Here is a 115071-nt window from a genome sequence, read left to right on the forward strand (position 1 = left end):
CTCTTTGGTTACTTTCTCTTTGAGCCAGCAAAGAGAAAGTGACTCGGGCGCCGGCAGGCGTCCGAAATGCCCGCTGCATAAGCGGCCAAGTCGCGGTAACGCAAAAACCAGGCGACACCGCAAAAGTATCCCGCCCTACGCCAGGCCAACAAGCAAAGCGTCACTCACTAAAATCAGCGATATAAACCAACTTACCCTCGCTGACGCGATATTCGCTGCGCCCAGTCAGCGCAATAGTCTGCCCCGCCCGCACCCCATTCGGCAGATCGATGGCAAAAGTGCCATCGAACAAAATATCCGCAGTGGCGGCATCCCCACCATGCTCCCGGAATGCCGTGATGATCTGCCGCCGCGCCGAAAACAAATGCAGCGAACTCTCCGCCAGATGGCGCAACTCAGCCACCCCCTGAGTGCGCACACTCAATACACCCTTGGTGTAATTCTCGAACACCACGCCGGCATGCATCGTATCGAGCATGGCCGGCACGTCCATGCGGTTGTAAGCGGCGAGGTAGCGATCGATCAGGTCGCGCATAGGAGAATCCGGAGTCGGTATGGAAAGGGCGGGCGCGTAGCCCGCCAAGCATAGCAACTCGCGGACGCCCGCCGGCGGGCCTTACTTGACGTTGTCGGTCTCGCCGATAAATCGCGCCACGTTGTCGTGCAGCTTCTTCAGCGAGTCCTCGTGCGCGTAGACCATATGGCCCGACGGATACCACTCGTAGGAGATGTTCTTCTGCAGCGAGGCGGGAATCGGCAGGTGGCGCATCTCGTAGTCGGCCGCGAAGTACGGCGTGGCCAGGTCGTAATAGCCGCCATGCAGGGACACGCGCAGATTCGGGTTGGTCTTCATCGCCTTGGCGAGATCCGGCATCACGTTGATCGGGCGCTCGCCGTCGCCGCCGGGGCGGCGGAAGTCCCAGTTGTCGATCGAGGCGAACAGCCGGTACTGCTGGCCGTCGCCGTACTTCAGCTGCTTGCGCACGTAGTCGTTGAACGCGGCGACATAGGCGGCACTGATCGCCGAGGACTGCGGGTCGTACTCGGAGTCCTTGCTCAGCGGATCGAGCGACGGGCCGGAGAAGCGGCCATCCAGGCGGCCGGTGGTGACGCCGCCGTCGGATTGCAGCTGCTGCTCGAACATGCCGCCGGTGACGCGCAGGTCGGCCTTCAGCAGATAGGCCACCGGCAGGCCGGTGTACTGGTGCAGCTTCTCCGCCACCGCCTGCTTGCGCGCGTCGTCGAGGCGGCTGCCGGCCATTAGCGCCTGGGCATAGTCGTTCAGCGCGAACTGTTCCACTTCGCGCAGGAACGGCTCCAGCGCGGCCGGCTGCTGCGGCAGGCGGTGGTGGTAGAACGCCGTCGCGGCGAAGGTGGGCAAGGCCACGACATAGGGCACGTCGATGCCCGGGTTGGTCTCCGGACCGTCGATGCTGGTATCGAAGTTGAGGATCTGCGACAGCAGGATCACGCCGTTGAGATCGACGCTGGACTGGTTCTCTAGGATATTGGCCAGCACCGCCGAGCGCGTGGTGCCGTAGCTTTCGCCGAACAGGTACTTGGGCGAATTCCAGCGGCCGTAGGTGGACAGGAACTGCGTGATGAACTGCGCGAAGGCATGGCCGTCGCCGTCCACGCCGTAGACCTCCTTGCGGCGCTCCTTCATCTGCTCGTCGCGCTTGCTCTTGTCCTCGTCCGCGGCGATCAGGCGGCTGAAACCCGCACCCGGCGCGTCGATGAAGACCAGGTCCGACGCATCGAGCAGGCTGTAGTCGTTGTTGACCAGGCCGTAGGGCGCGGCGGGCGTGTGGCTGTCGTCGGACGTGACCACGCGCCTGGGCCCGAACGCGCCCATGTGCAGCCACACCGTGGCCGAGCCCGGGCCGCCGTTGTAGATGAAGGTGACCGGCCGCTTGCCGGCGTCGGCGCCTTTCTTGAAGTACGCCGTGTAGAACATGCTGATCTGCGGCTCGTGCTCCTTGTCACCCTTGCCGTGGATGATCAGGGTGCCGGCCACTGCCTTGTAGTCGATGCTCTTGCCTTCCACGCGCACGGAGCCGGTGCTCTCCGACGACTGCGGCTGCAGCAGCGCGGCGTCGGGTTTGCTTTCCTGGGGCTTGTCCTTGTCCTGCTTGTCGGCGGCCAGCGCCGAACCGGCGAGCAGCAGGGAGGCCAGGGCGGCGGCCAGGGGGAGCGTGCGCATCGGAGTTCCTTCGGGGAGGGGCTTGGAGTCCCCGAGCTTAGGCGCTGCAAGTGCCGGCTTTCACACGCCAGAAGTCATGCCTGCGCTCAGCCGCGCGTGGCCAGCACGATCGCCACGGCGGCCAGCGCCACGCCGGCCAGATTGAGCCGGCTGAGCTTTTCGCGGAAGGCGAGCGTGCCGACCAGGGCGCCCAGCGCCACCACGCCGAGGTTCATCGCCGCAAAAACCAGCGACGGTCGGTCGGCCAGGGCCTGGTGGGCGCGCACGTAGAACACGATGTTGCCGAAGTTGGCCAGGCCCAGCAGCAGGCCGGCCAGCGCATCGCGCACGGTGAAACGCATGCGCCCCGTGATGCGGCGGCCGAGCTGGATCGCGAACGCCACCACCAGGGCCAGCGCGAACATCGCCTGCAGCGAAGCGGCGAACGGCGTGCCGGCCTGGGCCACGTGCTTGAACAGGATGTCGATCGCGGCGAAGCCCACGAACACGATCAGGGGCCACCACCATGCGGCGCTCGCTTCCGCCTCGTCCGCGCCGCCGCGCCACACCATGCAGGCCATGGCGACCAGGCCGACGCCGATGCCGGCCAGCTTGAAGGCGCTGGCCGCTTCGCCGAACAGCAGGAAGGCCGCCAGCAGCGACACGATCAGCGACAACCGCTGCGCCGCGTCGCTGCGCACGATGCCGGCATGGCGCACCGAGGCGGCCAGCGCCAGGAAGATCACCGGCAGCAGCAGGCCCAGGCCGACGAAGCCGATCCACGGCGCACCGGGCCGCGCCAGCGCGTCGAGCGAGGGATGGAACACCCAGGCGGTGAGCGCGCTGGTGGCCACGTAGTTCCAGGCGACCGCCTGCCCCACGTCGACGCCGTGGCGCCGCGCCAGTTTCAGCAGGACGGACACCAGCACGCTGCAGCCGATGGCGAGGAGGATGTAGAGCATGGGTCGATGCCGGCGGGGAACGGGGCGCAGCTTAGCGGCGATGGGGCCGCTTCTCTATGCCCGCTGCCCCGCCAGCGCGAATCGCTCGCGGTAGCGCGCCGGGCTGAGCTTGATCGCGCGGCGGAAATGATGCCGCAGCGTATCGGCGCTGCCGAAGCCGCAGCGGTCGGCGATCTGCTCCACCGCCAGGTCGCTGCCTTCCAGCAGCTCGCGCGCCCGCGCCAGGCGTTCGTGCACCAGCCATTGCTTGGGCGAATGCCCGGTGGCTTCCTCGAAGCGGCGCAACAGCGTGCGTTCGCTCATGCGCGCGCGTTCGGCCAGCACGCTGATCGGCAGCGGCTGGTCGAGGCGGCGGCGCATCCATTCCAGCAGCGTGCCCAGGGCGGCGCCTTGTTCCGGCAGCGGCGCCGGGATGAATTGCGCCTGGCCGCCGTCGCGATGGGTCGGCACCACCGCGCGGCGCGCCACCTGGTTGGCGATGCGCGGGCCGTAGTCGCGGCGGATCAGATGCAGCGACAGGTCGATCGCCGCGGCGCTGCCGGCGGAGGTCATCACCCTGCCTTCGTCGACATAGAGCACGTCGGGTGCGAGCCGGATGAGCGGATAGCGCGCCGCGAGCGTCTCCGCGTAGCGCCAGTGCGTGGTCGCCGCGCGATCGTCGAGCACGCCAGCGGCGGCGAGCACGAACACGCCGGAGCAGAACGACAGCAGGCGCGCGCCACGCTTGTGCGCCGCGCGCAGGGCATCGAGCAAGGCGGGCGGCGGCGCGGCATCGGCGCCGCGCCAGCCGGGGACGATGATGGTGCCGGCACGGGACAGGCCTGCCAGCCCGGCATCCGCCTGCACGCTGAGGCCGCCGGCTGCGCGCATCGCGCCGCGATCCACGGCGCAGGAGGTGAAGCGGTACCAGCTGTCCAGTTCGGGCCTGGCGATGCCGAACATCTCCACCGCGATGCCGTACTCGAAGGTGCACAGGCCGTCGTACACCAGCGCCGCCACGTTGCGGTTGGCGGGGCCGGTCGGAGTGCTCGCACGCTTTGGCGGTTTCTTCATGATGCCTGGCATTCTTGCCAATGTCGGCGGCGGCCGCCAGTGCCCACACTGGCACCATCCTCAGCACGGAGTACCGCCCCATGAGCAGCGTCGTCCACCGCGTCCCCGCCGCCGCCAGCGCGCAGGCCCTGGCCCATTTCCAGGCGCGCCTGGGCTTCGAAACCGACTGCGCGGACGTGCACTACGCCACGCAGCACGAGGACAAGGATTTCGTCCTGCTCGACGTACGCACGCCGACCCTGTACGCCGCCGGCCACGTGCCTGGCGCATTGAACGTGCCCACGCGCACCATCAGCGAGCAGCGCTTGAGCGAGTTCCCGGCCGATACGTTGTTCGTGGTGTATTGCGCCGGCCCGCATTGCAACGGCGCCAACAAGGCGGCGGTGAAGCTGGCGCAGCTCGGACGGCCGGTGAAGGAAATGATCGGCGGGCTGACCGGATGGATCGACGAAGGCTTCGGTCTCGAACGCGGCGTGTAAATAGCTGCCTTCACCATTGCTTCGGTACTCACGCTTGAATCCTTCTCCCTCCGGGAGCACGCGGGGAGGGCACAGGGATGTGCCCGGCTTTGAGGAGCGAGGAAGGTGGCGGCAGCCGGATGAGGGCTCGGCCGGAGCGGTGCACATTACTCTTGCGCTCCGCGCGTACCCTCACCCCAACCCCTCTCTCCCACGGGGACTACCTTCGGGTCGCCAGTGGGAGAGGGGCTCTGCATTGCATTACTTCGCGAGCATTTCTCGCCATCGAAATTCGATGCACATCACACCCGCCACTTACGCGAGCCTTGCGTGATCGACCCGTGAAGAACTTACGAAACATTCCTATGTTCTTGCGATGGATGCACCCGGAGGATAGCCGCGCTCAGGGGAGGGATCTCTAGGAAGCTTTCTTATCGGTGCCTGTTCGGCGGCATGCGCAACGCATGCGGCCGCGCTGCCCTTTTGCCCACTTTTATCCAGGAGTGTCGTGATGTCTTTGAAGCCTTACGTCCTGAGCCTCTCCATCGCCGCCGCGCTGACCGTCGCCGGCGGCGCGCAAGCTGCACGTTTCGATCATCTGGCCATTGCCGGCGTCGCCAAGGGTCTCGCCAAGCAGCAGCCTGCCGCGCTGCAGGCCGACAGCGACGACGCGTTCGAAGCGACCGATGTGATCGTCGATCCCGACGGCACGGAACACGTGCGCATGCAGCGCAGCTACCGCGGCCTGCCGGTGATCGGCGGCGACGTGGTCGTGCACAGCAACAACGGCCGCTTCCGCGAAGCCAGCCTCACCCTGCGCGGCCGCGGCCGCCCGAGCCTGTCGCCGCGCACCACGGCCGACGAGGCACAGCTTGCCGCCGGCAAGGATTTCAACGGCGAGATCGAGAGCATCGAGAGCCGCGGCCTGGTGATCTATGCGCGCGGCGCCAAGCCGGTGCTGGCCTATGAGGTGAACGTGCAGGGCGCGTCCGACACCTTCGGCACCGCCAACATGCGCTACTTCGTCGATGCCTCCAGCGGCAAGGTGCTGGACCGCTGGAACCTGTTCCAGACCATCGCCGCCAACGGCACCGGCAAGTCCCTGCTCGTGGGCAACGTGGGCATTGTCACCAACTCGGTGAGCGGCGGCTACCAGATGATCGATCCCTCGCGCGGCAACGGCTCGGTGTACGACGCGCAGGGCAAGAACGACACCTCGGCGAACCTGCGCAATGCCACGCTGTTCACCGACACCGACAACACCTGGGGCAACAACGCCGAGAGCGACCGCGCCACCGTGGCCGGCGACATCGCCTACGGCGTGTCCAAGACCTGGGACTATTACAAGAACGTGCACGGCCGCAATGGCATCTTCAACGACGGCAAGGGCGTGAAGAGCTATGCCCACGTGAAGATCAATGTCGGCGGCGGCACTTACACCTCCAACAACGCCGCCTGGAACGGCAGCGCGATGGAATACGGCGACGGCGGCACCACCTGGTTCCCGCTGGTGGCGGTGGACGTGGCCGGCCACGAGATGAGCCATGGCGTGACGCAGGCCACTGCGGGCCTGGCCTATTCCGGCGAGTCCGGCGGCTTGAACGAAGCGAACTCCGACATCTTCGGCACCATGGTCGAGTACTACGCCAACAACGGCACCGACGCCCCGGACTACCTGATCGGCGAGAAGATCTACCGCAGCAATCCCAACGGCACCACCGCGCTGCGCTACATGTTCAAGCCCAGCCTGGACGGCGCCTCGGCCGATTGCTGGAGCAGCTCGGTGGGTTCGCTCAACGTGCATTACAGCTCGGGCGTGGGCAACCACTTCTTCTATCTGCTGGCCGAAGGCGCCGTGGTACCCGCCGGCTTCGGCGCGGGCAGCTCGGCCAACCTGACGGCGGCGAAGCTGGTGTGCAACGGCAACACCGCGGCCGGCGGCATCGGGCGCGATGCGGCGCAGAAGATCTGGTATCGGGCGTTGACGGTGTATATGACGTCCAACACGAACTATGCCGCGGCACGGACGGCGACGCTGAAGGCGGCGGCGGATCTGTATGGCACGACGTCGACGCAGTATGCAGGTGTGGCTTCGGCGTGGAGTGCCGTCAGCGTCAACTGAGGTTGGCGAGTGATGGAGTGATATGGCCGGCCCGGGTAACCGGGCCGGCTTTTTGCTGTCGCTCGATTCAAGGTTATGGCCAGCACCGACCCCTCACCCCGACCCTCTCCCCGGAGGGGAGAGGGGGATGCAGCGCGCGGCGAAAATCGGGCGAAGAGCACGCGGCGCAGCCGCGGCGTTCCGCTTGTGCGCTTCTGCTCTTGATCTACCGGGTCCCCTTGGCGCCGGCGGTGAGGGCTGGACGAAAAGGCCCCGCAGGGGGCGAGGACAGGACGTCCTCGCCTTTTTGATCAGGGCATGGATGCCCTGTCAAAAAGCCCGGCCAGCCCTCACGGACCCTCAGCAGCTGCGCTGCTGAGGGCGCCAAGCAGGGTGCCCTTTCTTCTTGGTTACTTCTTCTTTGGGCACGCAAAGAAGAAGTAACTCGCCCCGCGGCAGCGGGGCGAAGCACTCGCCGTAGGCGAGACACCCACGCGTCAACGCAACAACCGAGCGATACCGTTACTGGATCCCGGCCTACGCCGGGATGACGATCAAGGGCGAGCCTTGAGCTGCGCTGCCTCACGCGCCAGCGCCTCGATCCCTGCCCAGTCGCCAGACTTCAACTTATCCACCGGCGTAAGCCACGACCCCCCCACGCAAACCACATTCGGCAGCGAAAGGAATTCCGGCGCACTCGCCAGGCTGATACCGCCAGTCGGGCAAAAACGAATCTGCGGCAGCGGACTAGCCCAAGCACCGAGCAGCTTGTGGCCGCCCGCCGGCACCGCCGGAAAAAACTTCAAATGGCGATAGCCACGTTCCAACAGACTCATCGCCTCAGACGCAGTCGCCACACCCGGCAGCAAAGGCAGGTCGCTGTCGTCGGCCGCCGCCAGCAACTTCGGCGACACACCCGGCGACACCGCGAACCTCGCGCCAGCCTGCCGCGCATTCTCCAGATCCCGCGGCGTCAGCACCGTACCCACGCCCACCACGGCACCCTCCACCTCCGCGGCGATCGCGCGGATCGCCTCCAGCGCCGCCGGCGTACGCAAAGTCACCTCGATCGCCGGAATCCCGCCGGCCACCAGCGCGCGCGCCATCGGCACGGCCGCCTTGGCATCGTCGATGATCACCACCGGCACCACCGGCGCCAGGCGTAGAGTGGCTTCGACTTGCTGCTGCTTGGTTTCGATGAGACTCATGGGGAATCCTGGGAAGAAAGGTCAGAGCACGCCGGCGCCGAGATCGGCTTCGACCGCGGCCTGGCGGAACAGGCCGAACAGTTCGCGGCCCATGCCGCTATGGTGCGGCGAGAGGTCGGCCGTGGCCGGCGCGCGGCTGGCAAATTCAGACGCATCCACCAGCACGTCGAGCGTGCCGCGGGTGGCGTCGAGGCGGATCAGGTCGCCGTCGCGGATCTTCGCGATCGGCCCCTGCGCCTGCGCTTCCGGCGTGACGTGGATGGCCGCCGGCACGCGCCCGGAGGCGCCCGACATGCGGCCGTCGGTGAGCAGGGCGATGCGGTAGCCGCGGTCCTGCAGCACGGCCAGCGTGGGGGTGAGCTTGTGCAGCTCCGGCATGCCGATCGCACGCGGCCCCTGGAAGCGCACCACCGCGATGAAGTCGCGATTGAGTTCGCCGCGCTCGAAAGCCTTGCGCACGTCGTCCTGGTCGTGGAACACGATGGCCGGCGCCTCGATCACCTGGCGGTCGTCCGGCACCGACGACACCTTGATCACCGCGCGGCCGAGATTGCCGGCGAGCAGGCGCAGGCCGCCGTCGGCGCGGAACGGTTCGGCGATGCCGCGCAGCACGCCGCGGTTGCCGCTTTCCTTCGCCACGGGAGTCCACTGCACGGTACCGGCGTCATCGAGCGACGGCACCTGGGTATAGCCGTCCAGGCCGGTGCCGAACACCGTGCGCACGTCCGCATGCAGCAGGCCCGCGCTCAGCAGCTGGTCGATCAGGAAGCCCATGCCGCCGGCTTCGTGGAACTGGTTCACGTCGGCATAGCCGTTCGGATACACGCGCGCCAACAGCGGCACCACCGAGGACAGCGCGTCGAAATCGTCCCAGCGCAGCTGGATGCCGGCCGCGCGCGCCATCGCCACCAGGTGCAGCAGATGGTTGGTGGAACCGCCGGTGGCGTGCAGGCCGACCACGCCGTTGATGATGGCGCGCTCGTCCACGACATGGCCGATCGGCAGGTGCTGCCCGCCCTTCGCGCTCAGCGCGGCGACGCGGCGCACGGCTTCGGCGGTGAGCGCGTCGCGCAGCGGCGTGTCCGGCGCCACGAAGCTTGCGCCCGGCAGGTGCAGGCCCATGATCTCCATCAGCATCTGGTTGGAGTTGGCGGTGCCGTAGAAGGTGCATGTGCCCGGCGCGTGGTATGCGGCGGCTTCCGCTTCCAGCAGCTCGGCGCGGTTGGCCTTGCCCTCGGCATAGGCCTGGCGCACCTTGGATTTCTGCTCGTTGGTGATGCCGCTGGGCATCGGGCCGCCGGGCACGAAGATGCCGGGCAGGTGGCCGAAGCTCAGCGCGCCGATCAGCAGGCCGGGCACGATCTTGTCGCAGATCCCTAAGTACAGCGTGCCGTCGAACATGTCGTGCGACAGCGACACCGCCGTAGCCATCGCGATCAGGTCGCGCGAGAACAGCGACAGCTCCATGCCGGCGCGCCCTTGCGTAACGCCATCGCACATCGCCGGCACGCCGCCGGCCACCTGCGCGGTGATGCCGGCTTCACGCGCCACCTGGCGGATGAATTCCGGATAGCGCTCGTACGGCTGGTGCGCCGACAGCATGTCGTTGTACGAGGTGACGATGCCGAGGTTCGGCGCATGGCCGTCGCGCAGCGCGGCCTTGTCGTCCGTGCCGCAGGCGGCGAAGCCGTGCGCGAGGTTGCCGCACGAGAGCCGCTCGCGGTGCGTGCCGCCGGTGCCGGCCGCGTCGATGCGCGCCAGGTAGGCGGCACGCGTGTCGCGGCTGCGTTCGCGCAGGCGTTCGGTGACTTCGGCAAGGACGGGATGCAGTGGCGTGCTCATGCGATGGCTTTCGATCGGAGAAGAGAGGGAGAAGCGGGAAACGGGCGTTGAGGGTCGCCCGTTCCCCACTCCTGGCGTCCGGTGCTCAAGGGCACCAGTACACGGCGACCGGCACGCGCGGCTGGGTCAGCACGCTGCGTACCGGGTAATCCTTGCCGGCGCCCAGGCCGAGGCGGGCATCGGCGAGCAGCTGGCGCTTGGTGTCGCCTTCGATGTGCAGATACAGCGCCTGCGTGTCGAGCAGCGCAGGCAAGGTGAAAGTGATGCGCGGCTCGCCGGCGCCATTGGCGCGCATCGGCAGCACCTGCGCGGTGCCGGCCAGGTCCAGCGCTTCGGCAAGGCGGTCGCCACCGGGGAAGAACGATGCGGTATGGCCGTCCGTGCCCATGCCGAGGATCACCGCGTCGAACGGAAACGGCAGCGCGGCGATGCGCGCGCGCACCGCGGCGACGCCGGCTTCGGGCGTGGGCATGTCGGTATACAGCGGCACGAAGTGCGCGGCGGAGGCGGCGTGCTGCAGCAGGTCGGCCTTCACCATGCGCGCGTTGGAGCGCTCGTGGCTTTCCGGCACCCAGCGCTCGTCCACCAGGGTGACCTGCACTTTCGACCAGTCGAGTTCCGCGCGCGCCAGCTGGCGGAAGAAATGCACCGGCGTGCTGCCGCCGGAGACCGCGAGCAAGGCCTGGCCGCGCGCGGCGATGCCGGCGCGCAGGCGTTCGGCGACGCGTTCGGCCAGCGCGCGGGCCAGCGCGTGGCAATCGGTGAAGCTGTGCGTGGTGACGTCGGTGTGCTCGGGCATGGCGGTGGGAGGAAGCGGTGGGCGCGCTCGCGCCGGCGGGGTTATCGAGTGTAGGTGGGGGCGTGCAACGCGACGGTGAAGCCAGGCTGCACCGTCGCGGGTGGTGCGGCCTTACTCGCTGTCTTCGTTCCAGGTGCGGCCGTCGCGCTCGATCAGCGCCACTGCCGCGCTCGGACCCCAGGTGCCGGCGGTGTACGGACGCGGCGCCTCGCCGCTGGCGCCCCAGGCATCCAGGATGGGGCCGGCCCAGTGCCATGCGGCCTCGACCTCGTCGCGGCGCATGAACAAGGTGGGGTTGCCGCGCACCACGTCCAGCAGCAGGCGTTCGTAAGCATCCGGCTGCGATACGCCGAAGGCTTCGGCGAAGCTCATGTCCAGCGGCACGTGGCGCAGGCGCAGGCCGCCGGGGCCGGGGTGCTTGATGGTGAGCCACAGCTTCACGCCTTCGTCCGGCTGCAGGCGCAGCACCAGGCGGTTCTGCGAGAGCGGGCCGGCCGAGGCGTCGAAGATCGAATGCGGCACCGACTTGAACACCACCACGATCTCGGACACGCGCTCCGGCAGGCGCTTGCCCGTGCGCAGGTAGAACGGCACGCCGGCCCAGCGCCAGTTCTCGATCTCGGTCTTCAAGGCCACGAAGGTTTCGGTGTGCGACTTCGAACCGGGGCCGAGTTCTTCCAGATAGCCCGGCACGCTCTGCCCTTCGGCGGCGCCGGCGCGGTACTGGCCGCGCACGGTGTACTGGGCGGCGTTGGATTCGTCGATGGGCCGGAGCGAGCGCAGCACCTTGAGCTTCTCGTCGCGCACGGCGTCGGGCGACAGCGAGGACGGCGGCTCCATCGCCACCATGCACAACAGCTGCAGGATGTGGTTCTGCACCATGTCGCGCAGCGCGCCGGCGCGGTCGTAGTAGGCGCCGCGGGTGCCGACGCCGAGCGTTTCGGCCACGGTGATCTGCACGTGGTCGATATGGCCGGCATTCCACAGCGGCTCGAACAGGGCGTTGCCGAAACGCAGCGCCAGCAGGTTCTGCACCGTTTCCTTGCCGAGGTAATGGTCGATGCGGTAGGTCTGCGACTCGTCGAAGATGCGGCCGACCGCGTCGTTGATCTGGTTGGCGCTGGCCAGGTCGCGGCCGATCGGCTTCTCCAGCACCACGCGCGACTTGCCGCGGTTGAGGCCGTATTCGCCCAGGCGGTTGCAGATATCGACGAAGAGCTCGGGCGAGGTCGACAGGTAGAACACCCGCACGTGCTCGGGCTGTTCGCCGATCAGCGCGGCGAACGCGTCCCAGCCTTCGTCCTTGCGCGCGTCGAGCGAGCGGTAGGCGACCTGCTTGAGGAAGGCGTCGACCTGGTCCTTGGCGCCGCCGGCCTCGAGCAGGGCCTTGCGTATGTTGCCGCGGTAGCCGTCGTCGTCCAGCCCTTCGCGGGCGATGCCGATCACGCGGCTGCCGGCGGGGATCTGGCCGTCGAGGAAGCGATGGAACAGGGCGGGCAGCAGCTTGCGCAGGGCAAGGTCGCCCGTGCCGCCGAAGATCACCAGGTCGAATGCGTCGACCAGGGGGGGAGAAGCCGTCACTGCAGTCACCTCAGGGATAGGGCGTAGACGGAGGCCGGCGTTTTCATCCGGCCCGTTCGGTGCATCCTAACGTACCAGTCAAATACCAGACAACACCACTTCGCGCGGACCGCAAGATGGCGGCCTTCCGGACCCGGCTGGAGGCCAAGTGGTAACCCCTGCAAGGCCCGGTTTCAAGGCGCGCTTGTGGAATTGGTATGGTCATTGGTATGTTGGCCGCCATGGAAACCGCCCTGGTCAACGAATACTTCCGCCTGAGCCGCGACGCGGCCACCCACCAGCCACTGGCATATCTGCGGCTGCGCCGGGCCATTCGCAATGTGGTGGAGCACCGCGACATCGAGCCCGGGCAGGCCCTGCCCAGCGAGCGCGACCTGTCGCGCGCGCTCAGCCTGTCGCGGGTGACCGTGCGCAAGGCCATCGCCGGCCTGGTCGAGGAAGGCATTCTTACCCAGCGGCATGGCGCGGGCACCTTCGTGGCCGAGCGCATCATCAAGCCGATGTCGCGCCTGACCAGCTTTACCGAAGACCTGCGCGCGCGCGGCCTGAATCCGCGTTCGGAGTTCTTCGAGCGCGGCATCGGCGAAGTGACGCCGGAGGAATCGATGGCGATGAACCTCTCGCCCGGCGTGCAGGTCGCCCGCCTGCACCGCGTGCGCTATGCGCGCGAGGAGCCGCTGGCGATCGAGCGCACCGTGGTGCCGGCCAGCGTGCTGCCGGATCCGCTGATCGTGCACGACTCCTTGTATGAAGTGCTGGAAAGCCTGGGCTGCCGCCCGCGCCGCGCCCTGCAGCGCCTGCGCGCGGTGTCGCTGGGCGCGCAGCAGGCGCGCCTGCTGCACGTGCCGACCGGCAGCGCGGGGCTGAATATCGAGCGGCGCAGCTTTCTCGACGACGGGCGCGTGGTGGAGTTCACCGTGTCCTGGTACCGCGGCGACATCTACGACTTCGTGGCCGAGCTGCATACGGACTGAGGTCCGCGCAAAAAAAACGCCGCCGGGGATGCCGGCGGCTCGCTTCGGATGAAAGGCGCCGGCGCGAGGCCGGCGCCGGTGTGGCTTACAACGAGAAGTCGTAGCGCACGCCGAACTGGAAGTAGCGCGGCTGCTGGAACGCCACCGGACGCAGATAGTCGACGCTGCGCACCGGCTTGCCGGTGGCGCTGCTGATCGAGCTCTCGCCCACTTCGATCACCGCCAGTTCTTCCTTCTTCGAGAACACGTTGAACACGTTGGCGGTGAAGGCCAGCGGCTGGTTCTCGCCCGCCCAGGTCGGACGGTATTCGGCGTTGAGGTCCAGCGACCAGGTCCACGGCAGGCGGCCCTTCGAGCCGCGCGGGCTGGGTTCGAAGTTGCACTCGAAGTACGAGGCGCCGTAGTGGATCGCGTCGACCGGGTCGAAGCCGATGCAGTTCTTCGGACGGCCCGAGGCCACCGCGAGGTTGGCGCCGAACAGCCATTCCTTGGTGGCCTGGAAGTAGCCGTAGGCCTTCAGCTGGTGCTTGCGGTCGTTCGGCAGCGGGCCGTTGGTGAACTGCATGATTTCCGGCGCGTCCCAGTCCTGCGTCACCGACGGGTCGAGCTGGCCGATGTCGGACTTGAGCTGGCCTTCCGAATTGCCGTAGCTGCGCGAGAAGGTGTAGTCGACGCGGCCGTACCACTGGTCGCTGAACTGGTGTTCCAGGTACAGGTCCAGCGAATAGTACTTGCGCTTCAGGTCCGGGAACGACACGCCGGCCGGCGTGGTGAAGTCTTCCTTGGTCAGCTTGAACGGCACGAAGTTGCCCTGACCGGTGGTGTCCACCAGGAAGGTGTTGGACTCGCCCGGGTTGAACAGGTAGCAGCCGGCGATGCGCGCGTTGCTGATGTCGATGTTGTTGCGCGCGGCGTACTTCTCGAACGGGCGCGAATCGCAGAAGTCGTCGATCGAGCTCTTCAGCTTGCGCAGGGTGGCCTTGGCGCCGAAGGTCCAGTTCGCGCCGAGCGTCTTGTCGAAGCCCAGGATGTACTCGTCCTGGTAATAGGCCTTGAGCTTCTGCGCGGCGACGCTGCGGGTGTCGGGCGTGGTGCCGTCCTCGCCGTTCAAGTAGCTGCGCGAGCCGAGCTGGGTCAGGCCGGTGGGTTCGCCGTTCGGGCCGACGCCGCTGTAGGTGTAGTACTCGCTGTAGTAGTTGGACGCCGAGGCGCCGCGGATGGCCACGTTCGACGGGATCGCCAGGTGGTAGCGGCCCGCATTGGCGTACACCTTGAAGCTGGAGTCGCCGAACACGTCCCAGGTCAGGCCCAGGCGCGGCGCCAGCTGGTGACGCTGCTTGACGTAGACCTGGCCGGCGCCGTTGAGGTTCTTGAACTGCTCGTTGCGCAGGCCGACATAGGCCAGCCAGCGGTCGTTGACCTGCCAGCGGTCTTCGATGAACTGCGCTTCCTGCTCCACCTTCACGCTGGCGCCGGTCTGGAACAGGCGCTTCTCGGCCACGTACTGGGTGCCGGGCGGCGGCACGATGTCCGGGCGGCCGGTGACCGGGCCGGCATTGCGGTAGACCCAGCGGTAGCCGCCTTCATAGACGTTGCCGGCGGTGGATTCGAGCGTCTGGTTGTCCACGCCCGCGCGCAGGTCGTGGTCGCCCAGGCGGTATTCCACGTCCAGGCGCCAGCCGTGCGTCTTGTCCTGCGCGCCCTTGCCCAGCACGGTGCCGTTGACCAGGCCGCAACCGGTGATCGGCGTGCCGACGCCCGCGCCCTGGCGCGAATCGAGGATCCACGGGCAGTTCGGATTGGCGGCGTAGCCGAGGTTGCGCACGTGCTCGGTCTTGCTGCGGCCGTACAGCGCGTTCACCGTCAGGCTGTCGGTGATGTAGCCGGTGTACTTACCGATGTAGACGTCGCCGCCCGGCTGCGAGCCCGGGCCGGAATCGAAGTTCTTGGTCTTGTCCGAACCGAGGTAATCGGTGGTGTGGAAGGTCTTGTAGTCGTAGCGGTAGACTTGGCGATCGATATTGGTCTTGTCCGACAGGCCGGTCAGTTCCAGCAGGTGGTTGTCGGTGATGTTCCAGTCGATCTTGGCCAGCCACTTGGTGGCCTTGCTGACGTCGTTGGTCTGCTGCGGCGTGGTGATCGGCAGCACGGTGCGGCCGGTGGTGCGGGTGAAGTCGCCGGCGGCGTACAGGAACAGCTTGTCCTTGATCAGCGGACCGCTGACGTAGCCGGTGTACTGCTCGGACGATGTCTTGTTGTCGGCGCGGTACTGGTACAGCTGGCCGTTCTCGCGGTAGATGCTGCGCGGCGAATCGCGGAAGTACTGCGGAATGACGTACATGCCGACGCCACCCTTCCAGGTATTGCCGCCACGCTTGGTCACCACGTTGATCACGCCGCCGGTGGAGCGGCCGTACTCGGCGCCGTAGCCGCCGGTGTAGATCTGCTGCTGGTCGATCGCGTCGTACGGCAGGCTGGTGAAGCCCAGGCCGGTCAGCGCGTTGGTCACGGCGTAGCCGTTGATGTAGTACTGGTTCTCCGACGCCGACGAACCGCCGAACGAAGCCACGTTGCCGTAGCGCGAGTCGCCCGACACCACGCCCGGCGCCAGCAGCGCGGCGGCGGTGACGTTGCGCGCCAGCGGCAGCTTCTGCAGCTGTTCGGAAGTGAGCACGGTGCGCGAGTCCACCGCCGACACGTCGATCGCCGGCAGCGCATTGCCGATCACCTGGATGCCTTCCAGCGTCTGCGCATTGCCGGATGCCGCGGTGGCCGCGCCGGTGAACGAGACATCCACGCCGCCGCCGAGCGCGACCTGCACGTTGTCGCGGCTTTCCAGCGTCTTGCCGTCCTTCTGCACGCTGACCTTGTAGCGGCCGACCGGCAGCGAAGCGGCGCGGTAGCGGCCGTCGGCGTCCACCCCGATGTCGCGGGCGAAGCCGGTGTCCAGGTTTTCGATATGGATGGTGCTGCCGGCCTCGGCCGAGCGGCCGAAGATGACGCCGGAGGCATTGGACTGCGCCATCGCCGTGCCGGCGAGGCTCATGCCCAGCGCGAGGGCGAGGGCGGTACGGCGGCACACCGCCGCGTGACGCGGTTGGCGGAACGTCTGCATTGGTTGATCTCCCCGAGAAATCCAAAAGGACGGGCGAAAAGTTCGCCCCAAAGCGTCGCGGGAAATCGCGGCAGGTCCCTTCGAAAGCGGATCGGCGGAAAGCGGCAGGCGACCCCTCGCCTGGCGCGCTTCGCAACTTCTCGCGGGTCGCTCGCCGACCTTAGAGGGGGGTCGGAAAGGGAGTCAACAAAAAACTAAGATTTTTTCTTAGGCGGAGTCATGCACTGATACGCTTGCAACACCTTGTATGGAAAGCAATTTGGAAAAATCGCCCGGCAAGAAAAAAAGTGAATAAATACTTAACGTACACCGACGCGACCGGATCGTAGGAATTTCACCCCCCCTGCCAGCAGGGAATCGCGGCCGTGTGCGCAAAAAAAGGCCGCCGTTCCCGGCGGCCAATTCGGGGAGATACGCGCCCGGCGAAGCCAGGCGCGCTTTCCTCTGTCGTTGTTATAGCGAGAAGTCGTACCGGGCTTCGAACTGCACGTAGCGCGGCACCTGGAAGCTGATCGGACGGTTGTAGACCGGGTCGGGCACGCCGACGTCGGTTTCGCCCAGATCCTGGCGGCTCAGCACCTTCTGGCTGTTGAGCACGTTGAACACATTCGCTTCCAGCGTCAGGTTGTCGCCAGCCCAGTGCGGCTTGTACTGCGCGCTCAGATCCAGCTGATAAGCCCACGGCGTGCGGCCGCGCGAGCCACGCGGAGCGATCTTGCCGTCGCAGTAGAAGTACGCCTCGCCGTACTGGATCGGATCGCCCGGGGCCACGCCGATGCAGTTCTTCGGACGGCCCGAGTAGATCGACACGTTGGCGCCGAACATCCATTCCGGCGTGGCCTGGTACCAGCCATAGGCTTTCAGCTGGTGGCGGCGGTCGTTCGGCAGGTTGCCGTTGGCGCCGAGCATCAGCTCGGGCGCATCCCAGTCCTGCGTCACCGACGGATCGGCCTGGCCGATGTCGGACTTCAGCAGGCCTTCGGAGTTGCCGAAACTGTGCGACAGCACGTACTCGACCTTGCCGTACCACTTGTCGCTGAACTGGTGCTCCAGGTACATGTCCAGCGCGAGGTACTTGCGCTTCAGGTCCGGGAAGCCGAGGTCGGCCTTGGTGAGCTTGAACTCCTGGAAGTTGCCGTTGCCGGTCACGTCGACCAGGAAGTTGTTGCCCTTGCCCGGGTTGAACAGGTAGCAGCCGTTGAGCACGGCGTTGCTCATGTCGATGTTGTTGCGCGCCGCGTACTTCTCGAACGGACGCGTATCGCACATGTCGTCGATGATGTTCTTCAGGTTGCGATAGATCGCCTTCGCACCGAACGTCCAGTTCGAACCCAGCTGCTTGTCGAAGCCCAGGATGTACTCGTCCTGGTAGTAGGCGCCCAGGCCCTTCGCCGCCACCGTGCGCGGATCGGGCGTGGTGCCGTCGGCGGCGTTGAGGTAGTACACGCGGCCATAGGGCTGGAAGTTGATCGGGCGGCCCTGCGCATCGACGCCGGTGAAGGTGCCGTACTGGCTGCTGTAGGTCGAAGCCGAGGCGCCGCGGATGGCCACGTTGGCCGGCACGGCCAGGTGGTAGCGGCCGGCATTGGCGTAGACCTTCAGGCTGGAGTCGCCGAACACGTCCCAGCTGATGCCCAGGCGAGGCGCGAGCTGGTGGCGCTGCTTGGCGTAGGACTCGCCGCTGCCGTTGAAATTGTTGAACTGCTCGTTACGCAGGCCGATGTAGGCCAGCCAGCGATCGTTGATCTGCCAGTGGTCTTCGATGTACTGCGCTTCCTGTTCCACGCGCACGTTGGCGGCGGCCTTGAACACGCGGTAGTCGACGTAGTTCAGCGTGCCGGTCGGGAAATGGATGTCCGGACGGCCGGCGATGTTGCCGCTCGCCGGAGCCAGCGTGTAGATGTAGCGCTGGTTCGACTCGTACGACGTGCCCGAATAAGACTCCAGCGTCTGGTTGTCCACACCCACGCGCAGGTCGTGGCTGCCGAGGCGGTACTCGATGTCCAGACGCCAGCCGTGCGTCTTGTCCTCAGCGCCCGGGGCGAGCAGGTTGCCGATCAGGTAGCACGCCGGCGGACGCACGAGCGCGCCGCTGGCATTGCGGTACTGGCCGCTGACGATCGGGCACGAACCGCCGCTGGCCGAGGTCGGCGTCTGCGTGTGCACCGACTTGCTCTTGCCGTACAGCGCGTTGACCGTGAGGTTGTCGGTGATGTAGCCGGTGTACTTGCCGATGTAGAAGTCACCGCCCGGGGTCGGGTTGGCGCCGCCGGAATAGTTCTTCAGATCGACCGTGCCGCGCTTGGCGCCTTCGGCGAGCGTCGGGGTGTAGCTGTAGCCGTAGACCTGGTCCTGCTCGGTCGTCTTGTCCGAGAAGGCGGTCAGTTCGAGGATGTGGCTGTCGGTGATGTTCCAGTCGATCTTGCCCAACCAGCGCGGCGACTTCACGTCGTAATACGCCACCTGTTGCGCGGTGGCCGAGGCGATGGTCTTGCCTTCCTGCTTGGTGAAATCACCGGTCAAATAGATGAACAGCTTGTCCTTGATCAGCGGACCGCTGATGTACGCACCGTATTCCGTGACCCACGACTTGTTGTCGTTGCGGTACTGGAACAGCGTGTTGTCGGACGGCTGGATGATGTTGCGCGGATCGGAGCGGAGGAACTTCGGAATCCACAGCGCCATCACGCCGGCCTTCCATTCGTTGGTACCGCGCTTGGTGATCAGGTTGACCACGCCGCCGGTGGAACGGCCGTACTCGGCGCCGTAACCGCCGGTGAACACCTGCTGCTGGTCGATCGCATCGAACGGCAGCTGCGCCAGACCCAGGTTGGTCAGCGCGTTGGTCACCGAAAAGCCGTTGATGTAGTACTGGTTCTCGGCCGCCGAAGCGCCGCCGAACGAAGCCACGTTGCCGTAGCGCGAGTCGCCCAGCACGGTGCCGGGCGCCAGCAGGGCGGCCGCGGTCACGTTGCGGGCCACCGGCACCTTGGACAGCTGCTCGGCGGTCAGCACGGTGCGGGAGTCGACCGACGACACGTCGATCGCCGGCAGCGCGCTGGCCACCACCTGCACGCCTTCGAGGTTCTTCGCCTCGCCGGCCGCGACCGCAGCCGCGGTGAAGCTCACTTCGGTACCGGTGCCGACCGCCGCGAGCACATCGTTGCGGGTATCGACGGTGGCGCCATCCTTGACCAGGGTGACCTTGTAGCGGCCGACCGGCAGCGAGGACGCGCGGTAGCGGCCGGACTGGTCGACGCTGATGTCGCGCGCAAGGCCGGTGTCGATGTTTTCGATATGGACGGTGTTGCCGCGGGTAGCGTCAACGCGGCCGAAGATCACGCCTGATGCGTTCGACTGCGCCTGCACCACTCCGGCAAGGCTCATTCCCAACGCAACGACGAGTGCGGTCTGACGCCAACGCGGCGCGCGACCAGCGTGCTGGTACTTGATCATCTGTGTTCTCCCCATGATGGCCTGAAGGCCGACAGGCGCAAGGCGCCGAAAACGCCTAGCGCAAGAATGCGTGTGGGGCATTCGTAAGCCCCGGATCGCAGCGAGAGAACTTCCCCAAGCCTCGTCGCGCCGCACGCAAGTTCCCGCGGTAAGCGGTCCGAACATAATTGCGAAAATCGCTGGGCGTCAACAAAATATTTACGCTTACGCGAAGCTTACGAAGCTCACTGAAACAATGACTTAGGCAAACAAATGAAATATTACCCGGAGCTTGCGTAAAACCTTCGCGAAACTTGCTTCCGGACAATATTTGGTGGCCAAACCGTCAAGAAATGACAGAAATGTCGGCCATGGGAAACGATGATGATCGCAGGAACAGGCGCCCCCCCCCATCGGGTCATTCCGCCCCGCGTTGTCAGCCACCCGGCCTCCCCGTTAAAGTTGCGTTCGTTCGGGTGTCCCAAAGCCACGCTGCCAAGGGATGAAACGGGAAGCCGGTGCGCCTTGAGGGCAAGGCCGGCGCTGCCCCCGCAACGGTAAGCGAGCAGTTCTTGCCTCCAGCGACATGCCACTGCGCTCCCACGAGCGCGGGAAGGCCGCGGGAGGATCGCGCGGCAAAGCGCACTCGCAAGCCCGGAGACCGGCCCGAATATCTTTCCTGGTGGCTCGCGGAGGGCGCAGCCGGACCACGTGCCGGTGCCGTTCGCCTGCCGTCGTTTGCGCCTCCTCCTCCGTCATGCCGCCAGCTCGTCATCGATGGGCCGTGCGCGAGGCGCGGCCGAGGAAAACGCTCCATGAAGAAGACCCTGCTGGCCACCGCCCTGCTGTCCTGCTTCGCCGCGGCCCACGCCGCCGACCAGAACGACGCCGGGCAGCTCCCCACCGTGGTGGTGACCGCCACCCGCACGGCCACGCCGATCGACGAGACGCTGGCGCCGGTCACCGTGCTGACCCGCGCCGACATCGAACGCCTGCAGCCGCAGTCGGTGCAGGATCTGCTGTCCGGCCTGCCGGGCGTGGCCTTCGGCAATGCCGGCGGCCTGGGCCAGCAGACCTCGCTGTTCATGCGCGGCACCAATTCCTCGCACACGCTGGTGCTGGTCGACGGCGTGCGCATCGGCACGGTGGGCGCGGGCATTCCGGCCTTCGAGCAGCTGCCGGTGGAACAGATCGAGCGCATCGAGATCGTGCGCGGCCCGCGTTCCAGCCTGTATGGCTCGGATGCGATCGGCGGCGTGATCCAGATCTTCACCCGCCACGGCCAGCCCGATCAGGCGCTCACGCCGTCGGTAACCGTAGGCGTGGGCAGCCATCGCCTGGCCGACGGCCAGTTCGGCCTGTCGGGCGGTTCGCGCAACGCCTGGTTCAACGCCAGCGTGGGCGGCCAGTACACGCGCGGCATCAATGCCTGCCGCGCCGCGGCGGCCGGCGTGGGCGGCTGCTTCACCAACGAGCCGGACGACGACGGCTACCGCACCTACAACGGCGCGCTCAGCGGCGGCTATCGCTGGGACGGCGGCACCGAACTCAGCGCCAGCGTGCTCAAGAGCAAGGGCGACATCGAATACGACGGCGACTTCCAGAACTACACGCGCCGCTCGCAGCAGGTGGCCGGCGCGAACCTGCGCTTCGCCGTGCTCGACGCCTGGAAGATGAGCCTGAGCGCCGGCCAGAACATCGACCGCGCCGACAACTATCTCAACCGCGCGGACCTCGGCGCCGATATGGCGCCCGCCGGCCATCTGTATTCGCGCCGCAACCAGGCCAGCTGGCAGAACGACGTGACGCTCGCGCCGGGCCAGCTGCTCAGCGCCGGCGTGGACTACCAGCAGGAACACGTGCAGAGCGACACCGACTACCTGCGCAGCAAGCGCGACAACACCGGCGTGTTCGCGCTGTACCAGGGCCAGTTCGGTCCGCACGAGATCCAGCTGTCGGCACGCCACGACCACAACCAGCAGTTCGGCAACCACGACACCGGCTCGGCCGCCTACGGCTACGGCTTCGAGAACGGCCTGAAGTTCACCGCCTCGTACGGCACGGCGTTCCATGCACCGACCTTCAACGACCTGTACTTCCCGCCGTTCTTCGGTTTCGCCACCGCCAATCCCGACCTGAAGCCGGAGAAGTCGCGCACGGCGGAGATCGGCCTGTCGGCGCGTCCGGGCGTGTGGAACTGGGCGGTGAACGCCTACCAGACCAAGGTGGACGACCTGATCGGCTACGACGCCTTCTTCGTGCCGGTCAACATCAGCAAGGCGCGCATCCGCGGCATCGAGGGCCAGGCCGGCGCCGACGTCGACGGCTGGCACCTGCGCGGCTATCTCACCTTCCAGAAGCCGGAGAACCGCGGCGAGGACGATCCCAACCGCGGCAACCTGCTGGCGCGCCGTCCGGAACGCATCGCCCGCCTCGACCTGGACCGCGATCTGGGCGGCGCCTTCAGCATCGGCGGCACGGTGAATGCCGAGGGCTACCGCTACGACGATGCGGCCAACCTGCAGCGCCTGGGCGGCTACGCCACGGTGAACCTGCGCGCGAGCTGGCATTTCCAGCCGGGCTGGACCCTGCAGGGCCGCGTGGCCAACGTGTTCGACCACCGCTACGAGACCGTGCGCTTCTACAACCAGCTGGGCCGCACCGCCTACCTGACGCTGCGCTACAGCCCGGCGCACTGAGATCCGGGCGCAGGTTGGGGTGAGCCGCAGGCGAACCCCAACGTGGCACCGTCATAGGCCGCGACGTTGGGGTTCGCCGATGGCTCACCCCAACCTACGACCTATATGCGCCACGCACTTCAGGCACATCCCAAGCATGTGCCCCCCGGCATAAAGTCCCGCCTGCGGAGCGCCGCAGGAGGCGCCGCCCGGGGACTACGTGAACATCTTCGCTCCAATGATCCGCCGCCCGGTGGGCACTTCGCTGCTCGCGCTGGGCCTGGCGCTGGCCGGCATCTGGACCTACCTCCTGATCGGCGTAGCCGCGCTGCCGGCGCTGGAATTCCCCGGCATGTCGGTCTATGCGGAAGTGCCCGGCGCCAGCGCGCAGACCATGGCGTCCACCGTGGCCGCGCCGCTGGAGCGGCACCTGGGGCGGATTCCCGGCATCAAGGAGATGAGTTCGGAGAGCAACGACGGCTCCAGCTCGGTGATCCTGCTGTTCGAGCCGGGCAAGTCCACCGACAAGCTGGCGCGCGACGTGCAGGCGGCGATCAATGCCGCCCAGGTGGACCTGCCCTCGAGCATGACCATCCCGCCGCGCTACTTCAAATTCAACAACTCGCAGATGCCGGTGCTGCTGCTGTCGATGACCTCGAGCACGCAGAGCCCCGACAAGCTGTTCGACATGGCCGACACGCTGATCAAGCCGGTGCTGTCGCAGGTGCCGGGCGTGGCGCAGGTGCGCATCATGGGCGGACGGCCCAAGGCGGTGCGCGTCGAGCTCAACAATGCGCAGCTGGCGGCCATGGGCCTGTCCGGCAACGACGTGCGCAATGCGCTGCGCGCGGCCAACGTCACCTCGCCGCAGGGCATCCTGAGCGACGGCACCACGCAGATGACGGTGACCGCCACCGATTCCCTGCACAATCCCGAAGAATTCGGCCAGCTGCTGATCTCGGTGAAGAACGGCACGCCGGTGCGGCTGTCGGACGTGGCCAAGGTCTACAGCGGCCAGCAGGACGAATACCAGGCGGCCTGGTTCAACGGGCAGCGCTCGGTGACCATCCGCGTGAGCAAGCGCCCGGAAGCCAATGCCGTGGCCACCGCCGACGCGGTCCGCGCCAAGCTGCCGGAAATGCGCTCGTGGCTGCCGGCGGACCTCAAGATCACGCCGATCTTCGATCTCACCCAGACCACCCGCTCGGCCCTGCACGAGGTGGAGATCGCCCTGCTGCTGAGCATCCTGCTGGTGGCGCTGGTGATGCTGGTGTTCCTGCGCCGGCTGCGCCCGACCCTGATCGCCACCTTGAGCGTGCCGCTGTCGCTGGCCGGCGCCTTCATCGTGATGTGGTCGCTGGGCTACACGCTCAACACCTTGTCGCTGGTGGCGCTGGTGCTGTGCATCGGCTTCGTGGTGGACGACGCCATCGTGGTGATCGAGAACATCGTGCGCCACATGGAACACGGCGAGCAGGCGCTGCCGGCGGCGCTGCTGGGCGTGCGCGAGATCGGCTTCACGGTGATCTCGATCACCCTGTCGCTGGTGGCGGTGTTCGTGCCGCTGCTGTTCGGCAACAGCCAGTTCACCGTGATCATGCGCGAGTTCTCGGTGACGCTGACCGCCGCGGTGGTGATCTCGGCGGTGATCTCGCTCACCGTGACGCCGGCGCTGTGCGGCTGGATGCTCAAGCAGGAGAGCGAACGGCGCGAACCGGGCCGGATCGAGCGTGCCGTGGAGCGTTTCGACCGCGGCATGCAGCGCGTCTACGAGCGCGCGCTGGACTGGGCCATGCATCACCGCCGCCTGATGCGCTGGCAGCCGCTGATCCTGCTGGCGCTGACCGTGGGCCTGGCCATGGCGGTGGTGAAGACCGCCGGCTTCAACTTCATGCCCAAGGAAGACATCGGCCTGATCCGCGCGATGGTGCGCGCCGACACCAATATCTCGCCCGGCCTGATGGCGCTGCGCGCGCAGAAGGCCGCCGAGATCATGCTGAAGGACCCGGCGGTGCTGGACGTGACCACCTTCCTCGGCGCCGACAATGCCGGCGGCGCGGTGGGCAACCAGTCGGTGATGTACGTCGACCTCAAGCCCAAGGGCAACGGCCCCGGCGAGCGCCCGGAACATATCGACAAGGTGGTCGAGCGCCTGCGCAAGCAGTACGAGCTGCTGCCGGAGGTGCAGGTGTCGCTGAGTTCGCTGAGCTTCTTCAACGGCGGCGGCGGTGGCGGCGGCCAGGGCGCGGAGAGCTTCCAGCTGATCAGCGCCAGCACCATCGACCTGCAGCCCTGGGTCTACAAGGTGACCAGGCTGATGAAGGACCGGCCGCCGTTCCGCGACGTCAGCAGCGACTACGACAATATCGACAAGCAGCAGATGCTGAAGGTGGACCGCCAGGCCGCCGGCAGGCTCAACATCAGCATGGGCATGGTCGACACGGCGCTGTACAACGCCTTCGGCCAGAACCAGGTGTCGATCATCTATTCGGACATCAACCAGTACTGGGTGGTGCTCACCTCCAGCGCCGAGCACACGCTCACCCCCGGCACCCTGCTCAACACCTATGTGCGCAACGGCACCGGCGGCATGGTGCCGCTGTCGGCGGTGGCCAGGATCGAGCCGAACGTGACGCCTTCCATCGTCAATCACTACAACCAGATGGAAGCGGTGCAGATCTACTACAACCTGCCGCCGGATTTCCCGCGCGACAAGGGCATGCAGCTGATCGACCAGCTGGTGGCCGAGGCGCGCCTGCCGGCCGGCGTGAAGATCGGCTACACCGGCGAGAACGAGAACCTGCAGGAGAGCAAGGACAACTCCATGCTCCTGCTGCTGGGCTCGATCTTCGCCATGTATATCGTGCTGGGCATCCTGTACGAGAGCCTGGGCCAGCCGCTGACCATTCTTTCTACCCTGCCGGCGGCCGGCGCGGGGGCGTTCCTGGCCATGCTGGTGACGCAGACGCCGATGTCGCTGATCGGCGTGATCGCGATCCTGATGCTGATCGGCATCGTGAAGAAGAACGCGATCCTGATGGTGGATTTCGCCCTGGTGCGGCAGCGCGAGTACGGGCTGTCCGCGCCGGAGGCGATCCGCGAGGCGGCGCTGGTGCGCTTCCGGCCGATCACCATGACGACCCTGGTGGCGATCGGTGCGGCGCTGCCGCTGGCGATCGGGTTTGGTATTGGCGCGGAGACGCGGCAGCCGTTGGGGGTGGCGATTGTGGGTGGGTTGCTGGTGTCGCAGTTGCTTACGTTGTTGAGTACGCCTGCCATTTATCTGTGGAATCACGATCGCAAGGAGCGCAAGGCGGCGCGGAGGGCGCGGCGCGAGGCGAAGCGCGCGCTGAAGGCGGCGGGGCAGGCGGCCTGACCCTTGCTCGTCATCCCGGCGTCGCCTTTGCTCGTCATCCCGGCGTAGGCCGGACGAGCGCGTAGCGCGAAGAACGCCCGCAGGGCGGCCCCGAAGGGGGGAGCGAAGCGAATCATCCAGTAGCGATAACGCTCGGTTGTCGCGCTGACGCACGCGTGTCTCGCCTGTCGGCGAGTGTTTCGTGCCGCTGCCGCGGCCCGACTTACTTTCTCTTGCGTGCCCAAGAGAAAGTAAGCAAAGAGAAGGGCACCCTGCTTGGCGCCCTCAGCAGCTGCGCAGCTGAGGGTCCGTGAGGGCTGGCCGGGCTTTTTGACAGGGCATCCATGCCCTGATCAAAAAGGCGAGGACTCCTGTCCTCGCCCCCCTGCGGGGGCCTTTTCGTCCAGCCCTCACCGCCGGCGCCAAGGGGACCCTGAAGATCAAGAGCAAAAGCGCGCCAGCGGAACGCCGCGGCTGCGCCGCGAGCTCTTCGCTCGCTTTTCGCCCCACCCGTCATCCCCCTCTCCCCTCCGGGGAGAGGGTTGGGGTGAGGGGCCGCTCTAGCGACAACGTTTTTACGAAGCGCAGAAAAAAGCTCTTGAGCTCAAGAAGCCCCCTGCCTTTCGACACGGCCGGACTAAAGGCACATCCGCGCGTCACGGGTGGCGCGGTCTTATAGCCGATATGATTGCCCATGCCCCCGATGCCCGTTGCATCGGTACTCCCCGGTGCGCGCCGATTCGCCCTGCAGGCTACGCGCAGCGCACCTCCGGTACGGAAGCCTTGTGAACATTTTTGCGCCGCTGATTCGTCGACCCATCGGCACCTCGCTGCTCGCCATCGGGCTGGTGCTGGCCGGTTTCTGGGCCTACCTGCTGCTGGGCGTCGCGGCGCTGCCGACCATCGAGTTTCCCGGCGTGGTGGTGTTCGCGCAGATGCCGGGGGCCAATGCGCAGACCATGGCCAGTTCGGTGGTGGCGCCGCTGGAGCGGCATCTGGGCCGGATCCCGGAGATCCGGCAGATGGTGTCGACCACCAACGACGGCGCCACGCAGATCCAGATCCTGTTCAATTTCGGCCGCAGCGCCGACAAGGCCGCACGCGACGTGCAGGCGGCCATCAATGCGGCCCAGCCGGATCTGCCGCCGGGCATGCCCAGTCCGCCGCAGTACTTCAAGTTCGACACCTCGCAGATCCCGGTGCTGCTGGTCTCGCTCACCTCGACCAGCCTGCCGCCGGACAAGCTCTACGACCTCACCGACACCATGCTCAAGCCTGCCGTGGCCCAGGTGCCGGGCGTGGCCCAGGTGCAGGTGTTCGGCGGCACGCCGCATGCGGTGCGCGTGGCGCTGAACCCGGATGCGCTGGCCGCCAAGCAGCTCACCAGCGACGACGTCAGCAATGCGCTGATCGCGGCCAATGTCACCGCGCCGCAGGGCGTGCTGAGCAATGGCTGGACGCAGATGACGGTGCTGGCGAACGATTCGCTGCATACCGCCGACGAGTTCGGCGCGCTGCTGATCGCCTCGCGCAAGGGCACGCCGGTGCGGCTGTCGGACGTGGCCACCATCACCAGCGGCCAGCAGGACGAGTTCCAGGCGGCCTGGTTCAACGGCGACCGCACGGTGGCGATGCAGATCAGCAAGCGCGCCGACGCCAACGCCGTGGCCACGGCGGACGCCATCCGCGCCAAGCTGCCGGAGTTCCAGCACCTGATGCCGGCGGACGTGAAGATCACCCCGATCTTCGACCTCACCCAGACCACCAAGTCCGCGCTGCACGAAGTGGAAGTGGCGCTGCTGCTCAGTATCGCCATGGTGGCGGTGGTGATGCTGATCTTCCTGCGCCGCATCGGCCCCACCCTGATCGCCATGCTCAGCGTGCCGCTGTCGCTGGCTGGCGCCTTCGTGCTGATGTGGGTGCTGGGCTACACCTTGAACACGCTGTCATTGGTGGCCCTGGTGCTGTGTATCGGCTTCGTGGTGGACGACGCCATCGTGGTGATCGAGAACATCGTGCGCCACATGGAACACGGCGAACGGCCGCTGCAGGCGGCGCTGACCGGCGTGCGCGAGATCGGCTTCACGGTGGTCTCGATCACCTTGTCGCTGGTGGCGGTGTTCGCGCCGATGCTGTTCGGTAATAACTTTTTCACCACCTTGATGAAAGAGTTCTCGGTGACGCTCACCGCGACGGTGGTGATCTCGGCCATCGTCTCGCTGACCCTGACGCCGGCGCTGTGCGGGCGCTATCTCTCGCTCGAACATCCGGACGGCAAGCCCGCCTCCGCGCTGTCGCGCCTGGCCGAACGCTTCGACGGCTGGCTGCTGCACGTGTACGAGCGCTCGCTGGACTGGGCCATGCGCCATCGCGGCCTGATGCGCTGGCAGCCGCCGCTGCTGCTGGTGCTGACCGGCGTGCTGGCCTTCGCGGTGGCCAAGACCGCCGGCGGCGGCATCATGCCGGAGGAAGACATCGGCATGCTGCAGGCCAATTTCAATCTGGATGCGAACATCTCGCCGACCCTGCTGGCCGAGCGCGCGCAGAAGATGGGCGCGATCATGCTGAAGGACCCGGCGGTGCTCGACGTCACCACCATCCTGGGCGGCAACAACAACAATGGCGCGGTCGGCAACAGCATCACGCTGTTCGTGGACTTGAAGCCCCTGGGCAAGCAGCCCGGCCAGCGCCACGACCCGGTCAAGGACGTGATCAAGCGCCTGGATGCGCAGTACAAGGCCATCCCGGACATCACCGCCTCGCTGACCCCGCTGCAGTTCATCGGCGGTGGCGGCGGGGGTGGCGGCGGCGGCGGGCAGTATCAGTTCCAGCTCAGCAGCGCCGACGGCACCGACCTGCAAGGCCCGACCCTCAAGCTGGCGCGCGTCATGCGCGGCCTGAAGGAATTCCGCGACGTCACCACCAACTTCGACGCCATCGGCAAGCAGCAGAAGCTGAAGGTGGACCGCGATGCGGCCGGCCGCCTGCTGCTGAGCGCGGCGTCGGTGGACACGGCCTTGTACAACGCGTTCGGACAGCGTCCGGTGTCGGTGATCTATTCGGACATCAACCAGTACTGGGTGGTGCTGACCTCGGCGGCGCAGTCGATCAGCCCGGACACGCTGCTCAACACCTATGTGCGCAATACGCAGGGCAAGATGATCCCGCTTTCGGCGGTGGCCAAGATCGAGCCGAACATCGCGCCGCTGGAGATCCGCCACTACAACCAGCTGGAATCCTCATCCATCAGCTACAACCTCGCCGATGGCGTGTCGCAGGTGGAAGGGCTGCGCCGCGTCGACGACGCCATGGCCGCGGCCGGGCTGCCGGCCGGCGTGCAGAAGAAGTACAGCGGCAACAACCAGCAGCTGATGGAAGCGCTGACCAATGGCCTGTTCATCTTCTTCGCGGTGATCATGGCCATGTATATCGTGCTGGGCATCCTGTACGAGAGCCTGGTGCATCCGCTGACCATTCTTTCAACCTTGCCGGCTGCGGGCATGGGCGCCTTCCTGGCCATGCTGGTCACGCATACCCAGCTGACCATGATGTCGGTGATCGCGATCCTGATGCTGATCGGCATCGTGAAGAAGAACGCCATCCTGATGGTGGACTTCGCCCTGGTCGCCGAACGCGAACACGGCCGCTCGCCGCCGGAGGCGATCCGCGAAGCGGCCCTGGTGCGCTTCCGTCCGATCACCATGACCACCCTGGTGGCGATGGGCGCGGCACTGCCGCTCGCGATCGGCTTCGGCGCGGGTTCGGAAATGCGTCAGCCGCTGGGCGTAGCGATCCTGGGCGGCCTGTTCGTGTCGCAGCTGCTGACCTTGCTCAGCACGCCGGCGATCTACCTGCGCGTATACGACCGCAAGGCGCGCAAGGCCGCGCGGCGCGAGCGGCGGCAGGCGAAGCGCGCATTGAAGGCGGCCAGCCAAGGCGCCTGAAAGAACGCGTAGGTTGGGGTGAGCGCAGCGAACCCCAACATTCGCCATCCATAGCGCCACGCATCGTTGGGGTTCGCTGCGCTCACCCCAACCTACGGGGAGCGGCGGTCAATCCTTGGGGCTGGTGCAGGCGGCGTAGCGCCGGCCGTCGACGCGAAGCAGCGGTTCCGCGCCCTCGGCGCCCAAGCTGGCGCTGTAGTGCTCCGGCGAATCGAAGGCGACCCGGCCATGCAGCACGGGCGGTGCATGGCACTGCACATGCCAGTCGAGCGAGGTGCGGCTGCGGTGTTCGTCGCTGCGCTGGCAGCTCGCATCCGGTGGCGGCAGCGCGAACGATGCCCACGGATCGGCGTCTTCATCGACGCAATGCCACGCCACCGTCTCATGCGGCGCGCCCTTGGCATGCGTGACGATCTTCCACAGGCCAGGCATCGCCTGGAAATCGCCGGCGTCGGCATGCGCGCGCGGCGCCAGCACGGACGACAGCAGTAATACGGTAAGCGCGGCGTGGACGAAGCGCGCCAGCTGATAAGCCACTTGCATCGGTAAGCCCTGCCCGGTGATCCATGCTGGCCGGCGCCACCTCCCTGCGGCACCGGCGCGGAGGCGCCATGGCCCCGTGGCCATGGCGCGGTGACTGGCGGCCGTCAGTCCTGCAGGTCGTCGTTGTCGTCGCCGTCGTGCCGCGCGTAGCGGCCGAAGTCGAACATGTCCATCAGATTGCCCAGCGCCGGCGCATTCACCGGCACGTACGGATTGTCCGGACGCGAGCGCGGATTCGGCAGGTTGTCGCGGCCGCGCGGCGAGATGGTCTCGTGCAGGCCCCAGTTGGCTTCGACGAATTTGTCGAAGGAGACATGGTCGTAATAGGTGTGCACCACGCGGCCGCCGGTGGAGAAGCGGGAGATCACCAGCATCGGGATGCGCGTGCCGTCGCCGAAGAAGTCGATCGGCTGGATATAACCGGAGTCCCAATAGCCGCCGCCTTCGTCGAAGGTGACCACGATGGCGGTGTCCTTCCACACCTCGGGATTGGCCTTGGCCATGTCCACGATCTTCTTCACATAGCCCTCGAACAGGCCGAGCTTGGAAGACGCCGGATGGCCGTCGAGGATGCCGTCCGGCTTGGCGATCGCCACCGCGGGCAAAGTGTTGTTCTGGATGTCGCGGTACAGGTCGTTGATGTCCTGGTTGTTCGCGCGCAGCTTGGGATCGGTCATCACCTGCGTGGAGTACAGGAACGGATCGCAGATATTGCAGAAGGTACCGGCCTCGCCGTTCTCCTTGCCGTCGCCCCAGCCTTCGCCGTAGTACTTCCAGCTCACGTGATGGCGGCTGAGCAGCAGGGCCAGGTTCTCCTGCCGCGTCGGCGGGATGGTGAACTGGTCCGCGCCCAGCGGCGCGGGCGTGCCGTCGCCCAGGTAGCCGGGGTTGTAGTTGTTGACCAGGTAATAGGCGTCGCGCTTGCAGTCGCCGCCGCGGAAGCTGCGGTACGGCAGGCTGCGCAGGTAGTCCTTCACCGAGGCCACGCCCGGCTGGCTTTCGTCCGCGCAGTTCACGTAGGAACCGCCGCCGTAGCCGTCCTGCGTGTACCAGTTGTCGGCGCCCGGCATGGGATCGGGGTTCTCGATCTGGTTGACCGGCGGCGTGGCCGGACGGCCCTGTGCGTCGGCGTAATAGATCAGGCTGGCATAGCCGAGCATGATGTGGTTCGCGCCGGTGCCGCCCATCACGGACTGGTGGAAGTTGTCGCTGAGCGCATAGTCGCGCGCCAGCTCGTTGAAGTACGGCGCGTCGCCCTTGGCCATGTTGAGGAACTGCATGGCGGTGGAGCCTTCGCCGGTGGTCTGGTCGTTGAAGCTGGCCGGCCGCGGCGCGCCGTTGCTGCCGGCGCCGAAGCTGGTTTCCACCCACGGGAACAGATCGTTGCGGCAGCCGCTGGGGTTGCTGCGCGTGGCGGCGCCGGCCGAGCAGTCGAGCTGCTGCCACATCTGGAAGAAGCGGTGCACGGGGCTGTTGGCGTAGTCGTCGTAGCTGAGCGACGCGCTCATGTCGACCGGCGCATTCGGCAACTGCGTGGGGAAGCGCGTATCGACCACGTGCCCCGGCAGGCCGGTGCCGCCGCTGGCGAGCTGGCCGTATTCGCCCGCGGGCAGGCCCGGCTCCACCGCTTCGGCCTGCGCGGCGGAAGCGAAATAGGGCTGGGTCGGCGCGCCGCCGGTGTTCATCGCCGGCAGCATGGCGTAGGGCGCGGTGCGCTTGGGCGCGATGGCGAACTTGCCGGTGTCGGTGGCCTGCCACTGCCTGGCCAGGGCTACGTTCGGGCCCGGCGTGCCGTCGGCGTTGACGATGCCTTCGGACAACAGGTTGTGCACGCTCTGGCCCTTGGGCGGCGTGTAGGTGGCGTAGACATGGTCGAAGGTGCGGTTTTCGCCGATCAGCAGAATCACGTGCTTGATCGGGGTGCGCGTGCGGTCGCTGCGGTCGCCCGGCTCACCGGGGCGGTGCAGCGTGACGATGCCGCCCGGTATGCCCGGACGCGGACTGGTGCCGGCGCCGGGAATGCCATGGCGGAACGCGGCATCCTGCTCGGCGTTAGTGGTTTGCGCACCCGCCGCGCCGGCCAGGACGGTGGCGAGCGCAGCGGTGAGGAACGGCAGGTAACGCGGACAGCCGTGAAGCTTGGGCATGACTTTGGACTCCTGCAACGCGAAGGCTGCAACGTGGTCCCCCTGATGCGGCCGCGTGCCGTGGAATGACGCGGGCCGGCGCGGAGCATGGTCTTCGCCCATGACGTTGCGTTGGCAGCGAAGCGACAGCGATGGCGGCGCAGATGACAGCGCGGCGACAGGCGCAAGGGCTTGCGCAAGCGCAAAAACCAGCGGTTTTTCAGGCTTTCGGCAACAGCTTGAAAGGCCGCATCATTTCGTTGTCTTCATGCTCGAGCAGGTGGCAATGCCACACGTATTTGCCGGGCTCGCCCTCGAATCGCACGATGATGCGAGTGACCATGTCGGCGTCCGCGCGCACTGTGTCCTTCCAGCCGGCCTCATGCGGCGGCGGCGGCTGGCCGGGGCCGGTGTACTTCAGTTCCTTGCGCTCGTTCCAGGCGAACAGGTCGTAGGGGCGGCGCTCGAGAATCTGGAAGCGCACCAGGTGCAGGTGGATCGGATGCGCGTCGCCGGTGAGGTTGACCAGGCTCCAGATTTCCACGCTGTCCTGCACGGGATCTTCGGTGATGGGATCGGACCAGTGATGGCCGCCCAGGGTCATCATCATCGCGTTGCCGTTGGCGTCGTCCATCTCGCCGACGGTAAGGATGCGTTCGCGCACGGCGGTGGCGGCCTCCATGCGCGGCACGGCGCGCAGCGCGGCAGGCACGGCGACCGACGCCGCACGCTTGTTGTCGCGGCTGCGCACGCGGAACTGCAGCAGCGGTTCGGAAGGCTGGCGCAGTTCCACCGTCTTGCCGTCCAGGCCGGAGAAATCGACCACCACGTCGGCGCGCTCGGCCGGATACAGCTCCACGCGCATGCGTTCCAGCGGTGTGCCGAGAAGGCCCTGGTCGCTGCCGATCTGCACGAAGGGACGGCGGCTGGAAAGGCTCAGTTCGTAATGGCGCGCATTCGCCGCATTGATCAGGCGCAGGCGGTAGCGGCGCGGCTCCACTTCCAGGTACGGATACAGCTTGCCGTTGCACAGCGTGGCATTGCCGTAGGCCTCGGACACCCACGGTGCGGCGGGGTCGTCGGAGACCGGATAGTAGAGCTGGCCGTCGCGCGCGATCAGCCGGTCGCACAGCATCAGCGGCAGCTCGTAGTCGCCCGAAGGCAGGGCCAGCGCCTGTTCTTCCGGATCGCGCAGCAGGTAGGCGCCGTACAGGCCGGCATAGATGTTGAGGCGCGTGATGCCCATCGCGTGGTCGTGGTACCAGAGCGTCGCGGCGTCCTGCGCGTTCGGGTAGCGGTAGAGCAGCGAGTGGCCGGGCGCGAAGGCGTCTTCCGGCCAGCCGTCGTCGTTCGGGCCGACGCGTGCGCCATGCACGTGCGCGACGGTGCGCACGTCGGGGCGGTCTTTTTCCGCGCCGTGGATGCCGTGGTCGATCGGCAGCAGATGATGCGTGGGCAGCGCGTTCGCCCACTCCACCAGAAAAGGCTCATCGCGCCGCGCTTCCAGGGTGGGTCCGGGGCTGCTGCCCTGGTAGCCCCATAGCGTGGTGGGCGGCAGGTCGCGGTGCAGGCGCGCCTGGAACGCGCGCATCTCCATGCGATAGAGCGGCAGGCGCCGGCCGGGATGCGCGGGGTGCTCGCGCTGCCCGATCGGGCGCGCCACCGGCGGCAGCGGCAGGGCATCGACGAAGCGCGCCAGCGTGGCGGGATTGACCAGCGGCTGGTTCGGCTGCGCCAGCTGCGGCGCCATGCGCTTGTCCGCCATCGGCATGGCCGGCGCCGCGCGCAGCAAGCCGGGGAACAGCGGCGCGGCGAGCACACCGCCGGCGCCGAGCAGGAAACGGCGGCGCGAGAAGCTCATGCGCACCGCCGGCAGCGAAGGAGGGGACGGGTCATCCGCCCGACCTTAGGCACGCGGCATGACAGTCGCGTGGCAGCGGGCGGGGGCTGTTTAGTTTAGTCGGCGGCTTCGGCGGCCGCGGCTTCGGGCAGGCCTGGCGCCGGCGCGGGAGCCGGCGGCGCCAGCATGTGCGCCTTCTGCCAGCCGCCCCAGCGGTAATACGCCATGGCCATCAGCATCGAGGCCAGCGAGCCGAGCGGGAAGCTCCACCAGATGGCGTCGGCACCGAGCTTGGGCATCAGCGCGAAGGCGAACGGCGGGCGGATCAACCACATCGAAATGGTGAGCACGATCAGCGGCGGCCACACCGCGCCGGTGGAGCGCACCACGCCGAACAGCACGAAGGTGATGCCGAAGAACAGGAAGGACCACACCGCGATCATGTTCAGGTGCTGGGCCAGCGCGATCGCCTCGCCGTCGCCGGGCAGGAACAGATGCAGCGCCGCGCGGTTGAAGAGATAGATCAGCGCGATCAGGGTGCCGCCGAACAGAAAGTTGTAGGCCACGCCGGCGCGGGCGATGCGGTGCACGCGGTCCCACAGCCGCGCGCCGATGTTCTGCGCCGCCATCGAGGACACCGCCGCGCCGATCGCCATCGCCGGCATCTGCACGTATGTCCACAGCTGGGTGGCGGCGCCGTAGGCGGCGGTGGTCTGCGAGCCGTAGCCGTTGACCAGGCGCATCATCAGCATGGCCGAGGAGGAGATCACGATCATCTGCAGGCCCATCGGCAGGCCCTTGAAGATGAGCGCGCGCAGGATCGCCGGATCCGGCTTCAGATACGCCAGCTCGTCGCCGGTCAGGCGCAGGAAGTGCTTGCGCCGGTACAGCGTGGCCAGCAGCGCGACCAGGGCCACGCTCTGCGAGATCAGCGTGGCGAAGCCCGAGCCGGCCGTGCCCATCGCCGGCACCGGACCCCAGCCGAACATGAAGAGCGGATTGAGCGCGATGTCCAGCAGCACCGACATGCCCATGAACATGAAGGGCGTGCGCGCGTCGCCGGCGCCGCGCAAGGTCATCATCAGGAAGTTGTAGAAGTACATCGACGGCATGGCCACGAACACCATGCGCAGATAGGGCACGGCGTACGGCATGGCATCCGGCGGCGTACCCAGCTGGCGGAGCATCCACGCGGTGTTGAAGTAGCCGCACACCGAAACCAGCGTCGACAGCGCCACGAAGAAGGTGACGCCGGTGCCGACCACGCGCTTGGCTTCCACCATGTTGCGCGCGCCCAGGCTCTGGCCGACCAGGATGGTGCTGGCCATGCTCACCCCGAACACGGCGGTGAGCAGCAGGAACACGATCAGGCTGGCATTGCTCACCGCGCTCAGCGCCGACTCGCCCAGGAAGTGGCCGATCCACATCGCATTGACGGAGGCGTTGAGCGACTGCAGCACCGTGCTGCCCATGATGGGCAGCGCGAACAGCAGCAGGGTGCGGGCGATCGGCCCTTCAGTGAGCGAGGGCTGGCGGGTGGCTGGCGAGGACATGGGCTAGCGGGTGGTTCCGGGCTGGAGCGAACGGCGGGACGTCAGGGCTTCAGGCGATGGCGTCCGCGTCGTTCCAGGCAGCCGCCGCCAGGCGACGCGCATGATCGCGCACGTCGGAGGGCCACGTCTCGATCAATTGTCCGAAACGGTCGCGCTCGCCGCGCCAGTAGGCACGCGAGGCTTCCTCGTAGTGCGGCAGGTCGCCGGCCATGGCCTGCATGAAGCGGTCCAGCGCTTCGCCGGCGCGCAGGGCGCGGTCCTGCTCGCCGCGGCGGGCGTCCTCCACCAGCCGGCGCAGGGTGGCGGAGGCGCCGCCGGCCTGCGCGGCCAGCCATTCCCAATGGCGCGGCAGCAAGGTGACCTCGCGCGCCACCACGCCGAGGCGGGGGCGTCCCGGGCCGCGCGGGGCGGCGTCGGTGGCCGCGCTGGCGAGGCCCAGGCGGGACAGCACATCGTCCACGCCGCCGCGGAAATCGATTTCCACGGGCAGGCTGGTCTGGTCGTCGAACACGAGCACCGGTCCCTTGGCGCCGGCGTCGATCGCCTGCTTGGTGGCGGCGGCCACCTCGCGCAGCGGACCCGAGGCGATCAGGCGGTGGCCATCGAAAGCGGTGCAGCTTTGGCTCTGGCTAGGGTGCATGACATTTCATCCGGGGAGAATGTGGGGTAATGCTTTTTATCCGGGTTATTGCAATTCCGCAATAACCATCCGGGCTAAACCAATTGGTGCGTCTGGGGGAACGCTGCGTCGAACGAAGGTGGGATTTACGAGTTCACCTGTGATCGACGACACTTATTGAACCATATAGTTCATAAAAGAACTGTCCCCCAAAAGGCACCCCCATGCGTTTGAACAAGGTTTTTCTTAGCGCTCTTGCGTTGGCTCTGGCCGGCGCTACGTCGGCCGCTGCGGCCGCGACCCACCTGGAGCTCCAGGGCGGCCGCAGCTACATGGATTCCCACGGCACCAATGCGGCGTTCGTGGAAGCTACTTTTGACGCCAACCCGATCGGCAGCAGCCGGTTCACCTGGGCGCCGGACGTCTCGGTGGGCTGGATCGGCGGCCGCAACCTTTCCCGCTACCAGGGCAACCGCTACGAGACCGGCGACGACGTCTGGCTCGTGGCCGGCGGCGCCCGCCTGCGCTACGGCAGCGACAGCGACTGGTACCACGGCTTCTTCTACAGCCTGCAGGGCGCCGTGCAGACGGGCCGCACGATGGCGCTGAGCAGCGTGGGCGAATTCGTGAATACGGTGGGTTGGCAAGGCAAATACCTCAGCTTCCAGATCCGCCACATCTCCAACGGCGGCACGCACGGTCCTAACCGTGGCGAGACCATGGCGCTGGTAGGCGTGGGCTTCGATCTGTAAGACGCTTTCACCCCCGAAAATTGCAACGGCCCCGAACGGGGCCGTTGTTTTTTTCTCCGGAGCGGTCAGTGCCCACCGCCCGCGGCGGACCCGGCCTTGGCCGTGAATGGCGGCCTGGTCATCCAGACCACGGCGACCAGGCTGACGAAGATCCAGCCCAGCACGTGGAACACCTCGTTGAAGGAGATCTGGTAAGCCTGCTGGGTGATCATCTGGTTGACCACGGCCGCCGCCGTCTGCGGGTCGCCACCGCCGAGCTGGCCCAGCGCCTGCGTCGCGGTGGGGTCGTACGGCGTGATGTGCTCGCTCAGGTGGGCGTGGTGCACCACCGCGCGGCGGTCCCACATGAACGTGGTCAGCGAAGCCGAGAAGCTCGCTCCCAGCGTACGCAGGAAGGTGGCCAGGCCGCCGCCCGCGGCGATCTCGTGCGGCTGCAGGTCGGACAGCAGGATGGTCGTGACCGGCATGAAGAACAGCGCCACGCCCAGGCCCTGCAGCAACTGCACGCCGGCGATGTGCATGAAGTCGATGTCCAGGAAGAAGTCCGAGCGCAGGAAGCTGGTGGTGCCCATCACCAGGAACGAGATCGAGGCCACCAGGCGCAGGTCGAAGCGCGTGGAGTACTTGCCCACCACGAAGGTCAGCAGCACCGGCAGGATGCCCAGCGGCGCGCTGGCGAAGCCCGCCCACGTCGACGTGTAACCCAGGTTGCGCTGCATCCACTGCGGCACCAGCAGGCCGATCGCGAAGAACGCCGCATAGGCCAGCACCAGCGAGAGCGTACCCATGCGGAAGTTGCGGTGGCGGAACAGGCGCAGGTCGACGATCGGTTCCTTGTCGGTGAGCTCCCAGATCAGGAACACCAGGATGCCCAGCAGCGCGACGATGCTGGTCACCACGATGAAGGTGGAATTGAACCAGTCCTCGTCGTTGCCCTTGTCCAGCACGATCTGCAGCGCGCCCACGCCGATGATCAGGGTGATCAGGCCGACGTAGTCCATCTTCGGCCGCGTGGTCACGTCCTTGCGCTCCTTCATCTGCGCGCCGATGACGAAGCTGGCGAAGATGCCGATCGGCACGTTGATGAAGAAGATCCACGGCCACGAATAGTTGTCGGTGATCCAGCCGCCCAGGATGGGGCCTGCGATCGGCGCCACCACCGTCACCATCGCCAGCAAGGCCAGCGCCATGCCGCGCTTGGCCGGTGGATAGATCGAGATCAGCAGCGCCTGCGTCACCGGATACATCGGCCCGGCCACCGCGCCCTGGATGGCGCGGAACAGGATCAGCATGCCCATGCTCTGCGCGATGCCGCACAGGAACGAGGCCAGCGAGAACAGCAGGGTGGACCAGATGAACATCTTCACCTCGCCGAAGCGGCGGGTGAGGAAGCCGGTGAGCGGCAGCGAGATGGCCATGCTCACCGCGAACGAGGTGATCACCCAGGTGCTCTGGTTCACGCTCACGCCGAGGTTGCCGGCGATGGTCGGCAGCGACACGTTGGCGATGGTGGTGTCCAGCACCTGCATGAAGGTCGCCAACGACAGGCCGACCGTGGTCAGCGCCATGTTGGGGGGACGGAATTGTGTGCTCATGGGATAGGCGTGCCGGAGGGCGTGGGGGAGAGAAGGCCGGCTGCGGCGGGTTCCCGCGGGGAAATCCGCCGCCGGCGGCTTACTTCTGGCCGGCCATGTTGGCGTGGATGATCTGGCCGATCGCGCTGTCGGCTTCGGCCATCTGTTTGGCGTAGACGTCGGTGTTGAAGGCCGGCTGGGTCGGCGCCTGCCTGGCCAGCATCGGGCCGGTCTGGTCGTGCAGGTTCACTTCCACGTCGGTGGACAGGCCGATGCGCAGCGGGTGTTCGTCGAGCTGCTTCGGATCGTCGAAGAACACGCGCACCGGCACGCGCTGCACGATCTTGATCCAGTTGCCGGTGGCGTTCTGCGCCGGCAGCAGCGAGAACGCGCTGCCCGTGCCCACGCCCAGGCTCTGCACATGCGCCTTGTAGGTGACCTTGCCGCCGTAGACGTCGGCGCGGATCTCCACCGGCTGGCCGATGCGCATGTGGGTGAGCTGGGTTTCCTTGAAGTTGGCGTCGATCCACACCTGGTGCAGCGGCACCACCGCCATCAGCGGCGCGCCGGTGGCAACGCGCTGGCCCAGCTGCACCGAACGCTTGGCGACGTAGCCGTCGACCGGCGCCACGATGGTGGTGCGCAGGTTGTCCAGGTAAGCCGCGCGCAGCTTGGCGGCGGCGGCCTGCACGTCCGGATGCGAAGCGACCACGGTGTCGTCGACCAGCACCTTGCTGGTTTCCAGCTGCTGCTGCGCGGTGATCAGGCCGCTTTCGGCGGTGGTGAGGGTGTCCTGCGCGTGCGACAGCTCCTCGGCCGAGATGGCGCCGGACTTGGCCAGGTCGCGGCGGCGGTTGAAGTCGGCGCGCGCCTTGTCCACCGCCACCTTGCGCGCGGCGACGTCGGCCTGCGCGCCGGAGACATTGCTGTACAGGCCGCGCACGTGGCGCACGGTGCTGGCCAGGCTGGCCTTGGCTTCGGCCAGGGCGACTTCGGTGTTGCTGGGATCGAGCTTCACCAGCACGTCGCCGGCATGCACCAGGTCGCCGTCGTCGGCACCGATGGTGACCACGGTGCCGGGCACCTGCGGGGTGATCTGCACCACGTTGCCGTTGACGTAGGCGTCGTCGGTGCCTTCGTACCAGCGGCCGTCGAGGAAGTACCACGCGGTCCAGCCGGCGGCGGCAAGGATCACGGCCACGCCGAGCAGGCGCAGCAGCAGGCCGCGGCGGTTCTTCGGGGGCTGGGGAGCGGCGTTGTCGGCCGCGAGCGGAGTTTGGCTAGACATGGCGAAAAGCCTTCAGAGAGAGCGTGCGGAAACGGAGGAAGAAGACGCGGCGGAAGCCGGCGCGGAGGCGACGTCATGCGCCTCGCCCTGCGGACGGAAGCCGCCGCCGAGCGCCTGGATCAGCTGCACCGAAAGATCGACCTGCTGCGACTGCAGCGCGGCCATGCGCTGCTGCGCCTGCAACAGCTGCTGGCGCACGATCAGTGCCTCCAGGTAGTTGCCGATGCCGGCCTTGTAGCGCTGGTCGGAGAGCTGCCAGGCCTGGGTGGCGGCGTCGAGCGCGCGCTGCTGCGCGTCGATCTGGCGCTGCGCGGACTGCAGCGCGTTGTAGTCGTCGGACACTTCATTGGTGGCGGCGACCAGGGTCTGGTTGTACTGCGCCACCGCCAGGTCGTACTGCGCGTCCTTGCCGGCAAGGTTCGCGCGCAGGCGGCCGCCGTCGAAGATCGGCAGGCTGATCGACGGCGCCAGCTCGTAGAAGCGGTTGCGCAGGCTGAAGAGATTGCCGCCGCCCAGGTTCAGCAGGCCGGCCATGGCGCCGATGCTGACGTTGGGCATGAACTCGCTCTTGGCGACCTTGATGTCCTTGCCGGCCGCCTCGACGCGCCAGCGCGCGGCGACCAGGTCGGCGCGGTGGCCGATCAGGTCCACCGGCAGGTTGCCGGGCACCCGCAGGGCGGCGGGCTTCAGGGCCTGCGGGCGCTGGATGTCCAGGCCGCGGTCCGGACCCTTGCCCAGCAGCACCGACAGGGCCGAGCGCGCCGCATCAATGGAGCGGTCGGCCGCGGCCTGCTGCTGCTCGGCGGAGGCGACTTCGGTATCGGCCTGCTTGAGCTGCAGCTGGTTGTCGATGCCGGCGCTGACGCGCTGGCGGGTGAGGTCGCGGGCGCGGTTGGCGCGTTCCAGTTCGGCCTTGGCCACGTCCTGCTGCGCGTAGGCGTAGCCGAGCTGGGTGTAGGCGCGGGCCACGTTGGTGGACAGCTGGATGCGCGCGGCCTGGCGGTCGATCTCCGCGGCGCGCGCCTCGCCCAGCGCGGCTTCCCAGGCGGCGCGCTTGCCGCCCCACAGATCCAGGCCCCAGTTGAAGCTGGCATAGCCGTACTTGGCCCAGGCGAAATGGCCTTCCGGCGCGATCAGCCCGTCCGGCAGGCGCGCGCCGGCGATGCTGGCGCCCGCGTTCACGGTGGGGCCGCGCGCGGCATCGGCCGCGCCGACGGTGGCCTGGGCCTGCCGGGCGCGCGCATCGGCGGCGGCCAGGCTGGGGTTGTCGCGCAGCGCTTCGCCGATCAGCGCATCGAGCTGGCTGTCGCCCAGGGCGCTCCACCAGTCCTGCTGCGGCCAGGCCGCCGGCGAGACCTCGATGCCCTGGAGGCTGCGCTCGCTCTTGAGCGCGGAAGCTTCCGCGAGCGTGCCGGACGGATGCAGGCCGCCGCTGCTGACGCAGCCGGCCAAAGCCAGGCTCAGTCCGATCGCCGCCGCCGTGATGTGCAGACGCATGGTCATAAGTCCAGAAGTGAAGTGGTGGATCAGTGCCTGTCGCGCAGTGCGTGCAGCACGCGCGTGAGGTAGTCGCGCAACTGCTGCCGCTCGGTCTCGTCCAGCGACACCTGGGCGGCTTTCACGACGCGGTCGTTGCAGTTGATGAGTTCCTGCGTCATCGCCTGGCCTTCGTCGGTCAGCTCGATGCGCAGGGCGCGCCGGTCTTGCTCATGCGGGCGCCGGCGCAGGTAGCCCTTGCCTTCGAGCTGGTCGAGCTGGCGGGTCATGGCGCCGCCGTCCAGCTCGATCGAGCGGGCCAGTTCGCCCGCCGTCATCGGCCCCAGCGCGGACAGCCGCTTGAGGATCAGGAACTGGGTGAAGCGCAGCTCGATGCCCCGGGCGGCCAGTTCGGTCTCCATGGCGCGGACGATTTCCGTGCGCACGGCGGCCAGCAGCATGCCGATGCTTTCCTGCATGGGGGGATTGGCGGGATTCATAGCCGCGCATTCTATTGCCGCTCAAATATTTGTCAAGGCAAATATATGACAAGCATATTCTGCCTTCGCAAATATTCAGGCCGCCGCCAGCGGCCGCGGCCGCGACGGGACCTGCGCACGCCGCGCCGCCAGCTCGTCGGCGACCATGGCGGCCAGGGCCGGGTCGCGGATGGCGAACAGGTCGAACACGCCCAGCGCCTGCAGGGCCGGCAAGGCGTCCAGCAGTTTCGGTTCCACCTGGCGGCGCAGGCTTTCGGGGGTAAGCGGGTCGAGCATCAATTGGGCGTTGACCACGAAACGGGTCAGAACCTCGGCGGCGTCCATCGGAATGGACGGCGAGTCTTGGGCTGACATGCCAGTCTCCTTCAGGAAGTTTTCCAGTAGGACGTCCGCGGAGGCTTGGGCGTGACCGCGCGTGGCGAGGGGACGTCGCGCCCGGGGTAGGCGCAGTACGTAAGCCTAGGCGGAGGCCTTAATGGCCTGATATCGTCAGAGGGACAATTTGTATCTAGAACCGGTCATTCGATATATCGCCATGTCCGACACCCCGCACGGCTCCATCGAACATTTCCATTGGCTGGAAAGCGCCGAAGGCCCCGACCTGATCGCCTACGTGCTCAACGGCGAGGGCAAGAACAAGGCCTTCCACACCGTGGAATCGGACTGGCACAGCCACGTGCGCGGCCAGTTCTTCTACCTGGAACGAGGCCTGATCAGCGTACGCACCGCCTACGGCGCCTGGACCCTGCCCCCGCACCGCGTGGGCTGGCTGCCGCCGGGGGAACTGCACACCGTGCGCGTCGCCGAGGCCACCCAGGGCTGGGGCGTCTACGTCGCGCCCAACGCCTCGGCAGGCTTGCCCGGGCGCACCTGCGTGCTCAACGGCAACGAGCTGATGCGCGCCCTGGTGCTGCGCGCGGCGACCTGGTCGCCGATGCAGCCGCTGGTGGAGGAGCAGGAACGCCTGCTCGCCGTGCTGATGGACGAAATGCGCCGCGCCCCGGAAGAACCGCTGCACCTGGTGCTGCCCAGCGACCGCCGCCTGCTGCGCATCGCCCACGCGGTGCTCGAACACCCGGACGACGTGCGCACGCTGGAGGAATGGGCCGACTGGGCGGGGCTTTCGCCACGCACGGTGACGCGCCTGTTCCGCTACGAAACCGGCAGCAGCTTCGCGCAGTGGCGCCAGCAGGCGCGGCTGGCCCGCGCATTGGAGCGGCTGGCCTCGGGCGAGGCGGTGGCCAGCGTGGCCGATGCGCTGGGCTATGCCAGCGTCAGCGCCTTCGTGGCGATGTTCCGGCGCAGTTTCGGGCTGTCGCCCGGGCGCTATTTCGATACGCAGGCGGTGATCGCCTGAACGGCCTTCAGGAGGCGCTTTTCGGCTTGCGGCCGCGTTTGGGCTTGGCGTCCCTGGCGGCGATCAGCCCCTGGATATAGCCGACGCCGTCCGGTTCGGGAAAGAACGCGACCACGTCGGCCACCGAGAGGTCGTAGCGCTTGCGCAGCTCGAGAAATTCCTCGCGCGCGCGGGCCATGCGCGTAGCGCCGCTGGGCTTGCCTGCATCCGCTTCCTGCTTCTGATCGAGCGCGGCGAGCTCTTCCTGGAAGCGCCGGTATGCGTCTTTGGGGATGGTCATCGAAGGCGGGGAGGTCGACCGGAGCGGACATTGTGGCACGAGGCCCCGGCCCGCCGTAGCGGCATAAAGGCTGAAAGTTTCACGTAAGTGAACGGCAACGTCCTATCCTTGGCGCCGCTTCGACTGTCCATTTGCGACGAGATCGGCGATAAGCCGCGGCCGCCCGCAGTACAAACGGGCGTCGTTCCGGCGGACGGGAGGGTCGCGTCCGGAGCTTTAAGGGAAAGCGGAACTCAAGGCCATCCACGCGGCGTCCGTTAACGTTACCGGCCATGTGGAATCCTTCACTATGGTTTCACGGCTACCGCTGTCCCATTCGATAATTTGCTGTATCCGCAGGCGGCCGCCTTCACATTTGTCGAAGCCGATCGCTCTAACAAGCTCAGGGGAGCCGGGATGCAATCGAGAGCTGTGGAGAATCCTCTGCTACGCCATGGAGCGGCGGCGCTGCTTTACGCCTTGGGTTTCGTATTGCTGCGCCAGGTCTCTTTTTCGTATTGGGTACTGTTCGCCGGTTATCGCCTGACCGTCCTGCTGCTGGTGCCGCGGCGCTACTGGCCCGCGCTCGCCGTGGGCGAACTCGGCCCGCTCGGCTATACCGCGTGGCTGTGCATGGACGATTTCGGCGGTACCTGGTCGGCCATCATGATGGTGCCGCCGATCGCGCTGGCCATGCCGGTGGTGCATCTGTGCCGCGAGCGCTGGCAACTGTTCCAGGGTCGCCACCATGTGCGCATCAGCATCCTGCTGCTGTGTGCGCTGGCCTGTTCGCTGGTGTGGACTCTGGCCAACCTGGCCGCCGTCTCGGTGTCGATCAAGCCGGCCGGCTATCCGCCCATGGATTACCCGCTGCTGGCCGGCCGCTGGCTGATCGGCAACTACCTCGGCGTGCTGACCGTGGCGCCGCTGGCGCTGATGATCCGCGAGGTATGGCAGCTCACCTCGGCGCATGAGCGCTGGACGCGCCTGATGGACAGCCGCCTGTTCCTGGAAAGCGCGCTCGGCCTGCTGCCGGTGCTGATGCTGCTGGCCTGGATCGGCGGCGGCGGCATGGGCGAGCAGGCGCGCCAGGTGGCGCGCATGAGCATGTTCATCCCGGTGGTGTTCCTGGCCCTGCGCCATGGCTGGTACGGCGTCGCCATCGGCGGAACCATGGCCAGCACGGCAGTGGTGTTCACCATGCCGGCGGCGTTCGATCCCGGCACCATGCAGGCGGAAGTGCTGATCGCCTTCACCATCTCCACCATGATGATGTTCGGCGCGCGCATCTCGGTGCTCAACCGGCGCGACCTGCAGGAGCGCCTCGACGCACGCCAGACCCTGGCCCTCGCGCAGCGCACGCTGTTCCTCGGCGAACTGCGCATGCGCCAGACCGCGATGGCGATCGAGCAGGTGCGCGGCAGCATCCAGCAGACCAGCAACCTGATGCTGGAGCGCCTGCGCTACACCGTGCCCACGTCCGAAGAACGCCAGTACCGCCTGCAGACGGCGTTGAACCAGGACCAGCTGTTCCGCCTGGCCGACAACCTCCATCCGGTGAGCTGGCGCCAGCGCGGGCTGCCGGCCGCGCTGCGCGAAGGCGCCGTGGCCCGCACCCTGGAAGCGGCCGGCGTGCGCTACACCTGCGACATCGAAGGCCGCGGCCTGAGCCAGCTCTCGCCCGGCATCCACCTGGTGCTGTACCGGACCATCGGCGAGATCGCCGGCAGCCTGTGCGGCGACCGCGACATCAGCGGCATCCACGTGCGCCTGCGCGGCGGTGCGTTCGACGGCCGCCGCTGGGTGGTGATGCGCATCGACGGCCTGCGCGACGAAGTGGCCGCCCGCGCCGTGCGCTGGGGCGAGCTGATGCAGGGCCTGGCCACCACCAGCACCGGGCTGGAAGCGATCCGCGACCAGGTCGCGCTGTTCGAGGGCCAGGTGCGCGAGCGCCGCGTCGCCCATGGCAACCGCATCAGCCTGATCCTGCACAACCCGGAATAAGCAGCAACGCCGGGCGGCATGAAAAAAAGGGCGCGCCGGAAGGCGCGCCCTTTTTGTTGGTCCGCCGGCCCCGCCGCTTACTGGACGTGGGTGCTGCACTCCACCGGGTCGCTGCAGGTGGTGCTGTCGGCGGCGAAGGCCGAATGGCCGTTGGCGAGCGGCTGCACGGTCACGCGCACGTCGTTGTCGCGGTACACCGTTTCGCCGGTCTGGCCGGTGGCGGCGGTGGTCAGCGCCGAGGCGTTCGGGCCGGCCGAGACGGTTTCGGCATCCGAGCCGATCGGCAGCACCAGGAACTGGCCGTTGGCGGCGGCGAAGGCGCCGCGCACCTTGCCGTTGAGGTCGTTGACCTGGATGTAGCGCACGCCGTCCTTGATGAAGACGTAGACGTGCCAGCGCGGGCTGGAGCTGACATCGGTGGCGTTGGGCCAGGACTGACCCAGGCCGGTGGCCGGGAACTGGCGGGCCATGGCCGAGGTGGAAACCGCCAGGGCGGCGAACAGGCCTGCCCGAAACAGACTACGTGCACTCAGCATAACGGCCCTTCCTATAGGTCCTTGGCGCGAACCGCGGCACTCTATCAGTGAAATCCGTGATGAATATGTGAGCAGTCAGGCCAAAAACAGGGTCCGGCCCGACTGCCACATGAATGCCCCGATCAGCGCCCCGCCGCAGTTTCCTGCGTTCGCACCGGCTTGACGTAGGCGTCGAAAAGTTCGTCGATCCGGCGGTACTCGTCGTACCAGGAATCCGGCTGCACGAAGCCGTGCCGTTCCATCGGATACAGCGACATCCAGAAGTTGCGCTTGTGCAGCTCGATGAAGCGCTGGTACAGCCGGATCGAATCGCTGGCCAGCACGTTGTCGTCGACCAGGCCGTGCTGGATCAGCAGCGCATCCTGCAGCTTGTCGGCGTATTCGATCGGCGAGCTGGCCGTGTAGGCCTCCGGGTCCAGCTGCGGATCGTTGAGGATGTTCGAGGTGTATTCGTGGTTGTAGCTGGACCAATCGCTCACCGGCCGCAGCGCCGCGCCCGCGGCGAACTCGCCCGGCGCGCGCAGCAGCGCCATCAGGGTCATGAAGCCGCCGTAGCTGCCGCCGTAGATACCCACGCGGTGCGGATCGACGCCATGCTCCTTGACCAGCCAGGCCTTGCCATCGAGCAGGTCTTCCAGTTCCGGATGGCCCATCTGGCGGTAGATCGCATCGCGCCAGTCGCGGCCGTAGCCTTCGGACGCGCGGTAATCCATGTCCAGCACCACGTAGCCCTGCTGCACCAGCAGGTTGTGGAACATCTGCTCGCGGAAATAGTTGGACCAGCTCAGCGTGACGTTCTGCAGATAACCCGCGCCGTGCACGAAGATCACCGCCGGCTTCGACGCCGCAGCCGCTTCATCGGCCGGCCCGTAATACTTCGCCCAGATGGTGCCGGCGCCGTGCGACGAAGCCACGCCGACGATCTTCGGCGCGATCCACGCGCGCTGCGCGAAGGCCGGCTTCATGGTCTGGGTCAGTTCGCGCGGCGTGCCGCCGGCGCTGTCCTGCACCGCCAGCTGCGGCAGCACGTAAGGCGCCGAATGCAGCACCGCCAGCTGGCGGCCATCGGGCGAGAGCACGAAGTCGTCCGTGCCCTGGTACTGGGTGAGCCGCGCCAGCGTGCCGCCTTGTGCCGGCACGCGGTACACGTCATAGCTGTACGGCGCGACCTGATTGCTGCGCAGATAGAACCACTGGCCGTCCTCGCTCAGCACCGGGTGGCTCAGTTCGAACTTGCCGCTCGTAAGCGCATGCGCCTTGCCGCCGAGGCTCTTGGCGTACAACTGCGAATAGCCGGTTTCCTCGCTCAGATACCACAGCGTGCGGCCGTCCTTGAGCCAGCCGAAATCGTTGAAGTTCCAGTTGATCCAGGCGCGGTCGGTGAGGCGGTGCTGATTCACCAGCGCGTGCGTGTCGAAATCGACGCTGGCGATCCAGCGGTCCTTGTTGTCGATCGCGCGCAGCTGGATGGCGAGGTTGCCGCCGTCGTCGCTCCACGCGATGCCGCCGCCACCGCCGTCGTCCGCATCGGAAATGATGCGCACGGCGCGCTGCTCCGGCGCCTTCAGCGCCTTGGCCTCGTCGCTGCGGCCGGCCTTGTTCAAGTCGGCGATCGCCCTGGCGCGCAGCTCCTTCAGCGGATCGTCCTTGATGCCCGGCAGCACGCCGGCATCCAGCGGATAGCTCTTGCGCGCGCGCAGGTCGACCAGCAGCAGCGACTGCGGGACGGGATCGCGGCGGCCTACATAAGTGCGCGTGGACTGCTGTTCGGCGTAGCCGGATTCGGTCACGTAATGCGTCAGTTCCGGCGTCTTGCCGCCGGCATCCTTGGGCTGGGTGACCACCAGCATCCAGCGTCCGTCCGGCGACAGCTCGGCATCGACCAGTTCGCCCACGTCGCCCAGCCAGATCGGGCGCGGCGCGCGGCCGGGATCGGCGGCGGCGAGCGTTTCCTCGTTTGCGCGCGCCGCATCCTTGTCGGCCTTGGCCGCGCGCAACGCCTTGAACAGGCGCAGCTGGTCGCGGCCCAGCGCATCGGGCTGCTTGCCGCGCGGATCCTCGCCCACGTTGAGCACGGCCGCGGGCGACGCGACACCCGCGGCGATGTCATAGACGAACCACTGCTTGCCCTGGCGGTACTGCAGGCTGCGGCCGTCGCTGGAGAAACGCGGCGAGGTTTCGGTCTCCGGCGTGCGGGTGACCTGCACGCGCTTGCCGGTGCCCGCTTCCACCAGGAACACGTCGCCGTGCAATACGAATGCGGCCTGCTTGTGCTGGCGATCGAACACAGCCGGGCCATCGGCCTGCGCCAGCGCTTCCGGGCCCAGCTTTTCGCTGCGGCCGCTGGCCACGTCGATGCGGTAGCGGTCGCGCAGCTTGCTGCCGTCGCGCTTGAGCGAGTAGTACAGGCTGCGTCCGTCGACGCTCCAGTACGGCGCTTCCACCGCGGCGCCGATCCAGTCCGGGCTGGCCATGATGGTTTCGAGGTCGAGCGTGCCCGTGGGGGTGGCGGCCGGCGTGTCGGCGAACAGGGCGGGGCTGGCCGCCAGGGCGGCGAGGGCCGCGAGAAGCATCCGGCGCATGGGCGCGCTCCACTGCAAAAACGCCGGAGCATAACCAAGACGGCTCCGCCCGCAAGCGCCATGGGTCCTGTATCCGGCAGGTGAAGGCGCAACGTAGGCTGCTGCAGCCGAGCCCCACACGCGCCGCCAGGAGGCACCATGCGTCAGCCGCACCGCCCGCATCCCCGACCGCGGCGGGCGGTTTTGCATGCACGGGCCATCGCGTCCGCTTCGCGTAAGCGATTGCGTGCATCGTGCGTTTGATGGCTCCCCGGCCACCCGGACCGCTCCGCCCCCTCCCCCTTGCGTAAGCCTCCTGCATGTCCCTGCCTACCGTCGAGCACGAAACCGCCACCCGGCTGACCCATAGCGTGATCTGGCTGCACGGCCTGGGCGCGGACGGCCATGATTTCGAACCGATCGTGCCGGAGCTGGTGGCGCAGGAATGGCCCGGCCTGCGCTTCGTGTTTCCGCATGCGCCGGTACGCCCGGTCACCTTGAACGGCGGCATGCCGATGCGCGCCTGGTACGACATCGCCGGGGTCGACCTCACCTCGCGCCAGGACGAAACCGGCATGCGCGCCTCGATCGAAGCCGTGCAGAAGCTGATCGCGCGCGAGAACGAACGCGGCGTGCCGGACGAGCGCATCGTGCTGGCCGGCTTCTCGCAGGGCGGCGCCATCGCGCTGGCCGGCGGCCTGCGCCATCCGCGCCGGCTGGCCGGCATCGTGGCGCTGTCCACGTATCTGCCGATGCAGTCCTCGTTCGAGGCCGAGCGCAGCGCGGCCAATGCCGCCACGCCGGTCTTCTGGGGCCACGGCACCGCCGACCCGATCGTGCCGCTGACCCGCGGCGTGCATTCGCGCGACGTGCTGCAAGGCCTGGGCTATCCGGTGGAATGGCATACCTATGCGATGCCGCATTCGGTCTGCGCCGAGGAGATCGCCCACCTGCGTGCCTGGATGACCCAGCGCCTCACCGGCTGAGCGCGCGCCAGGACACGGCTGCGGCCGATGCGCTTGGGCATACTGTGCGTCCATGCGCCAACCCGCCGCCAAACGCCTCGCCCAGGCCGGTCTCGAACCGAGGCCGCTGCCGGATTTCTGCAGCGCGCCGGCGCTGTTCGCACTGCTGGTGGTGGCCGCGCTCACCGTCACCGTGATGCTGCTGGCGCCGGAAAGCAGCCGCGGCTGGCGCGGCTACAGCGTAGGCATGCTGTTCGCCGAGTGGATCGCCATGCTCACCGGCGTGGCGCTGTGCAAGCTGCGCCCCGCGCTGGAAAAACTGCACGGCCTGCTGCCGTATGCGGCGGTGTGGCTGATCATGCTGCTGATCGTGGCGCTGACCAGCGTGCTGGCCGCATGGATGGACGGCGCGCTGCACATGGGCCTGATCCGCGGCGACGACGCGTTCGAATTCGTGCGCGACAACAGCACCATCGCCGCCCTGCTCGGCGCCGCGATGCTGCGCTACTTCTACGTGCTGGCGCAGTGGCAGGCGCGCCTGGCCGCGGTGGCGCGGGCCCAGGTGGAAGCGCTGCAGGCGCGCATCCGGCCGCACTTTCTTTTCAACAGCATGAATACGGTGGCCGCGCTGATCCGCGTCGATCCGCGCGCGGCCGAACGCACGGTGGAAGATCTCTCCGAACTGTTCCGCGCCGCGCTGGGCCGCCACGACACGCGCGACGGCACGCTGGACGAGGAACTGGCCCTGATCGAACGCTACCTCGCCATCGAGCAGCTGCGCCTGGGGCCGCGCCTGCGCATCCGGCGCGAACTGGACGGCCTGCCCGGCGCGTTTCCGCTGCCGCATCTGCTGCTGCAGCCGCTGGTGGAGAACGCCGTGCGCCACGGCATCCAGCCGCTGCGCGAAGGCGGCGAGGTGATCCTGCGTGGGCGGCGGCTGCAGCGCGCGATCGAGATCGAAATCGACAACCCCTTGCCCGACACGCCCGCCCGCGGCGGCAACGGCCACGGCCTGGCGAATGTGCGCCAGCGCGTGGCTTACCGCTACGGCCCGCGCGCGGAAGTGAGCGCCGGCCCGCTGGGCGGGCGCTTCGTGGTGCGCCTGCTGCTACCGGAAGACAACGATGCGCGTACTGATCGCCGATGACGAACCGCTGGCGCGGGCCCGCCTCGCCGCGCTGCTGGACGAATGCGGCGAGGCGGTGGAAATCGCCGGCAGCGTCGGCGACGGCGACGCCGCGCTGGCCGCCATCGCCGAGACCCAGCCGGACCTGCTGCTGCTGGACATCAACATGCCCGGCCTCGACGGCGTCACCCTGGCCAGCCGCCTGGCCGGCAAGGAGCGTCCGCAGGTGGTGTTCTGCACGGCGTACGAGAACCACGCGCTGCAGGCCTTCGAACTGGGCGCGGTGGACTACCTGCTCAAGCCCGTCAGGCTGGAACGCCTGCGCGAGGCGCTGCAGCGCGCGCGCCAGCGGCTGGCCGCGCTGCCGCGCGAGACCAGCTACCTGTTCGGCCGCCTGCGCGGCGAACAGGTGCGCATCGCGCTGGACGAAGTGGTGTGCCTGCTGGCCGAGGAGAAATACGTGGTGGTGCAGCATCGCGGCGGCCAGCTGCTGCTGGAAGAGTCGCTGCGCCAGCTGGAAGAGGCCTATCCGGACCAGCTGATCCGCCTGCATCGCAACTGCCTGGTGCCGCCGCAGCGCCTGCTCGGCCTGAAGACCCTGGCCGACGGCCGCGTGCTGGCGCGGCTGGGCGGTACCGAACTCACGCCCGAGGTGAGCCGGCGCAATCTGCCGGCGGTGCGCAAGCTGCTGCGCATGGGCTGAGGCCGGGTGCGGCGGCGCGGCGCATATGGCGGACTGCGGGACGAGCGCGGTTTACGCGACAATGGCGCCCCTTCCGCCCGGAATGAAGAAACTCCCATGACGCCATCGATCCTGCGCATCGCCACCCGCAAGAGCGCGCTCGCGCTGTGGCAGGCCGAGCATGTGGCGGCGGAACTGCGCAACGCGCATCCGGGCCTGATGGTGGAACTGGTGCCGATGACCACGCGCGGCGACGAGATCCAGGACCGCTCGCTCGCCACCATCGGCGGCAAGGGCCTGTTCCTCAAGGAACTCGAAGTGGCCATGCAGGAAGGGCGCGCGGACCTGGCGGTGCATTCGCTGAAAGATGTGCCGTCCGAGCTGGAACCGGGCTTCACCCTGCCGGCCGTGCTGCCGCGCGCGGACGCCGCCGACGCCTTCATCAGCAACGACTACGCCGACCTCGCCGCGCTGCCGCTGGGCGCGCGCGTGGGCACCTCCTCGCTGCGGCGCCAGGCGCTGCTGCGCTCGCTGCGTCCGGACCTCACCCTGCTGGACCTGCGCGGCAACGTGGGCACGCGCCTGGGCAAGCTCGATGCCGGCCATTACGACGCGATCCTGCTGGCCTGCGCCGGCCTGGAACGCCTAGGTCTCGCCGAGCGCATCCGCGGCCGCCTCGCCGCGCCGGACTGGCTGCCCGCGCCGGGCCAGGCCGCCATCGCCATCGAAGCGCGCAGCGACCAGCCCGCCACCTTGGCCCTGCTGGCCGCGCTGGACGACGAGCACACGCGCATCGCGGTGGACGCCGAGCGGGCCATGAACCAGGCCCTGGGCGGCAGCTGCACAGTGCCGGTCGGCGCCTGGTGCGTGGTCACCGAGCGCGGCCTGCATCTGAGCGGCCTGGTCGGCGACGTGGCCAGCGGCCGCCTGCTGCGTGCGGAAGCCGAAGGCGGCAGCGACGAAGCGCAGGCGCTGGGCCGGCGCGTGGCCGGGGCCTTGTTCGCGCAAGGCGCCTCGGCCTTCCTCGGCGAACACTGAGAGAACCCCGAAATAAAAACGGCCCCGCCAGGCGGGGCCGCCGAAAGCGCGTGCGGGTGACGGCTTAGAAGTTGTAGACCAGGTTGGTCGTCATCAGCGTGTCGGTGTTCTTGGTGCCCGGCTGCACGTCGCTGTTGTAGCGCACCTGGTAGCCCACCTTCAGCGCCATCTTCTTGGTCATGCTGACCGAGAGGCCGATGTCGTTCTGGTAGTACTGGTTCTTGGAACCCGCTTCCAGCAGCAGCGTGTCTTCCACCGCGGTGTTGGCGGTGAGGCGGTACTTGTAGTTGACCAGGCCGCGGCCGACCGCTTCGCTCTGCGTGTCCTGGCGCTGCTTCACGTCCACGCCGTCGACCTGCACGGTGCGGTCGGCCGGGCGGTAGCGCTTGTAACCGGGGCCGGCTTCGAAGGAGAGCTCGGTGCGGTCGGTCTTCAGCGCGATGTAGCCATAGCCGATCGACACGATGCCCTGCCAGATGTTGGCGCCGAAGTCGTCATGCTCGTAGCGCAGCGCGCCCACGATGTAGCTGCGCGGGTCCAGCTTGTAGCCGACCGAGGCGCCGGTGTCGTAGCGGTTGGCGGTGGTGCTGAAGCGGTCGATGGTGTTGCCGGCCGAGTCCTGCACCTGGACTTCGCCCTTGGAGCGCATGCCGTTGAGGAAGAAGTTGTTCTTCCACAGCTCGTTTTCCTGGTTCAGGCCGAGCTTGGCGTTGACGTTTTCGGTGCGCGAGTTGCCGTGCGCGGAAGCGAAGCCGAATTCGCCGGAACCGCTCCAGCCGCCGTTGGCGCCCGGATTGCTATTGCTGGCCGGGTCGGCCGGAGGCGCCGCATCCTGGGCGTGGGCGGTGAGGCTGACCAGGCTGGCCAGCAGGGCGCTGGTGATTAGGGCTTTTCTCATCGGGGCGAGATCCGTCTTGTTTGTTAAACGATTGTAATCGGGTGAAACCTTAGCGGAAAGGCTTGAACTTGCTGTGAATACGCCGGCATTGGTTGCGAATGGCGCCGAAAGTCCATCATGTGGAATGGAAAACGCCACCATCATGACTGGACAGCCTGCCGCATAAACGAGGTTCAACGCTTTTGCCGACCAGGCAGCTGACCGCCGCCAGCAGGAGCAGCAGCCCGCTGGACTCCGGCCGCTGGGCCAGCACGATCAGGCAGGGAATCAGGTAGACCAGGGCCAGGAACAGCAGCCGGCCGGGCCAGCCGCGCGAGCGCACCGCGCCGTCGCGCCACCAGAACATCCCGCCGACCAGCAGCGCCAGCAGCTGCAGCGCGAAGATCCATGGCACCGAATGGATCGGCTGGTCGCCGTCCTGCGCGGCCAGGCACAGCCACAGCCACAAACCGCCGGCATAGCTGGCCGAGACCAGGCGGGCGAAGATCCGCGCGCGGCCTTCCTGCGCATCCTCGGACAAGGCGTCGATCAGGCAGGCCAGGGCGCCCAGCGCCAGCGCCGCCGCGGCCAGGCGGGTGGCCCAGAAGAGGTTGTCCCCGCGTACCAGCCCCGCCACGCCCAGCATCGGCAGGTAGGCCGCCAGGGCCAGCATGGCCTTGGCGGTGGGCCGGCTGCCGCGCCCGAAGCGCCAGCCGAGCCAGCCCGGTACCCGCGGCAGGCGCAGTAAGGCGGCCAGCGGCGCGAAGCTCACCAGGACGCCGCCCAGGGCCAGCGGTACCAGCGCGTCGCCGCGCCCGGCCGGATATACGCCCAGCGCCAGCGCCGCGCCGAGCAACAGCCACAGGCCGTAGCCGCTGCTCGCCAGCACCCGCAAAGCCCTGCTCGGCAGGCTCGGGGACGGCGCAGCAACGGTGGCGGGTGCGGATGTGCGGTGGGGGAACGTGGGGTCGCCGGGCATCTCGGCTCGCTCTGCATCCTCGGATGGGCCAGGGAGCCTCCGGAGTCTAGGCGATTTTCACGCCGCGATGGGCGCCGCGCATGTCAGACTCTGCGTACTTGCGACCGCCATGGGCGATGCGCATGCTAGGCGAATCTACGCGTCACCTTCCTGGGCCATGGACCGCTACGAGCGCATTCTCACCCTGCACCGGCTGCTGAAGTCGGCGCACTATCCGGTACCGCTCCCCCGCCTGATGGACGAGCTGGAGTGCTCGCGCGCGACGCTTTACCGCGACGTGGCCTTCCTGCGCGACGCCCTGGGCGCCCCGATCGAAAGCGCCGGCGGCGAGCACGCCGCGTTCCGCTATGCGGCCGGCGAAGGCGAGCGCTTCGAACTGCCGGGCCTGTGGCTCACCTCGGACGAACTGGCCGCGCTGCTGGCGCTGAACGAGCTGATCGGCCGCAGCGGGCCGGGCGTGCTGGCCGGCGCGCTGGCGCCGTTCAAGGCACGCATCGAACACCTGCTGTCCGACCAGGGCAGCGGCAAGGCGCTGCCGATCGAGCGCATCCGCGTGATCGCCTGGGGCGAGCGCAAGCTCGACCAGCAGGTGTTCCGCATCGTGGCCGGCGCGGTGCTGGAGCGGAAGCAGCTGCGCTTCCGCTACCGCGCGCGCACCACCAATGCCGACAGCAAGCGCACCGTCTCGCCGCAGCGCCTGACCCACTACCGCGACAACTGGTACCTGGACGTGTGGGACCACGACCGCGAGGCGCTGCGCAGCTTCGCCGTGGACCGCATCGCCGAGCCGCTGGCGCTGGACATGCCGGCGCGCGACGTGGCCGAGGCCGAACTCAACGACATGCTCGCCTCCAGCTACGGCATCTTCGCCGGCAAGCCCAAGGCCTGGGCCACCATCCGCTTCTCGCAGCATGCGGCGCGCTGGGTGGCGGACGAGCACTGGCATTCGCAGCAGAAGGGCATGTGGCTGCCCGACGGCCGCTACGAACTGCAGGTGCCGTATTCCAACTCCAAGGAGTTGCTGATGGACGTGCTCAAGTACGGCCCGGATGCCGAAGTGGTCGCGCCGCTGTCGCTGCGCGAAGAGCTGAAGATCCAGCTGCAGCTGGCCTTGACCGGCTACCAGCAGGCGCCGCGTTGAGCGCCGTCCGGCCGGGCGCTTCCGCCGCATCCGCATGAGCAGTCCGCTCCCCGTCGACGCCGCACCCGCCGCGGCCGCGCGCAAGCCCACCGTGGCGCTGGCGCTGGGCGCGGGCGGCGCGAAAGGGCTGGCGCATATCGGCGCGATCGAGGAGATCGAGCGCCACGGCTACCAGATCGTCGCCATCGCCGGCACCTCGATGGGCGCGCTGATCGGCGGCATCTATGCGATGGGCAAGCTGGAGGCCTACCGCGACTGGGTGTCGGCGCTGGCCAGGATGGACGTGCTCAAGCTGGTCGACTGGACCTTCTCCGGCGGCGGCCTGATCAAGGGCGAGCGCATCATCGGCACCTTGCGCGAGCTGATCGGCGATGCGCGGATCGAAGACCTGCCGCTGGCCTATACCGCCGTCGCCACCGACCTGGACCGCGAGCGCGAGATCTGGCTCACCCGCGGCTCGCTGTTCGACGCCATCCGCGCCTCCATCGCGATTCCCACCATCTTCCGCCCGCAGCTGCTGGACGGCCGGCGGCTGGTCGACGGCGGCCTGCTCAATCCGGTGCCGGTGACGCCGCTGATCCGCGAACCGGCCGATTACATGTTCGCGGTGAGCGTGGACGGCGCGATCGAAGCGGCCAAGCCCGAAGTGGCGCACGAACACCCGGTGGAAGCGCAGAACGGCTACCGCCACCGCATCGGCGAATTCATCGGCCGGCTGATGCCGCACGGCGAAGCGAAGGACGCCGAGGCGGCGCGTCCGCGCGATCCCGGCATGCTCGACCTGCTGGCGCAGTCGATGGACCTGATGCAGGCCAACCTGGCGCGGCTGCGCCTGGCGGCGTATGCGCCGGACCTGCTGATCCAGCTGCCGCGCAATATCTCCATGGCCTACGAGTTCTACCGGGCGCGCGAACTGATCGAGCTGGGCCGCGAGCGCGCCAACACCGTGCTGAGCGAATGGAAGCCGCCGCACCACCGCTTCGTCGGCGACGCCGGCCTCAATGCGGACCGTGGCCCTTGAGCCAGGCTTCGAGATACGCCTTCAGCGCCACCGCATTGTTGTGTTCCTCGTCCTTGGCGCCGTAGACCAGGGTGACGCGGCGATGCGCCGCTTCGCGCACCAGTTCGCGCCAGTGCTCGGTGCGGGTCTTGCCGTCCAGTTCGGTGGCGTAGCGGTGGCGGAAGGTGTCCCAGCGCGAAGGGTCGTGGCCGAACCAGCGGCGCAGCGACACCGAGGGCGCCAGTTCCTTGGCCCACATGTCCAGGGCGGCCTCGTCCTTGTTCAGGCCGCGCGGCCACAGGCGATCGACCAGCACGCGCTTGCCGTCGCTCTTGGCGGTGGGCTCGTAGACGCGCTTGATCGCAATGCTCATGGCAGTGGCCCGGGCGGAGGGAACCGGTCCACAAGCATACGCCGACCGTGCGCGCGGAACACGTCCGGGCGCACGTAAGGAACGTAAGACTTACAGCTCTTCGACGCGGGTGACCTTGCCCCGGCGCATCAGCCAGGCCACGCCGCGCAGATCCGCGATGCCCACCCACAGGCGGTCGAGCATGCCGTACTTGGACGTGCCCGCGGTGCGCGGACGATGGCCGACCGGCACGCTCTGGCTCTGGAAGCCGGCACGCTTGACCAGGGCCGGCAGGTAGCGGTGCATGTGGTCGAAGTAGGGCAGGCGCAGGAACACTTCGCGTTCGAACAGCTTCAGGCCGCAGCCGGTGTCCGGCGTGGCGTCGCGCAGCATGCGCGAGCGCACCGCGTTGGCGATCTTCGAGGAGATGCGCTTGTTGAAGCTGTCGCGGCGCGTGGTGCGCCAGCCGGCGAGCAGGCGCACGTCCTGCGGAGCCTGGTCGCGCGCGGCGAGCAGCTTGGGGATGTCGGCCGGATCGTTCTGGCCGTCGCCGTCGAGCGTGGCGATCCACGGCGAACGGGCTGCGTGCACGCCGTTCCACACCGCGGTGCTCTGCCCGCTGCGGGTGAGGTGGCGCACGATCCGCAGCTCGGGGTACTTGGCCTTCTCCGCCGCCAGCACCGCCACACTGTCGTCGCTGGAATCGTCATCCACGTAGACGACTTCGAACTCGACCTTGCCGCGCAGGGCGGCGGCGATTTCGGCGAGCAGCGGCGGGATGTTGTCGCGCTCGTTGAACACCGGCACGACCACGGACAGTTGCGGCATGAGAGGCAGCCTTTAGCTCTTGCGGAAAGGAGGGCGCGCGGCGCCCGGGGCGCATTCTAGTGCGTAGGGGGGTTGGCGGCGAGCCGAGGCGCCGCGCCAAGGACGTGCAGGGCCGCTGAGCGAGGCCACGGTGGGCCTCGCCGCCGGGTTTCAGCGGATCTTGCCGAGGATCCCTTCCAGCTCGTCGTTGCTGTGGTAGTGGATCACCAGCTTGCCGCGGCCGCCGCGGCCGTGGGCCACTTCCACGCGGGTGGCGAAGCGCTCGGCCAGCTCGCGCTCCAGGGCGTCGACGTTGGGGTCGCGCGCGGCGGCGCTCTTGGCCTTGCCCTTGGGCGCGGTCTGCGCGCGGCGCGCGGCTTCTTCCAGCTCGCGCACGCTCCAGCCGTGGCGCGCCGCTTCCAGCGCCAGGCCCTCGGCGTCGTGCTGGGGCAGGGTGAGCAGGCAGCGGGCGTGGCCCATCTCCAGCTTGCCTTCGTCGAGCAGGCGCTTGATGGAGTTGGGCAGCTCGGTGAGGCGCAGCAGGTTCGATACCGCGGCGCGCGAGCGGCCGACGGCTTCGGCGGCCTGCTGGTGGGTGAGATCGAAGTCGTCGATCAGGCGCTTGAGCGCGTCGGCTTCTTCCAGCGGGGTGAGGTCCTGGCGCTGGATGTTCTCGATCAGCGCCATCGCCGGCACGGCCACTTCGGGCACGTCCTTCACCAGCGCGGGCAGCTCGCTCAACTGCGCGCGCTGCGCCGCGCGCCAGCGGCGCTCGCCGGCGATCAGCTCGTAGCTGTTCTTGCCGATCTCGCGCACCACCACCGGCTGGATCAGGCCCTGCGCCTTGATCGAGGCGGCCAGCTCGTCCAGCGCCTCGTCGTTCCAGTGCCGGCGCGGCTGGTACTTGCCGGGCTGGATGTACTGGATGGGCAGGGTGCGCAGCTCGCCTTCCTGCTCGATCACCGAAGGGGTGTCGTCACCGCCGCCCAGCAGGGCGTCGAGCCCGCGTCCGAGGCCTCGTTTCTTCGCTGCGGCCATGCTTACTCCTGGTGAATGCCGGCGGCGGCGTCGAACGCCGTTTCGCTGCTGTCGCCGTGCGGCACGGGGGCCGCTTCGGCGGCGGCGCCGGCGGCCAGGCCGCGTTCGCGCCGGATGATCTCGCCGGCCAAGCCGATATAGGCGATGGCGCCGCGCGAGCTGCGGTCGTAGAGATGGATCGGCTGGCCGTGGCTGGGCGCCTCGGCCAGGCGCACGTTGCGCGGGATGATCGAGCGCAGCACCTTGTCGCCGAAATGCGTGGTGAGCTGCGCGGAGACTTCGTTGCCCAGGTTGTTGCGCACGTCGTACATGGTGCGCAGCAGGCCTTCGATCTCCAGCTGCGGATTCAGCCGCTGGCGCACCGCTTTCACGGTATCGAGCAGGCTGGACAGGCCTTCCAGCGCGAAGTATTCGCACTGCACCGGAATCAGCAGCCCGTCCGCCGCGGCCAGCGCGTTGAGCGTGAGCAGGTGCAGGGTGGGCGGGCAGTCGACCAGGATGGTGTGGTACTTGTCGCCGATCTTGGCCAGCTGCTCCTTCAGGCGCATCTCGCGGGCGATCGCGTCCATCAGCTTCAATTCGGCGGCCGTGAGGTCGCCGTTGCCGGGCAGCAGGTCGTAATGCGCTTCGGTGGTGACGATGGCGCGCTCGATCGGCGCTTCGTCCAGCAGCACCTCGCAGCCGTTGGGCTTGGCCACGCGCTTGTCCACGCCGGACGCCATGGTGGCGTTGCCCTGCGGATCGAGGTCGACCAGCAGCACCTTGCGCTTGGCGGCGGCGAGCGCCGCGGCAAGGTTGACGGCGGTGGTGGTCTTGCCGACGCCGCCCTTCTGGTTGGCGACAGCGATGATGCGAGCCATGGTGTCGTCGATGCCGTGAACGTGGGAAAAGAGGGCTAGGTTACCATCGGAACCCCGGCCCGGCAGGGCTTCGGGGCTGCCGGCACGCTCAGGTCCGGCCAAGCACCACGAGGTGACGCTCCGCGTCCAAACCGGGCACGTTGAGCCCATGCGTGCCGCGCAGCGCGAAGCCGGCGGGAATGCCGGGGAATTCCTCGTCCGGCCGCTTGCCCTTCATGGCCAGCCAGATTCCTTCCGGCCCCAGCAAGTGGCCGCCCCAGCCCAGCATGTCGGCCAGGGTGGCGAAGGCGCGGGCGGTGACGCAGTCGAACTGGCCCTGCACGTCTTCCACCCGCGACTGCTCGGCGCGCACGCCTTCCAGCTTCAGCGCGCGGATCGCCTCGCGCAGGAAGCGGACCTTCTTGCCGTTGGAATCCACCAGCAGGATCTCCCGCCCCGGCGCGGCGATCGCCAGCACGATGCCGGGCAGGCCGGGGCCGGTGCCGAGGTCCGCCAGGGTCCGGCCCTGCACGTAGGGCAGGATCGCCAGCGAATCGAGCAGGTGGCGGGTGACCATCTCGGCCGGATCGCGGATGGCGGTGAGGTTGTAGGTGCCGTTCCAGCGTTCGAGCAGGGCCTGGTAATCCAGCAGGCGCTGCACCGCGCCCTCCGGCAGGCTCAGGCCGAGCGCGGCGATGCCTCGTTCCAGCTGGGTCTGCAAGGCGGCGCGGTCGGCCATGGACGGGATCCTGCGTGGCGAAAAGGGCGGCAGTATCCGGGCGCGCGGCCCGCGGCGCCAGCGAAGGCGCAAAGAAAAACCCGCCGAAGCGGGTTTCAAAGGCTCTCAAGTTCCCCTTTTTTCGCGGGCGCTCTAAGGCAGCCTCGCGTATGGCTTCAAGCGAAATCCAGGTCGACCCGGGTCACCATCACGCCGCGCTCGCGCAGCGCCTTGTTCATGGCCAGCTTCAGCCGGGCGCCGAGGTCGCGGCGGTCGACCTCGATCGCGGCCGGCTCCTCGCGCAGCGCGGCCAGGGCGCCGCCGCGGATCAGCTGGTCGGCCTGGTCGATCACCGCGTCGGCGCGCTCCGGCTCCAGCACCTGCCAGTACACCGTGCCGCGTACGTCGTGCGCATTGGCCAGCGGCTCGCGGAATTCCAGCACCTGCCCGCCCAGGCTGATCCGATGCCCCATCCGGTCCAGCCCCGGCACCACCATGTGGGTGCCTTCCTGCAGCAGGCGGCGCGGCTTGCCGTGGCGGTAGACGCTGACCACCTGGCCAGCGGGGACGCGCCGGATGGCGGCGGCGGAAAGTGCCAGGAGGGCGGCGAGGACGGTCAGTAGAGCGATCATGATCTTTTTAATTCAATGATTTACACGTTGTTTCTCAAGTACGCAGCAGATACATGGTACATCCGCACGATGACACTGGGATTAACCGTGATTTAACCGCGGCCTTATGGATTTTTACAATCCCCCAAAGGGGCTAAGTGCGTGAAATGCAAAGCAAGCCTCGTTCCGCCGGGGTGCTTCCGCCCGCCTCTGTTGCGTTGCCACAGTTCACACCGTTTTGACGGATAACGGTTTTTTACGGCGTTTCCTTAAGGCAACCGCGCGCTTCGCTAGAACTTCTGGCCGATCAAATTATTGCGATGCAGCAAAGTCTTTGATTTGCAAAAGCTTTACAAGCATCGATGAAAACGTTTACGTTGCCCTCCCGGCGAATCCGGACCTCCTGGGAGCGGCAATGGGTGTGACCATCAAAGACGTGGCACGCGAGGCCAAGGTGTCCGTGGCTTCCGTCTCCCGCGCCCTCAACGGCCACGGCGGAGTCACCGCCGAGACGCTGGAGCGCATCCGCGAAGTCGCGGCCCGCCTGCGCTACATCCCCCATGGCGCCGCCCGCAGCCTGATCACCCGCCGTACCCACACTATCGGCGCGCTGCTGCCGGACCTTTATGGTGAATTCTTCTCGGAGCTGATCCGCGGCATCGACCTGGCGGCGCGCGTGCACGGCCTGCAGCTGCTGGTCTCCAGCTCGCACGACGGCGCCGCCGAGGCAGCCTCCGCCCTGCGCGCGATGCAGGGCCGCGTCGACGGCCTACTGGTGATGTCGCCCCACGCCGACGCCGCCTTCCTGCGCCAGAACCTGCCGGTGGGCCTGCCCACCGTGCTGATGAACACGGTGCTGGAACGCGACGACTACGCGGCGCTGTCGGTGGACAACGCAGGCGGCGCGCGATTGGTGGTCGAACACCTGCTCGGCGAAGGCTATCGCCGCATCGCTTTCATCCAGGGCCCCGTCGGCAACCACGACGTGGCTGAGCGCGAACAGGCCTACCGCGAAGCGCTCGCCGCGCGCGTGCCTGGCGTACCGCCGATCGTGCTGCCCGGCGAATTCGACGAAGCCTCCGGCTACCGCGCCGGCCAGCGCCTGATCGCGATGAGCCCGCGTCCCGATGCCGTGTTCGCCGCCAACGACATGATGGCGATCGGCTGCATGGCGGCGATCCGCGAAGCGGGCCTGCGCATTCCCGAAGACATCGCCGTGGCCGGCTTCGACGACGTGCCGATGGCGCGCTACGTAAGCCCCGCGCTGACCACCGCCGGCGTGCGCATCGCGGAGCTGGGCAAGGCCGCGCTGGAACAGCTGGCCGGACAGATCGAAGGCGATGAAGCGCCCGCGGTGCATATGCGCATAGCGGCGGAATTGATGGTGCGGGCGTCGACGACACGCAACCAGAAAAGCAAAGCGGCGCGCGCGGACTGACGCCGCCGGATCACCAGGGGGCCGGCCACGGAGGCCGGTTCACCGCCGCCGGCGCGGGACCGTACCGGTAGCGTATCCACAACCAAAAGTCAGCCGTATCGAACCCTTGAGGGAGGGTGTCCAAGTCATGGCACGCAAACACGCACTTTCGCTGCAGATCTCGCTGGCGCTGGCCGCTCTGGCCGCCACCGCGACCTTCCTGCCATCCGTCGCCTGGTCGCAGACCTCCGACTCCACTCTCCGCGGCCGCGGTCCGGCCAATGTCGAAGTGGTTGCCAAGAACGTGGCGACGGGATCGACACGCCGCACCCGCACCGACAAGGACGGCAGCTACGCGCTGGTCGGTCTTCAGCCCGGCACATACCAGGTCGATGCCGGCGGCAATCAGAAAACGGTGACGTTGACCGTGGCCTCCGTCGGCACGTTGAACTTCACCGAGCCGGCAGCGCCGGCACCGGCCGCCGCCGAGGCCAGCGCGACGAACCTCAACGCGATCACCGTCAACGCCACCACGCTCGCGGAAGTCACCACGTCCGAAGTCGGCACGTCGATTTCGCAGCACCAGATCGCCACGGTGCCGCAGATTACGCGCAACTTCCTCGAGTTCGCCGACATCGTTCCCGGCATGGTCTTCACGGTGAAGAATGGCCAGACCAACCTGCAATCGGGTGGTCAGGCATCGGGCGCGATGAACGTCTATATCGATGGCGTTGGTCAGAAAAATTACATTCTCTCTTCTGGCGTCTCCGGCCAGTTCAATACACAGGGCAATCCATTTCCGCAGCTAGCAATCAGCGAATACAAGGTCATCACGTCGAACTACAAGGCGGAGTACGACCAGATCTCCAGCGCGGCGGTGACGGCGGAAACCAAGTCCGGCACCAACGAATTTCACGGCGAAGTGTTTGGCAACTATACGAACCAGTCCGTACGTGCGCGGACTCCCGCCGAAGAAGACAGCGGAAAGAAAATCCCTTCGCACAACAAGGAGTACGGCTTCGCCGTAGGCGGCCCGATCATCCAGGACAAGGCGCACTTCTTCGCCACCTATGAAGGCAAGGAATTCGACCAGCCGATCACCGTGATCCCTGGCGGTCCGCTGACTTATGCAGCCGGCTTGCCTGCCTCGGCGCGCTCGCAGCTCGGTGCCGCCAGCCAGCCATTCAAGGAAAATCTCTACTTCGCCAAGATCGATTGGGAACCCACCGATCGGGACCGCATCGAGCTTACCGGCAAGTATCGCGACGAGAGTGCCATCAGCGGCATCGGAACCGGAACCGCCGCCTCGGCCTCCTATAACACCAAGAACACAGACAAGCGCTATGTCGTCCGCTGGGATCACAGCGCCGACGCCTGGTTCAATCGACTGCAGGCGACTTACGAGAACGCGTTCTATACGCCGACCGCAACCAACTTCGGCAACGGCTACGTCTACACCGCCTTCGGCAACAACGATCAGCAGATTCTGGCAACCGGCGCAGCGTCGCCACTCGCTTCGCAGAATAAGGGCCAGAAAGGTCCGTCCCTGCAGGACGACTTCACCTTCAACAACATCGAATGGCATGGCGACCACGTCATCAAGATGGGCGCCAAGATCAAATGGGTGCGCCTGACCGCGCAGGATGCCGGCGAATTCAATCCGCAATTCTTCTTCGACACCACGCCCGATGGAACGGCTGCAATACCTTACAAAGTGCTGTTTCCTCTGGCCGCGCCCGGCACCAGCCCCGTGGCCAGCACGATCGATCGCCAGATCGGCGCATACATCCAGGACGACTGGAAAATCGACGACCACCTGACGCTGAATCTGGGCGTGCGCTGGGATTATGAAGTCACTCCGTCGTATCACGACTTCGTTACTCCAGCCGGCGTCGTCGCAGCCATCAACTCACAGGATCCGGCAGCCCCGGCGGGTCAGACGTATGCCCAGTCACTCGCTCTTGGTGGCGTTAATGTAAACGATTACATCAGCAATGGTCATAACCGCCATCCGCCGCGCTACAACTTCCAGCCGCGCTTCGGCTTCGCCTACGACATCAATGGCGACGAGGAGCACGTGATCCACGGCGGCGCCGGCCGTTCGTACGACCGCGACCTCTACCAGATCCTCCAGCTCGAGCAGACGAAGTCGGTTCTTTCGCAGCCGACCATCAATTTCATCAACGCCAACCACCCTTGCACTCCCGGTCCCACCTGTATTCCGTGGAACCCGATTTACCTGACCGGTCTGAATACCTTGCAAGCCCTCATAGCCAGCAGCAATGCCGGCAAAGAGGTAGACATGATCACCAACAACCTCAAGACGCCATACTCGGATCAGATCAGCCTCGGCATGCGCAACAAGATCGGCGAGTGGAATACCGACGTCACGGTTCAGAGCGTCAAGAGTTTCGACGGACTGGTCTTCCAGCTGGGCAATCGCTATCCGGACGGTTCGTTCTGGAAGAACAAAAGCCAGCCCTGGGGCAACGGTATTCCCGGCTATGGCAGCCTGATCATTGCGGACAACGGTCTGAAGACCAAGACTACGCAGGTGCTGGTTTCCGCCGAGAAACCGTACACACAGGAGTCGCATTGGGGCGTCACCGTCGCGTACACCTATACCAAGAGCCGGTTCAATCATGACGTGCAGGATCTGACCGATCAGTACGCCTTTGACGCGGCGACGATCCACGATTACCCGTTCATTCCAGGGCCGACCGCAAAGCATCGACTGGTCACCACCGGCACTGTCGACGGCCCGTGGGGCCTGCTGCTCGCCGCCAAGCTGACGCTCGCCACACCCACCGCTTCGGTGAACAACGCGTGCTACGGAGCAGTCGATTCACCCAACGGCTGCGTTCCGATGACGGTCGTACCGCCAGGCACCGGCAAGTTCCTGGTGGGAGGCAAGGTCTTCGGCTACCGCGATCTCGATCTGCAAGTCACCAAGAACTTCAAGGTATGGGACAACCTGAGCGCCTATGTCCGACTGGACGTGCTCAATGTCTTCAACTGGAAGAACTACAACGATTACATCACCGACTTCGGTTCCAACGGCGTGCTCAATCGCAACGCAGTGATATACAACCCGATCGGCAACATCATCGACGTCCCACGCACATTGAAGCTGACCGCCGGCATCAAGTTCTGATCGATATCGGCCGGGTGCGCAGGTAACTGTGCGCCCGGCCGGACGAGAGCCTTGGGGCTTTTTTTTGAAGTCGAGACGTAAACGTTTACGTCTCACAAATTTCTCTTCACGGCGGGATCATGGGCAAACCAGCTCCCTGCCGAACCGGTTTGCAAAGGCGACATCATGCGCATGAATACCCTGACCCGCTTCGCCATCGCGCTTTCTTTATCGCTCGCTTGCGTGGCCAATCCCTTAGTCGCGCAAGCATCCAAGCCGAAGCCGGCGCACGCGGTTGCGAGTACGCAGGTGCCGCCCCTGATCGACGACCTCGAACACCGCACCTTCAACTGGTTCTGGGACAGCGCCAACCCCCAAAACGGCCTCGTCCCCGATCACTACCCCACCAAGTCCTTCGCCAGCATCGCCGCGGTCGGCTTCGGACTCACCGCCTATGGCGTGGGCGCCGAACGCGGCTACATCACGCGCGACCAGGCGGTGGAACGCACGCTCGCCACGCTGCGCTTCTTCCACGACGCCCCGCAGAACGACAGCGAAGACGATGCCGCCGGCTACCGCGGCTTCTTCTATCACTTCCTCGACATGGACTCGGGCAAGCGCTTCGATCGCAACGTGGAGCTGTCCACGGTGGATACCTCGCTGCTGCTCGGCGGCGTGCTTTTCGCGCAGTCGTACTACGACCGCGACACGCCGCGGGAAAAGCAGATCCGCCAGCTCGCCGACGAGATCTACCGCCGCGTCGACTGGACCTGGGTGCAGGCGCGCAAGCCGCTGATCACCATGGGCTGGACGCCGGGCGGCAAGTTCATCCCGCACGACTGGCAGGGCTATAACGAAGGCATGCTGGTTTACATCCTCGCGCTGGGCTCGCCGACGCATGCGGTGGGCGATGACGCGTGGAAAGCCTGGACATCGACCTACAACCGCACCTGGGGCGAATTCCACGGCCAGACCTTCCTCAACTTCGCGCCGCTGTTCGGCCACCAGTTCAGCCACGTATGGGTGGACTTCCGCGGCATCCGCGACGCATGGAATCGCGAGAAGGGCCTGGACTATTTCGAGAACAGCCGCCGCGCCACGTACTCGCAGCGCGCCTATGCCATCGCCAACCCCGGCGGCTGGACCGGCTACGGCGCCAATATGTGGGGCATCAGCGCAAGCAATGGCCCCGGCGGGCTGGTAGTGAAGAGCGGCGACAAGGAACGCACCTTCCACGGCTACACCGCGCGCGGCGCGGGCCTGGACTACATCAGCGACGACGGCACCCTGGTGCCCATGGCCGCGGGTGGCTCGATCCCCTTCGCACCGGAGATCGTGGTGCCTGCGCTGGAAGAAATGAAGCAGCGCTACGGCAAGGACATCTACACCAAATACGGCTTCGTCGATGCCTTCAATCCCAGCTTCCACAGCAAGACCGACCTGCGCACCGGCAAGCTCGTACCCGAGCTGGGCTGGGTCGACACGGTGCACCTGGGCATCGACCAGGGCCCGATCGTGCTGATGGTGGAGAACTGGCGCAGCGGTTTTGTATGGAACGTGATGAAGAAGAACCCGTACGTGCGCAAGGGCCTGGAACGCGCCGGCTTTACCGGCGGCTGGCTGGATGAGGCCCCGCCCAAGCCATGAGCACGCGTTCGCGCCAGCGCCGGCCATGGCGCGTGCTGCTGCACGCGCTGGCGTGGACCTGCGCAGGTGTCGCCGCTGCGCTGTCGGCCGGTTGCCAACCTGCGGATGACGCGCGCACGCTGACGTTCTGGACGGTCGGCCGCGAAGGCGAAGCGGTGGCCAAGCTGCTGCCGGATTTCGAACGCGAACATCCCGGCCTGCATGTGAAAGTGCAGCAGCTGCCGCTCACCGCGGCGCACCAGAAACTGCTTACCGCCATCGCCGGTGGCTCCACGCCAGATCTCACCCAGCTCGGCAACACCTGGATTCCCGAACTCGCCGCGCTGGATGCGCTCGAACCGCTCGATGCCCGCGTGGCGTCTTCGCAGGTCGTTCGCCCGGACGACTACTTCGCCAATATCTGGACCACCAACCGCATCGGCAACACGCTGTACGGCGTGCCCTGGTACGTGGACACGCGCCTGCTGTTCTACCGCAGCGATCTATTGAAGCAAGCCGGCTTCGACGCACCGCCGCGCGACTGGGCGCAATGGCGCCGCGCCTTGGCCGCGCTCAGCCATCCGGACCGCGGCAGCTACGGCATCCTGCTGCCCACCAACGAGTTCGAACAATTGCTGGTGCTGGCGCTGCAGCAGGACGAGCCGCTGCTGCGCGACGGCAACCGCTACGGCAACTTCCGCAGCGCGGGCTTCAAGCGCGCGCTGGCGTTCTACGTGGATACCTTCCGCGAACGGCAGGCGCCGGCCATCACCAATGTGGAAGCCGGCAACCCGTGGACGGAGTTCGGCCGCGGCGTCTATGCCTTCTATCTGTCCGGCCCGTGGAATATCGGCGAGTTCCGCAAGCGCCTGCCGGCCGCGCAGCAGGGCGACTGGAACACGGCACCGCTGCCCGGCGAACACGGCCCCGGCGCCTCCAATGCGGGCGGCTCCAGCCTGGTGATCTTCCGCCGCTCCGCGCACAAGGAAGAAGCCTGGCAGCTGATCGAATTCCTGTCCCGCCCCGCCGTCCAGCAGCGCTTCTACGACCTGCTCGGCGACATGCCGCCGCGCCGCTCCTCCTGGGAGGGCGGTGCGCTGCGCGGCGATCCCAAGGCACGCGGCTTCCGCGAACAGCTGGAGCGGGTGAAGCCCACGCCGCCGATTCCCGAATGGGAGCGTATCGTGACCGAGATGCAGCTGGTCGCCGCGCAGGCAGTGCACGGCGACCTGAGCATCGATCAGGCCGCGGCGGAGATCGACCGGCGCGCCGACCTGATCCTGGAAAAGCGGCGCTGGATCCTCGACCACGCGAAACCCGCGCCATGACCGCCGGAGGCCACGCATGAATCCACCACGCGCCGCCTGGTTGTTCCTTGCGCCCGCCCTGCTCGTGCTGGGCCTGTTTTTCCTGCTGCCGGTGATCGCCGCGCTGGTGCTCAGCCTCACCGACTACGACCTGTATGCGCTGGCCGACATCCGCAACCTGCGTTTCGTCGCGCTGGGCAATTACTGGGAGCTGCTGCACCGGCCGCTGTTCTGGTCCGCGCTGGGGCACACGCTGTACTTCGTGGTGGTGGGCGTGCCGCTGTCGATCGCGGTTTCGCTCGGCGCCGCGCTGCTGCTCAACTCGCCGCTGGCGCGCTGCAAGCCGTTCTTCCGCACCGCGCTGTTCGCACCGGTGGTGACTACGGTGGTGGCGGTGGCGGTGATCTGGCGCTACCTGTTCAACACCAAGTATGGCCTGGCCAACTACGCGCTGGACGGACTGGGCATCCATCCGGTGGACTGGCTGGGCGATCCGCGCTGGGCGATGCCCACCATCATCCTGTTCGCGGTGTGGAAGAACTTCGGCTACAACATGATCATCTTCCTCGCCGCGCTGCAGGCGATCCCCGCCGACCTGTACGAAGCCGCGCGCATCGACGGCGCCTCGCCCGTGCGCCAGTTCCGCCATATCACGCTGCCGATGCTGGGGCCGACCCTGCTGATGGTGAGCATCCTGACCGTTTCCGGCTACTTCCAGCTGTTCGCCGAACCGTTCGTGATGACCGAAGGCGGCCCGCTGCAGAGCACCACCAGCGTGCTGTACCTGATGTACGAGGAAGGCTTCAAATGGTGGAACCTCGGTTCTGCGTCGGCGGTGGCCTTCCTGCTGTTCCTGATCATGTTCGCGGTGACCGCGCTGATGCTGCGCGTGGCGCGCCGGGGAGGCGAGGCATGAATCCGCGGCTGGCCAAGGCGCTGATCAACGGGCTGCTGATCGGCGGCACCCTGGTGGCGGTGTTCCCGCTGCTGTGGATGCTGTCGGTGTCGTTCATGCGGCCCGGCGAGGCGAGTGCGTTGCCGCCGCCGCTGTGGCCGGCCCACGCCACGCTGGCCAATTATCACGAGCTGTTCGAGCGCGCCGGCATGGGGCGCTACCTGCTCAACAGCCTGGCCATTTCCAGCGCGATCACGCTGCTGTCGCTGGCGTTCAACCTGATGGCGGGCTACGCCTTCGCCAAGCTGCGTTTCGCCGGGCGCGAGCGCTTGTTCCAGATGCTGCTCGGCGGGCTGGTGATTCCCGCGCAGGTGGCGATGCTGCCGCTGTTCCTGCTGCTGAAATACCTGGGCCTGGTGAACAGCTACGCCGCGGTGGTGATGCCGGCGATGGCGACCATCTTCGGCATCTTCCTGGTCCGGCAGTATGCGCGCGGCATTCCGGATGACCTGCTGGAAGCGGCGCGCATCGATGGCGCGGGCGAGCTGCGCATCTTCGCGCAGATCGTGCTGCCGCTGCTCAAGCCCATCATGGTGACCCTGGCGATCTTCACCTTCCTCACCGCATGGAACGATTTCATGTGGCCGCTGATCGCACTGACCGGCCAGGAGCACTACACCTTGCCCATCGCCCTGGCTTCGCTGTCGCGCGAGCACGTGCAGGATTCGGAGCTGATGATGGCCGGCTCGGTGGTGACGGTGCTGCCGGTGCTGGTGCTGTTCCTGGCCTTGCAGCGGTATTACCTGCAGGGGCTGCTGCTCGGCAGCGTGAAAGGGTGATGCGATGAAGTGGCGCGCCTTGCTGCTGTCGTGGGCCTTGCTGGCGCCTGTCGTGCACGCCGCCGAGCGGGCACGCGTCATCGACGACTTCAGCCGGCCGGCCGCCTGGACAGCTGAAGGCACCGACGATATCGGCACGCAATTGCGCGTAGCCGACGGACAGAGCGGCAAGGCCATCTGCCTCGACTTCGATTTTCACGGCGTCTCCGGCGGAGCCGCGCTCAAGCGCGCGCTGCCGATGGACTGGCCGGACAACTTCGCGCTCTCCTTCGACGTGCGCGGCAGCATGCCGCCCAACGACCTGCAGCTGAAGCTGGCCGATGCCAGCGGCGACAATGTCTGGTGGTATCGCCGCGAAGCCTTTCAGCCCGGCGCCGACTGGCAGACCGTGGAAGTGCGCCGCAACCAGGTGGAGTTCGCCTGGGGGCCGACCAAGAACCGCACGCTGCATCGCACCGCCGCGCTCGAATTCACCATCTACGCCGGACAAGGCGGGCGCGGCGAGCTGTGCCTCAGCAACCTGCGCCTGCGCCCGCTGCCGGTGGAACCCGCCGAAACGCCGGCGCCGCGTGCGCAGGCTTCGTCCACGCTCGCCGGCTACGGCGTGCAGCACATGCTGGAAGGCAAGGGCGAGTGGCGCAGCGATCCGTCCGCGGCGGGCGAGCAGAGCATTGCGCTGGACCTTGGCCTTTCGCGTGAATTCGGCGGCCTGCTGCTGCACTGGCTGCCGGGCGCGCAGGCCTCGCACTACGAGGTGGAGCTCTCGGACGACAACACGCACTGGCGCACGGCCACGCAGGTCACCGGCGGCAATGGCGGCGACGATGCGCTGTTTCTGCCGCAAGCACAGGCCCGCTATGTGCGCCTGCGCCTGCTCGAAGGCCCCGGCAAGGCGTATGGGCTGACGCAGCTGGAAGTGAAGGACCGCGCCTGGGGCGCTTCGCCGAACGTGTTCTTCCAGGAAGAAGCCAGGCGCGCGCCGCGCGGCATGTATCCGCGTGGCTTCTCCGGCGAGCAGAGCTACTGGACCCTGCTCGGCACGGATGGCGGCGCGCGCGATTCCGCGCTGATCTCGGAAGATGGTGCGGTGGAAGTGGGCAAGGGCGGCTGGTCGCTGGAACCGATGCTGTTCTCCGGCCGCAACGTGATCGACTGGGCCACCGTGCGCAGCTCGCAGAGCCTGCTTGACGGCTACCTGCCGATCCCCTCGGTGCGCTGGACCGCCGACAGCCTCACCCTCGATACCACCGCCTTCGCCACCGGCGATGCCGCGCACACGCAACTGGTGCTGCGCTACACCCTCACCAACCGCACCGCGCAGCCGCAGCGCGTGACCCTGGCGCTGCTGGCGCGGCCGTTCCAGGTGAATCCGCCGACGCAGTTCCTCAATACGCCCGGCGGCATCCATCGCATCCACGACCTGGCCTGGAACGGCAAGGCGCTCACCGTCAACGACGAGACTCGCGTGGTGCCGCTGCAGGCCGTAGATGGCTTCGTGGCGAGCAGCCATGAAGCCGGACCGTTGCCGGAGCGGCTCGCGCAGGGCGAGCGCCCCGAAGTCACCTCGTTGCATGACGGCGCGGGCTTCCTGCAAGGCGCGCTGCTGTATGCCATCGACCTGCCCGCCCACGGCAGCCGCACGCTCGGTCTGGTGGTGCCACCGCGCGGCGCCGACTTCGCGGCGCCGCGCGCGCCGGAAACCTGGCTGCGCGAACAGCTGCAATACACGGCGTCGGCATGGCGGGAGAAGCTCAACCGCGTGGCGCTGCTGCTGCCGTCGTCGCAGCACGCCATCGCCGACACGGCGCGCAGCGCCCTGGCGCAGATCCTGATGTCGCGCGACGGCCCCGCCCTGCAGCCCGGCACGCGCTCCTACGCGCGCAGCTGGGTGCGCGACGGCGCCATGATGACCGAGGGCCTGGTGCGCAGCGGCCATGCCGAGGCCGCCGCCGACTTCGTGCGCTGGTATGCGCCGCATCAGTTCAGCAGCGGCAAGGTGCCGTGCTGCGTGGATGCGCGCGGTGCCGACCCGGTGCCGGAGAACGACAGCCACGGCGAACTGATCTTCGCCATCGCGCAGCTGTGGCGCTATACGCACGACCGCGCCGCGCTGGAACGGCAATGGCCGGCCGTGCAGCGCGCCATCGCCTATATGGACCGCTTGCGCGAGAGCGAACGCAGCCCCGCCAACCAGACCGAAGAGCGGCGCGCGCTGTATGGCTTGATGCCCGCATCGATCAGCCACGAAGGCTATTCGGCCAAGCCGATGCATTCCTACTGGGACGACTTCTGGGCGCTGCAGGGCTACGACGACGCGGTGCTGCTGGCCAAGGCGCGCGGCGATGAGGCGGCGGCGGCACGGATCGCGCAGGCGCGCGACGTATTCCGCGGCGACCTGAAAGCCTCCATCGACCTGTCTGTGCGCCAGCACCGTATCGACTACCTGCCCGGCGCGGCGGAACTCGGCGACTTCGACGCGACCTCCACCACCATTGCGCTGTCGCCCGGCGACGGCCAGACCTGGCTGCCGCCCGCGCTGCTGGAGCGCACCTTCGAACGCTACTGGCAGGGCTTCGTGGAACGCCGCGACGGCACGCGCGAATGGGAGGACTACACACCGTACGAACTGCGCACCATCGCCAGCTTCGTGCGGCTGGGCTGGCGCGGCCGCATCGGCGAGCTGCTGGCGTTCTTCTTCGCCGACCGGCGTCCGGCCGCGTGGAACCAGTGGGCCGAAGTGGTGGGGCGCGATGCGCGCAAGCCGCGCTTCGTCGGCGATATGCCGCATGCGTGGATTGCTTCGGATTACCTGCGCTCGGCGTACGACTTGTTCGCGTACGAACGACCGCGCGATCAGGCGCTGGTGTTGGCAGCCGGGATTCCGGCCGAATGGCTGAAGGGCGAGGGCATCGGGATCCGGCGTCTGCGCACGCCGTATGGGCAGCTGAGTTACCGCTTGTATGAGCGCGATGGCACGCTTGAGTTGCGCGTGGAGCAAGGACTCGATGTGCCGCCGGGTGGCTTGGTGTTGCCGTGGCCTTATGCGGGCAAGCCGGCCGGCAAGGTCGTAGTCAATGGCACGTCCACGGTGTGGCGGGATGGAGAGCTGGTGATCCGCGCATTGCCTGTCACTGCCGTGATGGCGACGCCCCGGTAAATCGCGTCACTTCGTAGGCTGGGGTGAGCGGCAGCGAACCCCAGCATCAGCATTAGCGCCTGGTCATGTTGGGGTTCGCCTTCGGCTCACCCCAACCTACGCGAAGGGTTCCGGGGCTTAGAACTTGCCGTCGCGGAAATCCGCGATCGCCTGATGAATCTCGGCAGGCGTGTTCATCACGAACGGTCCGTAGCGCGCGACGCTTTCGCCCAGCGGCTTGCCCGCCACCAGCAGCACGCGCGACGGCGCTTCGCGGCCGCCGATGCGCACCGAGCCGCCCTTGGAAAGCACGGCCAGTTCGCTGCGGCTGAGCACGTCGCCGGCCACCTGGGCATCCGCGCCATCGAACACGTAGGCGAAGGCGCTATGGCCTTCCGGCAGCGGCACTTCCAGCTGCGCGCCGGGCTGCAGGGCGATATCGAGATACACCGGCTGCGTGGCGATGCCGGCCACGGGGCCGGCCGCACCGAACACTTCGCCGGCGATGATCTTCACTTCCACGCCGTCCTGCGGATGCACGGTAGGAATGCGCGCCGGGTCGATGTCCTGGTAGCGCGGCTCGGTCAGCTTGTCCTTCGCTGGCAGGTTCACCCACAGCTGGAAGCCCCACATCAGGCCGTTTTCCTGCTGCGGCATTTCCGAATGCAGGATGCCGCGGCCGGCGGTCATCCACTGCACGCTGCCGGGGCCGAGGTCGCCCTGGTTGCCGTGGTTGTCGCCGTGGCGCATATGGCCGGCGAGCATGTAGGTCACCGTTTCGAAGCCGCGGTGCGGATGCTCGGGGAAGCCGGCGAGGTAGTCGTCCGCGCTGTCGGAACGGAATTCGTCCAGCAGCAGGAACGGATCGAGCATGTCCAGGCCGGGCTGGCCGATGATGCGCTTCAGGCGCACGCCCGCGCCATCGGAAGTGTCGGTGCCGCGGATGCGGCGGATGATGCTGCGCTCGCTCATGATGGGACTCCGTAAGGAATGCGCCACATGATGGTTGCGCGGCCGGCCCGGTCCAAGCCGCGCCGCGCGAACGGATTGTTTCCTACGGCGTCAATGCAGCCAGTGGCCGCTGCGGTGCCGCGGCGGCGCCTGGCCGCTGTCCTCGCCGCCGCCCCCGGCGTTGGCGGGGGCGGCCTGGGCCATGGCTTCCATGTCGGCCTCGGTCACCGGGTGCTGCTGCCAGTAATGCTCCACCGCGGACAGCACGGCCGGCAGCTGGGCCAGGCACTCGTCGTATTCGTCGTCGCTGAGTTTTTCGAAATCGGTCTCGGCGCTGAGGATGCCTTCGTCGACCGCCAGCGCCATCACCGGCCCGAGCAGTTCCATCAGCGAAGGGTCGTCGGCCAGGCGCTTTTCCCACAGGCCGGCGCGCAGGTCGATGGCGCGGCTGAAGCCTTCGCACCAGCCCGCGGCGGACAGGGTGGGACCGGTTTCGGTGTCGACTTCGCCCAGGATCGGCTCGTAGGCGTCGACGTCGAGTTCGGCGGCGATGGAGTCGTTGAGCTTGGCCAGCAGCGCCAGCACGCGATTGCCTTCTTCCTCGTCGGCGAAGGGCTCGTGCAGCACTTCCGGCAGCCATTCTTCCGGCAGTACCTGCAGCGGGCCGACCGCCAGCGCGGAGAGCATGCCGTGCACGCCGTCGAGCAGCAGGTCGCCGTCGCCGGAATGGGCGCGGAGATAGCGGTCCAGTTCGTCGAGCTCGTCGTCCGTGAGCGAACTGGGCCAGTCGGTCTTGTTCGTATTCATCAGATATCCAGATCCAGCGTCACCGGCGTATGGTCCGAAGGCCTTTCCCAGCGGCGCGGCGTGCGGTCGATGGCTGCCGCCTTCGCCGCTTGCTTCAGTGCGTCGCCGACCAGGATCAGATCGATGCGCAAACCCATGTTGCGCCGGAACGCTGCCTGGCGGTAGTCCCACCAGCTGAAGTGCCCGGCCTCCTGTTCGAACAGGCGGAAGCTGTCGTGCAGCCCAAGTTCGGTGATCGCCTTGAGCGCGGCGCGCTCCGGCGGCGAGCACAGCACGTCCTCGCCCCAGGCCACCGGGTCGTAGACGTCGCGGTCGTCCGGCGCGATGTTGAAATCGCCCAGCACCACCAGGTGCGGGTGGCGCTGGTGTTCCGCTTCCAGGAAATCGCGCACCTTGGCCAGCCAGTCGAGCTTGTAGGCGTATTTCTCGTCGCCCACCGCCTTGCCGTTGACCACGTACAGGTCCACCACGCGCACGCCGCCGACGGTGGCGGCGAGGATGCGCCGCTGCGGGTCGTCCAGGCCGGGGATGTCGGTGACGACGTCGGTGGGTTCCTCGCGGGCCAGGATGGCCACGCCGTTATAGGTCTTCTGCCCGGAGTACACGGCGCGGTAGCCGGCGGCGGCCAGCTCGTCCACCGGGAACCTGGCGTCCTCCAGCTTGGTTTCCTGCAGCGCGATGACGTCGGCCTTGGCCTCGGCCGCCCACTCGGTGAGCTGCGGCAGGCGGACCTTGAGCGAGTTGACGTTCCAGGAGGCGATTTTCATGCCCGGCATTGTAGGGGGATGCCGCCGCTTCGGCACTCCGCCGGACGCAGGGGAGGCCGGTCCGTGACCGGCCTCCCGCTGTGCTCCTGCTTACAGGTGGCTGAGCACGAAGGCCCGCGCATCCCAGCCGTCGTAGTTGGACAGGCGGCCCCACCCGTTGGTCGCCATCGCATAGACCGACAGGTTCTCGGTGAATCCCGCCACCGTGCAGCCGCCCGTGCAGCCCGGCGCGGGATTGGTCGTCATCAGGTAGCCGACCGAGCGCGTCTCGCTGAAGCTGCCGCCGCCCACCGCACCGCTGTCGGACAGCACGTCGCGCGCGCCGCGCCGGACCAGGAAGCCGTAGGTGGCGAAGCCGTGCGGATGGCTGGCCTGCCACGGCATCGTCACGTTGTCGCCGTCGCTGTGGTAGCCCAGCACGCCGCAGCAATCGTCCGCGCCGGTGCCGCCGACCATCGGCGCGCCGATATGCGCCGAGCAGGGCTCGTTGTTCACGTGCAGGGTGAGCACCATCGTACTGCCTTGCACCAGGCCGGCGCCCAGGCCCAGCTGCGGGTCGCTGGCCTTGATGGTGTGGATGTTGCCGCTGCCATCGACATAGGTGGGCACGTAGTAATCGATGCCCAGCGCGCCGATGTTCACCGGCAGGCCGGCCGCATCGAACAGTTCCAGCCGCAGCTGCACCAGGCCGTCCAGGATCGGCGCACCGCCGAGCGCGGTAGTGGTGTCGAACTTGCCGTTGGCGGTGTCTTCCACCGCGTCGGCCACGCTCCATTGGCCGGCCGGCGGCACCGCGGGCGGGATCTCGAACAGATTGCCTTCGCTGCCGGCCACCTGCGGGCCGAGCGGGTACGCCGTCAGCACCAGGTCGGTGCCGATCATCTGCGCATAGTGGCGGCTGATCGCGGCATTGAGCGGCTTGTACTGGCTGTCCGGCTCGCCGTCGCGCTTCCACGACAGGCGGTAGAACTTCACGCCCAGGCTGTCGCGCAGCGCGTTGTCGAAATCCAGCCGCGGCATCAGCACGCCGCCCCACGGCGCACCGCCGCCGGTGAGGCCGAGGTTGCCGGCATTGCTGCTGCCGGCCAGGGTCTGCGCACTGCCGCGGATATCGTCCAGCGAATGATTGCCGATGGCGGTGAACAGCACCCAGTTGTTGCCGGCGATCACCGGCGCGCACGGGCGGCAGGTCATGGCCAGCGGGTTGGTCACGTGCAAGGTGACTTCGGTGCCGCACTGGTAGTCCCACCAGGTATGGCAGGCGACCGGCGTCGGCGCGTACAGCGTCACCTCGAAGAAGCCGAACAGCCGCTGCTTCACCTTGAAGTACAGGTCCGGCTGGTCCGGATTGCGGAAACCCTTGAAGATAAAGCGCGCGAAATGCCCGCACTCGTCGGTGGCGGCGGTGCCAACCAGCTGCATGGTGACGAAGCGCGGATACAGCCAGCACAGGATCGGCCGGATCAGCTGCGCATGCTCCACCAGCGATTGCTGGAACATCTGCGCGCTGCCGCTCATCGCGGCGAAGCGCAGCTTCTGGTTGCCGGCGGCGGCGTGCAGCGCCTGCAGCGAGGCTTCGTCCACCTGGTGCGCGTTGATCTCCTCCACCGGGCCGGGCCCCGGCAGCGGACGCGGCGGCTGCCGGCCGGCGAGGATCTCGCGCAGATGATCGATCACATACGGCGGCAGCTTCGGCAGCACGATCCACAGCGGGTCGACCTCGTAGATCTCCACCGTGGCGTGGCATACCGGGAAATCCACCGACACGCCGTCGCGCACCACGCGCTTGAGCACCGTGCCCTTGACCAGGCACAGCCCCAGCAGCCAGTAGCGCCAGACATCCGGGAACACCGGGATGCGCAGATCCGGCGCGGTGTCGCCGGGGCGCAGCGTAATGTGGCGCTCGATCGCGCCGCGGCGCAGCAGCTCTTCGAGCGCGGGCGGCTGTTTCTCCTCGGGCGCGGGTCCCAGCACCACGCGCACGGCGGAGGCCTCGCGCGCTACGGGCAGTTCGAGCTTGGTCTCGCCCTTCTCACCCAAGGCCGCGTAGGAGAGCAGGCGGCCGCCATCGCTATAGGCGTAGGCGGCGACGGCGGGACGCTGGTCTGTGCTTTCCGCCTTGAGGAACTCGGCGGCGACGCGAAGCGTGATGAATGCATTGTCTGATTTGGCCATGACAGTAAGGCTCCGAATGGGCGGTAACAGGCGCACGCAGGCGCCGATGGCTGATCGCAGGACGATTCGTAGGACGATCAGGGCCGCTATTCGTAGCCGCGCGCAGCACGCGGAACCATTCGGCAAAGAGAGCTAAATCCAAGCGCTTAGCAGGCTTAGCGCCAAGGCCGTAGGGGAAGGCCCACACATTGCATGCAGGCGCGACCGCGAGGATGAATGCGCCGCGGTGAAAAACATCGACTGGCGCACACGCACACCGCCGTCCCGTGGCGGTGCGCCGCCAGACCCATGCCATTCGATGTAAGGGATCGCTGATGCCGCGCCGAACGTCCCGCGGCGAACCGCGGGACGTTCACATGCGCTCAGCTCAGCCCGTGGCTGCGCAGCAGCGCATCGGGTTCGGGCTTGCGGCCGCGGAAGGCGACGAAACTGTCCAGCGCCGGGCGGCTGGCGCCCACGGCCAGCACCTCGCGGCGGAAGCGCTCGCCGGTGTCGCGGTCGATCACGCTGCCGCCTGCCTGCGCGGCATCCTCGAACGCGCCGAACGCATCGGCGCTGAGCAGCTCCGCCCACAGATAGCTGTAGTAACCGGCGGCATAACCGCCGGCGAAGATATGCGTGAAGCTGTTGGGGAAGCGCTGCCAGATCGGCGGGTGCAGCACCGCCACCTCGCGCCGCACTTCCTCCAGCACGGCAAGCGGACGCGCACCCTGCGCCGGTTCGTATTCCAGGTGCAGGCGGAAATCGAACATGGCGAATTCCAGCTGGCGCACCAGGAACAGGCCGGCATGGAAATGCCGCGCGGCCAGCATGCGCTGGAACAGTTCTTCCGGCAGCGGCTCGCCGGTCTGCCAGTGGCGCGCGAACAGGTCCAGCGCCTGGCGGTTCCAGCCGAAGTTCTCCATGAACTGGCTGGGCAGTTCCACCGCATCCCATTCCACGCCGTCGATGCCGCCGATCGAAGGCAGCGCGATCTCGGTCAGCAGGTGATGCAGGCCATGGCCGAATTCGTGAAACAGGGTGAGCACGTCGTCGTGGGTGAGCAGGGCCGGGCGGCCCTCGGTCGGCGGCGCGAAGTTGCAGGTGAGGAAGGCCACCGGCAGCTGCTCCTGTGCGCCGTCGCTGAAGCGCGAGCGGCACACGTCCATCCAGGCGCCGCCGCGCTTGCCGGAACGCGCGTAGAGGTCGACATACGCACCGGCGAACACGCGGCCGCCGGCATCGCGCACGTCGTAATAGCGCACGTCCGGATGCCACACGTCGATGCCGTCGCGCGGCGCCAGCGTCACGCCGTACAGGCGCTGCACCAGGCCGAACAGCCCGTCGATCACCGCCGGCAGCGGGAAGTAGGGCTTGAGCTGCTCTTCGTCGAGGTCGTAGCTGCGCTGGCGCAGCTTCTCCGATGCGTAGGCGACGTCCCAGGATTCGAGGTTGTCCAGCTTCAGTTCCTTCGCGGCGAACTCGCGCAGTTCCGCCAGCTCCTGGCGCGCCACCGGACGGGCGCGCTGGGCCAGGTCGTGCAGGAACTCCATCACCTCGGTGGGCGAGGCCGCCATCTTCGTGGCCAGCGATTCCTCCGCCGCATTGGCGAAGCCCAGCAGCTGCGCCGCCTCGTGGCGCAGCGCCACGATGCGCTCGATCCGCGGGCCGTTGTCGAACTTGCCGGCGTGCGGACCCTGGTCCGAAGCGCGCGTCTGGTACGCCCAGTACACGCGCTCGCGCAAGCCGCGGTTGTCGGCGTAGGTCAGCACCGCCTGCACGCTGGGCTGCTTGAGCGTCACCAGATAACCGTCCAGGTTCTGCTCGCGCGCGTACTGGCGCAGCACGGCGCGGCCGGATTCGGGGATGCCGGCGAGGTCGCGCTCGTCGGTGATGTGCTGGTGCCAGGCGTCGGTGGCGTCGAGCACCGCGTTGGAGAACTCGGTGGACAGCTTGCTCAGCTCCACGCCGATCTCGCGGTAGCGCGTGCGCTCCGGTTCTTCCAGCGCCACGCCGGAGAGGCGGAAATCGCGCAACGCATGCTCGACCAGGGTGCGCTCCGGCTGTGCCAGCGCGGCGAACTCCGGCGCGTCGGCCAGCGCCTGCACGGCCTGGTACAGCGCGCGGTTCTGGCCCAGCTCGATGCCGTGCTCGGTGAGTTTTTCCTCGGCCGGACCATAGGCCTCGCGCAGCGCTTCGCTGTCGGCCACCGAATGCAGATGCCCCACCGGCGCCCAGGCGCGCGACACGCGCTGCTCCAGGCGTTCCTGCGCCAGCATCAGGCCGGCGAAATCGCGCGGGCCGCCATCGGCGGTGAGCTGGTCGATGGCGTCGCGGTAGTCGGCCAGCAGTGCATCGATGGCGGGGCCGACGTGCTGCGGCCTGATGCGCGAGAAGGCCGGCAGTTCGCCGCCGTCCAGCAGCGGGTTGTCATGCGCCGGAGCGGCGTGCGCCTGGGTGTCCCGGGCGGTGTTTTCGTGAGCCATGCGTCTCTCCTTGGGAGCGCCAGCGTGGCGACGGGCCTGGGCGAAATCAAGGCCGGACGGGGCGCGCTTACGCCGGGGTGTCATATAGCGCGCCCTACCATGGCCTTTATGCGTCAAACGGATTTCAGCGACCTGTTGCGTCAAAGCGACGTGTTCGGCCACCTCGGCGACGAGGCCCTGGCCGACCTCGCCGACGGCCTGGTCTGGTTCAGCCTTCCCGGCGGCCGGCCGCTGTTCAAGGCGGGCGAGGCGGCCGATGCCATGTACCTGCTGGTCAGCGGCAGCCTGGGCCTGTTCGACGAGGACGAGCCGGCACGCCTGGTGCATCTGGTCTCGGCCGGCGACAGCGTGGGCGAGATCGGCCTGGTCAGCGGCGATGCCCGCCAGCTCACCGTGCGCGCCCTGCGCGACTGCGAACTGCTGCGGCTGGACCGCACGGCTTTCGAAGCACTGGCCGGACGCCATCCGCAGGCCATGCTCGGCATCGCCCGCGTGGCGGTGGCGCGCCTGCAGCGGCGCCTGCGCAAGGAGGAAAGCCCCGGCGTGGCGCGCACCTTCGCCCTGCTGCCGCCGGATGCCGAGGTGCCGGCGCGCACCCTGGCCATGCAGCTGGCGATGGCCCTGGAGGCGTATGGCAGCTGCATCGTGATCGACGGCGAGCAGGGCGCCGGCCGCGGCAGCGACTGGTTCGCCGCGCGCGAGGCGCAGGCCCGCTTCGTCATTTACCTGGACACCCAGGGCGATCCGCTGTGGCGCCAGCGCTGCCTGCGCCAGGCCGACGTGCTGCTGCTGCCGGCCCAGGCCGCGCGGCCGGCGCGGCCGTGGCCGGAAGCGGCGATCCTCGATCCCTCGCGCCTCGGGCACCGCCCGCGCCATCTGATCCTGCTGCAGGCCGGCCGCCAGCCCAGCCTGGGCGCGGCGCAGCGCTGGCGCGCACCGTTCGGCGGCGAACTGCAGCACCACCACGTCGGCGGCCAGGTGGATATCGCACGGCTGGCGCGCCTGGTCAGCGGCAATGCGCGCGGCCTGGTGCTGGCCGGCGGAGGCGCGCGCGGCCTCGCGCATCTGGGCGCGCTGCGCGCGCTGAAGGAAGCCGGCCAGGAATTCGACTGCGTCGGCGGCACCAGCATCGGCGCCATCATCGGCGCCGGCGTCGCCGCCGGCTGGGGCCTGGAGGAAATGACCGAGGTCTACCGCCGCGCCTTCGTGCAAGGCCGCCCGCTCTCGGACTGGACCCTGCCCGTCGTCGCCCTGACCCGCGGCCGCCGCGCCGCCAGCATGCTGCGCCGCGCCTTCGGCGCCCTGGACATCGAAGACCTCAAGCTCCCGTTCTTCTGCATAGCCACCTGCCTGTCCGGCGACGGCATGGTGGTGCGGCGAGCCGGCCCGCTATGGATGTGGCTACGCGCCTCCAGCGCCATCCCCGGCGTCCTGCCCCCCGTACTGCACCGCGGCCGCGTCTACGTCGACGGCGCCCTGGTCGACAACCTCCCCACCGACGTCATGTCCACCGACGGCATCGCCCACATCACCGCCATCGACATCCGCGCCGACATCTCCCTCCTCACTACCGCCGAGGAATACAGCACCCCACCGTGGTGGCGCTTGATGCTGCAGCGCCAAGCAATCCAGCGCCCAGGCCTGGTCTCCACACTGGTGCGCGCGGCGATGGTCAACAGCGAGGGCGCCAGCGAACACCGCCGCGGGTTGGCCGATGTATTGGTGACGCCGCCACTGGAGCATGTGAGCGTGCTCGATTGGGGCGATTGGGAGAGGGCGGTCGAAGCGGGTTATCGCGAGACGATGCGGGTGCTGGAAAATCCATAAGGCCAAGCTCACGCGCGGCCTCCGGTCAGTCACGTCGTGGCGAGCCCGGCCCCTCACCCCGCCCTCTCCCCGGAGGGGAGAGGGAGAAGTGGGGTGGTGTCGCATACAGGAACGAAGAGCAGAAGCCGTCCTCGGTCACTGAAAGTCCTCTCGGCCACGGCACGTTGAAGCAGCCGCTACGTAAACGCACTGTCGTTTCGTGTAGACCCAGGTTAATCAGACTACCGCAGCCGCCCACTGCTCCTTCTAGTCGCGTCGCGAGCCTTGGCTCTCAGGCCATTCTCTCTTTGGTTACTTTCTCTTTGGGCCAGCAAAGAGAAAGTGACCCGGGCGCCGGCAGGCGTCCGGAATGCCCGCTGCATAAGCGGCCAAGTCGCGACAACCACACCTAGTCGCTACTGGATGATTCGCTTCGCTCACCCCTTCGGGGCCGCCCTACGGGCGTTCTTCGCGCTACGCGCTCGTCCGGCCTACGCCGGGATGACAAGCTAGCGCTCAGTCCAACGCGCAAGGACAATGCGCAAATGAGCAACCTCCGTACCTACCGGGGCATAGCCCCCACCCTCGGCGCCCGCGTCTACGTCGACCCCGCCGCCACCATCATCGGCGCAGTCGAACTGGCAGACGACACCTCCATCTGGCCCGGCGCCGTCCTCCGCGGCGACGTCCACCACATCCGCATCGGCCCCCGCAGCAACATCCAGGACGGCAGCATCATCCACGTCACCCACGACGGCCCCTACTCCCCCGGCGGCTTCCCCACCCTGGTCGGCGAAGGCGTCACCATCGGCCACGCCGCCGTCATCCACGCCTGCACCATCGAGGACTACTGCCTCATCGGCATGCACGCCACCGTGCTCGACGGCGCCACCGTGAAGAAGTACGGCTTCGTCGCCGCCGGCGCCGTCATCCCGCCCGGCAAGGTGGTGGGCGAACGCGAACTGTGGGTCGGCAACCCCGCCAGGTGCGTGCGCCAGCTGAGCGACAAGCAGGTCGAGCAGCTGCATTACTCCGCCGACCACTACGTGCGCCTGAAAGACGAGTACCTCGCCGCCGGATGAGCAAGCTGCGCGTCCTGTTCCTGTGCAGCCGCAACCGGCTGCGCAGTCCCACCGCGGAACAGGTGTTCCGCGGCTGGCCCGGTATCGAAGTCGACTCCGCGGGGCTGGCCGCCGACGCCGAAACACCGGTATCGGCCGAACAGATCGACTGGGCCGAACTCATCGTGGTGATGGAGAACGCGCACCGGCGCCGGCTGCAGTCGCGCCATGCGCGGCAGCTCAAGGATAAGCGCGTGGTGGTGCTGGGCATTCCCGACGACTACGCCTTCATGCAGCCCGAACTGGTCGAGCTGCTGCTGCGCAAGGCCGGTCCGCTGCTCAAGTAGGTTGGGGTGAGCCGAAGGCGAACCCCAACGTGGCGACACGCTTGAAGCTGGCGATGTTGGGGTTCGCCTCTGGCTCACCCTAACCTACGGCATAGCTACTGCGCCGGTGCCGAAGACGACGACGTCGCCTGCGACTGGATCACCGCCGCGCGCGCTTCGTCCTCGCGCACCTGGATCTGCCGCTGCGCATCGAGCTTGCCGCCGAGCAGCGCCAGTTTGTAGTTGGTGCCGTCGAATTCGCGCAGCAGGCTCAGCTCGCGCTGCGCCTCGTCGAGATGGTTGTCGTTGATGGCGCGCTCGACGTCGTCCGCGGCCGGCTCGAACAGCTCGTGCAGGCCCGCGGTTGCGGTGGCGTTGTCCGGCTCAAGCTGCAGCGCGCTGAGATAGAACTCGAACGCATTGGCGCCGGCCGGCGCGATCAGCCGCTTCTCGTCCACCGCGCTCCTGGCCAGGCCGAGCATGATGCCTACACCGCTGTCCTGGCCGCCGCTGCTGGCCGCTTCGGCCGGTCCCTTGGCTTGAACGCCCGCACCATCCATGGCGGGCGGGCGCAGGAACGCATACGCGGCGATCGCCGCGGCCGCGAGCAGCGCGATGGAAACCACAAGCAGGCCGCGTCGGGGAAACGCGGCAGGGAACGCACGGGACATGACAGCTGGCCGATGGGATGGAGCGCCCTACACGTGCATTTCACACGGCAGGACGGCGCGCCACGGTAGTCCCGGCAGATGTCAGCGATGTGACGTGCTTGGCAATCGCTTTGTGACGATCAGCGGAAGCCGCCGCCGGTGATGCGGCCGTCCTTGTCCAGCTCGGGAAAGTAGCGGCTGTTGTTGCTGCGCATTTCCATGGTGGTGACCATGTCCGGCGTGACCAGCTGCACGTCGGGGTAGCGCGCATGGAACTGCGCGGGCGTGGGATGCGTGGCGATGAAGGTATCGAACGCCGCCGTGTCGGTGACGAAGCCGGCGACGGGTTTCGCCTCCGTCTTCGCGCCGTCATGCGTCGTGTCATGGCAGGCGCCGGTGGCGATCGCGGCGGCGAGCAGGAACAGGGCGGGCATGGCCTTGCGCATGGCGTGGTTCTCCTGGAAGCAGGCGGCGATTATGCGCCGCGTAGCGCTCTCCGATGGAGTTCACAAATGGAAATCGATGCGCTGGCGCACTTCCATCGGCACCGCGTTGCCGTCGCGCGTACCCGGGGTGAATTGCCAGCGTTCCACCGCGGTGAGCGCGGAACGGTCGAACACGTTGCGCGGCTCGGCGCCGATCACGCCGGCATGGCTGACCGAGCCGTCGGCTTCCACGGTGAAGCGCACGTCGACCCAGCCTTGCCGGCGCGTGCGGCGCGCGTCGTCCGGGTAATACGGTTCGACGCGGCGCTTGAGCACCGGCGAGGTGCTGGCGGCAACAGCAGCCGGCGCGGGTGCGGCCGGATGCGGTGCCGGGTTTTCCGCCGGCGCGGCAGGTGTGGGATGCGCCACCGGCGGCGGTGCATTGTTCGCCACTACCGGCGCCGGCGCGGTGGTTACCGGCGCGGCGGCGGAACGCGCCTGCGCCTTCTGCGCCGCGGCCTGCGCCAGCTGTTCCTCCTTGCGCCGGTGGTCTTCCGCCACCTGCGCCTGGGCCTGCAGCTTGGCGCGCAGGATGGTGAGCGTGTAGTTGGCCGGGTCCGCGCGGGTCAGCAGGTCGATCTCGCGCTGCGCTTCGGCCGCATTGCCTTCGCCGATGGTCTGCTCGGCCGCATTCGCGGCGAACGGGAACAGCTCGCGCAGCGCATCCTGCGCCACCGGATTGGCCGGCTCCTGCTTCAACACGCGCAGATACCACTCCACCGCGTTGTCGCCGGCCGGCGCCAGCAGGCGTTGCTGCGCCACCGAGGCGCGGGCGCGCTTGAGCAGGTCGGCCACGCCGCCGGGCGCGCCTTCGCGATGGATTTCGCCGGTGTCGGCGGCGGCGGTATCGGCCACGATCGGCACGTCGCGGTTGGCGTGCAGCACCCAGGCGATCACGCCGCCGGCGCCGGCCAGCAGCACGACGAGAATCAGCAGGGCGTAGCGGGTCGCACCCGCGGTGCGGCGGGAAGAGTCGAGCTTTGACATGGCGGCTTCGGCGTGGGGAGACGCGGGGCGCGCCAGCTTAGGGAGGCGATATTGCGGAGATGTTGCCCGCAAAAAGCAAGCTGCAGATCAGGAGGCGCGCGCCGCCGGAGAGCGGCGCGCGCCGGTTCCTTACCAGAGCACCTGCAGGTTGCGGCTGTCGGGCGAGCCGTCCGGATGGGCGATCCACCACACCCGGTTCTGGCCGCCGGGGCAGCCGGTGCCGGAGGCATAGCTGGCGAGCGCGCCGGTGTCGGTGGCGAGGTCCACGCGATAGCAGCTGCCGTAGCTGTCGCGGAAGCTGTAGCCCTGCGTGCTGTGCTGGCCGGTATGGCTGGTGAGCGCACCGCTGGCGTCGAAGTTGAGCGTGTCGCCGGTGTCGATGGTGTTGCTCAAGTCAGCCGCATAGGTGGGGAAGCCCAGCCAGCGGCGTTCGGCGTGGCTGGTCAGGCCTTGATGCACGGTGCTGGCCGCGCTGAGGCTGCCGTCGGTGGCCAGCACCTGGTTGTAGTCCACGCGCAGCGGATACGAAGCCTGCTGGCGCGACTCCACCGTGAGCAGCGGCCCGATCCGGCTGCGGCTGACGCTGTCCACGCTGGTCACCTGCGCGGAGATCTGGTGGAAGGTCGATGCGTTGATGACGAAGCTCTGCGTGTCGTCGAAGCCCACCGTCTGCGCCACCGTGCTCACCACGCGACCGCTGGAGGTGGTGGTGTAGCCCTCGATCACGAACTGGCGCGAGAGCTTGGTGGTGATGTCGCCTGTCAGGTTGCCGCTGGCGTCGGTGACCAGGGTGTCGCCGATGGCTGGTGTCGGCGCCTGGCCCACCAGCGTGTTGCGCGTGACATGGCCGGTCACTTGCTTGGCATGCGGATCGCGATACACCAGCAGCGCCGCGGTGGCGGAGAAGTAACCGTGCGCACCGGCCACGTTGACCGCCACTTCGTGCGGCGTGCCGTCGCTGAGCTGGCCGGCGAACGGCGTGAGGTCCACGCGGTAGGGCATGAAGTTCAGCGTCTGCACGCCGGGCGTCGGGCGCCACATGTAAGGATCGATGCCGCCGGTGTAGATCCACGGATAGATCGGGGCCACGCCGGCCGGCTGGCCGTCGATGCTGATTTCGGCTTCGCGGAAATTGCCGCCGCCGCATTCCTGCGTCTGCGCGGCGTACTGGTCCGGCACGCAGGTGTACCAGAACTCATCGCCGCTCTGGCTTTGCGCGAACACGTCCAGGTAGGCGCGCACCACGTTGCGCGGCAGCGTGAGCGTCTTGGCCAGCTTGTCGGTCGGCGTATTGAGCGTGGTGGTATTGCCGATCGGGTCGGCGCCGAGCGGATACACCGCATCCGGCACCGGCGCGGCCGGCGCGATCAGCGAGGCGGGATAGAACAGGAGGCGCGCGCTGCCGTGGATCACGCCGGTGTAAGTGTCGTTGACGACGTTGCCGATCACCGCCTGGCCCTTGCCGGGGCTGCGCAGCAAGGCGTCGTAGTCGGTGAGGTCGCGCTCCACGTGCCAGCTCGGCGACACCGTGGCCGAGGGTTCCTGGGTGGTGCCGAAGTAGATGTTCACGCCGCCCAGCCACAGATTGGCGGTGCGGTCGAACTGGCGTCCGGCGGTGACCGAGAAATCCGCTTCCAGCACCACCTTCGACCACTTGCCCGCGCAGCCGGCGGGCGGCGCGTAGTCGTAGGGGCGCGCACTGAAGTCGTTGAAGACGTCATCGTTGAACAACTGCACCACGCACCGCGTGCCCGGCGGGCGGGGCACGGCCGGATCGGCCACCACTACGCCCTTCGCACCGATTGGCGGGTCTCCCGCCGCCGCGTGCGCCGCGGCCATGCTCCCGAACATGGCAAACAGTCCGACGGCGATCGCCGGACCGAGACGTACGGAAACCTTCGACGACATGATGCTCTCTCCCCGCATGATGTGGTTCCCCCTGGTCGGAGAACGCTAGCACGCGAAGCTTCGCAGGAGCTTGCGGGAGTCGCTATTTGGACGTCTAAATGATTTTTTGAACGTCCAAGCGGCGCGCTTCCATCGAAGCTGTTCCATCGGCGTTACGCTGTGGCCGCTTCCGTCGCCGCCAGATAGCGCAAGGCATGCGCGCTGCCGCCGCCGCACATCGCCGCTTCTGGCCGCAGCCGCGAGCACACCGCCGGTCGTTCGGGCCGACCGAAGATGGCGCAGCGGTTGTCCCCGGTGAGCTGGATGCAGCGCACCCCGGCCGGCTTGCCCTGGGGCATGCCGGGGATCGGCGAGCTGATCGACGGCGCGATGCAACAGGCGCCGCAGCCGGGGCGGCAGGCCAGGCTCATGGCTCAGCCGTACTGGCGGCGCAGTTCGTCGTGCACCGGGTCGGTGTCGGGGCGCTTGCCGTGCCACAGCTCGAACGCGTCGGCCGCGGTTTCCACCAGCATGCCGAGGCCGTCGAAGGCATGCAGCGCGTTGGCCGCACGGGCCCAGGCGATGAAGTTGGCGGCGGCCTTGCCGTAGGAGAGGTCGTAGCAGGTGGCGCGGTTGCCGACGAAGCCGAACGGCAGGTCCAGCGGCTTGCCCAGCACGCCGGCCGAGGTGGCGTTGATGATCAGGTCGAAGCTGCCGATGTCGTCCAGGTCTTCCCAGTAGCGGGTATGCGCGCGCGCCGGCTCGCCGATGGCGTCGGCCAGCGCGTCGGCGGTTTCCGGCGTGCGGTTGACGATGGTCAGCGTGCGCACGCCGGCATCCAGCAGCGACCAGGCCACGCCGCGCGCGGCGCCGCCGGCGCCCAGCAGCAGGGCGTCGTGGCCGCGCAGGTCCATGCGGTGGCGCTCGGTGAGGTCGCGCACCAGGCCGGCGCCGTCGGTGTTGTGCGCGGCATTGCGGCCGTCCGGCAACGGGGTGAGCACGTTGGCGGTGCCGGCGCGCATGGCCGCTTCGCTGCGCTCGTCGGCCAGCGCGAACGCGGCGGCCTTGTGCGGCAAGGTGACGTTGGCGCCGCGGCCTCCCTCGGCGAAGAAGCGCCGCGCGGCGGCGGCGAATTCGGCCGGCGCGGCATCGATGGTGCGGTACTCCAGCGCGATGCCGAACTGCCGCGCGAAGGCCTGGTGGATCTGCGGCGACAGGGAGTGGGCGATCGGGTGGCCGAAGACGGCGAACTGCGCTGCGCTCATCGAATGCTCCTTGGAAGGGATGGCAGCCCGACATTGTAAGCCCCTCTCCCACCGGGAGAGGGGTTGGGGTGAGGGTACGGGCGGAGCGCAAGAGTGATGTGCTTCGCTCCGGCCGGACCCTCATCCGGCTGCCGCCACCTTCCTCGCTCCTCACAGCCGGGCACATCCCTGTGCCCTCCCCGCGTGCTCCCAGGGGGAGAAGGATTCGTCCTTGGGAGGTAATTGCAACGGTCGCAGGCTATGAGATGGGCCACGCGCAAACTCACTCCATCGACCACGACGGACCGCCGCCATGCGCACGCAGACCTCCGATGCCGCCCGCCACCACCGCCTCGCCGCCGGCGCCCTGCTGTGGCTGCTGGCCGGCGCCGTGCTGCTGCTGACCACCCTGGTGCCGGCGCGCACCGATCTGCTCGGCTGGACGCCGGCGTTCTGGCTGCTGGGTGCGCCGCTGGCCCTGCTGCTGGTGCTGGAACCGCGCCTGCCGCGCGACCTGCTCGCGCTGGCGCTGCGTCGCCGGCCGCGGGCGCGTCAGGCCGTGTGGCACTGATCGAAACGGCTTCCGCTTGGCAGTGGAGCTTTGGCGCACGGGATGTGCGCCTGAAGGGACGCGATGGCAGTCGCCAGGGTTGGCGGTGCACCTGTCGTCGCGGCGCAGGGAATGGCGCCTCGAGCCCCGGTGATCCAGGAAGGACACCGGGGCGGCCCGACCTCAGTCGGCGATGCCTAAGCGCTTGCGCTCCATGCGCCGCAGGAACTCCTGCATGATGCGCAGGTACAGGTCCTCGCCCAGGTACGCATCTTCGACGCCCGCATCGATTGACGGGTTGTCGTTCACCTCGATCACCACCGGCTTGCCGTCGACCTGCTTGAGGTCCACGCCGTAGAGGCCGTCGCCGATGCCCTGGGTTGCCTTCAGCGCGAGCTTGACCACGTCGCTGGGCGCGTCACGCACGGGGATGGTCTCGAAGCCGCCGGACTTGTCCGTGCCCTTGGCGCCGTGGTTGTAGATCTGCCAGTGGCCGCGCGACATGTAGTACTTGCAGGCGTACAGCGCCTCGCGGTTGAGCACGCCGATACGCCAGTCGAATTCGGTGTAGAGGAATTCCTGCGCCAGCAGCAGCGAGCTGTGCTGGAACAGTTCGCCAGCGGCCTTCTCCAGCGCCCGCTCGTCCTCCACCTTCATCACGCCGCGCGAGAAGGAACCGTCCGGGATCTTCAGCACCAGCGGATAGCCCAGGCGCGCGGCGATCTCCTTCATGCCCTTGGCGTCTTCGCGGTACAGGATCTCGGTCTTGGGCACCGCCAGCTTGCGCGACACCATCAGGTCGTTGAGGTAGATCTTGTTGGTGCAGCGAAGAATGGAGCTGGGGTCGTCCATCACCACCATGCCCTCGCGCTCGGCGCGGTGGGCGAAGCGGTAGGTGTGGTTGTCGCTGGCGGTGGTCTCGCGGATGAACAGGCCGTCGTACTCGGCCAGGCGCTGGTAGTCGTCCTTGCCGATCGGGTCGACCTCGATGCCCAGTTCCTTGCCGGCCTGGATGAAGGACTTCAGCGCCTTCTTGTTCGAAGGCGGCATCGACTCGTTCGGGTCCACCAGCATGGCGATGTCGTAGCGGTAGCGCTTGCGCGCGCGCGGCTTGCGCCACAGCTTCTTGGAGAAGCGGTCCAGCGCCTCGGCGAAGGCGTCTTCCTGGGCATCGTCCAGGCTGTGCAGGCCCACCGGCTTGATCGAGCTCACCTGCCACACGCGGTCGCGCTCGAACTCGATGCGCAGCAGCGGGCAGGGGAACAGTTCGAACACCTGGCGCGCCAGGTCCTGCAGCGCGGTGTAGGCGGTCTCGCCGAAGTACACCAGGATGCCGAAGTCGGTGGTGTCGCGCCCGCCGGCGGGCAGGAAGTGGGTGAGCTTCTGGTTGAGGTCTTCGATGTCCAGGCCGTACAGCGAGCGGCGGCGCAGGTCGTTCACCGTGCGCACCGAGGGCATCACCTTGTGGCCGCGCGCCTCGCCCAGCAGCGACACGTAGTAGCCGGTGCCCAGGTACTTGTAGCTGCGGCAGAGGTTGATCACCTGCGTGCGTTCGTCGTCGGTGGAGACCGGCTCGCGCAGGTAGTCCATCGCCGTGACCACGTCGACGGACGGATAGTAGGAACTCCAGTCGGAGGCTTTCTCGACGACGATGACGAGCCGGGCCATGGCACCTTGGGCTTGGGCAGACGAGGGTGTCGTCTCGTCGATGGAACGGGGCGGCACGGAGCGCGCAGTTTCGCACAGGCCGGAGCGTGCACAAGGGAGCGGGATGACTCTCGTCTAAACGCCGCCGCGCCGGCCATGACGCACGGGCGATTGCGAGGCGACCGCCACGGGACTAGAGTGCCGCGCTTCGTTTCGTCCCTCCGCCCCTCGCCGCCGCGTTACCGCCGCACCGGAATCCACCGCCGATGACCCCCATGCCCGCGACCGCCGCCGTGCGTGTGCGACGTGCCGAGCTTTCCGACCTGGACGACCTGGTCGCGCTGGAGGAGCAGAGCTTCGCCGGCGACCGCCTGAGCCGTGCCCAGTACCGCCGCCACCTGGACAGCGAAAGCGCGCAGGTGCTGGTGGCCAGCGCCAATCACCGGCGTTTCCTCGGCACCGCGGTGGTGTTCTTCCGCAAGGGCAGCAAGGTGGCGCGGCTGTATTCCATCGCTACCCGGGCCGAGGCGCGCGGCAAGGGCGTGGGCTCGGCGCTGATCGAGGCGGCCGAGCTGGCGGCCCGGCGCAAGCGCCGGCATGCGCTGCGGCTGGAAGTACGCACGGACAACCACGCGGCGATCCGCCTGTACGAGCGGCTGGGCTACGCACGCATCGGCCATTACGCGAGTTATTACGAAGACGGCGCCGATGCGTGGCGCTACGAGAAAGCGCTCGGCTGAAGCTGCGGCGGCGGCTCAGCCGCCGAACGGCTGGCCGAGCCGGCGCTCCGTCGCCTCGTCCGGCCGCGCCACCAGCGCGCCGGTGCGCATCAGGCTCACGCTGTAATGTCCTTCGTCGACCAGCGGCAGGAAGGCGCCGCTGCCGAACACGGTGTCCACGCCCGGCAGCCAGTGCGGCAGGTCGAAGGCGCCGGCCTGGTCGAAGCCGATCACCGTGCGCGGCGCCTGCGCTTCCTGCTGCGCGTCGTCGTAGCGGCCGCTGAGGCGGTCCAGCCGGTACAGCGGCGGCAGGCCGGCCAGCAGGGCCGGCGTCTTCCACTTCAGCACCACCGCTTCCACGCGCCACGCATCGCCAGCCAGCTGCACCTGGCGCGTGCTGCCGTCGGGCCAGCGCAGGGTGAGCGCCCAGCGCTGCGGCGACAGGATGCGCGCGTCGATATCCACCACCGGCGCTTCCTCGGACAGCAGGCGATAGCCGCGCAGGCTCCAGCCCATGCCGGCCAGCAGCAGGGTGAGCGCGAAACCCGCCAGCAGCAGCAGGCTGCGCAGCGCGGCGGCGGCGCGCTGGCGCGCCTGCAGGCGTGCGCGCAAGGCGATCAGCTGGGCCAGGGCGAACAGCAGGGCGATCGCGGCAAGCGCCAGCAGGATCGTGCTGGGCAGGCGCAGCAGCGTGGTCCAGTCCTGCGTGTTCCAGTCCATCGTCGTTCGGATCTCTCGGTGCCGCGGTGCGGCCGGTGCGCGCATGATAGCGAGTCGCGCCGGCCGCTCCGTGCGGCGGCGTGCGCGGTGCGTCATGGAATGCGGACGCGGACGGTTCATGCAGCCCGGCGGCTGCGCCTCGCTATACTGCCGCGGACTCCGTAGGAACCCACCCCCATGCGCCGATCCATCCTGCTGCTTCCGCTGCTCTGCGTCGCCGCCGCCGCGCTTTCGGGCTGCGGCAACAAGGGCCCGCTGTACATGCCGCCGCCGAAGCCGGCGCCCGCACCGGCCAATACCGTGCCGCCGCAGCCCACGCAGACGCCCACCACCATGCCGCCGGCCCCGGCCGCCAGCGCGGCGCAGCCGGCTTCGCACTGAGGCAAGCGATGACGCTGCGTTTTTCCAAGATGCACGGCATCGGCAACGACTTCGCCATGGTCGATGCCCGCGCGGCCGGCTTTGCGCTGGACGCCGAGGAAATCCGCGCCATGGCCGACCGCCATGGCGGCGTGGGCTTCGACCAGCTGATCAGCATCGAGGCGCCGCGCGATCCGTCCTGCCGCTTCTATTACGGCATCTGGAACGCCGACGGCACGCCCTCGGGCCAGTGCGGCAACGGCGTGCGCTGCGTGGCCGCCTGGCTGCACCGCGCGGGCGAGTTGCCGCTGGGCGAGACGGTGCGGCTGGAAAGCCCGTCCGGTCCGGTCGCGGTGCGCCTGCTGGCGGCGGACCGCGTCACGGTGGACATGGGCGAGCCGGCCTTCGCACCGGCGCAGATTCCCTTCGATGCCGCCGCACCGTCCGAACGCTACACGCTGGACACCGACGGCCACACGCTGGAGATCGGCGCCGTGTCGATGGGCAATCCGCACGCGGTGGTGGCGGTGGACGACCTGGGCGCGCCCGAGCTGTACCGCCTGGGTCCAGCGCTCACCGCGCATCCGCGTTTCAAGCAAGGCGTCAACGCCGGCTTCGTGCGCATCGTGGACCGCGCCCATCTGCGCCTGCGCGTGCACGAGCGCGGCAGCGGCTGGACGCGCGCCTGCGGCACCGGCGCCTGCGCCGCGATGGCGGTGCTGCGCCAGCGCGGCGAAGTGGACGACAGCGTGCAGGTGGACCTGCCCGGCGGCCGCCTGCAGATCGATTGGCAAGGGCCCGGCCACACCTTGTGGATGACCGGGCCGGCCGCCTTCGCGTTCGAAGGCGAATGGCTGGGCGGGGCGCATTGAAGCGCCGCCCGGGGCAGCACACACTCCGGACCGGGCAGCGAACCGGCCGCACCGGTTGACGAGGTACCCGCGCATGACCGACACCGCTCTGGACGACACCCTCACGGCCAACGAGGTGGCGGCCTATCTGCGCCGCCATCCGGGCTTCCTCAATGAATTCCCCGAACTGGCCGGGCAGCTGGAACTGCCGCGCGAGCAGGGCCAGGTCGCCTCGCTGGCGGCCTACCAGACGCAGAACCTGCGCGAGAAGAATGCCGAGCTGGAACGCCGGCTGGCGGAGCTGACCCGCATCGCGGCCGAGAACGAGCGGCTGATGCAGCGCATCCACGAGCTCAACGTCGCCGTGCTGCGCGCCGGCACGCCGGCCGTGGCCGCGCGCAGCGTGATCGCGCGGCTGGCCGAGGATTTCCAGACCGACCAGGTGCGCCTGCTGGTGTACGACCTGGAGCTGCCGCCGGCGGACTGGCTGGTGCGCGCGCCCGGCGGCCCGAAGGCGCTGCCGGAATTCGCCGAGTTCTTCGCCCATCACGAACCGGTCGCCGGCCGCCTTTCCGCCGAACGCCTGTACCGCCTGTTCGGCGACGAAGCGCCGCAGATCCACTCGTCCGCGCTGATGCCGCTGGACGGCCTGGGCATGCTGGCGATCGGCAGCCGCGATCAGGACCGCTTCCAACCCGGCATGGGCACGGTGTTCCTGAAGATGATCGCCGCCACCGTGACCGCCGCCCTGCAACGCTCGCGGGACGGCGCCTGAGCATGGACCCGCGCGGCCAGGTCGAGGCCTGGCTCGCCCGCCTCGCCGGCGAGCGCAAGGCCTCGCCGCATACGGTGGATGGCTACCGGCGGGATCTCGACAAGCTGCTGCGCTGGATGGAAGCCCAGCAGATCGATGCGTTCTCGCGCCTGGATGCGCACCGCATGCGCGGCTTCGTCGCCGCCGAGCATCGCGCCGGCCTTGCGCCGAAGAGCCTGCAGCGCCTGTTGTCGTCCTGCCGCAGCCTGTTCCGCCAGCTGCGGCGCGAGGGCCTGCTCGACAACGATCCGGTGGCCGGCGTGCGCGGCCCGAAGGTGCACCGCAAGCTGCCGCAGGTGCTGGACGTGGACGAAGCCACCACGCTGGTGGAATCGGGCGGCGACGGCGCGCTGGGCGTGCGCGATCGCGCGATGCTGGAACTGTTCTATTCCTCGGGCCTGCGCCTTTCCGAACTGGTCGGGCTGCGCTGGCTGGACCTGGACCTGGAAGCCGGCGAGGTGCGCGTGCTCGGCAAGGGCAGCAAGACGCGCATCGTGCCGGTGGGTCGGCATGCGGTGACGGCCTTGCGTGCATTGGGCGAGACCGGGCAGAAGACGCCGGAATCCCCGGTGTTCCGCGGCCGCGGCGGTGCGCCGATCAGTCCGCGCACGGTGCAGGCGCGCCTGAAGCAGCTGGCGCTTGCGCAAGGTTTCGCCAAGCGCGTGCACCCGCATCTGCTGCGCCATACCTTCGCCAGCCACATGCTGGAATCCTCCGGCGACCTGCGCGCCGTGCAGGAACTGCTCGGCCACGCCGACATCGCCACCACGCAGATCTACACCCACCTGGATTTCCAGCACCTGGCCAAGGTGTACGACGCGGCGCATCCACGGGCGAAGCGCAAAGGGTAGGTTGGGGTGAGCCGCGGGCGAACCCCGACGTCGCGGCCTTCAGCCATTCCGCATTGTTGGGGTTCGCCTGTGGCTCACCCCAACCTACGACGCGGCGCTGGAGCCAAAAAAAAGACCACCGGCCAGCGGTGGTCAAAGGGGAGAGCCGCCACGGCGATCTTCCGCCGCCGTGGCGCTCGCGGTTGCGCGTTTACAGGCTGAAGTCGTAGCGGGCGCCGAACTGGATGTAGCGCGGCGTCTGGTACGACAGGGGCTGGGTGTAGCTGAGGTTGGGCGCGCCGCTGCCGGTTTCGCCCGACTCGTTGATGCTCTGCACCGTCTGCTTGTCGAACACGTTGACCACGGTGGCGCTGAAGGTCAGGTTGTTCCTGGCGAACGACGGCGCGTACTGCACGCCCAGATCCAGGCGGTACGTCCACGGCAGGCGGCCCTGGCTGCCGCGCGGCGTCGGCTGGCCCTTGCAGTAGAAGTACGAGGCGCCGTAGTTCATGTCGGCCGGGATGTCGCCCGGGTACACGCCGATGCAGTTCTTCGGACGGCCCGACTGGATCAGCACGTTGGCGCTGACCAGCCACTCGGGGTTGATCTGGTAGTAGCCGTAGGCACGGACCTGGTGCGTGCGGTCGTTGGCCTCGGGGCCGTTCGAGCCGATCATCAGCTCCTTGTGGTCCCAGTCCTGCGTCACGGACGGATCGAGCTGGCCGATGTCGGACTTGAGCAGGCCTTCGGAGTTGCCGTAGCTGCGCGAGAAGGTGTAGTCGAGGCGGCCGTACCACTTGCCGTCGAAGCGATGCTCCAGGTAGGCGTCGAGCGCGTAGTACTTGCGCTTGGCTTCCGGCAGGCCGATGTCGTTCTTGCTGAGCTTGATGTCTTCCAGCTTGCCGTCGCCGTCGAGGTCGATCAGGAAGCGGTTGGACGCGCCCGGGTTGATGATGTAGCAGGCCGGCGACGGATCGGCGTAGTTCACGCCGTGGTCGGCGGCCCACTTGATGAACGGGCGGTCGTCGCACCAGTCGTCGATGATGCTGCGCAGCTTGCGGTAGCGCACCTTGGCGCCGAAGGTCCAATGGTCGGCGAACTGCTGGTCGAAGCCCAGGATGTACTCGTCCTGGTAGTAGGCCTTGAGGTTCTGCGCCGAGATCGAGCGCGGGTCGGGCGGGGTACCGTCGGCACCGTTGGCGTAGACCACGTTTTCGATCGGATGCCAGTTCGGCGGCGTGCCGTTGGTGTTGACCGCGCCGTCGTAGGTGCCCCACTGGGTTTCGTACAGCGAGCCGGACGCGCCGCGCACAGCGACGTTGTTCGGGATCGCCAGGTGGTAGCGGCCGGCGTTGGCGTAGATCTTCAGGCTGGAATCGCCCATCACGTCCCACGACAGGCCCAGGCGCGGCGCCAGCTGGTGGCGCTGCTTGGCGAACACGTCGTTGTCGGCGTTGAGGTTCTCGAACTGCTCGTTGCGCAGGCCCACATAGGCCAGCCAACGGTCGGTCACCTGCCAGTGGTCTTCGAGGTACTGCGCCTGCTGGCGCACCTTGGCCTGGCCGATGGCGCGGAACACATAGCGCTCGACGATGCCGGTGTGGCCCGGCGGCACCGCCAGGTTGCCGCGCGATTCGATCACGCCGCTGGCCGGGTTGTCGTAATAGAACCAGCCCACGCCGCCGGAGGTGTCCGAACCGTTGAGCGAGGTGACGTTGTAGTGGTCGACACCGGCGCGCAGGTCGTGGCTGCCCAGGCGGTATTCCAGGTTCAGATGCCAGCCGTTGGTTTCGTCGTACGCGCCCGGCGCGGCGATGCCGCTGGAGATGTTGCAGCCCTGCAGGCGCTGCGACGGCGGCACGCTGTCGCGGTTGTCCTGGAAGTACGTGCAGCTGGAACCGGAGGTGAGGTCGACGTGGTCGGTGCGCTCCTTGCCGTACAGCGCATCCACCGTGAGGTTGTCGGTGATGTAGCCGGTGTAGCGGCCCACGTAGACCTGGCCGCCCGGCGAGGAGCCGGCCGTGCCCTGGTTCTTCTGGCTGCGCCAGCCCTTGTGGTTGTACTGGATGTCGTTGACGCCGTCGTAGACGAACTGGTCGGCGTAGGTGGACGCGGTGTCGCTCAGGCCGGTCAACTCGATGATGTGGTTGTCGGTGATGTTCCAGTCGACCTTGGCCAGCCAGCGGTTGGTCTTGTTGGTGTTGTACGAGCGGGTGGTGTTCTTGCTGAGCGAGTAGGTGTCGTTCTCCGACTTGATGCGCTCGGCGGCGCCGAAGAAGAACAGCTTGTCCTGGATCAGCGCACCGCCCAGGTAGGCGGCATAGGTGGTTTCCCACAGCTTGGCCGAGTGCTTGTCGCGGCCGGTGATCTGCGCGCCGTCGCCGGGGCGGTAGGTGGGCTGCTCGGTCTCGCGCAGGCCGGCGGGCGTGTACAGCACCTGCATGCCGCCCTTCCATTCGTTGGTGCCGCGCTTGGTCACGATGTTGACCACGCCGCCGGTCGAGCGGCCGTACTCGGCGCCGTAGCCGCCGGTGAACACCTGTTCCTGTTCGATCGAGTTGAACGGCAGGCTGGTGGCGCCCAGGCCGGTGAGCGGATTGGTCACCGGGAAGCCGTTGACGTAGTACTGGTTCTCCGCCGCGGACGAACCGCCCAGCGAAACGGCATTGCCGTAGCGCGAGTCGGCATTCACCGCACCCGGCGCCAGCAGCACCGCGGCGTTCACCGTCTGCGGCATCGGCAGGCGGCGCAGCTGTTCGGCATTGAGCACGGTGCGCGTGTCCACCGAGGACACGTCGATGGCCGGCACGGCGCTGGCCACCACGCTCACGCCTTCAAGATTCCTGGCGCCGCTGCCGGCGGTGGCGGCCGCGCCGAAGGTCACTTCGGTACTGGTGCCGACGTTGACCTGGACGGCGTCGCGGCTGTCCACGGTCTGGCCGTTGCGCTGCACGGTCACTTTGTACACGCCCACCGGCAGCGAACCGGCGCGATAGCGGCCGTCCGCATCCACCGCGACGTCGCGGCTGATGCCGGTGGAAGGATTCTCGACATGCACCGTGGTACCCGGTGCGGCTTCGGTGCGGCCGAAGATGGCACCGGAGGCATTGGACTGCGCCAAGGCGGCGGTACCGACGAAACAGCTGCCCAGAGCCAGGGCCAGCACGCTCAGACGCAGCGGACCGCCCAACGATCTCCTGCTCGAATTGCTACTGCTCGACATTGGTTGTGATCTCCCCATGACACCCCTTGCGGGGCGGACCCGGCCCACCCACGCGGGCGGAAAAACCGGACTTCGAGGGGTCGCTCCCATGCAGCCGGACGCGAGCGGGACGATCACTGCCTTTTGAAATCAGTCTCTTACGAATTTGAATCGATCTAAATTCCGAACTACAGAATATGGATCGATCCAAATTCCAAGCCAGATCTTTTCGGCATGACTGCCCGGTTCGCTGCGGCGATGTGAGGCTTCTCGCACGGCCCTGCTGGGCCGTTTCCCCGTGAGACGCCTTCCTCCCTCTCGCCCGCCACAAGTTCATGCGGCGGAACCCCTCTTCCCGCAGTAAAAAGCGTGTGAAGGCTGCTGTCAATCGCAAAAAGTCCGAATTCCCATGCTGCGTAGCAGCAATCTCTTGCGCCGCGGCCGCCGGTGGCGGACGTCATGGACTTGGGTTTGGGCCGCGCTCTCCCCACATCCTGTGCTCCGCATCCGAGGCAGCTCCCCATGGAATCGTTCCACGCCACCACCATCGTTTCGGTCCGCCGCAATGGCCGCGTCGTGATCGGCGGCGACGGCCAGGTCACCCTGGGCAATACGGTGATGAAGGCCAATGCGCGCAAGATCCGCCGCCTCGGCAAGGGCGACGTGCTGGCCGGTTTCGCCGGCGCCACCGCCGACGCCTTCACCCTGTTCGAGCTGTTCGAGGAAAAGCTGGCCAAGCACAGCGGCAACCTCACCCGCGCCGCGGTGGAAATGGCCAAGGAATGGCGCACCGACCGCCGCCTGGGCCGCCTGGAAGCCATGCTTTCGGTGGCCGACCGCGACGCCTCGCTGCTGATCTCCGGCAACGGCGACGTGCTCGAACCCGAACACGGCCTGATCGCGATCGGTTCCGGCGGCCCCTATGCGCAGTCCGCGGCGCTGGCGCTGCTGGAGAACACCGAGCTGGACGCGCGGCAGATCGTCGAGCGCGCGCTGAAGATCGCCGGCGACATCTGCATCTATACCAACCACAACACGACGATCGAAGAGCTGTGACGTCTGCGGGGAACGGGGAACAGGGAACGGGAGCCCGTTCGCTGTTGCTTCGCTACCCGTTTCCCTGATCCCCGGTCCCCGTTCCCCGAGCAAAAGCCATGTCCGAACTCACTCCCCGCGAAATCGTCAACGAACTCGACCGCTACATCATCGGCCAGCACGACGCCAAGCGCGCCGTGGCGATCGCGCTGCGCAACCGCTGGCGCCGCATGCAGCTGGAGCCGAACCTGCGCGACGAAGTGACGCCGAAGAACATCCTGATGATCGGCCCCACCGGCGTGGGCAAGACCGAGATCGCGCGCCGCCTGGCCAGCCTGGCCAATGCGCCGTTCGTGAAGGTGGAAGCGACCAAGTTCACCGAGGTCGGCTATGTCGGCAAAGATGTGGAATCGATCGTCCGCGACCTGGCCGACGTGTCCTACAAGCTCACCCGCGAGCAGGCGGTCAAGCGCGTGCGTTCGCAGGCGGAAGACCGCGCCGAGGACCGCATCCTCGACGCCCTGCTGCCGCGCCGCCAGTCGCCCACCGACTGGTCGCAGGACCACGAGCAGGCGCCGGCGATCGAGAACGATACTCGCCAGAAGCTGCGCAAGCAGCTGCGCGAAGGCGCGCTGGACGAGCGCGAGATCGAGCTGGATTTCGCCATGAACGTGGGCGTGGAGATCATGTCGCCGCCCGGCATGGAGGAAATGGGCCAGCAGCTGCGCCAGATGTTCCAGAACATCGGCGGCGCCAAGTCGCAGAAGCGCAAGCTGGCGATCAAGGTCGCGCGCCCGCTGCTGATCGACGAGGAAGCCGGCAAGCTGCTCAACGACGACGAGATCCGCGCGCAGGCGGTCTACGTCGCCGAGCAGAACGGCATCGTCTTCATCGACGAGATCGACAAGATCGCCCAGCGCTCCGAATGGGGCGGCGCCGGCGTCAGCCGTGAAGGCGTGCAGCGCGACCTGCTGCCGCTGGTGGAAGGTTCCACCGTGTCGACCAAGTACGGCCCGATCAAGACCGACCACATGCTGTTCATCGCCTCGGGCGCGTTCTCGCTGGCCAAGCCCTCCGACCTGATTCCGGAGCTGCAGGGCCGCCTGCCGATCCGCGTGGAACTGTCCGCGCTGTCGGTGGACGACTTCCAGCGCATCCTGAGCGAGCCGCACAACGCGCTGACCAAGCAGTACGTGGCCCTGCTCGGCACCGAGAGCGTGACGATCGAATTCACGGAGTCGGGGGTGAACCGGCTGGCCGAGGTCGCCTTCCAGGTGAACGAACGCACCGAGAACATCGGCGCCCGCCGCCTGCATACCGTGATGGAGCGGCTGCTGGAGAAAATCTCCTTCGAAGCTGCCGACAAATCCGGCGAAAAATACCTGATCGACGCCGAATATGTCGATAAGAACCTGGCGAGCCTGGTCAAGGACGAGGACCTGAGCCGCTACATCCTGTAAACATGGGGAAAGACCCCCGCTGATAGAATTCGTGGTGTATGGGAAAGGTGATCGAACTTAAGACGACGGGCCAGCGCGCTCAGCTGCGCGAGGCGCAGCAGCAGCAACAGCTGGTCCGTCTATGGCGCGGTGAACTCGAACACGGCAGCTTCTGCGGCTATGTGGGCGGGGTCGGCCGCGAATTCTTCCTGCTGTGGGTGGTCGGCGACGCCATCACGTACGACGGCATGTACGTGATGCGGCACCGCGACATCACCGAGCTGGAAGCGCCCGACAAGCACGCCCCCTTCATGGAGAAAGCCCTGGCCATGAAGCAGCTGCTGCCGCGGCCGCCGCGCGGTTTCCCGCTGGACGATATCCGCGAGGTGGTGCAGGCCGCCGCCAAGCAGGCGCCGGTGATCGGCGTGCACGTGGACAGCGAGGACGAGGCCGAGGTCTGCTACATCGGCAAGCTGATTTCCTTCGAGGACGACGGTTTCTACATGCAGGAGATCAGCCCCGACGCCGAATGGCTGCGCGAGGCTTCGTTCTTCTCCTGGGACGAGGTGTCCACCGTCAGCATCGAGGACGGCTACGCGCTGGCCCTGCTGGCCGTGGCCGGCACGGCGCCGCCGCTGGAACAGGGCGATTCGGGCGTCGGCGGCCACGCCCAGTGAGCGCGCCGCGCCAGGTCCGCATTGCGTGATGGATGACGCCTTGCCGGGCCGCCGCAAGCTGTACCTTCTGTTCTTTCTGATCGGCGCGGGCAGCACGGCCTGCGCCTCCGACACGCCAGGGAGCTCCATCGTCATGGCCGACACCGACAGCACCGCCACGTCCACGCCGTCCCAACCCGCCACGCGGGTGCAGCTGATCGTCAGCTTCCGCGACGGCACTCCGCTCGAAACCATGCGCACCGCCTGCGATGCCGCCGGTGCCACTTATGTGCGCGACATCGGCTGGGCGCCGGCCGTCGTGGTGCTGCTGCCGGAAGGCATGTCGGCGGAAGAGGGCATGGTGCGCTTCCGCGCGCAGCCCGGGGTCATCAACGTGGAAGTGGACGGCAAGGTCCGCGCCGATCCGATCCGCGGCCCCAGCATCAGCAAGTAATCCGCGGCACCGCTTAAAAAAAGCCCGCCGACCGGCGGGCTTTTCTGCTTAAGGCGCGACCGAAGCCGCGGCCGCCGGCTTCGGCGCCGCCGGCAAGGCAGCACCCTTGATCTCGCGATCGAAGAAGTTCGCGATCAGGTGGTACACATGGCTGCGCTGCCCCGGCAGGTTCAAGCCGTGCTTGGCACCGGGGTAGGCCATGAACTGGAATTGCGTGCCGCGCTTCTGCAGCTCGGCCATCAGCTTGGTCGAGTTGACGAACAGTACGTTGTCGTCGGCCATGCCGTGCACCAGGTACAGCTTGCTGGTCAGGCCGTCGAGCCAGGCGAACGGGCTGCTGCGCGTATAGCCGGCTTCGTTGTCCTGCGGGCGGCCGAGGTAGCGCTCGGTATAGAAGGTGTCGTACAGGCGCCAGTCGGTGACGGGCGCCACCGCCACGCCGCCGGCGATCTCCTTCGAAGCCTTGGCCAGCAGCATGGTGGTCATGTAGCCGCCGTAGCTCCAGCCGAACACGCCGATGCGGCGTCCATCGACCCAGGGCTGCGCCTTCAGCCAGTCGATGCCGGCGAGCTGGTCGTCCACCTCGGCGGCGCCGAGCTGTTCGTAGATCGGATCCTCGAACTTGCGGCCGCGCCGCGCCATGCCGCGGTTGTCCAGGGTGAACACCACATAGCCCTGGTTGGCCATGTACTGGTTGAAGTAGTCGCCCCAGCCATTGGCCACCAGCTGCGCGTGCGGGCCGCCGTAGTAGGTGTCGAATACCGGGTATTTCTTGGTCGGATCGAAACCCGCCGGCTTGTACAGGCGGTAGTACAGCGTCTGCCCGTCCGCGCTCTTCAGCGTGCCGAACTCCGGCTTGATCAGGCTGGCGCGGTAAGGCCAGAACGGATGCTTCTCGTCGAGCTTGTTCTGCTCGATCCAGCTGAGGAAGGCGCCGTCCGGCTTGTGCACGCTGACCTGCGGCGGCGTGTCGGCGCTGGAATAGGTGTCCAGGTAGAACGCGGCATTCGGCGCGAACTCGGCGATATGGCTGCCGTCGCCCTTGCTGATGCGCACCGGCGCACTGGCCGTGCTGCCGTCCAGCTTCAGCGCGTAAACCTGGTGATCCGGCACGAAGTCGCGGTTCGAGCCGACGTAGACCGTGCCCGCATGCTCGTCCACCGCCAGCACGCCGTCGATCTGCCATTCGCCCTGGCTCACCGGATGCCTGAGCTTGCCGTCGATGCCGTACAGGTACAGATGATGGAAGCCGCTGCGCTCGCTGCCCCACAGGAAGCTCTTGCCGTCCTTGAGAAAGCGCAGGTCGTCGTTGAGGTTGATCCAGGTGTTGCTGGTGTCGGTGAGCAGGCTGCGCTGCGCCAGCGTCTTCGCATCCACCAGGCGCAGCTCCAGCTTCTGCTGGCTGCGCGGCATGCGCTGGTAGCTCAGGTGCTTGCCGTCCGGCAGCCAGTTCACGCGCACCAGGTAGATGTCGCCGTCCTTGCCCAGATCCACCCAGCGCGGCGCGCCGCCGGTGGGCGCGACCAGGCCCAGCTTCACCGCCACGTTGGGATCGCCCGCGGCCGGATAGCGCTGCTCGATCACGTCGGTGCGGTCGGCATACACCTCGGTGCGCTTGACCACCGGCACCTTGGCCTCGTCATAGCGCTCGAAGGCGATGGCGCTGTCGTCCGGCGCCCACCAGTAGCCGCTGCTGCGGCCCATTTCCTCCTGCGCGACGAACTCGGCCTCGCCGTTGTGCACGGTGCCGCCGCCGTCGCGGGTGAGCTGGCGCGCGTCGCCGCTTTCCAGGTCGATCACCCACAGGTTCTGGTCGCGCACGTAGGAGACGTAGCGGCCCTTGGGCGAAATCTTCGGATCGATCGCATCGCCGCCGGTCTCCAGCGCGCGCGGCGCCGGCCTGGCCGCGGCCAGGTCGTACAGGTACAGCTTGCCGCCAATGGGAAACAGCAGCTGCCTGCCGTCCGGCGACCACTGGTAGCTGAGGATGCCGTGCAGCCCGGCGGTGCGGGCGCGCTCGCGGCGGGCCTTTTCCGCATCCGACAGCTGCTCGCCCTGCGGCTCCAGCTTGCGCGAATCGACCAGCATGCGCGTGCTGTTGTCCTTGGGCCGGTATTCCCACAGGTCCAGCTGGAACTGGTCGTCCGGCCGCGCGCGCAGGAAGGTGATGCGGCTGCCGTCCGGCGAGATCTGCAGGCCGCGCGGCGCGGGGCCGGCGAGGCTGCCGCCGTCGAAGATGCGTTCGATGGTGAGTTTTTCGGCCATGGTCGGCAGGGTCACCATCGTGAGGGCGGCGAACAGAAGAGCGCGCATGGGTACTTCCTTGGACTGCAACGGGGGCGCAAGAACAAGCGCGGATTAAAACCCGTCATGCTGCGCGAAGCCAGCCTTTTCCCGGGAAAAAGTGCCGCATCGGGCTCGATGCGGCACCACGGCCTCAGCGTTTCGCACCCTGGCCGAACAGCACCTTGCGCGCTTCCTCGTCCTGGGTCAGGTCGAAGCGGTCCTTGATCGATTCGCCGATTTCATAGGCTTTTTTCGTGGCCGGCCGCGCGGCGATGGCCTGGAACCACAGCTTCAGATGCGGGAAATCGTCCAGCGACATGCCCTGCGCCTCGTGCGAAACGATCCACGGATAGCAGGCCATGTCCGCAATGCTGTAGTCCTTGCCGCCGATGAACGCGCGGCCGTCGAGCTGCTTGTCGAGCACGCCGTACAGGCGGCGCGTTTCGTTGACGTAGCGGTCGATCGCGTAGGGGATCTTCTCCGGCGCATAGCGGTTGAAGTGATGGTTCTGCCCCAGCATCGGGCCCAGCCCGCCCACCTGCCAGAACAGCCACTGCAGCACCTTGTAGCGCTCGCGCGTGTCCTTCGGCAGGAAACGGCCGGTCTTCTCCGCCAGGTATTCCAGGATGGCGCCGGACTCGAAGATGCTCAGCGGCCCGCCGCCATCGGCAGGCGCGGTGTCGACGATGGCCGGCATGCGGTTGTTCGGCGCGATGGCCAGGAAATCGGGCTTGAACTGCTCGCCCTTGCCGATGTTCACCGGCTTGATCTCGTAGGGCAGGCCGGCCTCTTCCAGGAAGAGCGTGATCTTGTGGCCGTTCGGCGTGGGCCAGTAGTGCAGTTCGATCATGAGGTGATCCTCGGGCGGCAATGCACAGCGATGTTCGGGTCCGGCGCGTGCCTTTCAAGTCAACGCCCGGGCCCCGGGGGCCGTTCCCGGGCGCACCTCTCAAGGAGTCGCGCCATGAAGACCCGCCTGTGCCTGATCGCTCTCGCCCTCGCCGCCGCCTTCGGCGCCCACGCCCAGGACAACGGCGCACCGCCGCCGGACGGCCAGGCCATGCACGGCCAGCGCCGTCCGCCGGATCCGCAGGAACGCGCCCAGAAGCTGGCCAGGCACCTCGACCTCAACGCGCAGCAGCAGGTCCAGGTCGCCGGCATCCTGCAGGCCCAGCAGCAGAAGATGCAGAGCTTGCGCGGCAGCGCCAGGGGCCAGGATCGCCGCGACCAGGCGCGCGCCATCATGGAAGACGGCGACCGCCAGATTCAGTCCGTGCTGAGCGACAGCCAGCGCCAGCGCTACCTGGCCATGAAGGAACGCATGATCGAGAAGCGCCAGGAAAAGCAGGGCACGGCCGAACCCTCCAAGCCGATGCCCGATACCGGGCACTGAGCGCACTCCACCGGCACGCGTGCCATCCCGTATGCTCGGCGGCGATTTTCCCCACCGAGTTCCGGAGCAGGTATGGCGCGCGTCGTCGTGGTCGGCAGCATCAACATGGATCTGGTCACGCTGGCTGAGCGCTTTGCCGGGCCGGGCGAGACCGTGCTGGGCGAGCGCTTCCTCACCATCCCCGGCGGCAAGGGCGCGAACCAGGCCGTGGCCGCCGCGCGGCTCGGCGCCGAGGTGGCCCTGGTCGGCGCGCTCGGCGACGACGCCTTCGGCCAGCAGCTCTACGACGGCCTGGCGCGCGAAGGCATCGCGCTCGACCACGTGCGGCGCATCGCCGACTGCGGCAGCGGCACCGCTTCGATTACCGTGGCCGGCGGCGAAAACGAAATCATCGTGGTGCCCGCCGCCAACGCACGCGTGACACCCGCGCAGGTCGAAGCGGCCGGCGACGCGATCGCCCGCGCCGACGCCGTGCTGGTGCAGATGGAAATCCCGCTGGAAAGCGTCGAAGCCACCTTGCGCCTGGGCCAGCGCCTGGGCGTGCCGGTCATCCTCAACCCCGCACCCGCGCGACGGCTGCCGGTGGAGTGGCTGCGGCTCGCCCGCTATGTCACGCCCAACCAGCACGAACTGGCCATCCTGCTCGGCGCCGATGCCGAACAGGATTTCCGCGCCCTGATGCGCCAGGCCCCCAGCCCCGTGGTGCTCACCCGCGGCAACGAAGGCGCCTGGTACCGCGAAGACGGCGACCCCGCACACCAGCCCGGTTTCAAGGTAGACGCGGTCGACACCACCGGCGCCGGCGACACCTTCAACGGCGCCCTCGCCGTATTCCTGCACGAAGGCTTGCCGCAGGCGGTGCGCAAGGCCTGCGCGGCCGCGGCGCTGTCCGTCACGCGCCTGGGCGCGCAGGGCGGCATGCCGACGCTGGCGGAGCTCGATGCGTGGCTTGCGCAGCAGCCCTGAGCGCGTTGCCATGATCACCCTGGAAGCACTGCGCGCCCATGCCACGCCTGCCCTGTTGTTCGAATGCATCGCGGGCAGCCACGCCTATGGCACGGCCACGGCGGAAAGCGACCAGGACCTGCGCGGCATCTATGCGATGCCGGCCGCGGCGTATCTGGGCCTGGAAGCACCCGCCGCGCAGATCGCCGATGCGCGCAACGACATCGTCTACTACGGCCTGCGGCGTGTGATCGAGCTGCTCTCGGCCGCCAACCCCAATGTGCTGGAACTGCTGTTCATGCCGCGGGACACCGTGCGCTCGAGCAGCCCGGAAATGGACCAGCTGGCGGCACGGCGCTCGCTGTTCCTCGCTAAACCCTGCGTGCAAAGCCATATCGGCTATGCGCTCACGCAGATCCGCAAGGCGCGCGGCCAAAACAAATGGATCAACCAGCCGCGGCCGGAAGCGCGGCCGGTGAAAGAAGACTATTGCCATGTCATCCCGCGCGAGCGGCTGATCCCCGGCAACGCGGCACCATGCCGTCCGCTGCCGTTGAAAACGCTGGGCTGGAACCTGGACGAGTTCCACGCGGCCAGCCTCGAACATGCGCGCGACGGCTACCGGCTCTACCGCTACGGCCGCGACGCGCGCGGCGTGTTCCGCGACGGCATGCTGGTATGCGAATCCATCCCGTTGGATGAAGAAGCCGAGCGCTTCGCCGGACTGCTGTTCTACAACGAGCAGGCCTGGAAGCAGGCTATGGCCGACCACCAGAACTACTGGACCTGGCGCCGCGAACGCAACGAGGCGCGCTGGCGGCAGCAGGAAAGCGGCGAACTGGACTACGACGCCAAGAACATGATGCACACCGTGCGCCTGCTGCTTTCCGGCGAATCCATCGTGCGCCACGGGCGGCCGATCGTGCGCTTCGAAGGCGAGCAGCGTTCGCTGCTGCTGGACATCCGCGCCGGGCGTTTCAGCTACGACGAACTGATCGACATGGCCCAGGACATCGCGGCCCGCTGCGAGCGCGAGACCGCGGCCAGCAGCCTGCCCGACACCATCGATACCGACGCGGCCAATGTTCTGCTGCGCGAACTCACCGCCCATTGGGAGCAACGCCAGTGATGGATGCAGCGATCCAGTCCGCCATCGACGCGATCGAGCGCGATCACGGCGTGCGCGTGCTCTATGCCGCCGAGTCCGGCAGCCGCGCCTGGGGCTTCGCCTCGCCGGACAGCGACTACGACGTGCGCTTCGTTTACGTGCATGCACCCGACTGGTACCTGAGGGTGTTCGAACAGCGCGACGTGATCGAACGCATGCTGCCCGGCGATCTCGACGTCAGCGGCTGGGAGTTGCGCAAGGCGCTGCGCCTGATGGCCAAGTGCAACCTCGCCCTGAACGAATGGTTCGATTCGCCCATCGTGTACCGCGCCGACGAAGCCTTCGCGATGCAGGTGCGCCAGCTCATCGGACGCCACTTCCAGCCGGCGCGCGCACTGTTCCATTACCTGAGCATGGCGACGACCACGCACGACGAGCATTTGTCCGGCGACACGGTGCGCCTGAAGAAGCTGTTCTATTTCCTGCGCCCGATCCTGGCCTGCCGCTGGATCGAGCACGCGCGCACGCAGCCGCCGACCCGCTTCGCGCAGCTGCTGGCGGCGCCGTGGGTCAGCGATGAGGAGCGTGGCTGGATCGCCGAACTCGAAGCACGCAAGGCGCTGGCCAGCGAAGGCGACCGCGAACCGCTTCCCGTCGCGCTGCGGCCATGGATGCGCCAGCAGCTCGAGCGCTTCGCGGCGATCGGTCCAAGACTCGCCAGCAAGACTGATATCGACGAAACCATGCTGGACGCCGCCCTCCAGCGCTGGGTCAGCGGCTGACGGCAACCCGCCAGCGGTCCTTGCCCAGTTCCTCGAAATCGATCTGCACCGGCAGGAATTTTTCGATCAGCGCGGCGTTGCTGCGCGCGTGGTCGGTGGGTTGCTGCGTGGTGAAGCTGCCTTCGCCGGCGAGCGCCAGCGGGAGCAGCAGCTGGTCGGCGAGGTAGGGGCCGACCGCCGCGCCACTGTCCAGGTACGCGCGGGCTTCGGCGCAGGTCAATTCGGCCACGCGCTCGGACGACACGCCGCGCTCGCCGAAGGCGGTGAACAGCTCGCACACGTGCTCGCTGTCGACGCGCACCATCAAGGCATTGCCGGGGCCAGGCGAGTGGATCGCCTGGCGGATATGGCGATGCTCGTCCGCCACGCCGAGCAGGCGGCGCACCGCATTGAGCTCGCGCTCGCCGACACGGCCGGGGATGGAGGACATCAGCGCTGTCGCGGACAGCTCCTGTTGCGCGCCGCGCTCCGGCAGGTGCAACGGCCTGGGCGCCTCGCTCGCGTCGATATCGATCTTCAACGCGCCACCGCCGGCCGGAAAGAAGCCATGGCGTTGCAGCGCGAACGAAGCACGCAAGCCCATGCGCTGCATCAGCGGCAGAAAACTGTGCTCCAGAAAATCCGCACTCGGCGCGAGCGGGTTATGCGTGCCGCCTTCGAGACGCAGGCTCGCCGTCACACCGGCGAGCCATAGCGCGGGCAGCACCGTCTGCAGCACCAGCGTGGTGGAACCTGCCGTGCCGATCGGCCAGTGATAATCGCCGCCGCGTACCGGGCCCGGCACGAATTCCAGCGTGGCCGATCCCGGCGCATCGCCGGTCACCCGCGCAGCACCGATCTCCCGCGCCGCCTGCACGGCGGTCAGATGCTGGCGCATCAGCCCCGGGCGCGAGCGTTTCGCACGGATGCGCTCCATGCGAAACGGCTCGCCGGTGCAGAGGCTGAGCGCCAGGGCGGTGCGCAGGAGCTGCCCACCGCCGGCCTGTCCATCGATTTCCAACATCGCGTTTCCTTTCTCTCAACCCTTGACGCAAACCACCTGGCGCAGCGTATGCACGATCTCGACCAGGTCGCGCTGCGCTTCCATCACCGCATCGATCGATTTGTACGCCGCCGGCGACTCGTCGATCACCTCCGCATCCTTGCGGCATTCCACATGCGCGGTCGCCTCGCGATGCTGCTCCAGCGTGATCAGCTTGCGCGCGGCGGTACGGCTCATCACGCGGCCGGCGCCGTGGCTGCAGCTGTGGAAGCTCTGCTCGTTACCCAGGCCGCGCACGATAAAGCTCTTCGCGCCCATGCTGCCGGGAATGATGCCGAGCTCGCCGCGCTTCGCGCTAACCGCGCCCTTGCGGGTCACCAGCACGTCCTTGCCGAGATGATGTTCACGGCTTACGTAGTTATGGTGGCAGTTCACCGCCTCGGCCTGCGCCTCGAACGGCTTGGGGATAACCTTGCGCACCGCTTCCACCACGTGGCGCATCATGATCGCGCGATTGGCGCGGGCGAAACGCTGCGCCCAGTCCACCGCGAACACGTAGTCGGCGAAGTGCTCGCTGCCTTCCGGCAGGTACGCCAGATCCTGGTCCGGCAGGTTGATCACCCAGCGGCGCATGTCCTGCTTGGCCAGCTCGATAAAGTACGAGCCGATCGCATTACCCACGCCGCGCGATCCGGAGTGCAGCATGAACCACACGCGCTGCTCTTCGTCCAGGCACACCTCGACGAAGTGATTACCCGTGCCGAGCGTACCCAGGTGGCTGAGGTGATTCACGCGCTCCAGCTTCGGATGCTTCTCCACGATGCGCTTGAAGTCCTCGTGCAGCGTGCTCCAGCCCTCCAGCGCGGCCTGCGGCGGGTTTTCCCACGCGCCCTTGTCGCGGCGGCCCGGCGTACGGCCATGCGGCACGGCGGTTTCGATCGCCGTACGCACGCCCTGGAGATTTTCCGGCAGGTCGCTCGCGGTCAACGTGGTACGCGCGGCGATCATGCCGCAGCCGATATCCACGCCCACCGCGGCCGGCACGATCGCGCCGACGGTCGGCACCACCGAGCCGACGGTCGCACCCTTGCCCAGGTGCACGTCCGGCATCACGGCCACCCAGCCGTGGATAAAGGGCAGGCGGGCGATATTGATCAGCTGCTCGCGCGCCTCGTCTTCCAGCGGCACGCCGCGCGTCCACAGCTTGATCGGCGCCGCGCCCGGAAGATGGATCACATCGTAGTTGCGGTTTTCCATGGCCTCGTTTCCTTTGCCCGGGCTGTTGCGCCGCCGGGCCGGCGTGTCTCGAAGAGCTGCGGCGACAAAGTAGGTGAACCGTCCTGCTCTACCGCTGAGCTACGCCACCATAGATGCGGTGGCGGCGGGACTCGAACCCGCGACCCGGAGCTTATGAAGCTAGTAGGTCCACCGGCATTCGCCGCGGTGAAAAAGTGCGCATGGGGCAGCGACAAACAAATGACGAACCGGCTTGGGATAGTAGGTCCGCCGGCATTCGCTGCGCCGTGCGCTTGCGGCGACGAAAGTGATGAAAGCATCCCGCTTGCGCGGGCCGGGATTTGAACCCGTCGCCCGAAGGCTTCTCCAAGTAGCTTTCATCGGCATTCGCCGCAAACTCAAAAGTATGTCCTTCCCTGGCCCCGGCAGGCCCATTCCTGCCGGGGTACTACGCTGCCATCCGTGGCGATCACAACTCCATGGCCTGGATGCGTTCCTCCCAATGGCCCGCATGCTTGCCCTGCGCGATGCCCGCTACCAGCTCGAACACCGCATCGCTGAAGCCGCCGATATGGAACACGTCCGGCGCTTCCTTCGCCTGGCTGGTGCCGTACGGCTGCAGGTCGATGCAGACCAGCCGCGCCCTCGGGTTGCGCGCCTTCAGCGCCGCCCACTGGCGCATCGTTTCGGTACCGCCGCGCTGGCGCGTATCCAGCCAGCTCTGGTTGTCCGACACGATCACCACCAGGTCCGGCGCCGTGCGCTCATGGTTGAGCAGCGCCAGCGGGGCGCTTACGCAGGTACCGCCGCCGACCATCCGGGCGATGTCGCGTGCCTGGCTCATCACGCTGTCGCGCGGATTGAGCTTGATCGCGCGCACCGCTTCGGCGAACGGCACGATCCGCGTCTTGCCATGCCGGCGGCGGAAGCAGGCCGCGATCAGCGCCGCCACTTCCACGCAGGTCGCCACGCTGGTGGCGCCGCGGCGGTAGCCGGTAACCGGCGACTGCATCGAACCGGATACGTCGATCGCCAGCACCACCTCGCCGGACAGGCGCGGCACCGCTTCGGTGGCCACTTCCATGGCGTCCTGCAAGGCTTCGCTGATCGCCTCCGGCATGTTTCCCGCCGCCGCGCGGTAGGCCACCATCAGCTGGTACGGGAACACCCGCGCACGCTTGATCGCCTCGCGCTGGCGCAGACGCGCCGCCACCTGCTTGACTATCGCCGCGTCCTCGAACACGCCCTTGCGCAGGAAGGTGTTGAGGTTCATGCGCGTGGCCTGCCACGAGCTGCGCGCCGCGATCTGCTTCCAATGGCGCGCTTCCAGCGGCAGCGCCGTGAGGTACGGGAACGGCAGGTCGGGCGCCGCGCCGCGCGGATCGGCCTTGAAGGCTTCGTACGCCTGCACCATCGCGGGCAGCGCTTCGGCCTTGTACGGCTTGTCCAGCAGCCACGCATACAGCGCTTCGCGGGACGCATCGAGCGGACGCGGATGCACCATCCGCACGATGTCCGCCAGCGAAGGACGCTCGCCGATCGCCGCCGACATCAGCTGCTCGGTGGTGGCGCGGTCCAGCCATTCGCGCACCAGGCGCTTGGGGCGGGTACCGAGCGACTTGCGGCCAAGCTCGCCGCTGCGAAGCATCTGCACGAAGTTGCGCAGCATGCGGCCATTGTCGATCACGCGGTGGAAGATCTTCTCCGCCAGCGCGCCGTCGCGGCTGGCCAGGTAAGCCACCAGCAGGGCCGGCATGTCCTTCATATGTGCATGGCGGCGGGCGTACAGGGCGGTGCGGGCCACGAACTCCGGCTCCACCGCCGCGCACAGCGCCAGCACCCGGTCCAGCTGCTGCTGGGCATCCGCATGGAAGGTGCTGCTGAGGCAGCCGGTCGCGGCGTACAGCGCGAGGGCGGCTTCGGGCGAGCGCCGATAGGCGGCGCCGCCGGCCTCGTTGGCCGTATTGGCCTTGGGCACCCGGGGACCGCGATGGCTTTGGAAGAGTTGAAGGTTCGGCATGGCTGTTTCTCCGTTTGCCTGGGGAGAGCAGCAAGCGTGCCAAGTCGCCTTTGAATTCGTATCTACATGTTTTTGAAGGAAAACATTGTCGGCGCACTACGGTGTGATGACGCCGGACTTGCTCATTTCATATATTTGGATATCTGCATTTATCTTTGGCTATAGGTATGAAGCCCCAGGTCGTGATCGGATTCCTCGGCACCCAGCTCGATGCCGGCCAGGGCGCCGGCCGCTGGGAGAAATGGCGACCCACCGTGGCGCTGGGCATGCACGAGGATTTCCTGGTGCACCGCCTGGAACTGCTGGTGGATCTGCGCCGCTACGGCGTGGCGCGGCAGGTGCAGCAAGACCTGGCCCAGGTCTCGCCGGAGACCGAGGTGCGCCTGCACGACACCTACCTGGCCGACCCCTGGGATTTCGAGTCGATGTACGGCGTGCTGCACGACTTCGCCAAGGGCTACGCCTTCGACACCGAGCGCGAGGACTATCTCGTGCACATCACCACCGGCACCCACGTCGCGCAGATCTGCCTGTTCCTGCTCACCGAGAGCCGCCGCCTGCCCGCGCGCCTGCTGCAGCTGTCGCCGCCACGCAAGCAGCAGGTGGGCGCGAACGGCGGTTCGATCAGCCTGATCGACCTGGACCTGTCGCGCTACGACCGCCTGGCCCGGCGCTTCGAGCGCGAACAGGAAGACGACCGCACGCATCTGAAAAGCGGCATCGCCACGCGCAACGCCGCGTTCAACCGCATGATCGAGCAGATCGAGATCGTGGGCAGCCGCTCCACCGCGCCGATCCTGCTGATGGGTCCGACCGGCGCGGGCAAGAGCCAGCTGGCGCGGCGCCTGTTCGAGCTGAAGAAGGCGCGGCATGAATTGAGCGGGCGCTTCGTCGAGGTCAATTGCGCCACCTTGCGCGGCGATGGCGCGATGAGTGCGTTGTTCGGTCACGTCAAAGGCGCTTACACCGGCGCGGTGGGCGAACGAGCAGGCCTGCTGCGCAGCGCGCATCAAGGCCTGCTGTTTCTCGACGAAATCGGCGAGCTGGGCGCGGACGAGCAGGCCATGCTGCTGCGCGCGCTGGAAGATCGGCGCTTTCTGCCGGTGGGCGGCGACAAGGAAGTGGAGAGCGATTTCCAACTGATTGCCGGCACCAACCGCGACCTGGGCCGCCGCGTCGCGGAAGGACGGTTTCGCGACGACCTTTATGCGCGGCTCAATATCTGGAGCTTCCATCTGCCAGGCCTGGCGGAACGGCTGGAAGACATCGAGCCGAATCTCGACTACGAGCTGGATCGCCACGCGCAGCATGGCCATCGCGTGACCTTCAACCGTGAGGCGCGCGAACGCTATCTGCGTTTCGCGCAATCCGCCGAAGCCACCTGGCATGGCAACTTCCGCGACCTCGGCGCATCGCTGACGCGCATGGCGACGCTGGCACCGGCGGGGCGCATCACGGTCGACGTGGTGGACGAAGAACTGCAACGCCTGCGCCGGCTGTGGCGCCGCGACGAACAGACGGACGTGCTGCGCGAATGGCTTGGCGCCGAACTCGATGCGCTGGACCTGTTCGACCAGCTGCAGCTGCGCGAAGTGGTCCGCCTGTGCCGCCGCTGCCGCAGTCTTTCGGAAGCGGGGCGCCAGCTGTTCGCCGCTTCGCGCAGCAAGCGCACCAGCACGAACGATGCGGACCGGCTGCGCAAATATCTCGGGCGTTTTGGCTTGAGCTGGGAAACCGTGTCGGGCCGCAACGACGCCTGACGCGTAGGTTGGGGTGAGCCAGAGGCGAACCCCAACAATGCGCGATGCTCGGGCGTTACCGCGTTGGGGTTCGCCCAGGGCTCACCCCAACCTACGCTTGCTATTCGGACGGAGCAGGCGCGAGTACGTCGCGCTGCCCGTTGATCCCCATCGGCGACACCAAGCCTGCCGCCTCCATCGCTTCGACTAGCCGCGCCGCACGGTTGTAGCCGATGCGGAACTGCCGCTGCACGAACGAGATCGACGCGCGGCGCGTGCGCAGCACGAAGGCCGCGGCTTCGTCGTAGAGCGGATCGAGTTCGGCATCCGCGCCTTCCTCGGGAAACAGCTCGCCGTTGCCGCCTTCGCCGGGCGGGCCGGCGAGGATCTCGTCCTTGTAGTCCGGCTCGCCGTATTGCTTGAGGTGCGCCACGACGCGGTGCACTTCCTCGTCGGCGACGAACGCGCCGTGGATGCGCTGCGGGTAACCG

General features: G+C 67.7%; 91 protein-coding genes and 1 riboswitch (1 of these 92 only partly in view). Of the genes, 40 read left to right on the plus strand and 51 right to left on the minus strand.

The window, feature by feature from the left end; translation table 11 throughout:
* Positions 1–160: 160 nt before the first annotated feature.
* The 4 genes from FHW85_RS14765 to ftrA all read right to left on the minus strand — a co-directional run bounded on the left by FHW85_RS14765 (position 161) and on the right by ftrA (position 4197).
* Positions 161–535 carry a nuclear transport factor 2 family protein gene (locus tag FHW85_RS14765; RefSeq protein ID WP_168648768.1) on the minus strand — a complete coding sequence of 125 codons (375 nt, stop codon included), beginning with the start codon at positions 533–535 and terminating at the stop codon, positions 161–163.
* An 81-nt stretch (positions 536–616) separates the two neighbouring features.
* Positions 617–2203: a peptidase S10 gene (locus FHW85_RS14770; RefSeq protein WP_167252958.1), complete on the minus strand. Its 1587-nt coding sequence runs from the start codon at positions 2201–2203 to the stop codon at positions 617–619.
* Between the two features lie 86 nt (positions 2204–2289).
* Positions 2290–3144, minus strand: coding sequence for an EamA/RhaT family transporter (locus tag FHW85_RS14775; RefSeq protein ID WP_168648769.1), 855 nt, complete (start codon positions 3142–3144; stop codon positions 2290–2292).
* Positions 3145–3198: 54 nt separating this feature from the next.
* Positions 3199–4197, minus strand: a complete 999-nt coding sequence (gene ftrA, locus FHW85_RS14780) for a transcriptional regulator FtrA (RefSeq protein WP_168648770.1) — start codon at positions 4195–4197, stop codon at positions 3199–3201.
* A gap of 80 nt (positions 4198–4277) precedes the next feature.
* Here ftrA and FHW85_RS14785 point away from each other — a divergent pair, with 80 nt between their 5' ends.
* Together FHW85_RS14785 and FHW85_RS14790 are read left to right on the plus strand one after the other, a co-directional pair.
* Positions 4278–4676: a rhodanese-like domain-containing protein gene (locus FHW85_RS14785; RefSeq protein ID WP_167252955.1), complete on the plus strand. Its 399-nt coding sequence runs from the start codon at positions 4278–4280 to the stop codon at positions 4674–4676.
* A 496-nt stretch (positions 4677–5172) separates the two neighbouring features.
* Positions 5173–6777 carry a M4 family metallopeptidase gene (locus tag FHW85_RS14790; RefSeq protein ID WP_168648882.1) on the plus strand — a complete coding sequence of 535 codons (1605 nt, stop codon included), beginning with the start codon at positions 5173–5175 and terminating at the stop codon, positions 6775–6777.
* Between the two features lie 533 nt (positions 6778–7310).
* On the opposite strand, the gene eda is transcribed toward FHW85_RS14790, so the two are convergent.
* From eda to zwf, 4 genes are all read right to left on the minus strand, one after another.
* Positions 7311–7964, minus strand: a complete 654-nt coding sequence (gene eda / locus FHW85_RS14795; RefSeq protein WP_168648771.1) for a bifunctional 4-hydroxy-2-oxoglutarate aldolase/2-dehydro-3-deoxy-phosphogluconate aldolase — start codon at positions 7962–7964, stop codon at positions 7311–7313.
* Between the two features lie 21 nt (positions 7965–7985).
* Entirely contained in the window at positions 7986–9806 is a 1821-nt protein-coding gene (gene edd / locus FHW85_RS14800) for a phosphogluconate dehydratase (protein ID WP_168648772.1), read from the minus strand.
* An 85-nt stretch (positions 9807–9891) separates the two neighbouring features.
* Positions 9892–10605, minus strand: a complete 714-nt coding sequence (gene pgl / locus FHW85_RS14805) for a 6-phosphogluconolactonase (RefSeq protein ID WP_167252952.1) — start codon at positions 10603–10605, stop codon at positions 9892–9894.
* A 111-nt stretch (positions 10606–10716) separates the two neighbouring features.
* Positions 10717–12186: a glucose-6-phosphate dehydrogenase gene (gene zwf, locus FHW85_RS14810; protein WP_167252951.1), complete on the minus strand. Its 1470-nt coding sequence runs from the start codon at positions 12184–12186 to the stop codon at positions 10717–10719.
* A 221-nt stretch (positions 12187–12407) separates the two neighbouring features.
* Here zwf and FHW85_RS14815 point away from each other — a divergent pair, with 221 nt between their 5' ends.
* Positions 12408–13160, plus strand: a complete 753-nt coding sequence (locus tag FHW85_RS14815) for a GntR family transcriptional regulator (protein WP_167253761.1) — start codon at positions 12408–12410, stop codon at positions 13158–13160.
* 85 nt (positions 13161–13245) lie between these two features.
* Here the strand turns inward: FHW85_RS14815 and FHW85_RS14820 are convergent, their stop codons facing one another.
* Positions 13246–16275, minus strand: coding sequence for a TonB-dependent receptor (locus FHW85_RS14820; protein WP_167252950.1), 3030 nt, complete (start codon positions 16273–16275; stop codon positions 13246–13248).
* 453 nt (positions 16276–16728) lie between these two features.
* On the minus strand, positions 16729–19662 hold the full coding sequence (locus FHW85_RS14825; RefSeq protein WP_243867883.1) for a TonB-dependent receptor: 2934 nt from the start codon (positions 19660–19662) through the stop codon (positions 16729–16731).
* 505 nt (positions 19663–20167) lie between these two features.
* A riboswitch (cobalamin riboswitch) is annotated at positions 20168–20395 on the plus strand.
* 130 nt (positions 20396–20525) lie between these two features.
* Here FHW85_RS14825 and FHW85_RS14830 point away from each other — a divergent pair.
* The 3 genes from FHW85_RS14830 to FHW85_RS14840 all read left to right on the plus strand — a co-directional run bounded on the left by FHW85_RS14830 (position 20526) and on the right by FHW85_RS14840 (position 29687).
* Positions 20526–22409 carry a TonB-dependent receptor gene (locus tag FHW85_RS14830; RefSeq protein WP_168648773.1) on the plus strand — a complete coding sequence of 628 codons (1884 nt, stop codon included), beginning with the start codon at positions 20526–20528 and terminating at the stop codon, positions 22407–22409.
* 199 nt (positions 22410–22608) lie between these two features.
* Complete coding sequence (locus FHW85_RS14835) at positions 22609–25764, plus strand: efflux RND transporter permease subunit (protein ID WP_168648774.1); 3156 nt, start codon at positions 22609–22611, stop codon at positions 25762–25764.
* A 764-nt stretch (positions 25765–26528) separates the two neighbouring features.
* Positions 26529–29687, plus strand: a complete 3159-nt coding sequence (locus FHW85_RS14840) for an efflux RND transporter permease subunit (protein ID WP_168648775.1) — start codon at positions 26529–26531, stop codon at positions 29685–29687.
* Positions 29688–29795: 108 nt separating this feature from the next.
* Here FHW85_RS14840 and FHW85_RS14845 read toward each other — a convergent pair whose 3' ends face one another.
* From FHW85_RS14845 to FHW85_RS14865, 5 genes are all read right to left on the minus strand, one after another.
* Positions 29796–30230, minus strand: coding sequence for a DUF3617 family protein (locus FHW85_RS14845; protein WP_168648776.1), 435 nt, complete (start codon positions 30228–30230; stop codon positions 29796–29798).
* Positions 30231–30334: 104 nt separating this feature from the next.
* On the minus strand, positions 30335–32377 hold the full coding sequence (locus FHW85_RS14850) for an alkaline phosphatase family protein (RefSeq protein WP_168648777.1): 2043 nt from the start codon (positions 32375–32377) through the stop codon (positions 30335–30337).
* A 199-nt stretch (positions 32378–32576) separates the two neighbouring features.
* Positions 32577–34217, minus strand: a complete 1641-nt coding sequence (locus FHW85_RS14855; protein WP_168648778.1) for a multicopper oxidase domain-containing protein — start codon at positions 34215–34217, stop codon at positions 32577–32579.
* 95 nt (positions 34218–34312) lie between these two features.
* The gene (locus FHW85_RS14860) at positions 34313–35749 is read right to left on the minus strand and encodes an MATE family efflux transporter (RefSeq protein ID WP_168648779.1); all 1437 of its coding nucleotides are present in this window, start codon (positions 35747–35749) and stop codon (positions 34313–34315) included.
* Between the two features lie 49 nt (positions 35750–35798).
* Positions 35799–36389 carry a DUF2239 family protein gene (locus FHW85_RS14865; RefSeq protein WP_168648780.1) on the minus strand — a complete coding sequence of 197 codons (591 nt, stop codon included), beginning with the start codon at positions 36387–36389 and terminating at the stop codon, positions 35799–35801.
* 203 nt (positions 36390–36592) lie between these two features.
* Here FHW85_RS14865 and FHW85_RS14870 point away from each other — a divergent pair, with 203 nt between their 5' ends.
* Entirely contained in the window at positions 36593–37120 is a 528-nt protein-coding gene (locus FHW85_RS14870; RefSeq protein WP_168648781.1) for a lipid A 3-O-deacylase, read from the plus strand.
* 65 nt (positions 37121–37185) lie between these two features.
* On the opposite strand, the gene FHW85_RS14875 is transcribed toward FHW85_RS14870, so the two are convergent.
* The 5 genes from FHW85_RS14875 to FHW85_RS14895 form a co-directional block, all read right to left on the minus strand.
* Positions 37186–38715: a DHA2 family efflux MFS transporter permease subunit gene (locus FHW85_RS14875; protein WP_168648782.1), complete on the minus strand. Its 1530-nt coding sequence runs from the start codon at positions 38713–38715 to the stop codon at positions 37186–37188.
* Positions 38716–38794: 79 nt separating this feature from the next.
* A complete protein-coding gene (locus FHW85_RS14880; RefSeq protein ID WP_167252938.1) occupies positions 38795–39982 on the minus strand; it encodes an HlyD family efflux transporter periplasmic adaptor subunit in 1188 nt (395 codons plus the stop codon).
* A gap of 12 nt (positions 39983–39994) precedes the next feature.
* Positions 39995–41479 carry an efflux transporter outer membrane subunit gene (locus FHW85_RS14885; protein WP_168648783.1) on the minus strand — a complete coding sequence of 495 codons (1485 nt, stop codon included), beginning with the start codon at positions 41477–41479 and terminating at the stop codon, positions 39995–39997.
* A gap of 29 nt (positions 41480–41508) precedes the next feature.
* Positions 41509–41937 (minus strand): MarR family transcriptional regulator, encoded by a 429-nt coding sequence (locus FHW85_RS14890; RefSeq protein WP_246866783.1) that lies wholly within the window; start codon positions 41935–41937, stop codon positions 41509–41511.
* 96 nt (positions 41938–42033) lie between these two features.
* Positions 42034–42312: a hypothetical protein gene (locus tag FHW85_RS14895; protein ID WP_168648784.1), complete on the minus strand. Its 279-nt coding sequence runs from the start codon at positions 42310–42312 to the stop codon at positions 42034–42036.
* A gap of 181 nt (positions 42313–42493) precedes the next feature.
* On the opposite strand from FHW85_RS14895, the gene FHW85_RS14900 reads away from it, so the two are divergent.
* Complete coding sequence (locus FHW85_RS14900; protein WP_167252935.1) at positions 42494–43315, plus strand: helix-turn-helix transcriptional regulator; 822 nt, start codon at positions 42494–42496, stop codon at positions 43313–43315.
* Positions 43316–43322: 7 nt separating this feature from the next.
* Here FHW85_RS14900 and FHW85_RS14905 read toward each other — a convergent pair whose 3' ends face one another.
* Entirely contained in the window at positions 43323–43595 is a 273-nt protein-coding gene (locus FHW85_RS14905) for a 2-hydroxyacyl-CoA dehydratase (RefSeq protein WP_167252934.1), read from the minus strand.
* A 396-nt stretch (positions 43596–43991) separates the two neighbouring features.
* Between FHW85_RS14905 and FHW85_RS14910 the strand changes: the two genes are divergently transcribed.
* On the plus strand, positions 43992–45578 hold the full coding sequence (locus FHW85_RS14910) for an MASE1 domain-containing protein (RefSeq protein WP_168648785.1): 1587 nt from the start codon (positions 43992–43994) through the stop codon (positions 45576–45578).
* A 77-nt stretch (positions 45579–45655) separates the two neighbouring features.
* On the opposite strand, the gene FHW85_RS14915 is transcribed toward FHW85_RS14910, so the two are convergent.
* Both FHW85_RS14915 and FHW85_RS14920 read right to left on the minus strand, forming a co-directional pair.
* Positions 45656–46114 carry a hypothetical protein gene (locus FHW85_RS14915; RefSeq protein ID WP_168648786.1) on the minus strand — a complete coding sequence of 153 codons (459 nt, stop codon included), beginning with the start codon at positions 46112–46114 and terminating at the stop codon, positions 45656–45658.
* Between the two features lie 122 nt (positions 46115–46236).
* Positions 46237–48696, minus strand: coding sequence for a prolyl oligopeptidase family serine peptidase (locus FHW85_RS14920; protein ID WP_168648787.1), 2460 nt, complete (start codon positions 48694–48696; stop codon positions 46237–46239).
* Between the two features lie 299 nt (positions 48697–48995).
* Here FHW85_RS14920 and FHW85_RS14925 point away from each other — a divergent pair, with 299 nt between their 5' ends.
* The 4 genes from FHW85_RS14925 (at position 48996) to hemC (ending at position 52486) form a co-directional block, all read left to right on the plus strand.
* Complete coding sequence (locus tag FHW85_RS14925; protein ID WP_167252930.1) at positions 48996–49661, plus strand: alpha/beta fold hydrolase; 666 nt, start codon at positions 48996–48998, stop codon at positions 49659–49661.
* A gap of 52 nt (positions 49662–49713) precedes the next feature.
* The gene (locus tag FHW85_RS14930) at positions 49714–50787 is read left to right on the plus strand and encodes a histidine kinase (protein WP_168648788.1); all 1074 of its coding nucleotides are present in this window, start codon (positions 49714–49716) and stop codon (positions 50785–50787) included.
* The gene (locus FHW85_RS14935) at positions 50765–51469 is read left to right on the plus strand and encodes a LytTR family DNA-binding domain-containing protein (protein ID WP_167252928.1); all 705 of its coding nucleotides are present in this window, start codon (positions 50765–50767) and stop codon (positions 51467–51469) included. The genes FHW85_RS14930 and FHW85_RS14935 overlap by 23 nt, the downstream gene beginning before the upstream one ends.
* Before the next feature lie 96 nt (positions 51470–51565).
* On the plus strand, positions 51566–52486 hold the full coding sequence (hemC, locus tag FHW85_RS14940; RefSeq protein WP_167252927.1) for a hydroxymethylbilane synthase: 921 nt from the start codon (positions 51566–51568) through the stop codon (positions 52484–52486).
* 64 nt (positions 52487–52550) lie between these two features.
* Here the strand turns inward: hemC and FHW85_RS14945 are convergent, their stop codons facing one another.
* Entirely contained in the window at positions 52551–53384 is an 834-nt protein-coding gene (locus FHW85_RS14945; RefSeq protein WP_167252926.1) for a DUF481 domain-containing protein, read from the minus strand.
* A 115-nt stretch (positions 53385–53499) separates the two neighbouring features.
* Positions 53500–54252 (minus strand): hypothetical protein, encoded by a 753-nt coding sequence (locus FHW85_RS14950; protein ID WP_168648789.1) that lies wholly within the window; start codon positions 54250–54252, stop codon positions 53500–53502.
* A 247-nt stretch (positions 54253–54499) separates the two neighbouring features.
* Here FHW85_RS14950 and FHW85_RS14955 point away from each other — a divergent pair, with 247 nt between their 5' ends.
* Both FHW85_RS14955 and FHW85_RS14960 read left to right on the plus strand, forming a co-directional pair.
* Complete coding sequence (locus FHW85_RS14955) at positions 54500–55483, plus strand: YafY family protein (RefSeq protein WP_168648790.1); 984 nt, start codon at positions 54500–54502, stop codon at positions 55481–55483.
* Between the two features lie 34 nt (positions 55484–55517).
* Complete coding sequence (locus tag FHW85_RS14960; protein ID WP_168648791.1) at positions 55518–56504, plus strand: patatin-like phospholipase family protein; 987 nt, start codon at positions 55518–55520, stop codon at positions 56502–56504.
* Here the strand turns inward: FHW85_RS14960 and FHW85_RS14965 are convergent.
* From FHW85_RS14965 to FHW85_RS14990, 6 genes are all read right to left on the minus strand, one after another.
* Positions 56482–56856, minus strand: coding sequence for a DUF488 family protein (locus tag FHW85_RS14965; protein WP_167252922.1), 375 nt, complete (start codon positions 56854–56856; stop codon positions 56482–56484). The genes FHW85_RS14960 and FHW85_RS14965 overlap by 23 nt on opposite strands.
* 90 nt (positions 56857–56946) lie before the next feature.
* A complete protein-coding gene (locus FHW85_RS14970) occupies positions 56947–57663 on the minus strand; it encodes a glycosyltransferase (RefSeq protein WP_168648792.1) in 717 nt (238 codons plus the stop codon).
* Positions 57664–57813: 150 nt separating this feature from the next.
* Complete coding sequence (locus FHW85_RS14975; RefSeq protein WP_167252920.1) at positions 57814–58680, minus strand: ParB/RepB/Spo0J family partition protein; 867 nt, start codon at positions 58678–58680, stop codon at positions 57814–57816.
* A gap of 2 nt (positions 58681–58682) precedes the next feature.
* Positions 58683–59540: a ParA family protein gene (locus FHW85_RS14980; protein ID WP_168648793.1), complete on the minus strand. Its 858-nt coding sequence runs from the start codon at positions 59538–59540 to the stop codon at positions 58683–58685.
* An 88-nt stretch (positions 59541–59628) separates the two neighbouring features.
* The gene (gene rsmG / locus FHW85_RS14985; protein WP_167252918.1) at positions 59629–60258 is read right to left on the minus strand and encodes a 16S rRNA (guanine(527)-N(7))-methyltransferase RsmG; all 630 of its coding nucleotides are present in this window, start codon (positions 60256–60258) and stop codon (positions 59629–59631) included.
* A gap of 155 nt (positions 60259–60413) precedes the next feature.
* Complete coding sequence (locus tag FHW85_RS14990; protein ID WP_168648794.1) at positions 60414–60869, minus strand: SPFH domain-containing protein; 456 nt, start codon at positions 60867–60869, stop codon at positions 60414–60416.
* A gap of 394 nt (positions 60870–61263) precedes the next feature.
* On the opposite strand from FHW85_RS14990, the gene FHW85_RS14995 reads away from it, so the two are divergent.
* From FHW85_RS14995 to FHW85_RS15025, 7 genes are all read left to right on the plus strand, one after another.
* Positions 61264–62286: a LacI family DNA-binding transcriptional regulator gene (locus FHW85_RS14995; RefSeq protein ID WP_168648795.1), complete on the plus strand. Its 1023-nt coding sequence runs from the start codon at positions 61264–61266 to the stop codon at positions 62284–62286.
* A gap of 127 nt (positions 62287–62413) precedes the next feature.
* Positions 62414–65419, plus strand: a complete 3006-nt coding sequence (locus FHW85_RS15000) for a TonB-dependent receptor (protein WP_168648796.1) — start codon at positions 62414–62416, stop codon at positions 65417–65419.
* Between the two features lie 165 nt (positions 65420–65584).
* Entirely contained in the window at positions 65585–67045 is a 1461-nt protein-coding gene (locus FHW85_RS15005; RefSeq protein WP_168648797.1) for a glucoamylase family protein, read from the plus strand.
* On the plus strand, positions 67042–68352 hold the full coding sequence (locus FHW85_RS15010; protein WP_168648798.1) for a sugar ABC transporter substrate-binding protein: 1311 nt from the start codon (positions 67042–67044) through the stop codon (positions 68350–68352). The genes FHW85_RS15005 and FHW85_RS15010 overlap by 4 nt, the downstream gene beginning before the upstream one ends.
* A gap of 16 nt (positions 68353–68368) precedes the next feature.
* Entirely contained in the window at positions 68369–69247 is an 879-nt protein-coding gene (locus FHW85_RS15015) for a sugar ABC transporter permease (RefSeq protein WP_167252912.1), read from the plus strand.
* Positions 69244–70065: a carbohydrate ABC transporter permease gene (locus tag FHW85_RS15020; RefSeq protein WP_167252911.1), complete on the plus strand. Its 822-nt coding sequence runs from the start codon at positions 69244–69246 to the stop codon at positions 70063–70065. Before FHW85_RS15015 ends, FHW85_RS15020 begins: the two co-directional genes overlap by 4 nt.
* Positions 70066–70069: 4 nt before the next feature.
* Positions 70070–73222 (plus strand): discoidin domain-containing protein, encoded by a 3153-nt coding sequence (locus FHW85_RS15025; protein WP_168648799.1) that lies wholly within the window; start codon positions 70070–70072, stop codon positions 73220–73222.
* 117 nt (positions 73223–73339) lie between these two features.
* On the opposite strand, the gene FHW85_RS15030 is transcribed toward FHW85_RS15025, so the two are convergent.
* The 5 genes from FHW85_RS15030 to FHW85_RS15050 all read right to left on the minus strand — a co-directional run bounded on the left by FHW85_RS15030 (position 73340) and on the right by FHW85_RS15050 (position 80366).
* Positions 73340–74173, minus strand: coding sequence for a pirin family protein (locus tag FHW85_RS15030; RefSeq protein WP_168648800.1), 834 nt, complete (start codon positions 74171–74173; stop codon positions 73340–73342).
* 90 nt (positions 74174–74263) lie between these two features.
* A complete protein-coding gene (locus FHW85_RS15035) occupies positions 74264–74959 on the minus strand; it encodes a YecA family protein (protein WP_167252908.1) in 696 nt (231 codons plus the stop codon).
* The gene (xth, locus tag FHW85_RS15040; RefSeq protein ID WP_168648801.1) at positions 74959–75726 is read right to left on the minus strand and encodes an exodeoxyribonuclease III; all 768 of its coding nucleotides are present in this window, start codon (positions 75724–75726) and stop codon (positions 74959–74961) included. Before xth ends, FHW85_RS15035 begins: the two co-directional genes overlap by 1 nt.
* A 90-nt stretch (positions 75727–75816) precedes the next feature.
* Positions 75817–77901, minus strand: a complete 2085-nt coding sequence (locus FHW85_RS15045) for a hypothetical protein (RefSeq protein ID WP_168648802.1) — start codon at positions 77899–77901, stop codon at positions 75817–75819.
* Between the two features lie 362 nt (positions 77902–78263).
* A complete protein-coding gene (locus FHW85_RS15050) occupies positions 78264–80366 on the minus strand; it encodes a M3 family metallopeptidase (RefSeq protein WP_168648803.1) in 2103 nt (700 codons plus the stop codon).
* A gap of 108 nt (positions 80367–80474) precedes the next feature.
* Between FHW85_RS15050 and FHW85_RS15055 the strand changes: the two genes are divergently transcribed.
* The 3 genes from FHW85_RS15055 to FHW85_RS15065 all read left to right on the plus strand — a co-directional run bounded on the left by FHW85_RS15055 (position 80475) and on the right by FHW85_RS15065 (position 83580).
* On the plus strand, positions 80475–82193 hold the full coding sequence (locus FHW85_RS15055; protein WP_168648804.1) for a patatin-like phospholipase family protein: 1719 nt from the start codon (positions 80475–80477) through the stop codon (positions 82191–82193).
* A 524-nt stretch (positions 82194–82717) separates the two neighbouring features.
* Positions 82718–83254 (plus strand): gamma carbonic anhydrase family protein, encoded by a 537-nt coding sequence (locus FHW85_RS15060; protein WP_168648805.1) that lies wholly within the window; start codon positions 82718–82720, stop codon positions 83252–83254.
* Positions 83251–83580 (plus strand): low molecular weight protein tyrosine phosphatase family protein, encoded by a 330-nt coding sequence (locus tag FHW85_RS15065; RefSeq protein WP_168648806.1) that lies wholly within the window; start codon positions 83251–83253, stop codon positions 83578–83580. Before FHW85_RS15060 ends, FHW85_RS15065 begins: the two co-directional genes overlap by 4 nt.
* A 95-nt stretch (positions 83581–83675) precedes the next feature.
* On the opposite strand, the gene FHW85_RS15070 is transcribed toward FHW85_RS15065, so the two are convergent.
* The 6 genes from FHW85_RS15070 to aroE all read right to left on the minus strand — a co-directional run bounded on the left by FHW85_RS15070 (position 83676) and on the right by aroE (position 88833).
* The gene (locus FHW85_RS15070) at positions 83676–84185 is read right to left on the minus strand and encodes a hypothetical protein (RefSeq protein WP_343203707.1); all 510 of its coding nucleotides are present in this window, start codon (positions 84183–84185) and stop codon (positions 83676–83678) included.
* 164 nt (positions 84186–84349) lie between these two features.
* Positions 84350–84655 (minus strand): hypothetical protein, encoded by a 306-nt coding sequence (locus FHW85_RS15075; protein ID WP_168648807.1) that lies wholly within the window; start codon positions 84653–84655, stop codon positions 84350–84352.
* Positions 84656–84715: 60 nt separating this feature from the next.
* Positions 84716–85681: an energy transducer TonB gene (locus FHW85_RS15080; protein WP_168648808.1), complete on the minus strand. Its 966-nt coding sequence runs from the start codon at positions 85679–85681 to the stop codon at positions 84716–84718.
* Between the two features lie 129 nt (positions 85682–85810).
* On the minus strand, positions 85811–87589 hold the full coding sequence (locus FHW85_RS15085) for a peptide-N4-asparagine amidase (protein WP_246866784.1): 1779 nt from the start codon (positions 87587–87589) through the stop codon (positions 85811–85813).
* Between the two features lie 152 nt (positions 87590–87741).
* Positions 87742–87999, minus strand: coding sequence for a YkgJ family cysteine cluster protein (locus tag FHW85_RS15090; protein WP_168648809.1), 258 nt, complete (start codon positions 87997–87999; stop codon positions 87742–87744).
* Positions 88000–88002: 3 nt separating this feature from the next.
* Entirely contained in the window at positions 88003–88833 is an 831-nt protein-coding gene (aroE, locus tag FHW85_RS15095; RefSeq protein WP_168648810.1) for a shikimate dehydrogenase, read from the minus strand.
* Positions 88834–89125: 292 nt separating this feature from the next.
* Between aroE and FHW85_RS15100 the strand changes: the two genes are divergently transcribed.
* Positions 89126–89383, plus strand: a complete 258-nt coding sequence (locus FHW85_RS15100) for a hypothetical protein (protein ID WP_168648811.1) — start codon at positions 89126–89128, stop codon at positions 89381–89383.
* Between the two features lie 162 nt (positions 89384–89545).
* On the opposite strand, the gene FHW85_RS15105 is transcribed toward FHW85_RS15100, so the two are convergent.
* Complete coding sequence (locus FHW85_RS15105) at positions 89546–91030, minus strand: RimK family protein (RefSeq protein WP_167252895.1); 1485 nt, start codon at positions 91028–91030, stop codon at positions 89546–89548.
* A gap of 245 nt (positions 91031–91275) precedes the next feature.
* Here FHW85_RS15105 and FHW85_RS15110 point away from each other — a divergent pair, with 245 nt between their 5' ends.
* The gene (locus FHW85_RS15110; protein WP_167252894.1) at positions 91276–91749 is read left to right on the plus strand and encodes a GNAT family N-acetyltransferase; all 474 of its coding nucleotides are present in this window, start codon (positions 91276–91278) and stop codon (positions 91747–91749) included.
* Positions 91750–91764: 15 nt separating this feature from the next.
* Here the strand turns inward: FHW85_RS15110 and FHW85_RS15115 are convergent, their stop codons facing one another.
* Entirely contained in the window at positions 91765–92448 is a 684-nt protein-coding gene (locus FHW85_RS15115; protein WP_167252893.1) for a hypothetical protein, read from the minus strand.
* Positions 92449–92625: 177 nt separating this feature from the next.
* Here FHW85_RS15115 and FHW85_RS15120 point away from each other — a divergent pair, with 177 nt between their 5' ends.
* The 4 genes from FHW85_RS15120 to xerC all read left to right on the plus strand — a co-directional run bounded on the left by FHW85_RS15120 (position 92626) and on the right by xerC (position 95324).
* Positions 92626–92829: a lipoprotein gene (locus FHW85_RS15120; RefSeq protein ID WP_167252892.1), complete on the plus strand. Its 204-nt coding sequence runs from the start codon at positions 92626–92628 to the stop codon at positions 92827–92829.
* Between the two features lie 8 nt (positions 92830–92837).
* The gene (gene dapF, locus FHW85_RS15125) at positions 92838–93680 is read left to right on the plus strand and encodes a diaminopimelate epimerase (RefSeq protein WP_168648812.1); all 843 of its coding nucleotides are present in this window, start codon (positions 92838–92840) and stop codon (positions 93678–93680) included.
* A 73-nt stretch (positions 93681–93753) separates the two neighbouring features.
* On the plus strand, positions 93754–94434 hold the full coding sequence (locus tag FHW85_RS15130) for a DUF484 family protein (protein WP_167252890.1): 681 nt from the start codon (positions 93754–93756) through the stop codon (positions 94432–94434).
* Between the two features lie 2 nt (positions 94435–94436).
* Positions 94437–95324, plus strand: a complete 888-nt coding sequence (gene xerC, locus FHW85_RS15135) for a tyrosine recombinase XerC (protein WP_168648813.1) — start codon at positions 94437–94439, stop codon at positions 95322–95324.
* 190 nt (positions 95325–95514) lie between these two features.
* On the opposite strand, the gene FHW85_RS15140 is transcribed toward xerC, so the two are convergent.
* The gene (locus FHW85_RS15140; RefSeq protein ID WP_168648814.1) at positions 95515–98493 is read right to left on the minus strand and encodes a TonB-dependent receptor; all 2979 of its coding nucleotides are present in this window, start codon (positions 98491–98493) and stop codon (positions 95515–95517) included.
* Positions 98494–99027: 534 nt separating this feature from the next.
* Between FHW85_RS15140 and hslV the strand changes: the two genes are divergently transcribed.
* The 4 genes from hslV to FHW85_RS15160 all read left to right on the plus strand — a co-directional run bounded on the left by hslV (position 99028) and on the right by FHW85_RS15160 (position 102089).
* Positions 99028–99561 (plus strand): ATP-dependent protease subunit HslV, encoded by a 534-nt coding sequence (gene hslV / locus FHW85_RS15145; protein WP_167252887.1) that lies wholly within the window; start codon positions 99028–99030, stop codon positions 99559–99561.
* A 98-nt stretch (positions 99562–99659) separates the two neighbouring features.
* Positions 99660–101000 carry an ATP-dependent protease ATPase subunit HslU gene (gene hslU, locus FHW85_RS15150; RefSeq protein ID WP_167252886.1) on the plus strand — a complete coding sequence of 447 codons (1341 nt, stop codon included), beginning with the start codon at positions 99660–99662 and terminating at the stop codon, positions 100998–101000.
* A 38-nt stretch (positions 101001–101038) separates the two neighbouring features.
* On the plus strand, positions 101039–101656 hold the full coding sequence (locus FHW85_RS15155; RefSeq protein WP_167252885.1) for a hypothetical protein: 618 nt from the start codon (positions 101039–101041) through the stop codon (positions 101654–101656).
* Between the two features lie 28 nt (positions 101657–101684).
* Positions 101685–102089, plus strand: a complete 405-nt coding sequence (locus tag FHW85_RS15160; RefSeq protein ID WP_168648815.1) for a hypothetical protein — start codon at positions 101685–101687, stop codon at positions 102087–102089.
* Between the two features lie 48 nt (positions 102090–102137).
* On the opposite strand, the gene FHW85_RS15165 is transcribed toward FHW85_RS15160, so the two are convergent.
* Entirely contained in the window at positions 102138–104402 is a 2265-nt protein-coding gene (locus FHW85_RS15165; protein ID WP_168648816.1) for a S9 family peptidase, read from the minus strand.
* A 124-nt stretch (positions 104403–104526) separates the two neighbouring features.
* Positions 104527–105225 carry a glutathione binding-like protein gene (locus FHW85_RS15170; protein ID WP_168648817.1) on the minus strand — a complete coding sequence of 233 codons (699 nt, stop codon included), beginning with the start codon at positions 105223–105225 and terminating at the stop codon, positions 104527–104529.
* A 114-nt stretch (positions 105226–105339) separates the two neighbouring features.
* On the opposite strand from FHW85_RS15170, the gene FHW85_RS15175 reads away from it, so the two are divergent.
* The 4 genes from FHW85_RS15175 to FHW85_RS15190 all read left to right on the plus strand — a co-directional run bounded on the left by FHW85_RS15175 (position 105340) and on the right by FHW85_RS15190 (position 108603).
* Complete coding sequence (locus FHW85_RS15175) at positions 105340–105768, plus strand: hypothetical protein (protein ID WP_168648818.1); 429 nt, start codon at positions 105340–105342, stop codon at positions 105766–105768.
* 72 nt (positions 105769–105840) lie between these two features.
* Positions 105841–106734 (plus strand): ribokinase, encoded by an 894-nt coding sequence (rbsK, locus tag FHW85_RS15180; protein ID WP_168648819.1) that lies wholly within the window; start codon positions 105841–105843, stop codon positions 106732–106734.
* A 10-nt stretch (positions 106735–106744) separates the two neighbouring features.
* Positions 106745–107842, plus strand: a complete 1098-nt coding sequence (locus FHW85_RS15185; RefSeq protein WP_168648820.1) for a nucleotidyltransferase domain-containing protein — start codon at positions 106745–106747, stop codon at positions 107840–107842.
* Entirely contained in the window at positions 107842–108603 is a 762-nt protein-coding gene (locus tag FHW85_RS15190; RefSeq protein ID WP_167252878.1) for a nucleotidyltransferase domain-containing protein, read from the plus strand. The genes FHW85_RS15185 and FHW85_RS15190 overlap by 1 nt, the downstream gene beginning before the upstream one ends.
* Here FHW85_RS15190 and rtcA read toward each other — a convergent pair.
* From rtcA to FHW85_RS15205, 3 genes are all read right to left on the minus strand, one after another.
* Positions 108593–109606 (minus strand): RNA 3'-terminal phosphate cyclase, encoded by a 1014-nt coding sequence (gene rtcA / locus FHW85_RS15195; RefSeq protein WP_168648821.1) that lies wholly within the window; start codon positions 109604–109606, stop codon positions 108593–108595. The two genes, FHW85_RS15190 and rtcA, sit on opposite strands and share 11 nt — an antisense overlap.
* A 15-nt stretch (positions 109607–109621) precedes the next feature.
* Positions 109622–110842: an RtcB family protein gene (locus tag FHW85_RS15200; protein WP_168648822.1), complete on the minus strand. Its 1221-nt coding sequence runs from the start codon at positions 110840–110842 to the stop codon at positions 109622–109624.
* 448 nt (positions 110843–111290) lie between these two features.
* Entirely contained in the window at positions 111291–112841 is a 1551-nt protein-coding gene (locus FHW85_RS15205) for a TROVE domain-containing protein (protein WP_168648823.1), read from the minus strand.
* Between the two features lie 167 nt (positions 112842–113008).
* Between FHW85_RS15205 and rtcR the strand changes: the two genes are divergently transcribed.
* Positions 113009–114601: an RNA repair transcriptional activator RtcR gene (gene rtcR / locus FHW85_RS15210; RefSeq protein ID WP_168648824.1), complete on the plus strand. Its 1593-nt coding sequence runs from the start codon at positions 113009–113011 to the stop codon at positions 114599–114601.
* 100 nt (positions 114602–114701) lie between these two features.
* Here rtcR and FHW85_RS15215 read toward each other — a convergent pair whose 3' ends face one another.
* Positions 114702–115071, minus strand: the 3' portion of a protein-coding gene (locus tag FHW85_RS15215; protein ID WP_168648825.1) for a DNA translocase FtsK 4TM domain-containing protein. Its footprint extends 2234 nt past the window's final position; the window shows 370 of its 2604 coding nt (coding positions 2235–2604); its start codon lies beyond the right edge, outside the window — the gene reads right to left on this strand; the stop codon is at positions 114702–114704.

It is taken from the genome of Dyella sp. SG609 (genome assembly GCF_012275375.1).
In the GTDB taxonomy this organism is placed as follows: domain Bacteria; phylum Pseudomonadota; class Gammaproteobacteria; order Xanthomonadales; family Rhodanobacteraceae; genus Dyella_D; species Dyella_D marensis.

Bases quoted from the DNA above. Each gene is read 5' to 3' on its own strand.
- FHW85_RS15170 (WP_168648817.1), bottom strand. From the start codon at position 105,225: ATGATCGAACTGCACTACTGGCCCACGCCGAACGGCCACAAGATCACG.
- FHW85_RS15060 (WP_168648805.1), top strand. From the start codon at position 82,718: ATGAGCAACCTCCGTACCTACCGGGGCATAGCCCCCACCCTCGGCGCC.
- rtcR (WP_168648824.1), top strand. From the start codon at position 113,009: ATGAAGCCCCAGGTCGTGATCGGATTCCTCGGCACCCAGCTCGATGCC.
- FHW85_RS14865 (WP_168648780.1), bottom strand. From the start codon at position 36,389: ATGCACCCTAGCCAGAGCCAAAGCTGCACCGCTTTCGATGGCCACCGC.
- FHW85_RS15085 (WP_246866784.1), bottom strand. From the start codon at position 87,589: ATGTCGTCGAAGGTTTCCGTACGTCTCGGTCCGGCGATCGCCGTCGGA.
- FHW85_RS15120 (WP_167252892.1), top strand. From the start codon at position 92,626: ATGCGCCGATCCATCCTGCTGCTTCCGCTGCTCTGCGTCGCCGCCGCC.
- FHW85_RS15030 (WP_168648800.1), bottom strand. From the start codon at position 74,173: ATGAGCGAGCGCAGCATCATCCGCCGCATCCGCGGCACCGACACTTCC.
- FHW85_RS15105 (WP_167252895.1), bottom strand. From the start codon at position 91,030: ATGGCCCGGCTCGTCATCGTCGTCGAGAAAGCCTCCGACTGGAGTTCC.
- FHW85_RS15065 (WP_168648806.1), top strand. From the start codon at position 83,251: ATGAGCAAGCTGCGCGTCCTGTTCCTGTGCAGCCGCAACCGGCTGCGC.
- FHW85_RS15175 (WP_168648818.1), top strand. From the start codon at position 105,340: ATGAAGACCCGCCTGTGCCTGATCGCTCTCGCCCTCGCCGCCGCCTTC.
- FHW85_RS14860 (WP_168648779.1), bottom strand. From the start codon at position 35,749: ATGTCCTCGCCAGCCACCCGCCAGCCCTCGCTCACTGAAGGGCCGATC.
- FHW85_RS14960 (WP_168648791.1), top strand. From the start codon at position 55,518: ATGAGCAGTCCGCTCCCCGTCGACGCCGCACCCGCCGCGGCCGCGCGC.
- FHW85_RS14850 (WP_168648777.1), bottom strand. From the start codon at position 32,377: ATGCCCAAGCTTCACGGCTGTCCGCGTTACCTGCCGTTCCTCACCGCT.
- FHW85_RS15090 (WP_168648809.1), bottom strand. From the start codon at position 87,999: ATGAGCCTGGCCTGCCGCCCCGGCTGCGGCGCCTGTTGCATCGCGCCG.
- FHW85_RS15185 (WP_168648820.1), top strand. From the start codon at position 106,745: ATGATCACCCTGGAAGCACTGCGCGCCCATGCCACGCCTGCCCTGTTG.
- aroE (WP_168648810.1), bottom strand. From the start codon at position 88,833: ATGAGCGCAGCGCAGTTCGCCGTCTTCGGCCACCCGATCGCCCACTCC.
- FHW85_RS15015 (WP_167252912.1), top strand. From the start codon at position 68,369: ATGAATCCACCACGCGCCGCCTGGTTGTTCCTTGCGCCCGCCCTGCTC.
- FHW85_RS14770 (WP_167252958.1), bottom strand. From the start codon at position 2,203: ATGCGCACGCTCCCCCTGGCCGCCGCCCTGGCCTCCCTGCTGCTCGCC.
- dapF (WP_168648812.1), top strand. From the start codon at position 92,838: ATGACGCTGCGTTTTTCCAAGATGCACGGCATCGGCAACGACTTCGCC.
- FHW85_RS14815 (WP_167253761.1), top strand. From the start codon at position 12,408: ATGGAAACCGCCCTGGTCAACGAATACTTCCGCCTGAGCCGCGACGCG.
- eda (WP_168648771.1), bottom strand. From the start codon at position 7,964: ATGAGTCTCATCGAAACCAAGCAGCAGCAAGTCGAAGCCACTCTACGC.
- hslV (WP_167252887.1), top strand. From the start codon at position 99,028: ATGGAATCGTTCCACGCCACCACCATCGTTTCGGTCCGCCGCAATGGC.
- FHW85_RS15205 (WP_168648823.1), bottom strand. From the start codon at position 112,841: ATGCCGAACCTTCAACTCTTCCAAAGCCATCGCGGTCCCCGGGTGCCC.
- FHW85_RS14930 (WP_168648788.1), top strand. From the start codon at position 49,714: ATGCGCCAACCCGCCGCCAAACGCCTCGCCCAGGCCGGTCTCGAACCG.
- FHW85_RS14845 (WP_168648776.1), bottom strand. From the start codon at position 30,230: ATGCAAGTGGCTTATCAGCTGGCGCGCTTCGTCCACGCCGCGCTTACC.
- FHW85_RS15035 (WP_167252908.1), bottom strand. From the start codon at position 74,959: ATGAATACGAACAAGACCGACTGGCCCAGTTCGCTCACGGACGACGAG.
- FHW85_RS14925 (WP_167252930.1), top strand. From the start codon at position 48,996: ATGTCCCTGCCTACCGTCGAGCACGAAACCGCCACCCGGCTGACCCAT.
- FHW85_RS14830 (WP_168648773.1), top strand. From the start codon at position 20,526: ATGAAGAAGACCCTGCTGGCCACCGCCCTGCTGTCCTGCTTCGCCGCG.
- FHW85_RS15075 (WP_168648807.1), bottom strand. From the start codon at position 84,655: ATGCGCAAGGCCATGCCCGCCCTGTTCCTGCTCGCCGCCGCGATCGCC.
- FHW85_RS14895 (WP_168648784.1), bottom strand. From the start codon at position 42,312: ATGTCAGCCCAAGACTCGCCGTCCATTCCGATGGACGCCGCCGAGGTT.
- FHW85_RS15115 (WP_167252893.1), bottom strand. From the start codon at position 92,448: ATGGACTGGAACACGCAGGACTGGACCACGCTGCTGCGCCTGCCCAGC.
- FHW85_RS15055 (WP_168648804.1), top strand. From the start codon at position 80,475: ATGCGTCAAACGGATTTCAGCGACCTGTTGCGTCAAAGCGACGTGTTC.
- rbsK (WP_168648819.1), top strand. From the start codon at position 105,841: ATGGCGCGCGTCGTCGTGGTCGGCAGCATCAACATGGATCTGGTCACG.
- FHW85_RS14905 (WP_167252934.1), bottom strand. From the start codon at position 43,595: ATGACCATCCCCAAAGACGCATACCGGCGCTTCCAGGAAGAGCTCGCC.
- FHW85_RS15000 (WP_168648796.1), top strand. From the start codon at position 62,414: ATGGCACGCAAACACGCACTTTCGCTGCAGATCTCGCTGGCGCTGGCC.
- FHW85_RS15080 (WP_168648808.1), bottom strand. From the start codon at position 85,681: ATGTCAAAGCTCGACTCTTCCCGCCGCACCGCGGGTGCGACCCGCTAC.
- FHW85_RS14820 (WP_167252950.1), bottom strand. From the start codon at position 16,275: ATGCAGACGTTCCGCCAACCGCGTCACGCGGCGGTGTGCCGCCGTACC.
- FHW85_RS15165 (WP_168648816.1), bottom strand. From the start codon at position 104,402: ATGCGCGCTCTTCTGTTCGCCGCCCTCACGATGGTGACCCTGCCGACC.
- FHW85_RS15160 (WP_168648815.1), top strand. From the start codon at position 101,685: ATGGATGACGCCTTGCCGGGCCGCCGCAAGCTGTACCTTCTGTTCTTT.
- FHW85_RS14975 (WP_167252920.1), bottom strand. From the start codon at position 58,680: ATGGCCGCAGCGAAGAAACGAGGCCTCGGACGCGGGCTCGACGCCCTG.
- FHW85_RS14995 (WP_168648795.1), top strand. From the start codon at position 61,264: ATGGGTGTGACCATCAAAGACGTGGCACGCGAGGCCAAGGTGTCCGTG.
- FHW85_RS14935 (WP_167252928.1), top strand. From the start codon at position 50,765: ATGCGCGTACTGATCGCCGATGACGAACCGCTGGCGCGGGCCCGCCTC.
- FHW85_RS15200 (WP_168648822.1), bottom strand. From the start codon at position 110,842: ATGGAAAACCGCAACTACGATGTGATCCATCTTCCGGGCGCGGCGCCG.
- FHW85_RS15020 (WP_167252911.1), top strand. From the start codon at position 69,244: ATGAATCCGCGGCTGGCCAAGGCGCTGATCAACGGGCTGCTGATCGGC.
- FHW85_RS14785 (WP_167252955.1), top strand. From the start codon at position 4,278: ATGAGCAGCGTCGTCCACCGCGTCCCCGCCGCCGCCAGCGCGCAGGCC.
- FHW85_RS14880 (WP_167252938.1), bottom strand. From the start codon at position 39,982: ATGTCTAGCCAAACTCCGCTCGCGGCCGACAACGCCGCTCCCCAGCCC.
- FHW85_RS14890 (WP_246866783.1), bottom strand. From the start codon at position 41,937: ATGCAGGAAAGCATCGGCATGCTGCTGGCCGCCGTGCGCACGGAAATC.
- FHW85_RS14825 (WP_243867883.1), bottom strand. From the start codon at position 19,662: ATGAGCCTTGCCGGAGTGGTGCAGGCGCAGTCGAACGCATCAGGCGTG.
- FHW85_RS15010 (WP_168648798.1), top strand. From the start codon at position 67,042: ATGAGCACGCGTTCGCGCCAGCGCCGGCCATGGCGCGTGCTGCTGCAC.
- FHW85_RS15025 (WP_168648799.1), top strand. From the start codon at position 70,070: ATGAAGTGGCGCGCCTTGCTGCTGTCGTGGGCCTTGCTGGCGCCTGTC.
- FHW85_RS14885 (WP_168648783.1), bottom strand. From the start codon at position 41,479: ATGCGTCTGCACATCACGGCGGCGGCGATCGGACTGAGCCTGGCTTTG.
- FHW85_RS14955 (WP_168648790.1), top strand. From the start codon at position 54,500: ATGGACCGCTACGAGCGCATTCTCACCCTGCACCGGCTGCTGAAGTCG.
- FHW85_RS14900 (WP_167252935.1), top strand. From the start codon at position 42,494: ATGTCCGACACCCCGCACGGCTCCATCGAACATTTCCATTGGCTGGAA.
- FHW85_RS14875 (WP_168648782.1), bottom strand. From the start codon at position 38,715: ATGAGCACACAATTCCGTCCCCCCAACATGGCGCTGACCACGGTCGGC.
- FHW85_RS15110 (WP_167252894.1), top strand. From the start codon at position 91,276: ATGACCCCCATGCCCGCGACCGCCGCCGTGCGTGTGCGACGTGCCGAG.
- FHW85_RS14915 (WP_168648786.1), bottom strand. From the start codon at position 46,114: ATGCTGAGTGCACGTAGTCTGTTTCGGGCAGGCCTGTTCGCCGCCCTG.
- FHW85_RS14990 (WP_168648794.1), bottom strand. From the start codon at position 60,869: ATGATCGCTCTACTGACCGTCCTCGCCGCCCTCCTGGCACTTTCCGCC.
- FHW85_RS14970 (WP_168648792.1), bottom strand. From the start codon at position 57,663: ATGCCGCAACTGTCCGTGGTCGTGCCGGTGTTCAACGAGCGCGACAAC.
- FHW85_RS15155 (WP_167252885.1), top strand. From the start codon at position 101,039: ATGGGAAAGGTGATCGAACTTAAGACGACGGGCCAGCGCGCTCAGCTG.
- rsmG (WP_167252918.1), bottom strand. From the start codon at position 60,258: ATGGCCGACCGCGCCGCCTTGCAGACCCAGCTGGAACGAGGCATCGCC.
- FHW85_RS15045 (WP_168648802.1), bottom strand. From the start codon at position 77,901: ATGGCCAAATCAGACAATGCATTCATCACGCTTCGCGTCGCCGCCGAG.
- pgl (WP_167252952.1), bottom strand. From the start codon at position 10,605: ATGCCCGAGCACACCGACGTCACCACGCACAGCTTCACCGATTGCCAC.
- FHW85_RS14965 (WP_167252922.1), bottom strand. From the start codon at position 56,856: ATGAGCATTGCGATCAAGCGCGTCTACGAGCCCACCGCCAAGAGCGAC.
- FHW85_RS15050 (WP_168648803.1), bottom strand. From the start codon at position 80,366: ATGGCTCACGAAAACACCGCCCGGGACACCCAGGCGCACGCCGCTCCG.
- rtcA (WP_168648821.1), bottom strand. From the start codon at position 109,606: ATGTTGGAAATCGATGGACAGGCCGGCGGTGGGCAGCTCCTGCGCACC.
- FHW85_RS14910 (WP_168648785.1), top strand. From the start codon at position 43,992: ATGCAATCGAGAGCTGTGGAGAATCCTCTGCTACGCCATGGAGCGGCG.
- xth (WP_168648801.1), bottom strand. From the start codon at position 75,726: ATGAAAATCGCCTCCTGGAACGTCAACTCGCTCAAGGTCCGCCTGCCG.
- FHW85_RS14775 (WP_168648769.1), bottom strand. From the start codon at position 3,144: ATGCTCTACATCCTCCTCGCCATCGGCTGCAGCGTGCTGGTGTCCGTC.
- FHW85_RS14920 (WP_168648787.1), bottom strand. From the start codon at position 48,696: ATGCGCCGGATGCTTCTCGCGGCCCTCGCCGCCCTGGCGGCCAGCCCC.
- hslU (WP_167252886.1), top strand. From the start codon at position 99,660: ATGTCCGAACTCACTCCCCGCGAAATCGTCAACGAACTCGACCGCTAC.
- FHW85_RS14870 (WP_168648781.1), top strand. From the start codon at position 36,593: ATGCGTTTGAACAAGGTTTTTCTTAGCGCTCTTGCGTTGGCTCTGGCC.
- ftrA (WP_168648770.1), bottom strand. From the start codon at position 4,197: ATGAAGAAACCGCCAAAGCGTGCGAGCACTCCGACCGGCCCCGCCAAC.
- FHW85_RS15100 (WP_168648811.1), top strand. From the start codon at position 89,126: ATGCGCACGCAGACCTCCGATGCCGCCCGCCACCACCGCCTCGCCGCC.
- FHW85_RS15130 (WP_167252890.1), top strand. From the start codon at position 93,754: ATGACCGACACCGCTCTGGACGACACCCTCACGGCCAACGAGGTGGCG.
- FHW85_RS14765 (WP_168648768.1), bottom strand. From the start codon at position 535: ATGCGCGACCTGATCGATCGCTACCTCGCCGCTTACAACCGCATGGAC.
- xerC (WP_168648813.1), top strand. From the start codon at position 94,437: ATGGACCCGCGCGGCCAGGTCGAGGCCTGGCTCGCCCGCCTCGCCGGC.
- FHW85_RS14855 (WP_168648778.1), bottom strand. From the start codon at position 34,217: ATGAGCTTCTCGCGCCGCCGTTTCCTGCTCGGCGCCGGCGGTGTGCTC.
- edd (WP_168648772.1), bottom strand. From the start codon at position 9,806: ATGAGCACGCCACTGCATCCCGTCCTTGCCGAAGTCACCGAACGCCTG.
- FHW85_RS14945 (WP_167252926.1), bottom strand. From the start codon at position 53,384: ATGAGAAAAGCCCTAATCACCAGCGCCCTGCTGGCCAGCCTGGTCAGC.
- FHW85_RS14980 (WP_168648793.1), bottom strand. From the start codon at position 59,540: ATGGCTCGCATCATCGCTGTCGCCAACCAGAAGGGCGGCGTCGGCAAG.
- FHW85_RS15190 (WP_167252878.1), top strand. From the start codon at position 107,842: ATGGATGCAGCGATCCAGTCCGCCATCGACGCGATCGAGCGCGATCAC.
- hemC (WP_167252927.1), top strand. From the start codon at position 51,566: ATGACGCCATCGATCCTGCGCATCGCCACCCGCAAGAGCGCGCTCGCG.
- FHW85_RS15005 (WP_168648797.1), top strand. From the start codon at position 65,585: ATGCGCATGAATACCCTGACCCGCTTCGCCATCGCGCTTTCTTTATCG.